An 89,201-nucleotide genomic window follows, 5' to 3' on the forward strand; every position below is an offset into this window, starting at 1 on the left:
GCCGGAAGTAGCCGCCCGAGCGCACCTTCGTCTCGCCGATGAGGCGGTGCATCTCCGCCTCGTTCTCGGGCGTCATCTCAGTCTTGTGCACGGTGACGCCGAACTTGTTCTCGGCGGCCCGGTAGGAGTTGCGCGCGCGCTTCTTGAAGCGCGCAGCGACCTCGTCGATCGTGCCCGTCAGGTCGACGGCGACCGCGTGCTGGTACTGGCTCGAGGCCGCTGGCACCCAGCCGTTGCGCTCGAACGCCGCGATGAGCGCCGGGTCCTCGGTCTCGAAGGTCTCCATCTTCAGGCCGAACCAGCGCTTCGGGTAGGCCTTGGCGCGCGCGGTGATGGCGTCGATCGCCGCGGCGTCGATGCCGGAGACGCGCGGCAGGAACAGGATGCGCCCAGCGAGCGGCGCCGTGCGCTCGAACAGCTGGATCGGCAGCTCGCGCTCCCCCGAGCCGGTGGTCGGCACGGTCACGACGTCACGCAGCGCCCTCCAGGGGCTTGCCTCACGGGTGCGCGCCCACGCATCCGACTGCATGTAGTGCGCTCGCGACTGCCCCTCGAGCACCCGCGCATCCCAGGCGGCCCCGTCGGTCGCCTTCGCTGGCTTCGGCTCGGGTGCGGCGGTGGCGCTCATGTGCTCGCTCTCGGGATCGTGGCGGGGGGGTCGGATGCGGTGCGACTGCACCGCCCACGATGGTACCGGCGGGCGGCGGCTCGGTCGGGCGCCTCAGCGCGGAGCGGCCGCTCGGGTGGTGCGCAGCAGCCGGAACTCGTGGCGGCGCAGCAGCCGCAGCACGAGCTGCGCCGGCTTCGGGAAGGCACGCCTGCCCGCATCGGTCGGGTACGGCTCGACTGCGATCACCGTGTGCTCGACGCCGTCGACCACGAGCTCGCAGCCGCCCGCGGCGACGATGTTGCGATACCAGTTGACGTCCTCGCCGTATGTGAGCTCGCAGATGAACCCCTCGGCCACCGGAGCGACGATGATCGGCGTCTCGAACGTCGTGCCTGACTTCCGGCCGACGTGGCGCACGAGCGTGAACGGGCCGCCGGGCGTGCGGGCCGCCTTGCTGGTCGCCTTGTTGAGCGTGTGCTTGATGAACCAGAGCCAGGCGCGTCGCATGGTGCCATCATGCCCCCATCGGCCGGAGGCGGGAGCGACGCCGGGTCGCCCCCGCCGCCGCCGTCAGCGCTCGTTGTATTCGGCTGCCGCGGCCACGACGTCGGTCGCGAACGTGCCCTGCGTCACCGCGGTCGCGCCGCCGTCGACGGGGATCGTGACGCCCGTGACGTATCCGGCGAGGTCGCTGGCCAGGAACGTGGCGACCTTGGCGATGTCGTCGGCGGTGCCGGTGCGGCCGATCGGCTGCGTCTTGCCGAGACGCTCCGCGAGGAAGTCGGCGAAGGGCACGGCGTCCTCGACGGGCACCCCGAAGGTGCGCGCCATGATCGGCGTCATGATGATGCCCGGCGCGATGGCGTTCGAGCGGATGCCCAGGGGCGCGAGCTCTGCGACAGCCTGGCGGACGACGCCGACGACCGCGTGCTTCGCGATGGTGTAGCTCGCCGCCGACCAGCCGCCCTGGATGGCTGCCGCCGAGGCGGTCGAGACGATCGAGCCGCCCGTGCCCTGCGCCTGGAACTGGCGCGCGGCGTACTTGTGACCGAGGACCACCGAGCGGGTCAGCAGCGCGAGCGTCTTGTCGAAGCCCTCGGAGCCGAGCTCGAGGATCGAGGACGGGTCGCCCTGTGCGCCGGCGTTGTTGACCATCACGTCGAGCGCGCCGAAGCGCTCGACCGTCGCGGCCACGAGCGCTTCGATCGCGGCCTCGTCGGTGACATCGGTGTGGACGTAGAGCGTGCCCTCGCCCAGCCGCTCGACGATCGACGCGCCGAGCTGGTCCTGGATGTCCGCGATCGCGACCTTCGCACCCTCGGCGACGAAGCGCTCTACGGTCGCAAGACCGATGCCGCTTGTGCCTCCCGTGACGATGGCGACCTTGCCCTCGAGCAGTCCTGTCATCTTCGATTCCTCTCACTCACGGCCAGGTTCTCGTCGTATCCCCCGCAGGCCGAGCGCGGAGGAACGCCCGTCACATTCGACGGATGGCGCCCGACGCGAATGCGTCGATGAGTGCCATGTAGGTCTCTTCCGGCTCGGTGCGCTCGATCACCATCGTCTCGAGCGCGATCCTCGTCGCGCTCGCCACGGCGGCCGCGGCCGCACGCGCCGGAATGCTCGCCGGATCGATTCCCAGCCTGGGCGCGAGCGCCGGGCCGAGCGCGCGCTCACCGTCGTGCACCTTGCGGAGGAAGACCGACCACATCGCGTCGTCGGCGAACACGAGCGGGAACAGCGCGCGCGTGCGAGGGGCGACCTCGCCGCCGAGGCCGGCGCGGAAGGCTCCGCGGAGGACCTCAGGCACCGGCAGATCCGCGGGAGCGTCCACGACGGACTGGTCGAACCGTCGGGTCGTCCAGTCGAACAGCGGCGCCACGCACTCGGCCTTGCTCGGGAAGTAGCGATGGAAGCTGCGGGCCGGCACACCGATGTGGCCCGTGATCTCGGCGACCGTCAGATCGGTCGTGTCGCGCGCGATGAACAGCTCGCAGGCACCCTCCGATGCCCGCAAGCGCGAGGCTTCGAGGGAGCTGATGCCGCGATCCGCGTCCATCGCCCCAGACTACGCGGGAGTGGCAGAAACTGCCACTTGCTGACCGCTCGCCTCAGGCCGGCTTCGTCGCCTTGCCGTCGAGCCACAGGGTGTCGCTCTCGTCGCGGTGCGTGCCGGTCGAGCCGACGTGCTTGGCGTCGATCTGCGGGCCCTTCTTGATCACGTGCACGAGCGCCATGCCGTGCCCGCGCCCGAGGCCGTGGTCGGCCTGCAGCCACGCGAGGATCTCGCCGGCCTTGACCTGCTCATCATCGAAGCCGCGCTCCTTGGCCTGCTCGACGAGCTGGCGGGGCGTGAGACCGGTGTTGTCCTCGATCGCGTCGAGGTACGCCTGGAACGACATAGCGCGAGCATACGTCGCGCGAGCGGTCGTGCGCTCAGCGCGCGTCAGGCACCGGTCCGGCGCCCTCGGGTCGCTGCTGCGGCTGCCCGGGGAGCTGCTGGCCCTGGTGCTGCGGCGGCACCTGCTGCGCTGCCGCCGGCGCCTGCTGTGCCGCCGGCGCCTGCGCTGCCTGCGGAGCCTGCTGCCACGGCTGCTGCGCTGCCGCCGGGGCCTGCCACACCTGTGCGGGTGCGGATGCACCGTGGAGCGCGGCGAGCTCCTCCCGGATCTGCTGCTCCGCCGAGTCGCGCAGCCGGGCGCCGATCACGAGGTGCAGCACGAGGAGCACGATGGCGGCCGCGACCGCGATCACCGGACCCCACACGAGCACGCCGAACATGATCGAGTCACCCTGGGTGGCACCGCTCGTCGAGAAGAACACGTTCCAGAACGAAGCGCTCGGGTACTCCTCGAGCGTCGCCCGAACAGACAGCAGGTTGCGGACCAGGAACACGAGGCCGATCCCGCCCAGCACGGATGCCCAGCCGAGCAGCGGGAAGCGGCGCGCGCGATCGGATCGCCGCTGCTGCTTCTCGCTCATCGTGCGCCGCTGCTGCACGCGCTTCTCCAGGCTCATTCCGGCTCCCTGTGTCTCGTATCGCTGCACGTCGACGTGCATCGCATGGTGCCCCTGGAGGGATTCGAACCCCCAACCAGCTCCTTAGGACGGAGATGCTCTTCCATTGAGCTACAGAGGCCGGGCCCGACGAGTCTACCCGCCGGCCACACGAACGAAGCGCCCGCCCTCGCGATGAGGACGGGCGCTTCGTTCGTGGTTCAGATCACGTGATGTCGTAGAAGACCGGGGCAGAGCCGCCGATGTTCACGCCAGCGACGACCGTGTTGAAGCCGCTCCAGCCGCCGTGCACCGCACGGCCGCCACCGATGTAGATCGCGATGTGCGCGCGACCGACTCCGCCGTCGGCGTAGTAGATGATGTCGCCGGGCGAGGCCTGCGACTGCGAGACGACCGGGCCGAGGCTGCCGAGGTTGCCCATGCCCGTGTAGGACAGGCCGACCGCGGCGATCGCACGACGCACGAGCGCGGTGCAGTCCTGTGCGACGCCGACCTGCGCGAGCGCAGCGTTCGCGACGGTGCCGCCGGATGCGCCGGCCGGGGCCGCGCTGGACGACGATGCGGACGACGAGCTCGAGTTCGAGCTGCTGCTGGAGCTGCTGCTGCTACTGGAGCTCGACGTCGCCGCAGCGGCCTCTGCCGCTGCCTCCTGTGCAGCCTGCTCCTCAGCGGCAGCCGCCTCAAGCTCTGCGACGATCTGCTCGAGCTCGGCAGGCGTCGTTGCCTGGACCTCGAGTCGAGCCGCGCTCAGGCCGCTATCACCAGCGGTCACCACGCCGGACACCTGCTGGGCGTCGCGGGCGACCAGCGCCGACAGCGACTCCTGCGAGCCTGCGTCCGAGTTGGATGCGAAGGCCGGGAGGGCGAGGGGAGTCGCGAGGGCGGCCGCGACAGCGATCACGCCGACTCGACGGGCGCCGCGCACGACGGAAGCACGGTTGAAGCGCTTCGAGCCGGGCTCGATGCCGGTCATCTCGGTAGAAGTCGTCACAGGTAGATGCTCCAAAACTTGTGTTGCAGGAATGTGTCGCCAGGCGGCACGTCGGCCTACGTTACCAAATCGTTATCAGTTTGTCACCTGGCACGCAGGTTCAGCCGAACCGGCGAACCTCGGGCGTGCCGAACGCGGCGACCATCGCCGCGTAGTTCGAGTACTTGACGGGCTTGCCGCTGGTTGCGGCGTGGATGATCTGACCGTTGCCGGCGTAGACGGCGACGTGGCCGCTCCACACGAGCAGGTCACCGGCAGCGACCTGCGACGCCGGCACGCCCGTGCCGTAGCCGCCCTGCGCGCCGGAGGAGTGCGGAAGGTAGTGGCCGGCTTGGCCGTAGACCCAGGCGGTGAAGCCAGAGCAGTCGAAGCCGGTCGACGGGCTCGAGCCGCCCCAGACGTACGGGGCGCCGAGCTGCGACTGCGCGATGCCGACGATGCCGCTGTTGGCGGGGATGCTCACCGCGGTCGTCGCCGCAGCGCTGCCCTGGGACGAACCAGCGGAGGTCGAAGCCGAGCCGTCGGCGTTCGCCGTCGCAGCCTCGCGCGCCTCGGCGAGCTCGGCCTCACGGGCTTCCTCCGCCTCGCGTGCTGCCGCGCGGAGCTCCTCGAGCTCCTCAGCCGTGGTGCCGGAGATGCCGTCGCGCGCGATCGTCTCGATGCGTGCGTCGCTCGCGACGCTCACGGTCTGCGAGTTCTCGGCGATGACGCTCTGGAGCTCCTCCTGCGAGAACTGCGGGCCCTGCTGCGAGAACGCAGCGGCCGGCAGCGAGAGCGCGCCGATCAGCGCAGCGGCGATGCTGACGACGCCGATGCTCTTCGCGCCGCGACGCAGCGATCCGGAAGCGGGTCGAGCATGGCTGTGCGAGACGGCCACGGCCGTGGTGTGCTTCTTCAAGTCGGTGTTCCCCCAGGAATTTCCTTCAGGCCCCCACACCGCGATGTGCAGGGCTGACCCGGCGACACTACCCGACCGTTACCAATTCGTCACAATCGACGCACAGGGTATCGGCGAGCCTGCACGACGCCTGGGCGAACCCTGGACGCGCGGCCCCGCCTGCGGCGGTCAGGCCTCGAGATAGATGTGCTGCGCGAGCTCGACCGGCAGGTCGATCGCCGCGCCGCCTGAGGCGGTGAGTCGGATGCGGTCTCCGGCCGTCGCGACCTCGACCGTCGCGCCGGGCACGACGCCCGCGGCCTGCAGCTCAGCCAGACCCTCGATGTCGAACTGGATGGGCTCCCCCAGCCGCCGCACGATCCGCACGCCGCGCGCATCCGTCGCCCGCACCACGCCGTCGAGAAAGGAGGCTGCTGGCGGCAGCCCCAGCTCGGCGAGCCCCGGGATGGGCGTGCCGTATGGCGACTCGCTCGGATTGCCCAGCAGCGTCAGCAGCCTGCGCTCGACCTGCTCGCTCATGACGTGCTCCCAGCGGCAGGCCTCGTCATGCACCAGGCTCCAGTCGAGCCCGATGACGTCTGCGAGCAGCCGCTCGGCCAGCCGGTGCTTGCGCAGCACGCGGATCGCGAGCGCGCGGCCGTCCTCCGTGAGCTCGAGGTGCCGGTCCGGCGCGACGACGACGAGGCCATCGCGCTCCATGCGGGCGACGGTCTGCGAGACGGTCGGGCCGGAGTGGCCGAGGCGATCAGAGATGCGGGCGCGCAGCGGAGTGATGCCCTCCTCCTCGAGATCGAGGATCGTGCGGAGGTACATCTCGGTCGTATCGACGAGATCTGTCATCCGCACCCCCCTCACTCTCTCCGCGCGCCGATGTCTGCGTGCCGTGTCCGCACGCCCAGGCCAACAGGCCGCGTCTGCATCCCCGTGCGGGGCATCCGGCCGGTCAGCCCGGTATGCCACCACCATATTGGCCCGCGCTCGTAGAATCGTCCTGTGAGCGACATCATCATCCCCGCCGACCTCCTGCCCGCCGACGGGCGCTTCGGGTGCGGCCCCTCCAAGGTGCGCCCCGAGCAGGTCGCGCGCCTGCAGTCGAGCCTGGGCCTGCTCGGCACGAGCCACCGCCAGGCTCCCGTCAAGTCGCTCGTGCGCTCCGTGCGCGAGGGGCTCGCCGAGCTCTTCTCGCTGCCGGAGGGCTACGAGGTGCTGCTCGGCAACGGCGGCTCCACAGCGTTCTGGGATGCCGCCGCGTTCGGCCTGATCGAGCGCCGCTCGCACCACCTGACGTTCGGCGAGTTCGGCGCCAAGTTCGGCAAGGCGGCCGCGGCTCCCTGGCTCGAGGCGCCCAGCATCGCCGATGCGGCACCCGGCTCGCGCCCGATGCTCGAGCCGGTCGAGGGCGTCGACGTCGTCGCCTACCCGCACAACGAGACCTCGACAGGCGTCTTCCATCCGGTCGTGCGAGGGCAGGCGGATGCGCTGACGGTCGTCGACGCGACGAGTGCGGCAGGCGGTCTGGCCGTTGACATCGCCGAGAGCGACCTCTACTACTTCGCGCCGCAGAAGAACTTCGCCGCCGACGGCGGCCTGTGGCTCGCGCTCGCCTCCCCCGCAGCGATCGAGCGCATCGAGCGCATCGCCGGCTCCGGCCGGTACATCCCCGAGTTCCTGTCGCTGCAGCAGGCCGTGACGAACTCGCGCCTCGACCAGACACTCAACACGCCCGCGCTGACGACCCTGCTGCTGCTCGACGAGCAGATCCAGTGGATGCTCGCCGGAGGCGGCCTCGACGCCATGGCCGCGCGCACCGCCGAGAGCTCCTCGACCCTCTACAGCTGGGCAGCGGGCCGAGCGGAGGCGACGCCGTTCGTGACCGACCCCGCGCACCGCTCGAACGTGGTGGTGACGATCGACTTCGACGAGTCGGTCGACGCGGCGGCACTGGCCAAGGCGCTGCGTGCGAACGGCGTGGTCGACACGGAGCCCTACCGCAAGCTGGGCCGCAATCAGCTGCGGGTCGCGACCTTCGCGGCGATCGAGCCGAGCGACGTCGTGCAGCTGACGCGCTGCCTCGACTTCCTGCTCGACCGGCGCTGACGGCGCCGCGGGCGGCGAGCCGCCGCCCGCGATGCCGGCTCAGCGGCGGATGTCGTCCGGCTCCGAGTCGGACTCGGCGTCGGATGCGTCGCCCCAGTCGTCGTCATCGTCGTCGTCATCGTCGCGGTCGCCATCGTCGCTGCCGACCGCCTCGTCGACGTCGAAGTCGTCGTCGAAGTCGTCCTCGAGGTCAGCCTCGAGGTCGGACTCCAGCTCGTCCTCGTCGTCGAGCTCGTCCTCGGCGCCAGCGTCCTTGGCAGCGAGGTAGTCAGCGAGCCGCTCGGACCACGGCACCCACGCGGGCGACAGCAGCGAGGTGTCGCCCGGCAGCAGCGCCACCTCGAGCACGGTCGGGCCGCCTTCGAGGCCGCGCGAGAGCAGCACCGTCCACGACCAGTCGGGGTAGCCGGCGAGCTGCGAGGCATGGCGGATCGCCACGACCTGCGCCTGCCCGTGGGCACCGCCCTCCGCGAGCGCGCCCTGGACCTCGCCGACCGCGCCGGTCGGCGCGATCTCGTCGAGCGCCGCGAGCGCGAGCGCGAGCTCCTGCGGCGACGGCGTCGTCGGCTCGGGCGCGGGCTGCGGGGCGTGCGGCTGCGAGGCGTGCGACTGGTCGGCCTCGACCGGCTGCTCCTCCAGGGAGTCGGTCTCCGCCGACTCCGGCTGCGCAGCATCGCCCGACTCGGGCGATGGCACGTCGTGGTGGAACTCAGGCGTCGAGGTCATCGGCGACCTTCCGCAGCATCTGGGCGACCGTCGAGCCGTGCGAGGCGCTCGGGTAGCGACCACGGCGCAGGTCGTTGCCGATGGTGTCGAGCAGGCGCACGAGGTCCTCGACGATGATCGCCATGTCCTCCGTGTCGCGTCGCGCGGCCTTGACCGCGGTCGGACCGACGATGCGCACCGACAGCGCCTGCGGGCCGCGACGACCCTCGGCGACGCCGTAGTCGACCTTCGCACCCGGCTTGATGAGCACACCCTCCGGCACCGCGGAGGCGTGCAGGAAGACCTCGCCGCCGTCGTCTCCGGCGATGAAGCCGAAGCCCTTGGCCTCGTCGAAGAACTTCACCCTGCCCGTCGGCATGGCACCCTCCTGCTGCAGATCGTGTGCGGCGACCTGCCGCTCGCACCAGGGTAGTGGGGTCCGGCGAGCCCCCGAGCCGCGATATCCTGGCCGGATGCCGAAGGCGAGCAGCAACCCGACGCAGCGCCCCAGAAAGCGCCCGTCCACGACCACTCCCGAGCGCAGCTCGGGCCGCGACGCCGTCGAGCGCATCCTCGCGATGCTGGTCGTGGTCTTCGGCGGCATCGCCGTCGTCGGCTTCGCCGCCACGCTCGCGCACGTCGCCTTCCGTGACGGCAACGCCTTCTTCGCCGGCATCGCCTGGCAGTACGCCTACTGGCTGCCGCTGGTGGCGCTGCCCATCATGATCGTCTGCGTCGTGGTGCTCGTCATCATGGGCGCTCGCGGCAAGGCGCGCAGGAACTGATGGACGTCGTCGCGCTCGCCGCCCGCATCCAGGCCATGTCGGACGACGCGCTCGACCTGCTCGTGGTCGAGCGGCAGGCGCCCACCCAGCTCGGCTCCACGTTCGATCTGGCCGAGCACCTGGTGACGGATGCGTCCATCGCGCAGGCACTCCGGTGGCGGTCGGCCGCCGAGCTGGTCGCGCTCGGCGAGGGCACCTCCACGCCCAGGCTCGACGGCCTGCTGCTCGGCATCGACGGCGCGGCACTGCCCGCGGTGCGTGCGCTCGCTGCGGCTGCTGCCGTTCCCGCCGCCGCCGCGCTGGTGCCGATCGAGAGCGCCACCGCGCCGCAGTCAGCGATCGACGAGACCATCAAGGTCTCAGAGCTCGTGCACCGGGTCGCCGACACGCCGATCGTGCTCCGCAGCCGCTCGCAGCTGCCGGCCGCCACCGGGCGCGAGCTCGCCGCCGCGGTCGACGGCGACCCCGCCCAGCTCGAGGAGCGGCTCGAGCCCGCGGTGCTCGCCGGCCTCATCGCCCGCCGTGACGGCCGCCTGCGCGCCACGGTCGACGCCGACGCCTGGCTCGCATCCTCCGTGCCCGATCGATGGCTGACGATCGCCACCGCCTGGCTCGACGCCACCCCCGACGCGGCCGCCGTGGCGGGTGAGCCCCGCGCGCAGTTCCCGCTCGCCGACGCCGCGGTGCTCGCGGTGCGCGAGCGCCAGCACCGCCAGGCGGAGCGCCTCGGCCTCGCCGACCGCGCCACCGCCACGACGCTCGCCGTCGACCTGCGCGAGCGACCGGACGCGGCGCGCGCGGCGCTTGCCGCCCACGTGCCGCCCGCCACCGCATCCGTCTATCTCCAGCCCGACCTCTCTGCGGTCGCGCCCGGCCCGCTCGAGGCCGACGTCGAGTCGCGGCTGCGTCGCATCGCCCGCATCGAGCGCGCAGGCATCGCCTCGCACTGGCGCATCACGGCGCAGTCGGTCGCCGCCGGCCTGGCGGACGGCGTGCAGGCGGATGAGGTGCTGGCCTTCCTCAGGGAGGTCTCGCTCACCGGTCTGCCGCAGCCGGTCGCCTATCTCGTGCGCGACACCGCTGCGAAGTTCGGCTCGCTGCGCGTGCGCGCCGTCGACCCGGTGGCCGAAGGCGGCGCCCGCTCGCAGGCGCGCAGCGCCGACGAGCAGCTCATCCGCACCATCGCCGTCGACCGCGCGCTCGTCGGCACCGGCCCGCTGCAGACCGACCCGCACCGCGTCACCTTCCGCACCAGCGCCGAGGAGGCCCTCGAGGCGCTGATCGAGGAGCGCTACCCCGCGGTGCTCGAGGACGAGCATGGCGAGCTCGTGCGCCGCACCCCGGATCGCGCGCCCCGCCCCGTCCACGAGCGCCACCGGCTCGTCGACCGGCTGCGCGACGCGGGCTTCGAGGTCGGCGAGCACGAGCGCGCCTGGCTCGAGCGGCAGCTGCAGGGCGCCATCCGCGAGCGCATGCCCGTGCGCCTCACCGTCACCACGGCGACCGACCCGGTCGACATCGAGCTCGTGCCGCTCGCGGTCGCGAACGGCCGCCTGCGCGCCCGCGACGCGAACCGCGACGTGGAGCGCACGCTGCCGCTGAGTGCCATCACGAAGGTCGCGGGCCTGGGCGTCGCGACCTAGTCGACCGCCGCCCGTCTGCTCGGCAGGGCGAGTAGACTCGAACGCTATGTCACTCCCAGGCCCGCTCATCGTGCAGTCCGACAGGACTGTGCTGCTCGAGGTCGCGCACCCCGATGCGACCGCAGCCAGACAGGCCCTCCAGGTCTTCGCAGAGCTCGAGCGAGCGCCGGAGCACATCCACACCTATCGCGTCACGCGCCTCGGCCTCTGGAACGCACGCGCCGCCGGCCACACGGCCGACGAGATCGTCGGCACGCTCGAGACGCACGCCAAGTTCCCGGTCCCGCCAGGAGTGGCGCTCGACATCCGCGAGACCATCGGCCGCTACGGCCGCCTCGTGATCGAGCGCGACGACGAGGGCCTGCTGCTGCGCAGCGACGACCGTCCCGTGCTCGAGGAGGTGCGGCGCTCGAAGAAGATCCAGCCGCTGCTCGGCGGGCCCGTCGACGGCGGCATCCGCGTGGTCGACTGGGCGCGCGGCGAGCTCAAGCAGGAGCTCGTGAAGCTCGGCTGGCCGGCCGAGGATCTCGCCGGCTACACCCCGGGCACCCCGCTGGAGATCGACCTGGTCGAGGACGGCTGGCACATGCGGCCCTACCAGTCGGATGCGGTCACGCACTTCTCCGACGCCGGCTCGGGTGTCGTCGTCCTCCCCTGCGGCGCAGGCAAGACGATCGTCGGCGCCGCGGCCATGGCCGCCACCGACACCACCACGCTCATCCTGGTCACGAACACCGTCTCCGCACGGCAGTGGCGCTCAGAGCTGCTGGCCCGCACGAGCCTCACCGAGGATCAGATCGGCGAGTACTCCGGCCAGTCCAAGGAGATCAAGCCGGTCACGATCGCGACCTACCAGATCCTCACGGTCAAGCGCGGCGGCGAGTACGCGCACCTCGGCGTGCTCGACGCGCTCGACTGGGGCCTCATCGTCTACGACGAGGTGCACCTGCTGCCCGCACCGGTGTTCAAGCTCTCCGCCGACCTGCAGGCACGCAGGCGCCTCGGCCTCACCGCGACGCTCGTGCGCGAGGACGGCCGCGAGTCGGATGTCTTCAGCCTCATCGGCCCCAAGCGCTTCGATGCTCCCTGGAAGGAGATCGAGGAGCAGGGCTTCATCGCGCCCGCCGAATGCTTCGAGGTGCGCATCGATCTCGACGAGGACGAGCGGCTCGAGTACGCCGCCTCGAGCGACCGCGATCGCTACCGCATCGCCGCATCGAGCCCGCGCAAGATCGACACCGTCAAGCGCGTGCTCGCGCAGCACCCCGAGGAGCCGACGCTCGTGATCGGGCAGTACCTCGACCAGCTCGACGAGCTCTCCGCTGCGCTCGACGCCCCGCTCATCAACGGCGAGACGCCGGTCTCCGAGCGCGAGGTGCTCTTCCAGGCCTTCCGCGACGGCAAGGAGCGCGTGCTGGTCGTCTCGAAGGTGGCGAACTTCTCGGTCGACCTCCCGGATGCGTCCCTGGCGGTGCAGGTGTCGGGCTCGTTCGGATCACGGCAGGAGGAGGCCCAGCGCCTCGGTCGCCTGCTGCGACCCAAGGGCGGCCGCACCGCGAGCTTCTACACGATCGTGGCGCGCGACACCGTCGACCAGGAGTTCGCGCTCGGGCGGCAGCGCTTCCTCGCGGAGCAGGGCTACGCGTACACGATCCTCGATGAGCACGAGATCGGCGTCGTCGATCATGCAAACGCCTGAACCGGCTCAGCGGGGACTCTCAGGAACCGTTCAGCGAACGATCAGAGACTGAACACATGACCGAGCCCAGCGCCAAGATCCTCGTCGTCGACGACGAGCCGCACATCCGCGACCTGCTGTCCACCAGCCTCCGCTTCGCCGGCTTCGACGTGCGCGCTGTCGCCGCCGGAGCCGCCGCGATCTCCGCCGTCCTCGAGGACGAGCCCGACCTCATCCTCCTCGACGTCATGCTCCCCGACATCAACGGCTTCGGCGTGACCAAGCGCCTGCGCGCATCCGGATTCACCTCCCCCATCCTGTTCCTCACGGCGAAGGACGACACCGAGGACAAGATCACCGGCCTCACCGTCGGCGGCGACGACTACGTCACGAAGCCCTTCTCGCTCGACGAGATCATCGCCCGCATCAAGGCGATCCTGCGCCGCACGATGGCAGAGACCGACGACGCCACCATCCACGTCGGCGAGCTGGCGATGAACCAAGACACCCACGAGGTCTCCGTCGCCGGCGAGGAGATCGAGCTCTCCCCCACCGAGTTCAAGCTGCTGCGCTACCTGATGCTCAATGCCAACCGCGTGCTGTCGAAGGCGCAGATCCTCGACCACGTCTGGGAGTACGACTTCAACGGCGACGTCGGCATCGTGGAGTCCTACATCTCCTACCTGCGCCGCAAGATCGACGACCGGGTCAGCGAGCCCATGATCGTGACCAAGCGCGGATTCGGCTACATGCTGAAGTCGCCGAAGGCGTAGGTGCGTGCGTCGCTGACACGTCTGCTCGGCCGCATGTCGCTGGCCGGGCGGATCACCTCGCTGATCGTCATCGTGATGACGTTCGGGCTCGCGCTCGCCGGCATCGGCACGCTGTCGATCATCCGCGACGCGCAGCAGGCGGAGGCCGACCGCGAGCTCGACCAGGCGATGCGGGCGTTCACGAGCCAGGAGATCACGCGCTCGGACTCCCCTGAGCAGTGCGATCTCGCGCAGCGCATGCCCAACACCTATTACCTGGGCGTCGCCGATGCCGCGGGCCAGGTGCTGTGCGACAACAAGCTGCCCGGTCCCACGAACCCCGACGTCTCGGGCGTGACGCTCGGCACGGTCGCCGAGCAGGACGGCGCGTTCACGCTCGTCTCGATCGACGAGCAGACGCGCTGGCGCACGCTCGTCGCGCCCAGCACGGTCTCGAGCACTGGCGAGCTGCTGGTCTCGATCGTCGCCGTCGACATGAGCTCGAGCGAGTCGACCACGACCACCTTCACGCTCGTCTTCGCGGGCTTCTCGATGCTCGCCGTGGTGCTCGGCGCTGCCCTTACGCGCATCCTCGCGGTCTCGACCCTGCGGGGGCTGCGCAAGACCGCCGCAGAGGCCCAGCGCTTCGCCGACGGCGACTACGACACCCGACTGACGGGCGAGCATCCGCGCACCGAGGTCGGCTCGCTGCAGCTCTCGCTCAACACCATGCTCGACCGCATCGAGGCTGCGATCGAGCAGCGCGACGCCTCCGTGTCGCAGATGCGACAGTTCGTCGGCGACGCCAGCCATGAGCTGCGCACGCCGCTGGTCGCGGTGCGCGGCTATGCGGAGCTCTACCGGATGGGCGCGATCTCCGACCCGGCCGATGTCAAGAACGCGATGGAGCGCATCGAAGGCGAGGCGAAGCGCATGGCGCGGCTGGTCGAGGATCTGCTGCAGCTCGCGCGCCTCGACGAGCGCCGACCGCTCGACCTGCAGCCGCTCGACCTCGTGCCGATCGTCAACGACGCCGCGAGCGACACGCGCGTGGGCACGCCCGACCGCCGGGTGACGGTCGTGGCGATCGATGCGGATGCGCTGGGTCCCCCCGACGGCGCGGAGGATCCGGCGCCGTCGTCGGCCGTGTTCACGCCGCCGCCGCTCACACCGCCGGCGGTGGTGCTGGGCGACGACCACGCGCTGCGACAGCTGCTCTCGAACCTGATCGGCAATGCCACGCGCTACACGCCGGAGGGCACCCCCATCGAGCTCGGCATCGGCGTCTCGACCCGCCGGCACGAGGCCGTCGTGCTGGTGGTCGATCACGGCGACGGCATTCCCGTGGAGCTGCGCGAGCAGGTCTTCCAGCGCTTCTTCCGCGCGGATACCTCGCGCGCTCGCGACACCGGCGGCACGGGACTGGGGCTCGCGATCGTCCGCGGCGTCGTGCGCGCCCACTCCGGCAGGCTCGATGTCGTCGACACGCCCGGCGGCGGCGCGACGTTCCGCTTCGCCATCCCGCTCGCCGACGAGGCGGCCGTCATGGCGCTCAGCGAGCGGTTGCGACCCGAGTCGTTCATGACCACGACCGGCAGCGATCCACAGGCGCGCGCTCGCAGCCGCAGCTGAGCGCGCGACTCCCCTACCTTCTGGCTTCGAGCGCGGATGCGCCGCGCAGGAGTGAGGGGATCATGAGCAAGTACGTCGTCGACGCCGAGGCCATCCACGGCGCCCACATCGCGGTGCGAGGCACCGCCGGCCGGCTGCAGTCAGAGGTCACGGCCATGCACAGCCAGCTGCAGGCGCTGCAGGACTCGTGGAGCGGGCAGGCCTCCATCGCCTTCCAGGGCGTCGTGCAGGACTGGCGCGCCACCCAGCTGCGGGTCGAGGAGTCGCTCGCGGGCATCAACGAGGCGCTCGCGCACGCGGGCCGCCAGTACGACGAGGTCGAGCAGGGCAACCTGCGCATGTTCGCGGCGTAGGCCCGCCGCCCGCTGGTCGAGTAGCCGCCGCAGGCGGCGTATCGAGACCACGCACGGCGGCTCCCCGCTGGTCGAGGAGCGCGCGGCCGGAGGCCGCTCGCGTCACGAGACCAAGGCACAGCGAAGGGCCCCAGCATTGCTGCTGGGGCCCTTCGTCTTGGTGAACTCCTCGGTCTCGTGACGCGTACGGCCCGATGGGCCGTACGCTCCTCGACCCTGAGTCGTCCGGCCGCAAGTCCGCTCCGCGGACTTGCGGCCTGCCGACTCAGAAGTCCATGCCACCCGTGGGGTCTGCCGGCATCGCCGACTGCTTCTCGGGCTTCTCAGCGATGACGGCCTCGGTGGTGAGGAAGAGGCCGGCGATCGATGCGGCGTTGGCGAGCGCCGAGCGCGTCACCTTCACCGGGTCCGAGATGCCAGCGGCGAGCATGTCGACGTACTCGCCCGTTGCGGCGTTGAGGCCGTGACCGACGGGCAGGTTGCGCACCTTCTCGGCAACCACGCCCGGCTCGAGACCGGCGTTCAGCGCGATCTGCTTGAGCGGAGCGTCGACTGCCACGCGGACGATGTTCGCGCCCGTGACCTCGTCGCCCGTGAGCTCGAGCTCGTCGAACGCGTTCTTCGCTGCCTGGATGAGCGCAACGCCACCACCGGCGACGATGCCCTCCTCGACGGCAGCCTTCGCGTTGCGAACGGCGTCCTCGATGCGGTGCTTGCGCTCCTTGAGCTCGACCTCGGTCGCGGCACCCGCCTTGATGACGGCGACGCCACCGGCGAGCTTCGCGAGGCGCTCCTGGAGCTTCTCACGGTCGTAGTCGCTGTCGGTGTTGTCGATCTCCTGGCGGATCTGGCGCACGCGGCCGGCGATCGCCTCGGCCTCGCCGACACCCTCAACGATCGTGGTCTCGTCCTTGGTGATGACGACCTTGCGCGCACGGCCGAGCATGTCGAGCGTCGCGTTCTCGAGCTTGAGACCGACCTCCTCGGAGATCACCTGGCCGCCCGTGAGGATCGCCATGTCGGCGAGCATCGCCTTGCGGCGGTCTCCGAAGCCGGGAGCCTTGACGGCGACCGACTTGAAGATGCCCTTGAGGCGGTTGACAACGAGCGTCGCGAGTGCCTCCCCGTCCACGTCCTCGGCGATGATGACGAGCGGCTTGCCCGCCTGGATCACCTTGTCGACGATCGGGAGCAGATCCTTGATGTTCGAGATCTTGGAGTTGGCGATCAGGATGTACGGGTCTTCGAAGACCGTCTCCTGGCGCTCGGGGTCCGTGACGAAGTACTGCGACAGGAAGCCCTTGTCGAAGCGCATGCCCTCGGTGAGCTCGAGCTCGGTGCCGAAGGTCTGCGACTCCTCGACGGTGACGACGCCCTCCTTGCCGACCTTGTCGATGGCCTCGGCGATGAGCGCGCCGATCTCCGGGTCAGCAGCCGAGATCGAAGCCGTGGCGGCGATCTCCTCCTTGGTCTCGACCTCCTTGGCGTTCTTGAGCAGCTGGGCCGAGACCGCAGCGGCAGCCTTGTCGATGCCGCGCTTCAGGCTGATCGGGTCTGCACCGGCTGCGACGTTGCGCAGGCCTTCGCGGACCAGCGCCTGGGCGAGCACGACCGACGTCGTCGTGCCGTCGCCGGCGACGTCGTCGGTCTTCTTGGCGACCTCCTTGACCAGCTCAGCGCCGATCTTCTCGTAGGGGTCCTCGAGCTCGATCTCCTTAGCGATCGAGACACCGTCGTTCGTGATCGTGGGGGCGCCCCACTTCTTCTCGAGCACGACGTTGCGTCCGCGCGGCCCGAGGGTCACCTTCACCGCGTCGGCGAGCTGGTTGAGGCCACGCTCCAGCCCGCGGCGGGCCTCTTCGTTGAATGCGATCATCTTTGCCATAGCAGTCTCGTCCCTCCTGGACGCCAGTGACGTTCAATTGGCACTCCACCAGAGGGAGTGCCAACGCCAAGTCTGGCACTCGCACTGGTCGAGTGCAAGCCAGTGCGGGCGTGCTCGCCCACGGCAGAACGAGCGCTGCGGAGGCTAGGGAGCCTCGGTGCCCGGCGCATGCTCGAGCTCGCCGTCGTCGCGCGGCTCCTGACTCGGGGCCGTGCCCACCGCATCCGGCCCCACGACGATCGTGATGGGCGTGCCGGAGAGCCTGCCGTCGGAGAGCTGCACGTCACCGACGCCCAGCGCGGCGGCGAGGCCGCGTGCGACGGGTGCGAGCTCCTCGCTGTCGAACCAGACCACCGTGGTCTCGCTGGCCTCAGAGCTGCCACCGGTCGCCACGACATCCCAGCCCGAATCCGAGAGCGCCTGGCCGACGCCCGCGGCGAGGCCGGTCTCACCGGAGGCATCGAGCACCGTGACGGATGCGTCGAGCGCGGGGTCGATGGCCGACGGATCCGTGACGATCTCGGCCTGCTCGGTCGCGACCGGCTCCGGCGCGCGCGGGCGCAGCAGGTCGAGGGCGAACAGGCCGATCGCCGCGAGCACGATGGCGACAGCGAGGCCGGCGAGCAGGATCGCCCAGCGCGGCCAGCGGCTGGTGGCCGTCGAGCGGTGCGCGCCGACCCGCTGCGGGCGACTCATCGCCCCTCGCGCAGGCGCAGCAGCCGCCGCACGAGCATCGGGTCGTGCCGCACCGCCTCCTGCGTCTCGAGCAGCCCGTCCAGCGCCTGGTAGTAGCGCGTCGGCGTCCAGCCGAACTCGGCGCGGATGGCGCGCGCCTTCGCACCCCCGTGGCTGCTCCAGCCCGCTTCGAAGTCGAGCACGCGGCGGATGCGCTCCTCGCGGGCTGCGGAGAGATCGTGCGCCGGCGCATCCGTCGTCTGCCCATGCGTCGCAGGCGCCTCGGGTGCCGAGGCGCGCGACTCCGCTGTCGCGAACGCGAGGGCGGCGGCCTCGTCGGCGGTGCCCTTCCTGCGCGGGCGAGGGTCGGTCGGCATGCCCACGATCCTACGGCGGCGCGGTGGGGCTCCATGCGTCGACGCCTGTGTGTCGTCGCAGCAGCTCCCAGAGCGTGCGCCCGAGGTGCGACCCACCGCCGACCGCCGTAGTCTTGGCGCATGACTGATCGCATCGAACGCTCCGACGCCGAGTGGCGCGAGGCCCTCTCTCCCGAAGCCTTCTCGGTGCTGCGCGAAGCGGGCACCGAGCGACCGTGGACGGGTGCGCTGCTCGACGAGCAGCGCCTGGGCGTCTACTCGTGCGGCGCATGCGGCAACGAGCTGTTCCGCGACGAGACGAAGTTCGATGCCGGCTGCGGCTGGCCCAGCTTCTACGAGACCGTCCGCGAGGACGCGGTCGAGCTCATCGAGGACACCACGCTCGGCATGACGCGCACCGAGGTGCGCTGCGCGAAGTGCGGCAGCCACCTGGGCCACATCTTCGAGGACGCACCGCAGACGCCCACCGGCGACCGCTACTGCATGAACTCGCTGGCGCTGAACTTCACGCCGGAGTCCTAGGCGCGCTGGATCTGAGGCTGCGACCGCGATGGTCGGCGTGCACTAGACGCGGGGGCGGCGCCGTGGCCGTCTGATGGCCGAGACGCCGACTGCGACGATCGTGAGCGCGGCGCCGATGAGCGACCACACCGTCACGGGGTGGCCGGCCGGCACGATGAGGTCGAGCACCAGCGACGTGACGACCTGGCCGCAGATCACGCCCAGACCCATCGTCAGCACGCCCAGGTGGTGCACGGCGATCGACATGAGCGCGATGAAGATGATGCCCAGCACGCCGCCGATGTAGAGCCACGGCTCAGTGGGCAGCGGCTGCGCGGTGACGCCGGCAAGTGCCTGCACGCCGACCACCAGGGCGAGCGCCACGGTGCCGACGAGGAAGTTCGAGACGGTCTGCGCGATCGCCGACCCGGAGTGGCGCTGCACGAGGCCGCCGAGCGCCTGCTGCACCGACTGCAGCAGCCCCGCGATGAACGGCAGCACGACGAGCCACGCGCCCTGCAGCTGGCCTGCGCCCGCGAGCGCGATGCCGACCGCGACGAGTGCCAGCAGCGCGCCGATGACGCGCGGCGGCGTGATGGGCTTCCGTGCCAGCCCGCCGAACCCCAGACGGTCGACGGCGAGCCCGCTGACGGTCTGGCCCGCGACGACGCCGACCGTGTAGAGGGCGACGCCGGTGGTGCCGACCACGAGGCCCTGCGTCGCGACCAGGAAGGCGCCGAGCAGGCCGGTGGAGGCGTACCACCACGGCATCGAGCCATCGCGGATGACGCCGATCAGGCGCCGCACGCCAGCCCTGGCGCCCGGCCAGACGAGCAGCAGCAGGCCGAGCAGCACGAGACCGACCGTGAACGAGACGAGCGCAGCGAGCATGCCGTGCTCGAGGCGGGCGCCGAGCTCGCCGTTGACGCGGCTCTGCGCGGCAAGGCCCGTTCCCGCCACGATCGCCGCCGCCATCCACAGCAGTGGTCTGCGGTGGTCTGCGACATCGGCAGCGCTCGTTGTCTGATCCCTCACCGGGCAAGCCTAGAGCGGTGCGAGCCGAGGCGGCGCATCGGTGGCGAGGCGCGCGAATCGCACCACGTCGAAGCGCGCGACGACGCCCCGCTCGTCGACGTAGCGGAGGCGCTCCCGCTCGACGCCTTCGCGCTGGTAGCCGGCGCGCTCCGCGACCGCGATCGAGGCGGGGTTGTTCGTGCGGGCGCCGAGCTCGAGCCGGTGCAGCCCGTCGGCGAGGAGGCGCCGCGAGAGCGTGTCGAGCGCGCGGCTCGCGAGCCCCTGGCCACGGGCGGACGGCGCGAGCCAGTACGACATCCACGCCGTGCCGTGCCGTGCGTCCCGCGCGCTTGCCATGACGCATCCGACCACCTCGCCGTGCAGCTCGATCGCGAGGGCGTCCGCCGCGATGTCGGCCAGGTAGGCCTGCGCGTCGGCGAGCGAGGCGAGCGGCGGCGCCTGCCGGTGCAGGTCGGCGGATGCGTCGAAGGCGGCGAGCACGGCGGCCGCGTCGCGCTCGGGGTGCCAGGGTCGCAGTCGTGCCGGACCGGCTTGGGTGGGAGGACTCACCGCGCAAGCCTAGAATGGCTGGGCACCTCGGCAGCGCCGGGGCCGCGCCTCCTTAGCTCAGTGGTAGAGCACCGCTCTTGTAAAGCGAAGGTCGTCGGTTCAATCCCGACAGGGGGCTCAGCTGGGCGACAGCGCTCGTCCGAACGCCGCCGGCACCCATCGAGTGGCGGCAGCCCACATCGAGTGGCGGCAGCCCACATCGAGTGGCGCCAGCCCACATCGAGTGGCGCCTGCTCACATCGATTGGCGCCTGCCTACATCGAGTGGCGCCAGCCCACATCGATTGGCGGCAACCGCCATCGAGTGGCGCCTCCAGCGATCGTCTGGCGGAGCCCAGGGGGCGCTCGTCACTGCCACGCGAGGCGCCACTCGATCACGGCAGGCGCCACTCGATCACAGGAGGCGCCACTCGATCACAGGAACCGCCACTCAAACGTCAGGGGCGAGGGGCGGTGGGAGGACGCGGGCTACGGCTGCTGCGGGTCCGCGACGAAGGCCGCCAGCGCGGCCGGGTCACCCACGTCGCCCGCGAAGGTGACGCCGTCGACGATCACCGTCGGCACGCCGCGCAGCGGCTCGACGCCCTGCAGCGGCGCATCGATCGCGCGCACCGTCGCCTGCCGCACCGACCAGGCGAACTGCGCCGAGGCCACGCAGTCGCCGACCTCGGTGGCACCGTGCTCGGAGGCGAGCGCAGTCACCGCTGCCGCCTCGAAGGGATGCTCCTGCAAGTGCGCGACGAGCGCGGTCTGGAACGGCCGGTACGCATCCGGCGCGCTGTCGGCGACGCACGCGAGCGCGTTGGCGCCCAGCGTCGAGGCGTAGCCGCTCTCGATCGAGTCGCCTAGCGAGACCGGCAGATAGGAGACCCGCGCCGCGCCGCTGTCCGCGAGCTCGGTGAGCTGCTCGCCACTCGCGGCCAGCAGCCGGTCGCAGTACTCGCAGTCGGGATCGATCACGACGAGCACATCGGGCATGTCGGATGCGGGCTCGCGCTCTGCGGGCGTGCCACCGGCAGGCACGGGCTCGGCAGGCACGACGCCGTCGGCGTCGAACGCGATGACGTCAGCCAGGTTGGCGGGGCCGTCGGCGGCAGAGAGGGTGACGATCTGGCCGCCGAGGGCCTGCTGGATGGTCTCGAGCTGCGGGTCGCGCATCACCCAGCGGCCCGAGACGAGCACCGTCTGCTCCTGCAGCTGCAGCTGCGTCGCGATGGCCTGTGCCTCATCGGCATCGGCGGCGAGGATCAGCTCGGTCTCGGTGCCGCAGGTCGCGCTCACCGGCTGCTCCTCAGACTCGCGGTACCGCTCCACGAGCTCGCTGCACTCGCCGCCGGCCTCGAGGTAGGCGGCGCCCAGCTCACCGATCGAGGTGATCTGCGGCGGGGGCGTCGAGGCACACCCGACCAGCAGGGCGAGCGCTATCAGCGCAGCCCCGACCGGCCGGGCGGCCCGCAGCATCAGCCCTCGTCGCTGGGAGCGGGCGTCTCCGCGGGCTCCTCAGGAGCGTCGGTCTCGGCAGGATCCTCGGTCGGCTCACCGGTCTGCTGACCGGCGGCCGCGGTCACGAACGCCTGGAAGCCTGCGGCATCGGCGGGCGAGCCCGGGTACTGCTGGCCATTGACGATCACCGTCGGGGTGCGGTCGGCGACCACGTTCTCGGTGCCGGGCAACGGCTCCGAGCCTGCCCGCACCGTGGCGTCCTCGACCCAGCTCATGAAGCGGCCCTCGGTGATGCAGTCGGCGATGCCGGTGGAGGTGTCGATCCCGGCGCCCTCGGCGACCTCGACGATCTCGTCGTTCGACAGGCCCGAGGTGTTCTCAGCCGGCTGGCTGTCGTACATGGCGCTGTTGAAGGCCCAGAACTGGTCGGGTGCCTGCTCGGCGACGCACGCGGCAGCGGATGCGGAGCGGGTGGAGTACTTCGTGCCCAGCGATGCGCGGTCGAGGATGGAGATCGGGTGCACCTCGACGGTGGCGGCACCGGAGGCGAGCAGCTGCTCGAGCGTCGCGCGGTTGGCCTCGTCGAACGTGCCGCACACGGGGCACATGTAGTCCTGGTAGATCTCGATCTGCACGACGTCCTCGCGCCGCTCCGTCGGCGTCGGCTCACCCTCGGCGGGCGTGGCCGCGGTGCGCTCCGCGACGAAGTCCTGCCCGATCACGATGCCGTTCGACGCCATGTTCTCGGGGCCGGGACCTGCGGGGCGGATGCTGTTGACGATCACGATGGCGACGATGGCGACGATGGCGACGGCCGCGACGATGATGCCGCCGATGGTGAGGCCCTTCTTGAGGCGCTCCCTGCGGCGGCGCTCCTCCTGCATCTTGCGGGCCTGCTCGCGCGCCTGCGTGCGGCGCTCGTTCTTCGTCAGCTTCTCGCTCATGCGTCCTTGTCCTGGGGTCGGCCGGGAACCGGCATACAGTGCGCTCTAGGCAAGCACCTTCTCCCAGGGTACCGGCCCTGTGCCGTGCCAGAATGTCCCCTGCGGGCGAAGCTGCCCGTCCTGACACAACGGATCGTCCGGCACGTACCTGCCGGTGGAAGGAAACGACAATGGCGTCTGTGACGTTCGACAAGGCTTCTCGGGTCTATCCCGGGAGCACCACACCCGCGGTCGACAAGATCGACCTGGAGGTCGCCGACGGCGAGTTCCTCGTGCTGGTCGGCCCCTCCGGCAGCGGCAAGTCCACTGCCCTCCGCATGCTCGCGGGCCTCGAGGAGGTCAACGACGGCCGGATCATGATCGGAGACCGCGACGTCACCGACATGCCGCCGAAGGATCGCGACATCGCGATGGTCTTCCAGAACTACGCGCTCTACCCGCACATGACGGTCGCCGAGAACATGGGCTTCGCGCTCAAGATCGCCGGCATCGCGAAGGACGAGCGAGCGAAGCGCGTCGAGGAGGCCGCCAAGCTGCTCGATCTGGAGCCCTACCTCGCCCGCAAGCCCAAGGCACTCTCCGGCGGTCAGCGCCAGCGCGTCGCGATGGGCCGAGCCATCGTGCGCCAGCCGCAGGTGTTCCTCATGGATGAGCCGCTGTCGAACCTCGACGCCAAGCTGCGCGTGCAGACGCGCACGCAGATCGCCTCTCTGCAGCGCCGCCTGGGCGTCACCACGGTCTACGTCACGCACGATCAGACCGAGGCGCTCACGATGGGCGACCGCATCGCGGTGCTCAAGGACGGCGTGCTGCAGCAGGTCGGCACGCCGCGCGACCTCTACGCCGAGCCGCGCAACGTGTTCGTCGCCGGCTTCATCGGCAGCCCCGCCATGAACCTCATGGAGCTGACGACCACCGATCAGGGCGTGCACTTCGGCGACCACCTCGTGCAGATCCCGCGCGAGCAGGTCTCCGGCGCCAAGGACGGCATCATCGTGGGCGTGCGCCCCGAGGATGTCTCCGTCGCGGTGGAGGGCGACGGGATGCCCGTGGAGGTCGACCTCGTCGAGGAGCTCGGCGCCGACGGCTACCTCTACGGACACGCGGATGTCGAGGGTAAGCGCGTCGACATCGTCGCGCGCGTCGACGGCCGCAATCACGCGAAGCTGGGCGACACCGTGTTCATCACGCCAGACACGACCCACCTGCACGTCTTCGACAAGGAGACCGGCAACCGCCTCTGAGCGCTGCGCACGACGAAGGGCTCCGACCTCGGCCGGGGCCCTTCGTCGTCGGATGACGACGCATCCCACCCCATCCGCGCGCCTACGATGACGGCATGGCCTCCGACCTGCGCATCACCTCCTCGCTCATGGACGCGACGCTGCTCGACCTGCCGTGGGATCTGCCGCTCGACGAGTGGACGGAGGACGATGTCGTGCAGCTGCCGAAGGGGATCTCACGCCACCTGGTGCGCTTCGCCCGGCTGAGCGGCCGCGTGGTGGCGATCAAGGAGACGACCGCCGAGATGGCGAACCGCGAGTACGCCATGCTGCGCAGGCTGCAGCGCCTCGACGTGCCCTGCGTCGAGCCGCTCGCCGTGATCGCCGAGCGCTCCGACCGGGACGGCAACCCGCTCGCCGCGGTGCTCGTCACGCGGCACCTGCGCTTCTCGCTCCCCTACCGCGCCCTCTACTCGGCGTCGATGAAGGAGTCGACCGCGCAGCGACTGGTCGACGCGCTCGCCGGCCTGCTCGTGCGGCTCCACCTGGTGGGCTTCTACTGGGGCGACGTGTCGCTCTCGAACACGCTCTTCCGCCGCGACGCCGGTGCCTTCGCCGCCTACCTCGTGGATGCCGAGACCGGCACGATCGAGTCGGCCGGGCTCTCCGACGGCCGGCGCGACGACGACCTCGAGGTGGCGCGCGTGAACATCGCCGGCGAGCTGCTCGATCTGGCGGCCGGCGGCCGGCTCGACGAGTCGATCGATCCCGTCGCGGTGGCGGGCTCGATCGTCGAGCAGTACCGCTCGCTCTGGCACGAGCTGCACAGCGATCAGGTGATCGCCGCCGACGAGCGGCACCGCATCCGCGAGCGCATCGAGCGCCTCAACGCGCTCGGCTACGACATCGGCGAGCTCTCCATCCGCACCGGCGACGGCGGCACGACCGTCGCCATCCGCCCCAAGGTCGTCGACCCGGGGCACCACCACCGGCGCCTGCAGTCGCTCACCGGCATCGATGCCGAGGAGAACCAGGCGCGGCGCATGCTCAACGATCTCGACGAGTACGTCGCGGTGCAGCACGACGCGCGGCCCAACGTCGGCGACGAGGCGCTCGCCAACGAGTGGTTCGAGCGCGTCTTCGCGCCCGTCGTCGAGTCGATCCCGCTCGAGCTGCGCGGCAAGCTCGAGGGGCCGGAGGTCTTCCACCAGGTGCTCGAGCACCGCTGGTACCTCTCGGAGCAGCGCAAGAGCGGGGTGTCGATGACGGAGGCCGCCGCGAGCTACATCGAGACGCAGCTCGCCTTTCGGCGCGACGAGGCGGCGCTGCTGAACGTGCCGACGACCATGACGATGCCGGTCGTCACGCTGCAGGAAGGCGCCGACGACGAGGAGGAGCCGGACTGGCGGGAGCTGGTGTGAGCTGCGCCCTTGGTCGTCGAGCAGATCAGCGGGCGGTGGCGGACCGCCGCTTCGCCACCTCGTAGAGCGTGACGGATGCGGCGATGCCGGCGTTCAGCGACTCCGTCAGCCCGTCGATGGGGATCGAGACGATCGCGTCGCAGGTCTCCGCCACCAGGCGCGAGATGCCCTTGCCCTCGCTGCCGACCACAACGACCAAGGGGCCATCAGCCAGCTCGAGCTCGTGCAGCGGCACGTCACCGTCGCCGTCGAGACCGATGATGAACATCCCCTCGCGCTTCAGCTCCTTGAGCGTCGCGGTGAGGTTGGAGGCCATCGCCACCGGCACGCGTGCCGCGGCACCGGCAGAGGTCTTCCATGCGCTGGCCGTCACACCGACGGAGCGCCGCTGCGGCACGATCACGCCCTGCGCGCCGAAGGCGGCTGCCGAGCGGATGATCGCACCCAGGTTGCGCGGGTCGGTGATGCCGTCGAGCGCGATGAACAGCGGGTTCTGGCTGCGGCTGCGCACGGTCTCGAGCAGGTCGATCGGGTGCGCGTACTGGTACGGCGGCACCTTGAGCGCGACGCCCTGGTGCACGGAGTCGTGCCCGGAGATGCGGTCGAGCTCTGGTCTCATGACCTCGAGCACCGGCACGCCGCGCTTGTTGGCGAGCGAGAGGATCTCCTTGACGCGGTCGTCCATCTCGAGCCGCGCGGCGAGGATCAGCGAGGTCGCGGGGATCTTGGCCTTCAGCGCCTCGAGCACCGAGTTGCGGCCGGTCACCAGCTCGGAGTCGTCCTTCGCCGATGAGGGCTTGCGGTGGCGCGGCGGCTCAGGCTTGCGGCCGCTCTTGCCCGCAGCGGCCTCGTAGCGCTCACGCGCTGCCTTCCGCTGACCGGCCGGGTGCCAGGAGCGATCCTCGGCCTTCGGCGTCGGGCCCTTGCCCTCGAGCGCCCTCCGGCCGTTTCCGCCGGTGCCCTTCGTGGGGCCCTTCTTGCGCGGTGCGCGCTGCGGCTTGCTCATGCGATGCTCCAAGTGGTGTCGTCTTTGCCGTCCTCGACGAGGATCCCGGCTGCCGCGAGCGCGTCGCGGATACGGTCGGAGGCGGTGAAGTCCTTCACCGCGCGGGCCTCACGGCGCTCCGCCAGCAGCGTCTCGACGAGGCTGGCCAGGGCGCCGGACTCGGCCGACACTCCAGATTGCCACACTGCGTGCTCTGGGTCGAGCCCCAGCACGCGCAGCATCGCCCGCACCTCGCTCGCGCGAGCCAGCGCGAGGGCCGCGTCGCCCGCGTCGAGGGCGGCGTTCGCGGCGCGCGCGCTCTCATGCAGCACCGCCACTGCCTGCGGGGTCGAGAGGTCGTCGTCCATGGCTGCGCCGAAGGCATCCGGCACCGCCGCGTCGGACAGCTCGCCAGCGCGGGCGGCGCGCTCGAGCATCGACTCGATGCGGCCGAACGCGGCCTCCGCCTCAGCGAGCGACCCGCCCTCGAGGCTGCCGTCGGCCGTGCGCAGGTCGATCGTGGATCGGTAGTGCGAGGCGACCAGGAAGTAGCGGGCGACGATCGGCCGCACCGCCTGCAGCAGGTCGATGGCGAAGATCGAGTTGCCGAGCGACTTCGACATCTTCTCGCCGTCGACGTTGACGAGCCCGTTGTGGCTCCAGACCTGCGCGAAGCCGAGGCCCGCGGCACTCGACTGCGCGAGCTCGTTCTCATGGTGCGGGAACCGCAGGTCGAGGCCGCCGCCGTGGATGTCGAAGGCGTCGCCGAGATAGGTGCGCGCCATCGCCGAGCACTCGATGTGCCAGCCGGGGCGCCCGCGACCCCAGGGCGACTCCCAGGAGGCCGACTCCGGCTCGTCGTCCTTGCGCGCCTTCCAGAGCGCGAAGTCGCGCGGGTCGCGCTTGCCGCGCAGATCGGCGTCGGCGGCCGTCTCCATGTTCTCGACCCGCTGCCGGGTGAGCTCGCCGTAGCGCTCCCACGAGCGCACGTCGAAGTAGACGTCGGCCGAGCCGTCGAGCGCAGGATAGGCGTGGCCGCGCTCGATGAGCAGCGCGATGAGCGCATGCATGGCGGGCACGGATGCGGTGGCGCGCGGCTCATAGGTCGGCGCGAGCACGCCGACGGCGCGGTAGGCCGCTGTGAACTCGAGCTCGACGCGGTAGGCCAGCGCCCACCACGGCTCGTCGGTCGCGTTGACGAGCACCTTGTCATCGATGTCGGTGACGTTGCGCACGAAGGTGACGCGGTTGCCGCGGTGGGTCAGCCAGCGGCGCCAGACGTCGTAGACGACGGCGCTGCGCACGTGGCCGACGTGCGGAGACGACTGCACGGTCGGCCCGCAGACGTACATCGAGACCTCACCGGCCTGGAGCGGCCGCAGGTCGACGACGGCCTGCTGCTTCGAGTCGTAGATGCGCACGGTCACGGTAGCCAAGGCTACTTGCCGCAGCACGGTGATCGAGTAGGCGCCGGAGGCGTCGTATCAAGATCGGTGGCGGTGTCGTCTCGATACGCCCCTGCGGGGCTACTCGACGACCGGGGTGAGCCGCGGGCCACCGGGGTGAGCCGCGGGGCTACTCGGCGACCGGGGTGGGCCTGCGGCGGATCAGCGCGGTCGCGATCGCCTGCACGCCCTCGCCGCGGCCGATGGCGCCGAGGCCGTCGGTCGTCGTGCCGGAGACGCTGACGGGGGCACCGAGCATCGCCGTCAGCACGGCCTGCGCCTCCTCGCGGCGCGTGCCGATGCGGGGGCGGACGCCCAGCACCTGCACCGAGACGTTCACCGGCGCCCAGCCGTGCTCGGCCAGCAGCGCGACGGCCGCGCGCACGAAGACCTCGCCGTGCGCGCCGGCGTGCTGCGGGTCGTCGACGCCGACGAGCCCGCCGATGTCGCCCAGGCCGGCTGCGCCCAGCAGCGCATCGACGATCGCGTGGCAGACGGCATCGCCGTCGGAGTGGCCGACGAGCCCGACGCCCTCCCACTCGATGCCTGCGAGCCGCAGCGGGCCCTCACCGCCGAAGCCGTGCACGTCGACGCCGATGCCGGTGCGGATGTCGGCGACTTCTCGCATGCCGGGCTCCTTCCGAGCGAGCAGCGACTCGGCGCGCTCCGCATCTGCGGGGGTGGTGATCTTGAAGGCGAGCTCGTCGCCGGCGACCGGCACGACCTGCTCGCCGACGGCCTGCACAAGCTGGGCGTCGTCGGTCGACGCGCCCCGGGCATCCCCCGCCGTCTCGTATGCCCGACGCAGGAGCGCCGCCTCGAATCCCTGTGGCGTCTGCATCGCCCGCAGCGCGGCCCGGTCGACGATCGCACCGAGGCCGGCTGCATCCGCCTCGCGGATGGTGTCGACCACCGGCAGCACCGGCACGACAGCACCGGCGCCGTCGCGGAGGGCGGCGATCACCCGCTCGACCAGCGCCGCGGGCGCGAGCGCCCGCGCGGCGTCGTGCACGAGCACCCACCGCGCATCGCCCGCGGCCGCCAGACCTGCTGCGACCGAGTCGGCACGCGCCTCGCCGCCCGCGACCACGGTCGCGACGAGCCCGGCGCGCTCGGCGATCGCCGACGCATCCGCCTCGTGTCCCGCTGGCACCACGATGACGAACGCGGCATCCACCGCCGCCAGGCCGCGCAGCGCGTGCTCGAGGATCGTGGCCCCCGCAATCTCGGCGAACGCCTTGGGCACGCCGCGGCCGAGCCGGGTGCCGCTGCCAGCGGCTACGACGATGAGGGCGGTGTCGGTCACGGTGTCAGCCTAGGCGGGCGCCCGCACGATGACAGAAGAGAGGCACCCGCCCTTGGGGTGCGGGTGCCCCTCTCGTCTGTGGTGCGATCAGCTCGCGGGGGCGAGCGCCTCGTCGAGGCGCGCCGAGGCGGCATCCTCATCGGTCTTCTCAGCGAGCGCGAGCTCGGAGACCAGGATCTGGCGAGCCTTCGCCAGCATGCGCTTCTCGCCTGCCGAGAGGCCGCGATCCTGGTCGCGGCGCGAGAGGTCGCGCACGACCTCGCTCACCTTGATCACATCGCCGGAAGCGAGCTTCTCGACGTTCGCCTTGTAGCGGCGGGCCCAGTTCGTGGGCTCCTCGGTGAAGTCAGCGCGCAGCACCTCGAAGACCTTGTCGAGGCCCTCTTCGCCGATGACGTCGCGAACGCCCACCAGGTCGACGTTGGCAGCGGGCACCTCGATCGTGAGGCCGCCCTGCGCGACGTTGAGCTTGAGGTAGGTGGTGTCGACGCCCTTGATCTTGCGGACCTTGACCTCGGTGATCTTCGCGGCGCCGTGGTGGGGATAGACAACCGTCTCTCCGACCTCAAAGTTCATCGAATGCTCCTCGTCATAGCCAGAACCTTGATTTTATCACAGCGTGTCGATCGCCAACGCCTGGTCCGGAGTGGTTGAATCACGCCCTTCTTGCATAGGCTCGCCCGGTTTCCGACGCCCGAGACGGGCGTCGGCGCTGGGGTCGCGGCGGAGGCCCGCAAGGGCCTCCGCCCTGAGCTCCACCGCGCTAGAGTGGTCTGCGACCGCGCCGGCCGCACCAGACGGCGCGCGTCACACCGTCGAAAGGGTCCCCGTGCAGCCTCGTCTCGCAGCCGCAGTTGTCGCAGCCGTCGTCGTCGTCTTCGCCGCGACCGGCTGCAATCTCATCACGCCGCAGGCGACGACGATCGACTACGACGCATCCGACGGCGTCTCCGGCACCACCGGCACGGTCGAGATCCACAACGCCATGCTGATCGGCGAGCCGGAGGGCGAGGCGCTGAACCTCTCCACCACGTTCACGAACCCGGGCGAGGCGACGTTCCTCGAGGTGCGCGTCGGCGACGCGGTCGAGCAGATCCGCATTCCGGCGGGCGTCACGACCTACGGCTTCCCCGAGCAGCAGCTCGTCTTCCCCGCCGCACCCGATCTGGTGTTCGGCTCGCTGCAGAACGTCTCCTTCCAGGCAGACGGCGCCCAGCCGACCGGCCTCGAGGTTCCCACGATCTCCACCGAGGTCGTCGGCTACGAGACGCTCGCACCCGCCGCCGAATAGCGCGCTGGAGCTGAGAGCGGAGGTCCTTTCGGGCCTCCGCCGCGACGCCAGCGCCGAGGCCCGTCTCGGGCCTCGGGAGCAGCAACGGCCGCAGCGCCCGCTCAGCGCTCGAAGCGATACCCGAGCCCGCGAAGCGTCACCACGCGCGTGGGGTTCGAGGGGTCTTCCTCGATCTTCGCCCGCAGACGCTTGACGTGCACGTCGAGCGTCTTCGTGTCGCCGAAGTAGTCGCTCCCCCACACCCGGTCGATGAGCTGCCCGCGCGTGAGCACCCTGCCCGCGTTGCGCATCAGGTACTCGAGCAGCTCGAACTCGCGCAGCGGCATCGCGACCTCGTCGTTCGCGACGTGCACGGTGTGGCTGTCGGAGTCGAGCCGCACCCGGCCGATCTCGACCACCGAGTCGTCGTCCTCCTCCTCGTCGACCGCCCGGCGACGGAGGACGGCACGGATGCGCGCCACGAGCTCACGGGTCGAGTAGGGCTTGGTCACGTAGTCGTCCGCGCCGAGCTCGAGGCCGACGATCGTGTCGACCTCGCTGTCCTTCGCGGTCACCATGATGATCGGCACCGCCGAGCTCTGACGGATGTGACGGCAGACCTCGGTGCCGCTGCGACCGGGGAGCATGAGATCGAGCAGGATGAGGTCTGCGCCCTCCTGCTCGAACATCCGCACTGCGGCGTTGCCGTCCTCCGCGTGGGCGGTCTCGTAGCCCTCGAGCTCGAGCAGGTAGGCCAGCGGCTCGGCGAGCGCCGTCTCGTCCTCGACGATCAGGATGCGCGTCATGCAGTCTCCTTGCGAGCGGGTGCGGGTGCGACGGGAAGCCGCAGGGTGAAGGTCGAGCCCTGGCTGGGGCGGGACCAGAGGGTGACCTCGCCGCCGTGGCTGACGGCGACGTGCTTCACGATACTGAGGCCGAGGCCCGTGCCGCCCGTCACGCGGCTGCGTGCGGGGTCGACCCGGTAGAAGCGCTCGAACACGCGCTCCTGGTCGTCGTCCGCGATGCCGACTCCCTTGTCGGTCACGGCGATCTCGACCACATCATCCACCACCCGGACGCCGATGCCGACGTGGGTCGCATCCGGGGAGTACTGGACGGCGTTCGAGATCAGGTTCTGCAGCGCCATGGTCACGAGCTCCTCGGAGCCCAGCAGCTCGACCTCTTCGAGCACGCGCGGGATGATGCGCATCCGCTTGGCCTCAGCGAGCACCCCGTTGCGGTCGACGGCGACGTCGATGACGCGCGAGACCTGGAAGCGCTCCGCATGCTCGAGCGGATCGTCGGCCTGGATGCGCGAGAGGTCGATGAGCTCCTTGGTCATGCGGCCCAGGCGGTCGGCCTCGACCTGCATGCGCTTCGAGAACGAGCGCACGCGAGCGGGGTCGTCGGCGCCGGCCTCGATCGCCTCCGCCAGGAGCGTGAGCGCGCCGATCGGAGTCTTGAGCTCGTGGCTGATGTTGGCCACGAAGTCGCGCCGCACGCCGGCGAGCCGCAGCTCCTCGGTGCGGTCGGCGGCGAGCACGAGCATGAAGCGGTTGCCGAGCGGGGCGACGCGCACGCGCAGCTGCATCTCGGTGCCGGCGCCGATGCGGCCGCGCCGGTAGGTGAAGTCGACCACCTCGGCCTCGCCAGTGCGCCACACGCGTCGGACCGCGTCCGAGATCTCCCTCGAGCGCAGCTCGCGGCCCTCGACGAGGTCGAGCGAGTCGGCGCCGGGCGAGGAGACGATCACCTGGTTGGAGCCGTCGAGCACGACGCCCGCGGACTCCAGCACATCGATCATGGCGGTGATGCCGTCGGGGATGGGCTCGCTCGCGATCGCCATCACCTGACGGCCTCGCTGGGCTGCCAGCCCGAGCAAGTGCACAGAGCCGGCTCCGAACGCGAACCCCAACAGGAGCGCGAGGAGCACGTACCAGGACGCATCCACCCGACGATCGTATCCTTGTCCAGACCCGCCCCCGCGGTTCAGCCGTCGGACACCCGCCGGTAACCTGGGCGCGGAAGACTCGGGGTTCGACCCGTGCCCGGCCCCGATGCAGTCTCGGGCAGACCACAAGGAGCAGCAGCATGCGCGACGTATTCCAGCAGGAGCTCGCCGAGGTGCAGGAGCGCCTCGTCGACATCGCCAACCACGTGCTCGTCTCGATCGAGGCGGCAGTGCGCGCGTTCGGCGACTCCAACGTGCAGCTCGCAGAGCAGGTCATCGCTGCCGACCCTGTCATCGACGACAAGGCGGCTTCGCTCGACGAGCTCGCGATCGACATCATCGCCCGCCAGTCGCCGGTCGCCAGAGACCTGCGCATCGTGGTCTCTGCCCTGCGCATCTCGGCATCGCTCGAGCGCATGGGCGACCTCGCGCGCCACATCGCGATGCTCGCGCGCTACCGCTTCCCGATGCAGGTCGTGCCGGAGTCGCTGCAGCCGACCTTCGCAGAGATGGGTGCGAGCGACATCGAGGTCGCGAGGCTGCTGCGCGACCTGCTCGAGACGCAGGACCTGACGATCGCCGATCGCATCGAAATCGCCGACGAGCACGTCGACAAGCTGCACCGCGATGTGTTCGCGCATGTGCTGGGCACGTCGTGGGAGGGCGCCGCGCACACGACGGTCGACGCGACGCTCGCCAGCCGCTACCACGAGCGATTCGCCGACCACGCGGTCGGCATCGCCAAGAAGGTCAAGTACCTCGCGACCGGCGACTGGGCCGGCGACGAGGAGCACCTGCCGAAGAACCCCGAGCCGGTGCAGCCGGCCGAGTAACGCCACGAACGAGAACGGGCCCCACTGCTGTGGGGCCCGTTCTCGCGTGCGGGTGGCTCTAGTGCTTGCCCTGGTTGGCGACCGCCGCAGCCCCCGCCGCAGCAGCCTCCGGGTCGAGGTACGCGCCGGGGCCGAGCGGCATGTTGTCCTCGCCCAGTGTGTAGACGAGCGGGATGCCGGTGGGGATGTTGAGCTCGGCGATGGCGTCGTCGGAGATGCCGTCGAGGTGCTTCACGAGCGCACGCAGCGAGTTGCCGTGCGCGGCGACGAGCACCGTCTTCCCGACCTCGAGATCCTTGGTGATCGTCGACTCCCAGTAGGGCAGGAAGCGCTCGATGACATCCTTCAGGCACTCCGTCGCCGGCACCTCGCCGTCGATGTCGGCGTAGCGCGGATCGGTGTCCTGCGCGTACTCGCTGCCGGGCTCGATGGGCGGCGGCGGCGTGTCGAAGGAACGACGCCAGAGCATGAACTGCTCCTCGCCGTGCTTCTCGAGCGTCTCGGCCTTGTTGAGGCCCTGCAGCGCGCCGTAGTGGCGCTCGTTCAGGCGCCAGTTGCGCGTGACGGGGATCCAGTCGCGACCCGCGGCGTCGAGCGCGATGTTCGCTGACTGGATCGCGCGGCTCAGCAGCGAGGTGTAGAGGACGTCGGGCAGCAGGTCGTGCTCGCGCAGCAGCTCGCCGGCGCGCTTCGCCTCCCCTTCACCCTTCTCGGTCAGCTTGACGTCGACCCAGCCGGTGAACTGGTTCGACTCGTTCCAGGTGGATTGGCCGTGGCGGAGCAGGATGAGGGTGCGCTCAGTCATGCCGCCAGCCTAGTCGGCGACCCGGTGCCCGAATCGAGCGATGAGGTGCCAGACACGCTTGATCGTCTGCTGGTCGTGCGCTTCGGCGGCCTCGCCGAGAATGCGCGCGTCGATGCGCCCGTCGACGGCCAGCTCGAGGGCGAGGGCGAGGGCATCGACGCCCCGATACGCCTCGAGCTCCGCGATGCGGTCGACCCGCAGCTCGAGCCCCGGATGCCAAACGATGGGGACACCGAGGCGGGCTGCGGCGCGCTCGACCGCCGCGCCGCGGAACGCCGGGTCGAGCACCAGCCGTTCGGCGTCGCGGGCCGGCTCGAACCCACCGTGCAGCTGCGCCTCGACGTAGTCGTCCAAGGGATCGACCGCCGCCTCATCCGCGAGCGCCAGCAGCTCGCCTGCGTGCGCGGGCGTGCCAAGGTGCTCCGGCTCGTAGACGCTGTCCGGCCAGCACAGGGTGACTCGATCCCAGGCGGTGCGCGCCACCTCGAGCCAGCAGGAGCCGAAGCGGATCGCGCCGCCGGTGGCCCGCCGCCGGTGCTCGACCGCGCCATAGACGGGTCGCTCGTGGGACGCCGCCTCGTCATAGGCGCCACCGAACATCCGCGACTCCCAGCGCCAGCGGTCGCCGCCGGGATGCGCGGTGAGGCCGCCGTTGGAGATGCCGGTGGAGAACTGCGAGCGATACGTGCCCTCCGCGACGATGCGCTCGAGCACCGTCGCGCCGCCGGAGCAGCGATCAGGGTGGAAGTGCACCGTGACGCGAGCGTCGGGCGGCAGCGGTCCGCCCGCCGAGCGGGCCGCGACGTGCTCGACCGCGCGACGCCACGCATCCATGCCGTCAACCTACCCGCGACCCGCAGACAGGGACAATGGATGCCGTGGCGAAGCAGGTGGGGCGCATCACGCGCGGGACGACCGGGGTGAACCGGCTGCGCCGCGTGGACCGCTGGATCGCCGCGCAGCCCGCCGCGCGCGTGCCCGGCTGCCTCGTGGTCGACCTCGGCTACGGCGCGAGCGCGACCACGAGCCTCGAGCTGCACGAGCGGCTCTCGCGCAACAACCCGTCCGTCGAGGTCCTTGGGCTCGAGATCGACCCGGCGCGGGTGGCGCTCGCCACGGCTGAGCTCGACGGCGCCAGGGAGACAGGGCCTGAGCGCTACGGGCGGGCGATCGCGCGGGACGCGCGCGTGTCGTTCGCACTCGGTGGCTTCGAGGTGCCGACGTCGCGGCGGCCGCAGCTGATCCGCGCGATGAACGTGCTGCGGCAGTACGACGAGCACGAGGTCGCGGGGCACTGGGCGACGATGCTCGGCAGGCTCGCGCCCGGCGGGCTGCTGGTCGAGGGCACCTCGAACGAGCTGGGGCGAGTGTGCTCATGGGTGGCGCTCGACGCCGCGGGCCCCCGCTCGCTGACGATCGCGCTGAAGCTCGACGAGCTCGGCAGCGACGCGATGGAGGCGCCGTCGGTCGTGCGCGAGCGCCTGCCGAAGGCGCTCATCCACCGCAACCTGCCGGGCGAGCGCATCCACGAGCTGCTGGTCGAGCTCGATCGCGCGTGGGCAGTGGCAGCGCCGCTGGCCGACTTCGGCCCGGTGCAGCGCTGGGTGGCGACGGTGGGGCGGATGCGCGAGGCGGGCTGGCCGGTGAGCGGCGGCCCCGCGCGGTGGCGGCTGGGCGAGCTGACGGTGGACTGGGCCGCGGTCGCGCCGCGCGCGCACCCCGCAGGTTGAGGAGGCCGCGGGCCGCAGGCCCACAGCTGTCACGAAACCGAAGGGGGCGACAGCTCGCTCCTGCGGTCTCGTGACGCGAGCGTGCTGCGCACGCGCGCTCCTCGACCTCCGGAACGGACGGGGCGGGCTCTCAGGCGGGCGGAGCGGGGCGCTTGACGGCGCCGATGCGCGGGAGGCGCGGCGGACGGTTCGCGTGCCCGGCCGTCGGCGGCACGAGCAGCTGCTGGCCGGCTGCGACGGCGATGCCCTCTGCCGTGCGCACGACGAGATCCTGATCGGCGGGTGCGGAGCGCTTCACGACCGCGAGCGCGATGGGGCCGAGCTCGTCGTGGATGGCCGAGGAGGTGACGGCACCGACCGGTCGCTCCCCCGCTGCATCGTCGATGGTGAGCACCGCGTCGCCGGCCGCGACCTGCGCGTTCTCGCTGCCATCGAGGTGCAGCAGCACGATGCGACGCGGCGGGGCTCCCAGGTTGTGCACCTTCGCGACCGTCTCCTGCCCGCGGTAGCAGCCCTTGGAGAGGTGCACCGCGGTCGTGAGCCAGTCGAGCTCGTGCGGGATGGTGCGCTCGTCGACCTCCGCGAGCGACGGGCGACCGGCCGCGATGCGCAGCGCGTCGGCAGCCATCGTGCCGACGAATCGGTCGACCGGCATGGCGGCGGCCTCCGCCGGCGTCAGGATCGCCTCCGACCAGCTCCACGGCTCCCCCGTCGGCTCGCCGTAGCGCACGCCGCCGGGCGTGACCTCCGGCCAGCCGTCGAGCCAGGCGAGCTCGGCAGCCGGTGCGCCCGCAGTGCCCACGACGACCACGTCGGGGCGGGTGATCTCGACCTGCTTGTAGAAGCGCATCCGCGTCAACCATGCCTCGAGCGCGTCGCCGCTGCCGACGTCGACGAGCACCCAGAGCTCCTCGCCCGTCCAGTGCAGTCGCAGCGCGTGCTCGATGCGACCCTCGGGCGAGAGCACGAGCGTCTCGGTCGAGGCGCCCGGCTCGAGGCGGTCGACCGCCTGGCTCGTGATCGAGTCGAGCCATGGCAGCGTGTCGGGGCCGGTGAGGTGCAGCACGTCGCGGGCCAGCAGCACGAGGCCGCCTGCGCGCAGCCTGCGCTGCTCGGCGATCGGGTTGCCGACGTGCAGCGGGAGCCCGGTGCCCTCGTCGAGCACGGCATCGGGGATGCCGGCGGCGACCTCGCGAGCGCTCACGCGTCGCTCGCCTCGCTGGGCGTCACGCGGGCGAGCCTGGCGGACGCGTGGCTCTCGAGGCCCTGCCCGAGCGCGGCGAGATCCCACGCCCAGAGCAGGTGGTTCTCGACCAGGCCGTACATGCGGGTGGATGCGGTGTGCTCCTTGGCGCCCGCGCCGCGCAGCACGGCATCGGTGGCCAGCTCGATGCGCGGGCCGCTGATCGTGCCGAGGTAGAGCTCGGAGACGCCGGTCGGATGCGAGATGAGCGCCTGCAGGTCGAAGGCGCCATCCGGGCGGCGCAGGCCCTCGACCGCCTCGGCGTCGCCGAAGGCAGGCTCGCCGGCCGGCGGCAGCATGCCCGGTCCCGCGTCGGCGTCGTGGGCGGGGCGGGCGAGGCGCCAGAAGCCGCTCTCCGCGGCGAGCGGCGTCAGCTCGTCATCGAGCTGCCACGCATATGCCTCGAAGCTCAGGTAGGGGTTGCCGTGGTGCGCGAACGAGACGCGCTGGCCGAACTCCTGCTCGACGGTGCGCTCGCCGACCGGGAACGACAGCACGCCGGTGCCCTCCCAGGTGCCGATGAGCCACTGCAGCGGGCCCAGCTCAGCGGGGAGCGTGGGATCGAGCTCGAGCATCGCTTAGCGCTGACCCCGGAAGAGGTTGCGCACCACGACGAAGGAGACGCCCAGGATCGCGATCATCGCGAGTCCGAGCAGGCCGAGGAAGAAGATCTCGAGTGCGACGACGGGGATGGCATCCATGCGTCGATCCTACCCGCTTGCCCGTCAGAGCAGCGTCAGCGGCACGAGGATGGCGCTCGCGAGCGCCAGGATCAGCACCGAGCCGAAGACTGCGGCCGCCAGCCGGTCGACGAGCCCGGGCTCCGTCGGTCCGCCGAGCTGGATCGCGAAGGCCACGAGCGTGCACCCGCCCAGCACGATGGGCATCCAGACGATGCCGTCCGTCGGCTGCAGGATGCCGACGAGCACGGCGCCCAGCGCGGCGAGCACCCATACGGGCCACACGCTGGCCCATTGCCACGAGGTCGCCTTGCGCATGCGGCCCATTGTGTCGCACCCGTGCGCCGTGCGCCGCGCAGAGAGTTGTGGCGACCCGCCTGCAACGCTGCGCAGAGACAGCAGATCGCCACATCTCTGCTGCGGATGGGAGGCGCGAGGATGCGTCGAAGCAGGGAAGGAGGCGGGAGCGGATCAGCGAGCATAGGATTGTCGTCGGTAGGAGGCTGGATGGCGCACGTCGTGATCTTCACCCGCCGCGACCGGGGCGTGCTGCCCAGCCTGGAGCTCCTCGAGCACCGGGTGAGCACGCTGCCGGCGACGGCGGAGGCCGTTGCGCACGCCCCCGACGGCGAGCTGCTCGTCGTCGACGCCGTCGGGGAGCTCGCCGCCGCGAAGGCCATCTGCCGGCTGCTCGAGCACGACGCGGCCCCGGTGCTGCTGGTGCTGAGCGAGGGCGGCTTCGCCGCCGTGACGCCCGAATGGGGCGTGACCGACATCGTCTTCGACGCCGCGGGGCCCTCGGAGCTCGAGGCGCGCATCCGCCTCGCCCTCGCCGCCGCGCGCACCGTCGGCCCCGTCTCGACGAGCGGCCTGCGGATCGACGAGGCGAGCTACCAGGCGAAGGTCGACGGCAGGCCGGTCGACCTCACGTTCAAGGAGTTCGAGCTGCTGCGGTTCCTGGCATCGCACCCTGCCCGCGTCTTCACGCGCGAGCAGCTGCTGAGCGAGGTCTGGGGCTACGACTACTTCGGCGGCACGCGCACGGTCGACGTGCACGTGCGCCGCCTGCGCGCCAAGCTCGGCGACCTGGAGCGCCTCATCGGCACGGTGCGCGGCGTCGGCTACCGGTTCGAGCACGAGGACGACTGATGGATGCCACCCGCGCGATCGAGCTCGCCGAGGAGCTGGGCGCGGCGTGCATCGCCGCCGACGGCGTGCCGCCCTTCAACGACCAGGCGCTCGTCGAGCTGCGCCGAGGCGAGCGGCGGGCGATCGGTGACGCGACCGCGCTGGCCGTCGTCAGCGACGCCGAGCGCGAGGTCGAGCTGGCCGTGCACCCCGAGCACCGCGGTCGAGGGCTCGGCACGGCACTCGCGGCCGCCCTCGCCGACGAGCTCGGCGCGTTCGAGGCGTGGGCACACGGCGATCACCCGGCCGCGCGCGCCATCGCTCACCGACTGCCCGCCGAGCCCGTGCGCACGCTGCTGCAGCTGCGAGCACCGGTCCCCGCAGCACCCGCGTCAGACGGATCGGCGCAGGCCGACCCCCAGGCCGACCCCCTGCCCGACGGCGTCCGCGGCTATGAGCCGACCGACGCATCCGCCCTGCTCTCCCTGAACGCCGCCGCGTTCGCCGCGCACCCCGAGCAGGGCCGCATGACGGCCGACGATCTCGCGGCGCGCATGGCGGAGCCCTGGCACGACGACGCCAACCTGCTCGTGCTGCCTGGCGAGGCGGGCATCGACGGCTTCACCTGGATCAAGCCCGAGGGCGACGTCGCAGAGCTCTATGTGCTGGGCATCTCGCCCGCCGCGCAGGGCGCGGGACTCGGCCGACGGATGCTGGATGCCACGTTCGTGCGGATGCGCGCGCTGGGCGCGAACACCGCTCACCTCTACGTCGAGGGCGACAACGCACCCGCGCTCGCGCTCTATCGGAGGGCCGGCTTCGAGCAGTGGGCGATCGACGTGAGGTGGCGTCACGCGCCGTTCACCCAGGATTGACAGAATGGGCGCATGACCGACGGCACGGCGAATGACGCAGGACTGACGGAGACCGGCATCCAGGAGGAGCCGCGCATCGAGCGCGCCTTCAAGACGCTCGAAGAGGAGCGCACCTTCCACGACGCCAACGAGGCCGACTTCGACGGCGACGACTTCGACGAGGAGATCGCCTGGTCTGCAGAGATGCAGGGCGTGGAGACCGAGGACGGCCTGCCCGCCGACCGCTTCCTCGACCGCGAGCTGTCGTGGCTGGAGTTCAACCAGAGGGTGCTGGAGCTGGCGGAGGACCCGACGACGCCACTGCTCGAGCGCGCGAACTTCCTGGCGATCTTCGCATCCAACCTCGACGAGTTCTTCATGGTGCGTGTCGCCGGCCTCAAGCGCCGCATCGCGACCGGGCTCGCGGTGCCGACGAACGTCGGGATGGCGCCGCAGCAGCTGCTCGACGAGATCGTGCAGCGGGCTCACGACCTGCAGCTGCGGCACGCGCGGGCCGCGCAGGATTCGTTCGCGCCGGACCTGCTGGCTGCCGGCGTCGCGGTCGTGCGCTGGGGCGAGCTGAGCGAGGCGGAGTGCGAGGCCATGAGCACGCGCTTCGACGAGGACATCTTCCCCGTGCTGATGCCGCTCGCGGTCGACCCCGCGCATCCGTTCCCCTACATCTCCGGGCTCTCGCTCAACCTCGCCGTGCGGGTGCGGGTGCCGGGCGAGGACGACGAGCAGTTCGCGCGCCTCAAGGTGCCCGCCGTGCTGCCGCGCTTCGTCGAGCTCTCTCGCGTCGACGGCGTGCAGCGCTTCCTGCCGCTCGAGGAGCTCATCTCGAACAACCTCGACGAGGTGTTCTCCGGCATGCAGGTCGTCGAGCACCACCTGTTCCGCGTCACGCGCAACGAGGACGTCACGATCGATGAGGACGACACCGAGAACCTCATCAAGGCGCTCGAGCACGAGCTCTCGCGCCGCAAGTTCGGCCCGCCGATCCGCCTCGAGGTGGCGGAGGACATCGACGACGACACGCTCGAGCTGCTCGTCGACGAGCTCGGCATCACCGACAACGAGGTCTACCGGCTGCCCGGCCTGCTCGATCTGACGGGTCTCTTCCAGCTCGCCGGGCTCGACCGCCCTGACCTGCGCTACACGAAGCGCGTGCCGGTCACCGCTGCCGCGTTCCTGCCGACCGATCAGGACGACGAGCCCGACTTCTTCCAGGCGATCACCCGCAAGGACGTGCTGGTCCATCACCCCTTCGAGTCGTTCGCGACGAGCGTGCAGGCGCTGCTCGAGCAGGCGGCAGACGACCCCGACGTGCTCGCCATCAAGCAGACGCTCTACCGCACCTCCGGCGACTCCCCCGTGGTGGCCGCGCTCATCCGCGCCGCCGCCGCCGGCAAGCAGGTGCTGGCGCTCGTGGAGGTCAAGGCGCGCTTCGACGAGCAGGCGAACATCCGGTGGGCGCGCCAGCTCGAGCGGGCGGGCGTGCACGTGGTCTACGGCATCGTCGGCCTGAAGACCCACTGCAAGCTCATGCTGATCGTGCGGCGCGAGAACGGCAGGCTGCGTCACTACTGCCACATCGGCACGGGCAACTACAACCCGAAGACCAGCCGCATCTATGAGGACTTCGGCCTGTTCACCGACAACGACCAGGTCGGCCGCGACATCACCCGCCTGTTCAACGAGCTCTCCGGCTACGCCAAGGAGAAGTCGTACAACCGGCTGCTCGTCGCTCCCAGGCACCTGCGCAAGGGGCTGCTGAGCCGCATCGAGCGCGAGACCGATGCGGCCCGCGCCGGCCGCACGGCACGCATCCGCCTCAAGGTGAACTCGATCGTCGACGAGCAGATCATCGACGCGCTCTACCGCGCGAGCCGCGCAGGCGTCGAGGTGCAGGTGTGGGTGCGCGGCATCTGCTCGATCAAGCCGGGCGTGCCGGGCCTGAGCGAGCACATCACGATCCGCTCGATCGTCGGTCGCTACCTCGAGCACTCCCGCGTGTTCGCCTTCTGGAACGACGGCGACGAAGAGGTCTTCATCGGCTCGGCCGACATGATGCACCGCAATCTCGACCGCCGCGTCGAGACGCTCATCCAGCTCACCTCCTCCGAGCACATGCGCGACATCCAGCAGCACTTCGACAAGGCGATGTCGCCGCGCACGGCCTCCTGGTGGGCGGAGGCGGACGGCACCTGGACGCGCCGCTTCACCGCCGAGGACGGCACGCCGCTCGACGACCTGCACCGCGATCGCATGATCCAGATCCAGCGTCGGAAGCGGTCGCCGAGGTGACGGCGCCGCCCGTGCTCGCGGCGGGCGCCCTGGTCTGGCGCGCGGTCGGCGACGAGGTGCTCGTGCTGCTCGTCGAGCGCACCCAGCACCGCGACTTCTCGCTGCCCAAGGGCAAGCTCGACCCGGGCGAGACGCTGCCCGAGTGCGCTGTGCGCGAGATCGAGGAGGAGACCGGGCTGCGCATCGCGCTCGGCGCCCCCCTGCCGCAGAGCGAGTACCGGCTGTCGGACGGCCGCGACAAGGTCGTCTACTACTGGCAGGCGAAGGCCGACGAGGCTGTCGTCGCGGCCTCCGCCTTCTCCCCCAACGACGAGATCCACGCGCTCGAGTGGCTGCCGCTCGCCGCGGCGAAGCAGCGCTGCACCTACGAGCACGACGTGGCGATCATCGCGCGATTCGAGGAGCGCCTCGCCGCCGGCCACGCCGAGACCTTCCCGCTCATCGCGCTGCGGCACGCGAAGGCGGCGAACCCCTTCGACTGGCAGGGGTCGGATGCGTCACGGACGCTGACCGAGCGGGGCGAGCGGCAGGCGCGGCGCGTGGCACCGGGCATCGCGGCGTTCGGCCCGGAGCGGATCGTGACCTCGGATGCCGTGCGCTGCGTGCAGACCGTCGAGCCGCTCGGGCGGCTGCTCGGCATCGAGCCGAAGGCGACGCCGCTCATCAGCCAGGAGTCGCCGGAGGACCCGCGCGAAGCGCTCGAGCGCCGCATCGGCAAGGCGGTGCGCAAGCGCCGCGGAACCGTGCTGTGCAGTCACGCGCCGATCATCCCCGAGATCGTCACGGCCGTCGTGCACGCAGCGGATGCGGCGGAGACCGACAGCACGCACCGTGCGTCGATGCTGCACACGGCCGAGTTCACCGTGCTGCACGTGTCGGCGGGCGAGATGCCTGCGCTCGTCGCGCTCGAGACCCACGGCTCGCACGAGAAGTAGGGCGAAGGCCGTCGATCGAGGGCGCTGGGTGCGCCCGTCGGTCGAGGAGGCCGGGCGCGCCCGTCGGTCGAGGAGGTCGGGCGCGCAGCGCGCGGCCGTCACGAGACCCCGGCACCTCAGGCCGGCAGCGACTGCTCGATCCAGTCGGCCAGCGCCGCCTCCAGCAGCTGCGGTCGCTCGTGCGGCAGCGCGTGGCCGCTGCCTGCCACGACGTGCGCCGTCGCGGCCGGGTACTGCTCGAGCAGCGCGCGATGCTGCCGCTGGCCGACGGTGCTGTCGTCGCGCCCGACCATGACGAGCACGGGATGCGCGAAGGCGACGTCGCGCGGGTCGGGATCGAGCTGCCACGACCGCATGATGGCCTCGACCGCGTCGCCGTCGAAGCGGCCGAGCGATGGCACGACGGCGTCCTGGAAGCGGCGCACGGTCGCGTCGTCGTGCACCACGAAGTATCCCTCGAACTCGGCACGCAGCGCCTCGTCGTCGAAGGCATCGGGCGGCAGCGGCACGGCGGGAGGCGGATGCGGCTCCGGGTGCTGGTCGGAGGGCACGAGCGGGCAGAGCAGCGCGAGGCCGCGCACCTGCTCGGGACGCCGAGCGGCGAGCCCCTGCGCGAGGTGCGCGCCGAAGGAGTGCCCGAGCACGAGCAGCGGTGCATCCGCGAGCTCCGCGTCGACCAACCGCTCGAGCGCATCGACGGCCGCCCGACTGGACGCGATGCCATCGGCGGGCGAGTCGCCCATGCCGGGTAGGTCGGGATAGATGCGACGGAGCCGCCTGCGGTGCTCGCCGAGCGCGGGCTCGAGGAAGCCGATCGCCTCGGCGTGCGTCGAGTAGGCGCCATGCAGCGCGAGGAGCTCGGTGCCGGCACCGAGCGAGACTGCGTGCGGCTCGGACGTCATGGCAGCAGCCAAGCATCGACGCGGATGCACGACAAGGCGCAACGCTCGCGCATTGCGCCCTCCGGGCTCACATCAACCGAAGCGACCCGAGACGTAGTCCTCCGTGGCCTGCACCGTCGGGTTCGAGAAGATCTTGGTGGTGTCGCCGAACTCGATGAGCTTGCCGGGCTTGCCGGTGCCGGCGATGTTGAAGAACGCGGTCTTGTCGCTCACGCGGCTCGCCTGCTGCATGTTGTGGGTCACGATCACGATCGTGTACTCGGTCTTGAGCTCCTCGATGAGGTCCTCGATCGCGAGCGTCGAGATGGGGTCGAGGGCCGAGCAGGGCTCGTCCATCAGCAGCACGTCGGGGCTGACCGCGATCGCGCGCGCGATGCACAGGCGCTGCTGCTGGCCGCCGGAGAGACCGGAGCCGGGCACGCCGAGGCGGTCCTTGACCTCGTTCCAGAGGTTGGCGCCGCGCAGCGAGCGCTCCACCAGGTCGTCCTGGTCGCTCTTCGACATGCGGCGGTTGTTGAGCAGCACGCCGGCCAGCACGTTCTCGCGGATCGTCATGGTCGGGAACGGGTTCGGGCGCTGGAAGACCATGCCGATCTGACGGCGCACGTTCACCGGGTCGACACCGGTGCCGTAGAGGTTGGCGCCGTCGAGCAGCACTTCGCCGTCGACCCATGCGCCTGCGATGACCTCGTGCATCCGGTTGATGGAGCGGAGCACGGTCGACTTGCCGCAGCCGGAAGGGCCGATGAACGCGGTGACCGCGCGGGGTTCGATGTCGACGGTGACGCCCTCGACAGCCTTGAAGCTGCTGTAGTAGATGTCGAGGTCGTTGATCTCGATGCGCTTGGACATGCTGCGTTACCTTCCAGACTTCGGCGCGAAGAAGTGCGCGATGACGCGGGCGCCGATGTTGAGGATCATGACGATGAGGATGAGCACGAGAGCCGCCGACCATGCGCGGTCGAAGTAGGCCTGCTCCTGCACTCCGGGGCTGATGTACTGGTTGTAGGCGAACACCGGCAGCGTCATCATGCGGCCGTCGAACACGTTGTAGTTCATGTTCGTCGTGAAGCCGGCGATGATGAGCAGCGGGGCCGTCTCGCCGATCACGCGGGCGATGGCGAGCGTGACACCGGTGACGATGCCTGCGAGCGCCGTCGGCAGCACGACCTTCCAGATGGTGAGCCACTTCGGCACGCCGAGCGCGAGCGATGCCTCGCGCAGGTCGTTCGGGACGAGCTTGAGCATCTCCTCCGTCGAGCGGACGACGGTGGGGATCATCAGCAGGCTGAGCGCGACCGCGCCGCCGAAGCCGCTGCGGACGCCCTCGCCGGCGAAGAGCGCGAACAGGGCGTAGGCGAACAGGCCGGCGACGATCGACGGGATGCCCGTCATGACGTCGACGAAGAAGGTGATCGCCTTCGCCAGCGCACCCTTGCCGTACTCGACGAGGTAGATGGCGGTGAAGATGCCCACCGGCACCGAGATGATGGCCGCCCAGAGCGTGACGAGCACCGTGCCGACGATGGCGTGCAGCACGCCGCCGCCCTCGCCGACGACGTTGCGCATCGTGAAGGTGAAGAACTCGAGGTCGAAGCGCGCGACGCCGTTGACGACGACGGTGGCGACGAGGGAGACCAGCGGCACGAGCGCCAGCAGGAACGCGCCGACCACGACGCCGGTGACGAGCCGGTCGGCCGCCTTGCGCCCGCCCTCGATCAACTGGCTGACGACCGTGATGGCCACGAGGTAGAGCACGTAGCCGACCAGCGCGACGATGACCGGGCTGAACTGCGAGCCGGATGCGCCGGCGATGAGGCCCGCGATCGCGGCGCCGACGGCGACACAGACGCCGAGCAGGGCCCAGGGGGACCAGGCGGGCAGCTGGCCCGCGGTGAGCGGGTTCTGCGCGTTCCGGGAGGGGGCGATGGTGGTGGTCATGGCTCAGCGACCTCCGTCGACGGTCGTCTTGGCGATGATCCAGCGTGAGACGGCGTTCACGAGCAGCGTGATCGCGAAGAGCACCAGGCCGGATCCGATGAGCATGTTGACGGTGATGCCGTGCGCCTCTGGGAAGCGCAGCGCGATGTTGGCAGCGATGGTCGAGGGGTTCTGCGAGCCGATCAGCACCACGCTGATGACGCCGGAGGAGGCGAGCACCATCGCGACGGCCATCGTCTCGCCCAGCGCCCTGCCGAGGCCGAGGATCGACGAGGCGATGATGCCGGAGCGACCGTGCGGCAGCACGGCCATCGTGATCATCTCCCAGCGCGTCGCGCCGAGGGCCAGCGCGGCCTCTTCGTTCAGGCGCGGCGTCTGCAGGAAGATCTCACGACTGAGGGCGGTGATGATCGGCAGCACCATCACGGCGAGCACGATCGAGGCGGTGAGGATGGTGCGGCCGGTGCCGGATGCGGGCGGCGTGAACAGCGGGAGCCAGCCGAGGTTCTGGGCGAGCCAGGTGTAGCCGGGCTGGAAGAAGGGCGCGAGCACCGCGATGCCCCAGAGGCCGTAGATGACCGAGGGGATGGCCGCCAGCAGGTCGATGAGGTAGCCGAGGAACTGGGCGAGCTTGCGGGGCGCGAAGTGGGTGATGAACAGCGCGATCGAGACGGCGAGCGGCACGGCGATCACCATGGCCAGGAACGCCGACCAGAGAGTGCCGAACGTGAGCGGCCAGACCCAGCTCCAGAAGTTGGCGCCCTCTGACTCGGGGATCGGGCCGATGATCGCGGGGATGGCCTGCACGACCAGGAAGATCGCGACACCGCCGAGCGCGATCAGGATCAGGACGCCTGCGGTGGTGGAGATCGCCTTGAAGACGATGTCGGCTGGCCTGTTTCTGACAGCGGCCTTGGGTGCGGCCGGTGCAGAGGTAGTCATGAGGCTCCCTGCGAATGTCGGAGTGCCGGGGGAAGCGTCCGGCCGGGGCGACGTGCCCCGGCCAGACGGTGCAGCCCTACCGGGCTGCGGGGTTCTGAACCAGTATTCCTTACTGGATCGAGTCGACGACCGCGAGGATCTCGGCGCTCAGCTCGTCGGAGATGGGCGCGTTGCCCGCGTTCTCGGCACCGGCCAGCTGGCCCTCCGCCGAGGCGATGTAGCTCAGGTAGCCCTTGACGAGCTCTGCCGTTGCGTCATCCGTGTAGTCGGTGCAGGCGATCGCGTACGAGATGAGCACGAGCGGGTAGACGCCGGCCTCGGTCGTGGTGCGGTCGAGCTCGACGGCGAGGTCACCCTCGTGGCGGCCCTCGACGCGCGGCGATGCGTCGACGGCTGCAGCAGCGGCCTCAGCCGTGAAGGGCACGTACTCCTCGCCGACCTGGAGGGCGACGGTGCCGAGGCCACCGGCGCGCGAAGCGTCGGCGTAGCCGATCGTGTTCGTGCCGTTGGTGACTGCGTCGACGACGCCGGAGGTGCCCTGTGCGCCCTCGCCGCCGTAGGTGGAGGGCCACGTCTCGAAGACGCCCTCGGTCCAGTCCGACTCAGCGGTGGCAGCCAGGTACTCGGTGAAGTTCTCGGTCGTGCCCGAGTCGTCCGAGCGGTGGACGGCCGTGATGTTGGCGTCCGGCAGCGTGGCGTCCGGGTTCTGGTCGGCGATCGCCGGGTCGTTCCAGTTGGTGATCTGGCCCGAGAAGATCTGGGCGATCGTCGCGGCGTCCATGTTGAGCGACTCGACGCCCTCGACGTTGAAGATCACGGCGATCGGCGAGATGTAGATGGGCAGGTCGACCGGGAGGGTGTCGGCGACGCATGCGCCGAAGGTGCCGGCGAGCTCCTCGTCGTCCAGGGCCGAGTCGGAACCGGCGAAGCCGACGCCGCCAGCGATGAACTGCTCGCGACCTGCGCCGGAGCCGGCGGGGTCGTACGTCACGTTGACGCCCTCGTTGGCCGTCTGGAAGCCCGCGATCCAGGCCTCCTGCGCGGCGCCCATCGACGAGGCGCCCGCACCGGCGAGGTCGCCGGACAGGGTGCTCTCGGGGGCCGTGGTCTCGTCGCCCGCGGGCTCGGTGGCTGCGGGCTCGTTGGCGGCGCAGGAGCTGAGCAGGAGTGCGCCTGCTGCGGCGACGACCGCAACGCGGCCGAGCTTCGTGAACTTCACGGTGTTCCCCTTCGGAATGTGTGGTGCAGGGGGCTGGAGCGCCCTGAATTCGGCACGAACGAGCGCGCCGGAGATCACGCTAGGGAAGACGAGTGGCGTCCAGCCCCCGCGTAGGTGAACAGCGGGTGAACACGCCCTTCGAGCCTTCGGCACGCTCGGCGCCCGGGGACGCGGAGCGGCGCAGGGGTCCACTGCGTCAGGGAACGAGGAAGCCGGGCCGCGAACGCCTCTCGGCGGAAGGCCGCTCGCAGCGGCGAATATTGGAGCCCGGGGTTACGCGGCCCGGCTGCACCAGGCTAGCGAGACTCGTCTCGACACGCAGGCGGGTCCGCTCACTGCGAACGCAGGAATGCAGCGCGGCGCTGTCGGCAGCGGGAGTCGCCGACTACTCGATGTCGAAGACGGTGTCGGCGACCTCGGGGTGCCCATAGGAGGACCGCAGGATGACCTGGGTGGGCTCGACGCCCTCCGGCAGCTGCACCGCGGCGACGGCATCGGTGAACGCCTGCGTGTCAGCGTAGAACACGTCGTTCTCGGCCGTGACGGAGATCGTGTCGCTCCAGTCGTAGGTCTCACCGTCGTCACCCTGCACGAAGATCTCGAACACGCTGCGGAACCCTGCCTGGCCCTCGACGTGCTCGGCGCTGATGAACACGCCGACGAAGTAGGTGCCCGGGTCGGGTTCGCCAGACTGCATGGGCGGGTCTGCCTGCACGCCGGTGACGTTGAACGACCAGGTGTCGCCCAGACCGTCGTCGACCGTGAAGGGAAGATCGCCGCTGCTCGGCGGCGTGCTCGTGCCGGGCTCGGTCGGCTCGGTCGAGGGGTCTGGCGCGGTCGAGGGATCCGGCGCGGTCGAGGGCGATGGAGCGGGCGCGGGCGGCGCCGACGGCAGCGCCGGTGGCAGCGGGAAGCAGCCCGTCAGCGCGAGGGCGCTCGCGCCCAGCACGAGGGCGGCGGCGATGGTGCGGCGGGCATGCGACATGAGCGTCTCCGATCGATCTGCGGCCGCACGGAGCGACCGACCCGAGCCTACGGCCGCCCATCATGGCGGGCGCACAGCAACCACTCAGTCGAGTGAGTCAGCCCGCCACATCCTGGCGCTCACGCGGAGATCTGCGGCGATGTCGGTGAGCCTGGCAGCGAGCTTCGTGTGCTCGGTCGCGCGCTCCGGGTGCGCGGCATCATCCAGGTGCGCGACCTGCACGGCGCCGGCGGCGGTCACGGTCGCGAACGCGGCAGCGCGCTCGAGCGCCATCGCGAAGTCGCCCGCGAAGACGCCGCGCAGGATCGTGTCCGAGAGCGCCCGCAGCTCATCGGGGCTTGCCGGTGCCGGCACTCCCGCGACCACCGGCGCCGCCGTGGGCAGCGCATCCGCCCCCACCTGGTAGAGCCGAGCTGCCTCTTCGGCGCGCTGCGTCACGAGCGCGTGCAGCAGGTGCACGCGCCACAGCGTGCCCGGCAGCGTGTGCGGCCGCGCCTGCGACCAGAGCTCCGCGACGATGTCGATGCCGTCCTCGCGGGCGACGCGCAGGATGCGCTCGACCACCTCGGGGTCGGCGCCGGCGCGCACCCGCGCGAGCAGCGCGTTGGCCGTCTCGCTCGCGAGCTGCAGCCGCACGACGGGATCGACGTCGCCCTCGACCTGCTCGAACCAGTCGTTCGAGAAGCGGGTGGGGCGGTGGAAGTCGTCAGCCATGCGGATCGAGTCTTGCACGTCTCTCGACGACCCGCGCGCCCGACTACCCTGGACGGGCACGGGCCTGTAGCTCAGTCGGTAGAGCATCGGACTTTTAATCCGCTGGTCGTGGGTTCGAGCCCCACCGGGCCCACGAGGTGATGCGGCGATGGCGGGCAAGGTCGACCTGAAGCGGACACTGGACTCCTACCGCGCGAAGCCGGGCGAGTTCCGCGTCATCGACGTGCCCGCGATGCAGTACCTGGCCCTCGACGGGCACGGCGACCCGAACGCGGCTCCGGCATACCGGCAGGCGCTCGAGGCGCTCTACCCGCTCGCCTACGCGCTGAAGTTCGCCAGCAAGCGCGAGCTGGGCCGCGACTACGTCGTCATGCCGCTCGAGGGACTGTGGTGGGCCGACGACGCGACGGCGTTCACCACCGCACGCGACAAGACCCAGTGGAGCTGGACGCTGCTGATGCTGGTGCCCGACTGGATCGGCGCGCCGCTGGTCGAGCAGGCGGCGGATGCGGTGCGCGCGAAGGGCGCTCCGGCACGGCTCGACGAGATCCGGCTCGAGACGCTCGACGAGGGCCGGTGCGTGCAGACGCTGCACATCGGCTCGTTCGACGACGAGGGGCCGGTGCTCGCGCGGATGCACGACGATTTCATCCCGGCGCAGGGACTGCAGATGACCGGGCTGCACCACGAGATCTACCTCAGCGACGCCCGCCGGGTCGAGCCGACGAGGCTGCGCACGATCCTGCGGCAGCCGGTCGGATCGGCGTCTGAGAGCATGACCACATGACGCGCATCAGGCTCGAGGCGACACCGCCGGAGCCGCCGCGCCGCTGGAGCGACAGCGCCGGCGAGTGGGCGCTGGTGCTGGGGGTCATCGCCGTCGCCTGCGTCTTCGTGCCGGTGATCGGCGACTGGATCACGCTGCCGTTCGCACTCGGCGCGGTGCTGCTCGGGTTCGTGGGCATCCGCGGCGCTGCGCACGGCCGCGCTCGGCGGTCGATCATGGCCATGCTCGGGATCCTCCTCGGCGCCGGCTCCCTCGGCGCGGTGCTCGTGCTGCTCATGGCGACGAGCCACAGCGGCTGACGCCGGCCGTCAGCAGCGACAACGCCGAGGGCGAGGGTGCGGATCCACCGCATCCCTCGCCCTTGCCAGTCGGCCTCAGTCGCCCTTCACGTTCACCAGCTGGCGCAGCGTGTGACGCACGCGCACCAGCTCGGCGGCGTCAGCCATGACCTGGTCGATCGGCTTGTACGCCTGCGGGATCTCGTCGATGAACGCGTCGGTGTCGCGGTACTCGATGCCCACCATGGCCTCCCGCAGCTCGTCGCGCGAGAACGTGCGGCGAGCAGCGTTCCTCGACAGCGTGCGCCCGGCACCGTGCGGCGCCGAGTTGAGCGCCACCGGGTTGCCGAGCCCCTCGACCACGTACGACGCCGTGCCCATGGAGCCGGGGATGAGCCCCGGCCGCCCTTCGTCGGCCATGATCGCGCCCTTGCGCGACACCCACACCCGCTTGCCGAAGTGCTGCTCCGACTCGGTGAAGTTGTGGTGGCAGTTGATGCGCTCCTGCTCCTCGATCTCGACCCCGACGAAGCGGCCCAGCTGGTTCGCGACCCGATCCATCATCTCCTCGCGGTTGAGCAGCGCGAAGCGCTGCGCCCACCGCAGCTCGCGGATGTAGGCCGTGAACTCGCGCGTGCCCTCGACCAGGTAGGCCAGATCCGGGTCCGGCAGCTCGATCCACCACTGCTTCGCCAGCCGCTGCGCGACCTTGATGTGGTGGCCCGCGATGCGGTTGCCGACACCGCGGCTGCCCGAGTGCAGGAACATCCACACCGCTCCGGTCTCGTCGACCGAGACCTCGATGAAGTGGTTGCCGCTGCCGAGCGAGCCGAGCTGCAGTCGCCAGTGCTTCGCGTAGGTCGCCGGGTCGAACTCGGCCCGCTCGGCGAGCTGCTCGAGCTCGGCGACGCGCGGCTCGGCCGTCGGCTGCACCCGACGGTTGTCGTGGCCAGCCGAGAGCGGGATGCTGCGCTCGATCTGCGTGCGCAGCTCGGCCAGGTCGCGGCCGACGAGGTCGTCGCGGTGCAGCTGCGTGCGCACGGCGATCATGCCGCAGCCGATGTCGACGCCGACGGCAGCGGGCATGATGGCGCCGAGCGTCGGGATGACCGATCCGACTGTCGCGCCGCGCCCGAGGTGGGCGTCGGGCATGAGCGCCAGATGCGGGTGGATGAACGGCATCCGCGACGCGACACTCGCCTGCTCGAGCGTGTTCGGCTCGATCAGGCTCGCCCACGACACCAGCCGGCTGGTGAGCTTCTCCATGATTCCTGTTCCTCGTGTGGATCCACCGGAGTGGATGCGTGCCACGCGCTGGGTGCGCGCGGCAACGCGGTGAAGGTGCCTCAGGAACGGGCAGCACTGCACACGCAGGAGCGTCCCGAACCCTGACGGTGCGGGACGCGCGAAGCTGGAGGGCTACGCGGCCGGCGCCGGAGAGCATGGCTTGGGGAGGTGCGCGTCATTCCGCACCTCTGCCTGTCGTTCGCGCTGTGCGCTCACGATCGCCACCTCTCGACTGCCTGCCGTGCTGGATGCACAGCCTTGCGACGCTACGGCACGACGCCCGCCGCGTCAACGGCGAGTTCGAGGTGGTCGCTCAGAACCCGACCGGATCGATGCCCCAGTGACCGACCCAGGTCTCCCCCGGCTCCAGCCAGACGAGGCCGGTGCCGCTGTTGAGCGCGTTCGCCGGGGCGCTCATCGGCTCGATCGCCGCGACGTGCTTGGGCCCGGATGCCGTCGGGAAGTCCTTCGGCGTGAACACGACCGCGTAGGGGAACGCCGAGTCCTGCCACAGCTCCGCTCCCCTGCCGCTCGCGTCCAGCAGCGAGGACGTCGCCACGCCGCCCACGAACTCGAGCCCCGCGTAGTTCTGGTCGATGTCGAGCTCCGACAGCCGCCGGCCGCCGCGCAGGTCTGGCGCCGGCGCATCCATCGCATCCACCAGGGTCTCCTCCGTGGGGATGAGCGCCTCGGCGTGGAACACGCGAGCGGCCGGCACCGTGAAGGTGAGCTCGTCGGCGGGGGTGTCGCCGACAGCGAGGTAGGGATGCGTGCCGCACGCCCACGGGGCGCGCTCGGTGCCGACGTTGGTCGCCTCGTGCGTGACGAGCAGGCCGTCGTCGGTGAGCTCGTAGGCGACGGTGGTGTCGAGCAGGAACGGCCAGCCGGTCTGCGGGTGGATGGTCGCCTGCAGCACCACCTTCGACTCGGTGTGCTCGAGCACCCGGTAGGGGGCGAAGCGCAGCAGCCCGTGGCTGGCATTGCCCTTGTCACGCTCGCTGATGGCGAGGCGCTGCGTCGTGCCCTCGTGCTGCCAGTCGCCGCCGGCGACACGACCGCCCCATGGTGCGAGCACGATGCCCTGCGCCTTGGCGGGGCGGGCGCCCTCGCCGAACGGCTCGACGAGATCGACGCCGTCGTAGACGAGCTCGCGGAGCCCTGCAGCGACCTCGGTGATCGTGGCGTGCAGGTGCTTGCCGTCGATGGTGCTCGAGATGGTGAACTGCTGACCGGTGGGCGCGCGCATGCGGCGAGCCTACTGAGGGTCTGCGGGCCGCTGAGCGCTCCCGCAGGGTTGGCTGAAGGCGGCGATCGCTGTCAGGTGTCGGACGGATGTCCATCTACAGTCAGTACTTTGACTCGGGACGAGACCGGGCCAGACCCCGAGGAGACAACCGCATGATCGACGCCCCCGCGCTGGCCATCACCGGCGCCACCGGCGCCGTCGGACGGCTCACCGCCGAGGAGCTCGCCCGCGGTGGCGCGGCGCTGCGACTGCTCGCCAGGACGCCCAGCCGGGCCCCGCAGCTGCCGGGCTCCGTCGTGGTCGAGAGCTCCTACGGCGACAGCGACCAGGCACGAGCGTCGCTGGAGGGTGTGTCGACGCTGCTGATGGTCTCGGCCGGCGAGGAGGAGGGATGGCCGGAGAAGCAGCTGGGCTTCGTGGCCGCCGCGGCCGACGCCGGGGTCGAGCACATCGTCTACACCTCGTTCCAGGGCGCATCGGCCGACGCGACCTTCACCTACGGGCGCGACCACTTCGCGACCGAGGAGGCGATCCGCGCCAGCGGCATGGCGTGGACGATGCTGCGCGACAGCTTCTACCTCGACTTCGTCACGCTGCTGCCGGGCCCCGACGGCGCGCTCCGCGGCCCGGCCGGCGACGGCCGCGTCGCCGCGGTCGCCAAGCTCGACGTGGCCCGCTCCGCGGCGGCCGTGCTGCGCGAACCGGGCGCGCATGCCGGGCGCACCTACGAGGTCACGGGGCCCGAGGCGCTCTCCTTCGCCGACTTCGCGGCCGCGCTGACCGGATCGACCGGCCGACCCATCCGCTACATCGACGAGACGCTCGAGGAGGGCCGCCGCTGGCGCGAGGCCTTCGGGGCGCCCGAGTGGCAGCTGCAGGGCTGGCTGACGACCTTCAGCGCGATCGCGAAGGGCGAGCACACGCACGTCACCGACGACGTCGAGCTGCTCACCGGCCGCAAGCCGATCAGTCTGCGCGAGCTGCTGCTCGGCTGAACCGCTCCGCCTGCCGCGTCTGGCACCGGTGCCCCCGCTGGGATTCGAACCCAGACTGAGCGGATTTTAAGTCCGCCGCCTCTGCCGATTGGGCTACGGGGGCCGGGCGCGCGCCCGTGCCTACGGTACGCCGCAGGGCGGGGCTGCCCTGCGGCGCCCCGCCCTGCGTGCCTGCGGATCAGCCCTGCGCTGCGGCCTCAGCCAGCTGCGGCACGAGCTGGTCGAGCACGACCGGGATGCTCAGCACGCTCGAGGCGCCCCAGGCGCCGGCCAGCTCGGAGTCGGGATCGATGAAGACCGCGCGGCCCTCCTGCACGACGGCGAGCGACGACAGCAGCGGATCCTGCTGGGTCTCCTCGAGCGTAAACCCGATCGGCAGGATGACGGCCGTGTCGGCGTCGAAGGCCGCGACGTTCTCCGCCGAGGCGTTGGCGAAGAAGCCTGCGGGCTCGAGGTCGGCGATCGGCGGGTTGTTCACGAAGCCGAGCTGGCCCAGCAGGTCGAAGCGGCCGTCGCCGGGCAGGTAGGCGCCGTAGGCGTCGCCGAACTTGGTGACGGATGCGGTGGTGAGCCCCTCGAACTCGGGGTGCGCCGCGGCCGCCTCGGCGATCTGCCCCTCGATGTCGGCGATGAGCGCCTGCGCCTCGTCTGGCTTGCCGACGGCCTCGCCGACGAGCGTGAGCTGATCGGTCCACTCGGTCGCGTAGGCGCCAGTGCCCTCCGGGCCGTAGATCGTCGGCGCGATCTCGGTCAGCCGGTCGAACTCGCCCTCGTCGTTGCCCGAGCGGGTGTTGAGGATCAGGTCGGGGTCGAGGCCCAGGATCTGCTCGTAGTTGAGCGACTCGTCGCCGCGCTCGATGAGCACGGGCTCGGCGTCGCCGAACAGCTCGGCCGCCCACGGCCCGACGCCGTGGGTCTCGGCACCGAAGCCCTGCCAGTCGAAGACCGCGACGGGCGTGATGCCGAGCGCAAGCGCCATCTCGGCGTCCGACCAGCCGAGCGCGACGACGGTGAGCTCGCCGTCCTCAGGCTGCGGCACCTCGATGGCGCCGAACATCGTCTCGACCGTGCCGAGCGGGCCGTCGCCCTGCGCGGGCTGCTCGGTGGCCGCCGGGTCGGGGGTGGATGCGCTGCAGCCGGCGAGCAGGCCGACGGCGAGCGCGCCCGCGAGCGCGGTGGTCGCGACACGCGAGCGACGGATGGAGTGGAACATGGTGCTTCCTTTCGATGGGTCGTTCAGTCGCCCGCGCCCTGCGGTGCTGCCGTGACGGCGCCGCTGGCGAGGGGAACGATCATGGGGGTGTGCGTCTCGGGGTCGTCGAGCACGCGGCTGCGCACACCGAAGACGCTGTGGACGCGCTCGGCGGTGATGACCTCCGCCGGGGTGCCCTGCGCGACGATCGCGCCGTCGCGCATCGCGATCAGATGGGTGGCGTAGCGCGCCGCCTGGTTGATGTCGTGCAGCACGGCAACGAGCGTGCGCCCCTCGGCGTGCAGCCGTGTGCACAACTCGAGCAGCTCGATCTGGTGCGCGATGTCGAGGAAGGTGGTGGGCTCGTCGAGCAGCACGATCGGCGTCTCCTGCGCGAGCACCATGGCGATCCACGCGCGCTGCCGCTGGCCGCCTGAGAGCTCGTCGACGCGACGCGTGGCGTAGTCCTGCGTGTTGGTGGCGCGTAGCGCAGAGCGCACCGCGCGCTCGTCCTCCTCGGACCACTGCCGCAGCAGCCCCTGATGGGGGTAGCGGCCGCGGCTGACGAGATCGACGACGGTGATCCCCTCCGGCGCCATCGCCGTCTGCGGCAGCAGCCCGATCTCGCGGGCGACCTCGCGCGTCGGACGCGAGCGGATGTCCTCGCCGTCGAGCACGATGCGGCCGGAGCTGGGCGGCAGCAGCCGGGCGAGCGCGCGCAGCAGCGTCGACTTGCCGCAGGCGTTGGGCCCGATGATCACGGTGAAGGAGCCGTCTGGGATGACGACGTCGAGCGCCTCGATCACGTGGCGCTCCCCGTAGCCGATCGATGCGGCCTCCGCCCCGAGGCGTGCGTCCGTTCCGGTCATCGCTGCTCCTTCATGCCGCGCGAGAGCAGCCAGACGAGGTACGCGCCGCCGAGGCACGCGGTGATCACTCCCACCGGATACTGGCTCGGGGCGATCACGCGCTGCGCGAGCACGTCGCCCGCGAGCAGCAGCACGGCGCCGATCAGGGCAGACGCCATGAGCGCCGGACCCGTGCCATCGACGATGCGCTTGGCGATCTGTGGTGCCGCGAGCGCCACGAACGTGATGGGGCCGGCGATGGCGGTGATCACCGAGACCAGCCCGACACCGACGATGATGAGCAGGATGCGCGTCGGCTCGGCCCGCACCCCGAGCATCCGTGCGTGGTCGTCGCCGAGCTCGAGCACCGTGAGCCTTCGGGAAAGCAGGATGCACACGGGAGCGAGCACCAGCAGCGCGACGATCACCGGCAGCACGTCGGGCCAGCGGGAGCCGTTGAGGGTGCCTGCGCCCCAGACCGCGGCCGTGACGGCTTCCTCGAGGCGCGCCGTCACCAGCAGGTAGGCGTTGATCGCGCTCAGCACCGCGCTCACGGCGATGCCGACCACGATCAGCCGGAAGCCCTGCACACCGCGCTTGAAGGCCAGTGCATAGACCGCCAGCGCGGTCGCGAGGCCGCCGACGAAGGCGCCGACCGAGACGGATGCGGCGCTGCCGCCGAGCACGAGGGTCACGACGAGCGCGCCCGTGTAGGCGCCGGTGGAGAAGCCGATGATGTCCGGGCTGCCGAGCGGGTTGCGCGTCGTCGACTGGAAGATCGCGCCCGAGATCGCGAGGCTCGCGCCGCCGATCACCGCGAGCACGATGCGCGGCACCCGCCACTCCTGCACGACCCGCACGGTGCTGGTCTCGCCCTGCCCGAACAGCGCCGCGAACACCTCGCCGGGTGCGATCGCGGATTCTCCGAGGGTGAGCGCGACCGCTGCGACGACGACGAGCAGCGCTGCGAGCGCGCCCCACACCATGAGCGCGCGCCGGTCGATGAGCAGGCGGATGCGCGCGGGGCCTGTGAGCACCCGCACCCGTTCGGGCCACAGCGCGATGCTCACAGCGACCGCATCCTCGAGCGGCGCACGAGCGCGATGAGCACGGGCGCGCCGACGAACGCCGTGACGACCCCGACGGGCAGCTCGCTCGGCACCAGCACGCGACCCAGGACATCCGCCAGCAGCACCAGGGTGGGGCCCGCGAGGATGCTGAAGGCGATGATCCAGCGGTGGTCGACGCCGACCGTGAAGCGGGCGACGAAGGGCACGACGAGCCCGACGAAGGTGAGCGGCCCGACTGCGGCGGTGGCCGCGCCGCACAGCAGCGTGATGGCGACGAAGCCGACACCGCGCACGAGCGAGGTGTTCGTGCCGAGCGCCCGGGCGACGTCCTCCCCCATCGTGAGGGCGTTCAGCGAGCGCGACAGCAGCAGCACCGCGACCGCGGCGAGCACGATGAGCAGCCACACCGCGTGCACGGTGTCGAGCTGGCGCCCTTGCAGCGAGCCGACCGACCAGAAGCGCACCCGGTCGAAGATCGTCGGGTTCGCGAAGGTGATGGCCTGACTGAAGCCCGAGAGCACTGCGCCGATCGCGACGCCGGCGAGCACGAGCTTGACGGGCGTGCCTGCGGCGACGCCCGTGGTGCCGATGAGGTAGACAAGCCCGGCTGCGAGGCCGGCGCCGATGACGCCCCAGACGATCTGGCCGGAGGTGATGCCCGCGCCGAAGAAGCCGGTGCCGATGACGATGGCGAAGTAGGCGCCGGCGTTGACGCCCAGCAGGCCGGGGTCGGCGAGCGGGTTGCGGGTGAGCGCCTGCATGACCACGCCCGCGAGCCCGAGTGCGAGGCCGGCGAGCACGGCGAGCATCGTGCGCGGCACGCGGTAGTCGCGCACCAGCAGGTCGTTCGTCGACGTGCCGTCTCCCGTGAGCGCCGCGATCACGACCTGCGGAGAGAGAGCGCCAGAGCCGACGAAGAGGCTGAGCGCCGCAGCGCCCGCGAGCAGCACCAGGCAGCCCGCGATCACGAGCAGCCGCAGGACGGCACGACGAGGGCCGGGGAGGGGCGCTGCGGCACCCGCATCGGGTCGTGCGGTCGTGATCTCAGACACGGGTGCTCCACGGTCGTGCGTCTCCGGAGGCGCCGAAGTAAGGCAAGCCTAACCCGTCGGCGACGCGGCCGCGCGCCTGCGTCGTCTACTGCCGGGCGAGGCGAAGTCTCCTTGTGCGCATTGCGTGCAGCGAGTAGGTGATCCCGAAGCACAGCGCAGCAGCAGCGACCAGCGCGAACACTGCGGACTCCACGACATCCTCCTCTGCGCCGTCGGTGGGCGGGGCATGCACGATGAGCGGCAGCACAACGGCAGTCCCCACCGCCAGCCAGCAGATGATGAGCGACACTCGATGCGTGCACTGCGCTGTCTCGCGGGTGCGTTCCCTTCGAACGAGAGCTGCGCTCTGCACGAGCAGCACCAGGAGGATCAGCGCAGCTGCTGCACCGTAGACCCAGAAGCTCATGCGCGCGCCGGCTCGAGCACGGCGGTGCGCTGGCGAGCTTGCATGTTCTCCATCTTCGCAACCGCCGCCCGCGAGCGCTCGCGAATCGCTGCGCGCAGCGAGGCAGCTCTCCACCCAGCGATCCCTGCCCGGGCTACGCTGACGGCATGACCGTCCACGAGCGCGCCACGATCATCCCGCTGCCCGACCGGGCGCCGCACCTGCCGAAGTCGGCGCTCGTGATGCCGGGCGCCGTCATCACCGGGGCCGTGTCCCTCGGCGAGCGAGTGAGCATCTGGCCGGGCGCGAGCCTGCGTGCCGAGGAGGAGAGCATCCTCATCGGCGAGGACTCCAACGTGCAGGACTCCAGCTCGCTGCACGTCGACCACGGCTCGCCGCTGACGATCGGGGCGCGCGTCTCGATCGGCCACAACGCCGTCGTGCACGGCTGCACCGTCGAGGACGACGTGCTCATCGGCATGCACGCGACCGTCATGAACGGCGCCGTCATCGGTGCGGGCTCGATCATCGCCGCCGGCGCGCTCGTCACCGAGGGCACCGTCATCCCCGAGCGCTCGCTCGTCGCCGGCGTGCCCGGCAAGGTGCGCCGCGAGACGACCGAGGATGAGCTGCACGGCATCGCGCGCAACGCCGAGACCTACGCCAAGCGCATCCAGGTCTACATCGAGGCGATCGGGCACTGACCCCGGCGAGTCAGCCTGCCTCCACCGACCGCGGCGCGGCCGGCAGCCGCACGTCGACGCGCAGCCCACCGGCGCGACGCGCGCTGAGTGCGAGGGTTCCTTCGTGCGCCTGCACGATGCTCTCGACGATCGCAAGGCCGAGCCCGACGCCCGCATGGTCGCTCCGCACGCGACTGGCGCCCCGCCGAAATGGCTCGGTCAGGGTCGGGATGAGCTGCGGGTCGAGCACCTCGCCTGTGCTCTCGACCAGCAGCGTGACGTGCCCCTCTGCGGCGGCGGTGCGTACCAGCACGCTGCCCTCGGCAGGCAGGTTGTGCACGATGGCGTTGTGCAGCAGGTTCGTCGCCAGCTGCTGCAGCAGCGCTGCCGAGCCGAGCACGAAGGCCGCGTCGCCGTCGACATCGATGCGCACACCCTGCCGTTCGGCGATCGGCAGCAGCACCTCCGCCGCCTCCTCCGCCATGAGCGAGAGGTCGACGCGCTCTCGCTCGAACGACCGCTGATCGGCTCGGCTGAGGGCGAGCAGTGCCTCGGTGAGGTCGATCGTGCGTGCGTTGACGACCCGGAGACGCTGCAGCAGCTCGGCATGGTCATGGCCCGGATCCATGCGCGCGACATCCAGCAGCGTCTGGGTCACCGCGAGCGGCGTGCGCAGCTCGTGCGAGGCGTTGGCAGCGAAGCGCTGCTGCTGCGAGACCTGCGCCTCGAGCCGCGCCAGCATGCCGTCGAAGCTGTCGGCCAGCTCGCGGAACTCGTCCTGGCTGCCATCCATGCGGATGCGGTGCGAGAGCGACCCCGTCGCCGCCGTCCGCGTGGCAGCTGCGATCTGCGTCAGCGGCGCGAGCATCCGGCCCGCCAGGAACCAGCCGCCCGCCAGCCCCAGCACGAGCAGGAACGCGAGCGCCGACAGCGCGGCGGGCAGGAACGCTCGGATGAGGTCATCGCGGCCGGGGAAGAACGGCCCGTCGGAGGCGAAGGCGCGCTGCGGCACGTAGCGCAGAAGGAAGACCCACACGACGGCGAGCAGCAGTCCGCCGGCGATCATGAGGAAGCTCGCATAGCTGAGCGTCAGCTTGAGGCGCACGCTCCAGCCGGCCCGTCTAGGCATGCGCAGCATCCCCGTCCCCCGCCGCGCCGGTCGCCGCATCCGCCGCCCCCGTGTCGATGCGGTAGCCAGCGCCCGGCACCGTGGCGATGATCCAGGGCTCGCCCAGGCGCTTGCGGAGCGTGGAGACGGTGATCCGGACGGCGTTCGTGAAGGGGTCGGCGTGCTCGTCCCACGCGCGCTCGAGCAGCGCCTCGGCGCTGATGACGCCGCCCTCCGCGGACATCAGCACCTCGAGCACGGCGAACTGCTTGCGCGTCAGCGCGACGAATCGGCCGTCGCGGAACACCTCACGTCGGAACGGGTCGAGGCGCAGCCCCGCGAGCTCCCGCACCGGCGGGCGGCTCACCGCCCGCCTTCGGTCGAGCGCGCGCAGCCGCAGCACGAGCTCGCGCAGCTCGAACGGCTTGGTGAGGTAGTCGTCGGCGCCGAGCTCGAAGCCGGATGCCTTGTCGTCGAGCCGATCCGCCGCGGTCAGCATGAGGATGGGCATGCCCCTGCCGGAGGCGACGATGTGGGCGGCTATCTCGTCGCCGGAGGGCCCGGGGATGTCCCGATCGAGCACGGCGATGTCGTACTCGTTGATGCTCAGCAGCTCGAGCGCGGTGTCGCCGTCGCCGGCGAGGTCGGCGGCGATCGCCTCGAGCCGCAGCCCATCCCGGATCGCCTCCGCCATGTATGGCTCATCCTCGACGACCAGCACCCGCATGCGCCCATGCTAGGAGCGCGCACCTATCGTCGGCGTATCGAGAACCGCATACGGGCGTGCAACACCCGAGCGCGTTGGCTGGCATGCATGCACAGCACATCTGCTCGAACCGGGCGCGGCCGAGTGCTCGCGGGTCTCGCCGTGGTCGCCGTCGCCGCCGCAGCACTGGTGGCGACCTTCTCCGGACCGTGGCTGACCGCGACGGCGCACGGCGATCCGCTCGACGGCACCGGCGGCGCGCTGACCGCCGCCGACGGCACCCTGCCAGCGGGCACCGGCGCCTTCGACGACGAGCTGCCCGGCATCGCGAACCTCGACGCGGCGCTGCTGCGGGCGATCCAGGCGGCGACGATGGATGCCGAGGCCGTTGGCGTCGAGCTCACGGTCAACAGCGGCTGGCGCTCTGCCGACTATCAGCAGCAGCTGCTGGTCGATGCGGTGGCCGAGCACGGCTCGATCGACGAGGCCTCCCGTTGGGTCGCCACGCCGGAGTCGTCTGCCCACGTCTCCGGCGACGCCGTCGATGTCGGCCCGCCCGCGGCCGCTGGTTGGCTCGCCGAGCACGGCGGCGTGCACGGTCTCTGCCGCACGTACGACAACGAGCCCTGGCACTTCGAGCTGCTGCCGGCGGCTGTCGATGATGGCTGCCCGCTCCCCTACGCCGATCCCACCGTCGACCCGAGGCTGCGGTGAGCGCCGTCGCCGCGCCCGCCAGGGTGCAGCCGCCGACACTCGAGACCATCGCGTCGGGCATCGCGGCGAACGTGGGCGTCGCCCGAGCCCGCACGCGTGCTCGCATCATGGCGGTCGTCAAGGCCGACGGCTACGGGCACGGCGCGGTCGCGGTCGCGCACGCCGCGGTCGCCGCGGGGGCCGCCTGGCTCGGCACCACCTCGATGACGGATGCGCTGCAACTGCGCCGTGCCGGCATCACGGTGCCGATCCTGACGTGGCTGCACGCTGACGGCATGGACGGCTCCGCGGCCGCCGCCGAGCGCATCGACGTGGCGGTCGGCTCCGTCGAGGCGCTCGAGGCGCTGCTCGCGCATCGCGCCCGCGGGCTGCGCGTGCACCTGCACCTCGACACCGGCATGGCGAGGGAGGGATGCGCGGAGCCCGCGTGGGCCGAGCTGCTGCTGCGCGCTCAGCGGGCTCAGGCGGGCGGCCGACTGCGCGTGACCGGCCTGATGGGACACCTCGCGAAGGCCGACCGCGCGGAGCCGGCGGCGAACGCCGCGGCGGTGCAGCGGATGCGGCGGGCCAGGCTCGAGCTGCTCGAGGCGGGCCTCGGCGACCCGATCACGCACCTGGCGGCGACCGCTGCTGCGCTGAGCGACCCCGCCACGCACTTCGACATGGTGCGCTTCGGCGCCGGGCTGGTCGGCATCGACCCGTCGGGCACCACCGCGCTGCACGGCGCATCGCGGCTCACCGCGCCCATCGTGCACAGCGCGCTCGTCGCCGCGGACACACCGGTCGGCTACGGCGGCAGCACCGTGACCCGCACCGCCACCCATCTGAGCGTCGTGCCGCTCGGCTATGCCGACGGCATCCCCCGCACGCTGCACGCGGCCGCGTCGGTCGAGGTCCGCGGCCTGCGCTGCCCGATCGTCGGGCGCGTCTCGATGGATCAGATCGTGATCGACACGGGAGGCGAGCGGATGCCGCTCGGCACCCTCGCCACCGTGTTCGGGCCCGACGACCCGGCCCCCAGCATCCATGAATGGGCCGACTGGGCCGGCACCATCCCCCACACCGTCGTCACCGGCATCGGGCCGCGCGTCAGGAGGACCACCGCATGACCACCCCCACCCAGATCCTGGTGATCGGCGGCGGGCAGAGCGCCGAGCACGAGGTCTCGCTCGAGAGCGCCGCCTCGGTCGAGGCCGCACTACGCCGCCGCGGCTACGCGGTCGAGTCCATCACCATCGGCCGCGACGGGCGCTGGCAGCGCGGCGACGCGGAGCGCGATGACACCGCGCCCGGCGGTCGCGTGGTCGACACGCTCGCCGCGGCGCTGCCGGCGATCGCGCGCGCCGATGTCGTGTTCCCGGCGGTGCACGGCGCCCTCGGCGAGGACGGCACACTGGCTGCGCTCTGCGCGCTGGCGCACACGCCGATCGTGGGCTCCGGGGTGCGCGCGGGCGCCATCGGCATGGACAAGTGGGCGACCAAGCTGGTCGCCGAGGCGGTCGGGATCCGAACCGCGCCCGGGCGGCTGGTGCATGCGCGAGCGCTCGCGGCGGTCGCCTTCGACGGCGACGCGGTCGTCAAGCCGGTCGGCGGCGGCTCCAGCCACGGCGTCGCGCTGGTGCGCGATGCGATCGGGCTCGATGCCGCGCTGCGCGCTGCGGCGCTGCACGACGACCGGATCCTGCTCGAGCAGCCCGTCGTCGGGCGCGAGATCGACGTCGCGGTGCTGCGCGAGGCCGACGGCAGCCGATGGGCGGCACCGCCGCTCGAGATCCACGCGGATGGGCTCTTCGACACGGCGACGAAGTACGACGGCTCCGCCAGGTTCAGCGTGCCGGCGGTCGTCAGCGAGACGGAGCGCGCCGCCGTCACCGAGGCCGCACTGCGGATGTTCGACGCGCTCGACTGCGCAGGCGTCGCTCGCGTCGACTTCTTCCTCACCGACGACGGGCCGGTGCTCAACGAGATCAACACGATGCCCGGCATGACCGCGGCATCGCAGGTGCCGAGGATGTTCGCCGCGGCGGGCGTGCCCTACGACGAGCTGCTGGCCCGACTGGTCGACGCCGCCGCGGTGCCCGTGCGCGATCGCCGCTGCGCGCCGGCGACGCCCACCCCTGGCGGGGCAGGGTGACGGATGCGTAGGCTCGGCCCCACCGGGAGGAGACCGACATGGCGATCGAACGGACAGGCACCGTCACCGAGCACGGCGAGACGTGCGAGCTGACCCTGGAGCGCAGCGTGCAGGCGGACGCGATCGCCGTCTGGCCGTTCCTGTCGGAGTCTCGCGAGCTCGGCATCTGGTTCGCCACCTATGTGGGCGACCCGGACTCCGGCGAGGTCGTGCTGGCCATGACCGCCGAGGAGGGCGACGCGACGAGCGCCGTCGAGATCCTCGACTGCACCGCCCCGGAGCACCTGGTGGTGCAGACGACGGATGAGTCGGGCAGCTGGAGCCTCGAGGTCGAGCTGGTGGACGGCGGGCAGGAGCCCGGCACCGGCTCGCTCATCCGCTTCACGCAGCACGAGCTGCCGCTGGCCATGCTCCCCGATGTCGCGGCGGGCTGGGAGTGGTACCTCGACCGGCTGGTGGCCGCGATCGCCGGGCAGCCGATGCCCATGTGGGGCGAGTACTACCCGGCGCTGCGCGACGCCTACGCCGGCTGAGCAGCTGCCGCAGGTCGAGGAGGCCGCAGGTCGCAGACCTGCAGCCGTCACGAGACCGCAGGCGCCAGCGAACCGGTCTCGTGACGCGTGCGTGCTCCGCACGCGCGCTCCTCGACCTGCGAAGTCACCCCATCAGCGCGAGCGCACCGCCGCCTCCGCCATCTGCACCACGTTGTCGAGCAGCATCACGCGGGTCATCGGGCCGACGCCGCCGGGCACCGGCGACACCCACGCTGCGACCTCCTTGACGCCCGGGTCGACATCGCCCAGCAGCTTCACCTTGCCGGTCTCGGCGGAGAGCCCGCGCGTGATGCCCACGTCGAGCACCGCGGCACCGGGCTTGACCCAGTCGGGCTTGATGAGCCCCGGCACGCCGACGGCCGCGACCACGATGTCGGCCTCGCGCACCTGCGCCGCGAGATCCGGCGTGCGCGAGTGGCAGAGGGTGACGGTCGCGTCGATGCCCTTGCGGGTCAGCAGCAGGCCGAGCGGCCGACCGACCGTGAGCCCGCGGCCGACGACCGCGACCATCGCTCCGGCGATCGGGATGTCGTGCCGGCGCAGCATCTGCACGATGCCGGCCGGTGTGCAGGGCAGCGGCGAGTCGATGGGGCCGTCGACGCCCAGCACGAGCCTGCCGAGGTTGGTCGGGTGCAGGCCGTCGGCATCCTTGTCGGGATCCATCAGCTCGAGCATCGCGTGCTCGTCGTGCCCGGGCGGCAGCGGCAGCTGGATGATGTAGCCCGTCACCTCGCGCGCCGAGTTGAGATCCTCGATCGCCTTCCGCACGTCGGCGGTCGAGGCGTTCGAGGGCAGGTCGACGCGGATCGAGGTGATGCCCACCTCTGCGCAGTCGCGGTGCTTGCCCTTGACGTAGGACTGGCTCGCGGGGTCGTCGCCCACCAGCAGCGTGCCGAGGCCGGGCGTCACGCCCTCGCCCCTGAGCGCATCCACCCGCTCCTTGAGCTCCAGCTTGATGGCGGCGGCCGTGGCGTTGCCGTCGAGGAGCCGCGCCGTCATCGGTCGGCGCCGCCCGCGTCGACGCTGGAGCCGAGCTCGTGCACCGACACCGGCTGACCGGAGGGGCCCACGCCCGGGTAGAGCGGGAACGCCTCGGCGAGCTTCGCCACCCGGGCGCGCAGCGCATCCGTGTCTGCGCCCGGCAGCAGCGCGAGCGCGATCACGTCGGCGACCTCGGTGAACTCCTCGTCGCCGAAGCCGCGGGTCGCGAGCGCCGGCGTGCCGATACGGAGGCCGCTCGTGACCATCGGCGGGCGCGGGTCGTTGGGCACCGCGTTGCGGTTGACCGTGATGCGGATCTCGTGCAGGAGATCCTCGGCCTGCTTGCCGTCGACGGCGGCGTCGCGCAGGTCGACGAGCACGAGGTGCACGTCGGTGCCGTTGGAGCGCACCGTGATGCCCGCATCCGCCACGTCCTGCTGCATGAGGCGCTCGGCGAGGATGTGCGCGCCGCGCAGCGTGCGCTCCTGGCGCTCCTTGAACTCCTCGGTGCCGGCGAGCTTGAACGCGGTGGCCTTCGCGGCGATCACGTGCATGAGCGGGCCGCCCTGCTGGCCCGGGAAGACCGCCGAGTTGAGCTTCTTGGCGATGTCGGCGTCGTTCGTCAGGATGAAGCCCGAGCGAGGCCCGCCGATGGTCTTGTGCACGGTGGAGGAGACGACGTGCGCGTGCGGCACCGGGCTCGGGTGCAGGCCCGCCGCCACGAGGCCGGCGAAGTGCGCCATGTCGACCCACAGCAGCGCGCCGACCTCGTCGGCGATCGCGCGGAAGGCGGCGAAGTCGAGCTGGCGCGGGTAGGCCGACCAGCCGGCGATGATCACCTTGGGCTTGTGCTCGATGGCGAGGCGGCGCACCTCGTCCATGTCGACGCGGCTGGACTCCTCGTCGACGCCGTAGGCGACGATGTCGTAGAGCCGGCCGGAGAAGTTGATCTTCATGCCGTGCGTGAGGTGGCCGCCGTGGTCGAGCGAGAGGCCGAGGATCGTGTCGCCGGGGCGCGCGATGGCGTGCAGCACGGCGGCGTTGGCGGTGGCGCCCGAGTGGGGCTGCACGTTGGCGAACTCGGCGCCGAAGAGCGCCTTGGCGCGCTCGATCGCGAGGGTCTCGGCGATGTCGACGAACTCGCAGCCGCCGTAGTAGCGGCGGCCGGGGTAGCCCTCGGCGTACTTGTTCGTCAGCACGCTGCCGGCTGCCTCGAGCACGGCGACGGGCACGAAGTTCTCGCTCGCGATCATCTCGAGGTAGTCGCGCTGGCGGTCGAGCTCCAGCTGCAGGGCCTCGGCGATCTCGGGATCGACCTCGGCGAGGGGCGAGTTGAACGTGCTGGGCAGGCGGTCGGTCACGGGTGCTCCTTCGCTGGTGCGCTGGCGCGCGTCACTGGATGGGTGTGCCCAGGCGCGCGGCGGGTGCTGGCCGCTCCCCGGTGGTGCTCCACCTGTGCGCCAGTCACGGCCGCTGCCATCGTATCCCGGGCGCGATGGCGGATGCGGATGGGTGCTTGGATCGGTGCATGCCCGATGACGACCGCACCCGCTCCCTGCTCCTCGGCGCGCTCGACCGGCAGCGTCGACACGTGCTGCAGGCGCTCGACGGCCTCAGCGACGCGCAGCTGCGCGCGGCGCCGCTGCCCTCCGGCTGGTCGCTGCTCGGGCTCGTCCGCCACCTCACGCTCGGGCTCGAGCGCTACTGGTTCCACACCGTGATGGCGGGCGAGCCGCTCGACTACTGGCCGGCCGACGATCCGGCGGCAGACGGCGGCAGGCCCGCCGACTGGCGGGTCGGGGCGGATGCATCCACCGCGGCCGTGATGCAGGAGTACCGGGACGCGATCGCGCACTCCGACGAGATCCTCGCCGGCCTGCAGCTCGATGCCGCGCCGCGCCGCCCGGAGGAGGACTGGCCGGCGGGCGTCTTCGCGGATCTCGAGGCGGTGCTGGTGCACGTCATCCTCGACGCCGCGACGCACGCCGGGCATCTCGACGCGGCGCGCGAGCTGATCGACGGGCGCCAGCACCTGGTGCTCTGAGCCGGGCGCAGACGAGTCGCCCCCGCACCCGAGCGCACCGCACCGCACCGCACCGGACCGCACCGGAACTAACCGCATCCCCCGCCGGCCCGACCCGGCCCATCCCGGCGACCCTTTCTACCGAACTGGACCCGGTGCACCAGGTCCAGTTCGGTGGAACGGGTCCGCGAAGCGGCACGCACGGCGGAACGGGTCCGCGAAGGGGCACGACACAGCGGAGCAGGTCCGCGAAGGGGCACGGCACAGCGGAACAGACCTGCGCACCAGCACGCACGGCGGCAGCGGCCCGCGGATCGAGCCGCCACGCCCGCACGAGCCGACGCGGCGCCTGCACCGGCCGCGGGACTTGCTAGATCAGCGCGTCCGTCAGCTGGTTCGGCGTGCCGAAGCGGTGCGCCGTGATCGCGACCGCCTGCTCGCGCAGGAACGGCAGCATCTCGACACGGCCGGCCTCGGTGATCGCGTGCGACACGATCGCCAGGTCGGGGCGGCCGTCGACCGCCTCCGCCAGCGCACGCACGCCCTCGGCGACGGCCTCCTCGGCGGCGAGGTAGCGGATGCGTCCCAGCGCGAGGCGCGCGGCCGCGGCCCGGAACGCGGCGTCGCCCTGCACCTCCACCGGCACGCCCGCGGCCGCGAGCGCAGCGCGCACGGCGGGTGCGGGCTCGATCGCGGTCGACACGCGCACCGAGGCGCCTGCCCGCAGCGCGGCGGCGACCGCGCGGGCCAGCTGCACGATGCGACCACCCTCCGCGAGCCGGATCACGACGCCCGGCATCGGCAGATGCCGCAGGATGTCGCGCTCGGCCAGCAGCTGCTGCACGTCGCGCGCGACGCCCAGCTCGGTTGCCCAGACGTGCTGGTCGGAGCCGGCCGCGCGACGCAGCGCGACGGCCTCGCTCGCCGTGACCGACGCATCCGCCGACTTCGCCAGCACCGAGACGGCGTCGACGAGCACCTGCACCGACGGCAGCGCGATCGGGGCGAGCTCTCGCGCCTCGGCCGTGCGCCAGTCGACCAGCGGCATGAGGTAGCTCGGGCCGCCCGCCTTCGTGGTGGGGCCGACGACCGAGCGCTTCCAGCCACCGAAGGGCTGGCGCTGCACGATGGCGCCGGTGATGCCGCGGTTGACGTAGAGGTTGCCGGCCTCGATCGTGTCGAGCCAGGTGCCGATCTCTGCCGGGTCGAGCGAGTGGATGCCCGAGGTGAGGCCGTAGTCGACCTCGTTCACGAGCGCGATGGCCTCCTCGAGGGTGTCGACCCGCATGATGCCGAGGATCGGCCCGAAGTACTCGGTCAGGTGGAACTCGCTGCCGCGCTGCACGCCGGCGCGCAGGCCGGGGCTCCACAGCTTGCCCTCGTCGTCGAGCTGCTTGGGCTCCACGACCCACTGCTCCCCCGCGCCGAGCCTGGTGAGGCCGTCGAGCAGCTTGCCCTCCGCGGGCGCGACGACCGGGCCCATCTGGCTCGTGGCATCCCACGGGTAGCCCACCTCGAGCGAGCGCACGCCGTCGACGAGCTGGTTGTGGAGGCGCTTCGAGCTGCCGGCCTGGCCGACCAGGATCGCGAGCGACGCCGCAGAGCACTTCTGGCCAGCGTGGCCGAAGGCGCTCGCCACGATGTCCTTCGCGGCAAGGTCGAAGTCGGCGCTGGGCGTCACGATGATGGCGTTCTTGCCGCTCGTCTCGGCCAGCAGGCTGAGGTCGGGGCGGATGCGCCGGAAGGCCTGGGCGGTCTCGAAGCCGCCGGTGAGGATGACGCGATCGATGCGCTGGTCGCCGATCAGCTGGTCGCCGAGCGAGCGCTCGCCCAGCTGCACGAGCTGCAGCACGTCCTTCGGCACGCCGGCGGCCCAGAGCGCCTCGACCATCGTGGCGCCGGTGCGCGCGGTGGCGCGGGCGGGCTTGATGATGACGGATGCGCCGGAGGCGAGGGCTGCGAGGGTCGAGCCTGCCGGGATGGCGATCGGGAAGTTCCACGGAGGCGTCACCGCGATCAGTCGCGAGGGCACCGCAGTGGCGCCGTCGACCTGCTCGAGGTCGCGAGCGCGCTCTGCGTAGTAGTGGGCGAAGTCGATCGCCTCGGAGACCTCGGGGTCGGATTGGTCGAGGGTCTTGCCCGCCTCGCTCGCGGCGACCTCCATGAGCTCGGCGCGTCGCACCTCGAGCTCGTGCCCGACGCGGTGCAGGATCTCGGCGCGCGCGTCGCCCGAGAGACTGCGCCACGACTCGTTGGCGGCGATGCCGGTCTCGATGACTGCGTCGAGCGCCGCAGCGTCGCGGAGCGTGGCCGCCTCGACGGCGTCGACGCCGAGGCGCGATGCCTTCGAGCGCTCGCGGATGCCCGCGGCCCAGGCCTGGTTGGCGGGCAGCGAGGGGTCGGTGTCGGGGGCGTTGCGGAAGCCGTCGTCCGTGACGGGTGTGACCGCATCCGCCCGGTTCTGCACCCGGTGCGTGCCGGGCGCCTCCGCGGCGAGGCCGTCGAGCGAGGCGAGGAAGCGATCGTGCTCGCGATCGAAGAGCGGCTGCGAGCTGGCGAGCTCGAAGACGGCCGACATGAAGTTCTCGCGACTGGCGCCCTCCTCGAGGCGGCGGATCAGGTACGCGATCGCCACGTCGAACTCGGCGGGGTGCACGACCGGCGTGTAGAGCAGCAGGCCGCCGACGTCGCGGCGCACGACCTCTGCCTGGCCCTGCGCCATGCCCAGCAGCATCTCGAACTCGAGGCCGGTGGTGATGCCGCGCTGCTTGCCCAGCAGCCACGCGAAGGCGACGTCGAAGAGGTTGTGACCTGCGACGCCGAGCTCGACGTTGCCGATGCGCTCGGGGGTGAGCGCCCAGGTGAGCACGCGCTTGTAGTGGGTGTCGCTGTCCTGCTTCGTGTGCCAGGTGGCGAGCGGCCAGTCATGGATCGACGCCTCGACGCGCTCCATCGGCAGGTTCGCGCCCTTCACGAGGCGCACCTTCACGCTCGCACCGCCCTTGGCACGGCGCTCGGCAGCCCAGGCCTGCAGCCGCTGCATCGCCGGCAGCGCGTCCGGCAGGTAGGCCTGCAGCACGATGCCGCCGCGGTACTGCTCGAGGCCGGGCGTCTCCAGGATCCGCGTGAAGACCGCCATGGTCATCTCGAGATCCTTGTACTCCTCCATGTCGAGGTTGATGAAGGTGTTCGTCTCGGCCGCGCGCCGGTAGAGCGGCAGCAGCCGCTCGATCACGTGCCCGACCGCGGCGTCGAAGGCCCACGCCTGGTGGGGAGCCGTGGTGGCGGAGACCTTGATCGAAACGTAGTCGACGTCGTCGCGCTCGATGAGCGCCATGGTGCCGTCGAGGCGGCGCTTGGCCTCGCGATCGCCCAGCACGGCCTCGCCGAGCAGGTTGACGTTCAGCCGTGCCCCGGTGGCGCGGATGCGCTTGATCGCGGCACCCAGTCGGGCGTCGGTCGCGTCGATGATGAGGTGCCCGACCATCTCGCGCAGCACCCGGCGCGCGATCGGCACGACGATCTGCGGGGCGAGCGGGGCGACGCCGCCGCCGAGCTTGAGCGCCTGGCGCATCGGCCAGGGCAGGAACGAGGGCGCGTCGCCGGCGATGGAGCGCAGCGTGCGGGCGGCCACGTGCACGTCCTCAGGGCGCACGACGCCGTCGACGAACGACACTGCGAAGTCGAGGCCCTTGGGGTCGCGCAGCACACCGGCGAGCTGCTCGGCGCTGGAGTCGGAGGGGATCTGCTCCGCCTGCTCGAGCCAGGTGCGCACCTGCTCGACGATCTGCGGCGCGAGCGCCTGCAGCTCCTGGAGCTCGGCCTGCGAGACCTCGGCGGCGCTGTCCTGCTGCGCGTGCTTCGGCTCGACGTGCTTCTCGGTGGCGGCTGCGCCCATGCGGCTGCCCTCTCTCGCTGGTGCGCCCTCGGAGAGGTGCACGGGTGTCCGGTCGCGGTGGTGTCCGGGTCGCGCTGACATGCGCGTCGCGGCCAGTCTGCCGCTCCGCATCGTTCAGGTACAGTGACGGTTGGCGATGATTTTGCATCGCTTTGACTGATGCTTTGAGGGAGGTCGCCCGTGCTCGACGTCCGCCGCCTGCGACTGCTCCGCGAGCTGCGCCTGCGCGGCACGATCGCAGCCGTCGCAGCCGCGCTCGCCTACGCGCCGAGCGCCGTCTCGCAGCAGCTCACGGCGCTCGAGCGCGAGGTGGGCGTGCCGCTCACCCGCAAGCAGGGCCGCCGCCTCGCCCTCACCCCGCAGGGTGAGCTGCTCGCCCAGCACGCGGAGCACATCCTCGCCCAGCTCGAGACGGCTGAGCGCGCCGTCGCGGCATCCCTCGACCGGCCGATCGGCACCGTGCGCGTCGCCGTCTTCCAGTCCGCTGCCCTCTCGCTCGTGCCCGCGATGCTGCGCATCCTCGCCGACACCGCGCCCGAGGTGCGCGTCGAGATGGTGCAGCGCGAGCCCGAGACGGCGCTCTATGACACCCACGTGGGCGACTTCGATCTCGTCGTCGCCGAGCAGTACCCGGGGCACGCGGCGCCGCAGCATCTGGGGCTCGACCGCGAGGTGCTCATGACGGATGCGCTGCGGCTCGCGGTGCCGCCCGGCAGCGAGATCGGGTCGCTGACCGACGCCGCGGCGCACCCGTGGGTGATGGAGCCGCAGGGCGCGGCGTCGCGGCACTTCGGCGAGCAGCAGTGCAGGGTGGCGGGCTTCGAGCCCGATGTGCGATTCGCGACCGCCGACCTGCAGGCGCAGATGCGGCTCATCGAGACCGGCCACGCGGTCGGCATCATGAACGACCTCACCTGGGTCGACACGGAGGTGCGCTTCCGGGCGCTGCCGCTGCCCGGGGCACCCCGGCGCGAGGTGTTCACCGCGGCCCGCGCCGCCTCGAGCGGCTCCCCGGCCATCGCCGCCGTACGCGAGGCGCTGCGTGGGGCGGTACCCGCCGTGGTCTCCGGCGGGTAGCGAGACGCGCGAGCCGTCGGTGCTCGCAGCCGAGGCTCGCTAGCGTGGAGGCTCACACCCGAGGGAGACCCATGGGCCTGTTCACACCCAAGCGACCGATCGAGATCGCTGAGCGACCCCTCCGCGCCCCCTGGTCGCTGTGGGCCGACACGTTCGGCCGGCTCGCGACGCGCGCGCTGCAGATCATCCTGGTGCTCATCGTCGTCGCCGGCATGGTCTTCGCGATGACGCAGCTCACCGTCGTCATCATCCCCGTGATGCTCGCGCTCATCCTCGCGGCCGCCTTCGCGCCCGTGATGGGGTGGATGCGTCGCCGGGGCGTGCCGTCGGTGCTCGCGACCGTCCTCGCGCTGCTGGCGATCGTGGTCGTGCTCGGTGGTGTCGTGTGGCTCATCGTCAACGCGGTGCGCGATCAGTTCGGCGAGCTCGTCGATCAAGCGAGCGAGGGATTCGACCGGGTCGTCGAATGGGTCACGACTCTGCCGTTCGCCCCAACGGACGACCAGATCACCGGAGCGCGCGACGCCGTGGTCGAGTTCCTGACGAGCGCGCAGTTCGGCTCCGGTGCGCTGGCGGGCGTGAGCGCCGCCGCGAGCTTCGTCACGGGGCTCGTGCTGATGGTCGTCGTGCTGTTCTTCTTCCTCAAGGACGGACCTCGCATCTGGGAGTTCCTGCTGCGCCCCTTCGAGGGCGAGCCCTACGCGCGCGCCAAGCGCATCGGCGGCAAGACCGTCGAGACGCTCGGCGGGTACGTGCGCGGCACCGCCACCGTCGCGTTCGTGGATGCCGTCGGCATCGGCGTCGTGCTCTGGATCATGCAGGTGCCGCTCGCGCTGCCGCTCGCCGTGCTCGTGTTCCTGCTCGCGTTCATCCCGCTGGTCGGCGCCACCGTCGCCGGAGCACTCGCGACGCTCGTCGCGCTCGTCGCCAACGACTGGATCTCTGCGCTGATCGTCCTGGGCGCCGTCATCGTCGTGAATCAGCTCGAGGGCAACTTCCTGCAACCGGTGGTCATGGGCCGCTCGCTCAAGCTGCACGCCCTCGTCATCCTCATCGCCCTGACCGTGGGCACCGTGCTCGGCGGCATCGTCGGCGCGGTGCTCTCGGTGCCGATCGCCGCGGTGGCGTGGGGCATCACGCAGGTGTGGGATGGCGACGACCGGCCGGCCCGCATGTTCCGGCAGAAGCGGCCGGAGATCGCGTAGCCGATCGATCTCTGCAACTGCAGCTGCAGCTGCAGCCGCAGCCTCGATCAGGCGGCCGCGGGCCTGCGGACGCGACTGAGCGCGATGAGCACGAGGCTGATCGCGATGCCCGCGAAGAGCACCCAGGGCAGCGAGCCTGGGCCGAGCGTGTCGAAGGCGATGGCACCCAGCAGCGCGCCGCCGCCGATGCCGGTGTTGAAGCCCGTCGTGTACCAGGCCATGGCCGGCTGCAGCAGTCGCTCTGGCGTCGCCTCGAGCAGCCGCGTCTGCAGCAGCGGCGGCAGCGCGCCCATCGCGAGGCCCCACACCAGCACGGCCGCGAACGTCAACGGCAGCACCGTCGACACCGCGAGCACCAGCATCGTCAGCAGCATCACGATCATGCAGGCGACCACGCCCGCGAGCGGGCGCCCGCCGAGCCAGATGGTGAGCGCGAGCACGGCGATGGCGCCCATCACCCCGTAGGCGAGCAGTGCGGGGCTGAGCCACTCCTCCGGCAGCTGCGCATGCTGCACGAGGAACGGCGAGATGAACGTGTAGAAGGCGTACTGACCGGTCATCGCCAGGGTGGTCGAGATGACCGCGACCACCATGCCGCTCATGGACACGCGCGGGTGATCGACGGGCAGCGCGAGCGACCCCGTCTCGGTCGTGGCGACATCCTTCAGGTGGTCGACGGCCGGCAGCACCCGCCAGACGGCGATGGCCGCGAGCAGGCAGGCGACGCCGAACACGGCGAAGGCCCAGCGCCAGCCGACGGCCTGGCCGAGCAGCGTCGCCAGCGGCAGGCCAAGCACGAAGGCGAGCGAGCCGCCTGCGCTCGTGATGGCGACCGCGCGTCCCAGCTGCGCCGGCGGCACGAGGTAGGCGGCGTAGGCGCCCACCACCGTCCAGAAGACGCCGTGCGCGAGCCCGCCGATGATGCGCATCGCGATGATCCACTCATAGGTGGGCACGATCGCCGTCGCCAGGCACGAGGCGGTGAAGATCAGCAGCACGCCGATCACGAGCGCGTGCCTCGGCAGCCGACGGGTGAGGCGGATGAGCGTGGTCGACGACGCGACGACGGTGAAGGCGAAGACCGACACGAGCAGGCCGATCGCGCTCTCCGAGACGCCGAGGTCGCGGCTCATCGGCAGCACGAGGCCCATCGGCAGCATCTCGATCGAGATGTTGACGAAGATCGAGAGCGCGAGCACGAGCAGCGCCGCCATCGGGAAGGGCTTCGTGGCGGGTTCGGGGGATGCGGTGGGCTCTGACATGGTGCGCAGATGAGCCTAGTCCGGGCGGTCGCCGCCCTAGGATCGAGCCATGCTGACTCCGGATGACGTCGTGCACAGGCGGTTCACCACCACGCGCTTCGGCCAGGGCTACGACCAGGACGAGGTCGACGCCTACCTCGACGAGATCACGGTCACGCTGCGCGGGCACCTCGAGGGTGACGCGGCGGCGATCAATCTGCTCGCCGACGACATCGGTGGGGCGCAGTTCACCACCACGCGATTCCGCGACGGCTACGCGATCAGCGAGGTCGACGACTTCCTCGACGAGGCCGCCGCCGCCCTGCGCGCCCACGAAGCGCGGAGCTGAACTCCGTGGCGATCTAGACTCGACCGGGTGAGCAACCACTGGATCCTGTCGTTCGTCTGCGACGATCGACCGGGCATCGTGCACGCGATCTCGGGCGCGATCGTCGACTGCGGCGGCAACATCACCGAGTCGCAGCAGTTCTCCTCCGCGGACACCGACCGCTTCTTCATGCGGCTGCAGGTCGAGGCTGACGCCGAGCGGGGCGACTTCGAGGCCCGGCTGGCGCCGATCGTCGAGCGGTACGCCATGCAGTGGCAGCTCGATGACGTGGGCCGCCCGCTCAAGGCCCTGGTGCTGGTGTCGAAGGCCGCGCACTGCCTCAACGACATGCTCTTCCGCCAGCGCGCCGGCCAGCTCTCGGTCGACATCCCGCTCGTCATGTCGAACCATCCGGAGCTCGGCTCGCTCGCCGCCTTCTACGACGTGCCCTTCGAGCACCTGCAGGTCACGGATGCGGCCACGAAGGCCGCGTTCGAGCGTCGCGTCCTCGAGGTGGTCGAGGCCGAGGGCATCGAGCTCGTGGTGCTCGCGCGCTACATGCAGATCCTGTCGCCGGAGCTCTGCGCGGCGCTCGAGGGCCGCCTCATCAACATCCACCACTCCTTCCTCCCCGGGTTCAAGGGCGCCAACCCCTACCGCCAGGCGCATGCGCGCGGCGTGAAGCTCATCGGCGCCACCGCGCACTTCGTCACGAGCGATCTCGACGAGGGCCCGATCATCGAGCAGAACGTCGTGCGCGTCGACCACGCGCACTCCCCCGCGCAGCTCGTCGCGATCGGTCAGGACGAGGAGTCGCGCACGCTCTCGCGCGCCGTGCAGTGGATCGCCGAGGATCGCGTGCTGCTCGACGGCCAGCGCACCATCATCTTCCGCTGAGCGACGCCGGGTTCACCGGCAGTTCACCCGTGCTGCGGCGTGCCGTCGCCTGCGAGGGCTAGCGTGTGGCTCGTCCCTGCACCCCAACGGAGTGGAATCCATGCGCGCACGCACCCTGCTCGGCACCTCGACGGTCGCCGCGCTCGCCCTGACGGGCATCATCGCCTCCCCGGCCATGGCCGCCGAGCACCCCGTGATCAACGAGTTCTCGGCCGACGTCGATGGCACCGACACCGACGTCGAGTTCGTCGAGCTGCTCGGCTCGCCCGGCGATGATCTGAGCGGTCACAGCATCGTGATCGTCGAGGGCGACAGCAACACCAATCAGGGCCGGATCATCCGCGTCGACGCGGCCCCCGCGCTCGACGCGGGCGGCCGCGGCGTGCTGCGCTACCCGCTCAACGGCATCCAGAACGGCTCGGCCTCGATCCTGCTGGTCGAGGGCACGGCGACAAACGGCCAGGTCGTCGACGCCGACCGCGACGGCACGATCGACGTCGGCGTCGCCTTCACGCTCGTCGACGCGGTCGGCGTGACCGACGGCGACACCGGCGACCTCGGCTACGGCACCGTCCTCGAGCCCGACTTCGACGGCGACACCCGCACGGTGGGCGGCGCGAGCCGGCTGCCGGATGGCGCCGACACCGACGCGCCCGCCGACTGGGTGCGCAACGCCTTCAACGGCGCCGGCGTTCGCGGCGGCAGTCCCGCAGCCGGCGAGGCGTGGAACACCCCGGGCGAGGCCAACCGCGTCTTCGAGGACGACGGCGAGGAGGAGCCGCCCACCGAGACCGAGTGCATCGCCGAGGGCATCACGCTGATCGGCGCCGTCCAGGGCAACGGGGACGCGACCCCGATCAGCACGCCCGTCACCGTCGAGGGCGTCGTCACCGGCGACTTCCAGACCGGCGGATTCGACGGCTTCACGCTGCAGGACGCGGGCGACGGCGACCCTGCCACGAGCGACGGCCTGTTCGTCTACGCGCCGAACGCCGTCGACGTCGCCGAGGGCGATCTCGTGCAGGTCACCGGCACGCCCAGCGAGCACTACGGCATGACGCAGATCGCGAACGGCGCGGTCGCCGACTGCGGCGAGGGTGCACTGCCCGCGCCGGTCGAGGTGAGCCTGCCCATCGCCGACCACGAGCCGTTCGAGAACATGCTCGTGACGCTGCCGCAGTCGCTCTCGATCCTCGAGTACTTCAACTACGGCCGCTACGGCCAGGTGGTCGTCGGCACCGAGCGACAGATGCAGCCGACTGCCGTCGCAGCGCCCGGCTCGGCCGAGGCTGCAGCAGTGCGCGAGGCGAACGCCGCCGGCCGCATCACGATCGACGACGCGCGCTCCTCGCAGAACCCCGACCCCGCCATCCACCCTGGCAACCTCGCCGAGTTCACGCTGCAGAACACCTTCCGCGGCGGCGACACCATCACCGGCATCACGGGCGTGCTCGACTGGCGCTTCGACACCTGGGCGATCCAGCCCACCGAGGCCGGCGCGTACGCGGCCGTGAACGAGCGCCAGGCTGCGCCGGAGATCGAGGGCGCCACGCTCGAGGTCGCCTCGTTCAACGTGCTGAACTACTTCACCACGCTCGGCAGCCGCGGCGCGCAGACGCCCGCGGAGCTCGAACGCCAGGAGGCGAAGATCGTCACCGCCATCAACGAGCTCGACTCGGCCGTCGTCGGACTGCTCGAGATCGAGAACAACGACGGCGCCGCGCTCGACACGCTCGTGGCAGCGCTCAACGAGGCGGCCGGCGACCAGCGCTGGGCCGGCATCGACACCGGCACGATCGGCACCGACGAGATCACGACGGCGCTCATCTACCAGCCGGCGCTCGTGTCGCCGGAGGGCGCGCACGCCGTGCTCGACTCCTCGGTCGACCCGCGCTTCGACACCAGCGCGAACCGGCCTGCGCTCGCGCAGTCGTTCCGCGACCTCGCGACCGGCGGCTCCCTCACGGTCGCCGTCAACCACCTGAAGTCGAAGGGCTCGGCATGCGAGGGCGACTCCGGTGAGCCCGAGCAGGGCAACTGCAACGAAGTGCGCACGCAGGCCGCAGCGGCACTCGCCGACTGGCTCGCGACCGACCCGACGGGCGTCGAGACCGATGGCTCGCTCATCATCGGCGACCTGAACGCCTACGACCACGAGGATCCCATCACGACCCTCGAGGCCGCGGGCTGGAGCGACCTGCTCAAACTGCACCAGGGCGAGGAGGCGTACACCTACGTCTTCGACGGACAGCTCGGCTACCTCGACTACGGCCTCGCCGACGCCGAGATGCTGCCGCACGTCGTGGGCGCTGCCGCCTGGCACGCGAACTCCGACGAGGCGAGCCTCATCGACTACACGATGGAGTTCAAGCAGGATGCGCAGGATGCGCTGTGGGCGCCCGACGCCTACCGTGCGAGCGACCACGACGCGGTCGTGATCGGCATCGCGTTCGAGACTGCGCAGCCCGGCTGCGGCCACCCGGTGTTCGGCGACGACCACCCGGTGCACGGCGACGACCACCCGGGCCAGGGCTTCTGCAACGGCAACGGCGGCGGGAACGGGAACGGGAACGGGAACGGGAACGGCAACGGCAACGGCGGAGACAAGCCCGGCAAGCGGCGCTGACACCACCGGAGCAGCATCGGGCGGGGCTCGGCCAACTGGCCGGGCCCCGCCCGCCGTCTAGGCTGGCGGCATGGTCGAGACGAGCCTGCTGCTGACCGCCGATCGCGCGTTCGTCGAGGGCGTGCTGGTGCCGGATGCCTGGCTGCAGACCGAGGGCGGCATCATCACCGCGGTCGGCCAAGGCACGCCGCCGGGCACCCCCGACCTGTCGCTGACGGGCGCCACGCTCGTGCCCGGCTTCGTCGACCTGCACTGCCACGGCGCGCTGGGCTCCGCCTTCGACGACGAGTCGCCCGAGTGGGATCGCGTCGGCGCCTTCCGCACCGCGCACGGGTCGACGCGGCAGGTGGTCTCGCTCGTGACCGCGCCGCTCGAGCAGCTGCTGCCGCGCGTCGCCGCGGCCGCAGCCAGGTGCGCCGTCGACGACGCGCTGCTGGGCGTGCACCTCGAGGGCCCCTTCCTGGCCGACAGCCACCGCGGCGCGCATGACGCGAGCGCACTGCAGGCACCGACGCCGGATGCCGTCGAGCGACTGCTCGAGGCGGGCGACGGCCGCATCCTCCAGATCACCATCGCGCCCGAGCAGCCCGGCGCCCTCGACGCGATCGGCAGCTTCACGGATGCCGGCGTGCTCGTCGCGGTCGGGCACACCGGCGCCGATGCCGCGACGGTGCGCGCCGCCTTCGACGCCGGTGCCACGGTGCTGACCCACGCGTGCAACGGCATGCCCCCGATGCACCACCGCGCGCCCGGCCCGCTCGCGGCCGCGCTGCTCGACGAGCGGGTGACGCTCGAGGCGATCGCCGACGGCGAGCACGTGGCGCCCGAGATGCTCGCGCTGCTGCTGCAGGCGGCGCCCGGCCGCATCGCCCTCGTCACCGACGCCATGGCTGCCGCCGGCATGGCCGATGGCGACTACCGCATCGGCTCGCTCGACGTGCGCGTCGAGCAGGGCCTCCCGCGCCTGGCCGATGGCGGCGCGATCGCCGGCTCCACCCTCACCCTCGACCGCGCCATCCGCGTGCTGGTCGCGGCGGGCGTGCCGCTGGAGGCCGCGCTCGACGCCGCCACCAGGGCACCGGCGGATGCGGTGGCGCGCCCCGATCTCGGGCGCATCCAGCTGGGTGCACGGGCCGATCTCGTGGCGCTCGACCAGCGGCTCGAGCCGGTCGCCGTGTGGCGCGACGGCCTGCAGCACTGACGCCCTGAGGCGTCAGTCGGCCACCTCGGCGTCCTCCTCCGCGACGACATCCCAGCTGCCGAGCCGCGTGAGCCCTGCCGACTGCGCGAGCGCCACGGAGGCGAGGTTGTCGAGCTGGCAGCGATACTGCGGCTCGTAGCCGAGGCCCAGCGCATGCGCGCTCATCGCGCGCACCGTCTGCCGCGCGATCCCCTGCCCGCGGAACCGCGGCAGTGTGAGCACGCCCAGGTCTGCGAGCGCGCTGCCCGCCCACGGGTACATGCTCGCCGCGCACGCGAGCTCGTCGCCGACGAAGGCGCCGAACACGAGCCAGTGGTCGAGCTCGACGTAGGCGTCGTCGAGGTCACCCTCGCTCGCCTCGCCCTCGAAGGCAGCGAATGCCTCGGCGTCGCCCTCGGTGAGCTGGCGGATGTGCGGGGGCACGGATTCCCGCAGCAGCGGTTCGTGCTCCTCCGCCGGGAGGAAGAAGAGGTGGTCCGCGCCGTGCAGCCGCACCGTTGCGCCGGCGAGCGCCGCCGCGAGCGCAGGGCGGTCGAGCTCGCTTCCGTCGGCGAGATCCAGCGCGGCAGCCATCTCGGTGGTCAGCGCGACGACCCCTGCGCCGTCAACGGGCTCGAGCACCGACAGTCGGCGCTCGTGCGACAGCGCATCGTCGACCACGACTCGGAGCGTGCCGCTCGCGCGCGGTGCCGCCGCTGCGGGCAGGTGCGGGAGCCAGTGCTCAGTGACAGTGCTGGAGTGCATGGAGGCTTCCGATCCGGGTTGCTGCGGCGTACCGCGCCGCGCATGGCCGCGCCGGAAGCGCAGCCTTGCAGACTAGCTGAGCGGGGCTCTGACGCGCACAGGGCAGTGCGTGCCGGAGCGGCTCAGCCCAGCAGGCAGCGGCGGCGCGCGCGCTTCGGTCTCGTGACGCGTGCGGCTGCGCCGCTCGCTCCTCGACCTGCGGACTACTGGAAGTCGCGCGACCCGCGGCTCGGCACCTCGAAGCGCTCGAGCCGATCGGCCAGCAGCGCGATCACGCCCTCCTCGGTGCGCTGCAGCATGCCGCGCACGATGAGCGCCGGCGCGTGCCTGGCGACCTGCTTCTGGTTGAGCCACAGGCCCTTCGAGACGATCACGTTCAGCATCCCCGTCTCGTCCTCGAGGTTCATGAAGGTGACGCCCTGCGCCGTGCGCGGCCGCTGCCGATGCGTGACGACGCCCGCCGAGTGCACGCGCCTGCCGGGCTCCGCCTCGGCGAGCGCCGCGATCGGCAGCACCCCGCGCGCGTCGAGCATCGCCCGCGCGTGCCGCACCGGATGGTCGTCGGTCGCGACGCCGGTCGACCAGATGTCGAGCGCCACCTGCTCCTCTGCGCTCAGCATCGGCAGCAGCGGCGGCTGCAGGCTCACCTGCGTGCCCTCCAGCTGATCCTCGCGCTCGGTGGCGGCCGGCCCCGCAAGCCACAGCCCCTCGCGGCGGCTGACGCCCAGCCCGTCGAGTGCCCCGGCGGTCGCGAGCGCCTCGAGCTCGCCGCGGTCGAGGTCGGCGCGGCGGGCGAGGTCGTGGATGTCGCGCAGCGGCTGCGCGCCGCGGGCGGCGACGATGCGCTCGGCCGCAGCGCTGCCGATGCCGCTCACGCCCGCGAGCCCCATCCGCACGGCGAGTCCCGCGTCGCGGCGGTGCCGCTCGCGCATCGCGAGCGTCTCCGTCGCCCGTGCCGGCACCGCCGGCTGCTCGTGCGCCATGCACGCGTCATCGCCCGCCGGCCACTCCGCGCGGTCCGTCAACCGGCCTGCTGGTCCCCCAGCCGTCTCAGCGCCCCGACCGACCGCCTGACCGGTTGACGGACGGGCCTCGAGCCCCGCGTCGACGCCCGAGCGCACCACGTCGGGCCGCAGCGTCTCCACGCCGTGCCTGGTCGCATCCGCCACCAGTGTCTGCGCCGACCAGAACCCCATCGGCTGGCTGCGCAGCAGGCCCGCGAGGAACGCCGCCGGGTAGTGCAGCTTCAGCCAGGATGAGGCGTAGACGAGCTTGGCGAAGGCGAGCGAGTGCGACTCGGCGAAGCCGAAGCCCGCGAAGGCCTCGATCTTGCGGTAGATCGCCTCGGCCATCTCGGGCTCGATGCCGTTCGCCGCCATGCCGACGAAGAGCTTCGCCTTGAGCGCCGCGATCTTCTCCTTCGAGCGCTTCGAGCCGATCGCGCGCCGCAGCTGGTCGGCCTCGCCCGCGTCGAAGCCGCCGACCGCGACCGACATCTGCATGAGCTGCTCCTGGAAGAGCGGGATCCCGAGGGTGCGCTCGAGCACCGGCTCGAGCAGCGGGTGCGCGTAGGTGATCGGCTCCTGTCCGCTGCGACGGCGGAGGTACGGATGCACGGCGTCACCCTGGATGGGGCCGGGCCGGATGAGCGCGATCTCGATCACCAGGTCATAGAACGAGCGGGGCTTCAGCCTCGGCAGGGTGGCGAGCTGCGCGCGCGACTCGACCTGGAAGACGCCCACCGCATCCCCCTCGCAGAGCATGTCGTAGACGCCCGGCTCCTCGAGCGGGATGGTCGCGAGCGTCCACTCCTCGCCCGTGTGCTCGGTCGCGAGCGCCATGGTGTGCGACATGGCGCTGAGCATGCCGAGGCCCAGCAGGTCGAACTTCACCAGCCCCATCCACTCGCAGTCGTCCTTGTCCCACTGCAGCACCGTGCGGTCCTTCATGCGCGCGGGCTCGATCGGGCAGACCGTGCCGACCGGCTGCTCGGTGAGCACCATGCCGCCGGAGTGGATGCCGAGATGGCGCGGCGCGTGCAGGAACTCGCCGGCGAGCAGCGCGACCGGCTCGGGGATCCCGTCGGTCTCGGGCTTCGAGTAGGACTCCACCGACTTCGACCAGGCGTTCTGCTGGCCGACGGCATAGCCGAGCGCCTTCGCGGCATCGCGCACCGCCGACTTCGGGCGGTAGGTGATGACGTTGGCGACCTGCGCGGCATTGCGGCGGCCGTAGCGCTCGTAGACGTGCTGGATGACCTCCTCGCGACGGTCGGCGTCGAAGTCGATGTCGATGTCGGGCTCCTCCTCGCGCATCATCGAGATGAAGCGCTCGAAGGGCAGCCGGTAGCGGATGGGGTCGACGGCGGTGATGCCGAGGATGAAGCAGACGGCGCTCGCCACCGCACTGCCGCGGCCCTGGCAGAGGATGCCGCGGCCGTGCGCGAACTCGGCGATCTCGAAGACGATGAGGAAGTAGCCGGCGAAGCCCTTCTCGTCGATGAGGTGCAGCTCGTGGTCGATCCTCGCCTGCACCTCCGCGCTCGGGCGGGCGGCCCCGGCGGGATCGAGCACCGTGTCGTAGACGCGCGGCAATCGCTCGGCGACGAGCACCCGCAGCCAGCTCATGGGCGTGTGGCCCTGTGGCACCTCGGTCTTCGGCAGCTGCGGCGAGGCGGCGCGCAGGTCGAAGGCGAGCTCGCGGCCGAGCGCTGCCGCGGTGTCGATCGCGCCGGGGAAGGCGCGGAAGCGGCGGGCCATGACAGCGCCGCTGCGCAGCGAGGGCACGCCCCCGGCCGGCAGCCAGGCGTCGAGCTCGTCGATGGAGCGGCGGGCGCGCACGGCCGCGACGGCGTCACCGAGCTGCTGCCGCGCCGGGTTGGCGATGTGCGCGTTCGTGGTGGCGATCACCGGCAGCCGGCGCTGCTCGGCGAGCTCGGCCAGCACCCGGTTGCGCTCGAAGTCGCGCGGGTCGCCGATGTCGCTGAGCTCCACAGCGACGCGGTCGCGGCCGAACAGCGACGTGAGCCGGTCGAGCTCGTGACCGGCGGCATCCGCCCCGTCTGCGTTGGCGCCGAAGCGGTCGAGCGCCTGGCGGACGGTGCCCTTGCGGCAACCAGAGAGGATGAGCCACTCGCCGTGCGCGGCCTCTGCGAGCCGGTCGAGCTCGAAGATCGGCCTGCCCTTCTCGCCCGGGCCGTGGATGTCGCTCGTGAGGTAGCCGTCGGTGAGCGCGGAGGCGAGCGCCGAGTAGCCGGCCGGCCCGGTCGCGAGCGCGATCAGGTGGCTGCCGTCAGGGTCGGGGATGCCGTTCTGCGGCGTCTCGAGGCCGAGCGTGAACTCGGTGCCGAAGACGGTCGGCAGCTGCGCCTCGGCTGCGGCCTCGGCGAAGCGCACCGCCCCGTAGAGCCCGTCGTGGTCGACGAGCGCGAGCGCCTCGAGGCCCAGCCTGCGCGCCTCGTTGACGAGCTCTGCAGGGCTCGAGGCGCCGTCGAGGAACGAGTAGTGCGAGTGCGCGTGCAGCTCGGCGTAGGGCGTCGCCTGCTCGGGCGCGGGCACGCGGATGCGCTGCCTGCGAGCCTCGTCGAGCTCGGTCGCGTGCCCAGCGGTCTTGCCAGCGCCCACGTCGCGGTCGCTGAGGATGCCCTCGAGCTCGCGCCACGGCATCGCCGGGTTGTTCCAGCCGGCCATCGCTCACCTCCTCCCCTCTGCGCTCGTTCTTTCAACCGGTCTGACGGTGGTCCGACGGGATTATTCCGTCGGCGCACCCCAGGACCGGTTGACGGACAAGCGCTTGGCTACGCATAGCGCCCCTCCGCGAGCCATGCGCCGTCGGCGTGCAGCAGCACCCACGCCTCTCCCTCGCCGTCGAGGATCTGCACGCGGTGCACCGTGTCGCCGAGCTCGCGCCTGCGGATGGGCCACGGCCCCGCCCAGGCCACCACCCGGCGGCGGTGCGCGGCGGGCGGTGAGAAGACGGCGGGGGATGCCTCGCGCACGTCGAGCGCTTGCGGCTCGACCGGGAGCCCCTCGGCGTCGGTGAGCAGCGCCGGCAGCGGCGGGCGGAAGACGACCGTCGGCCGCGGGGCCGGCAGCGCACCCGGCCACGGCCCCGCCGGCTGGATCGGCGCCGCATCGCCCCAGGGTGTGAGCACGCCGCGCTCGGCCAGCAGCCTGCCGCCGCCGGTCGCCGCCGTCAGCACGGCCTCGCGGCCGAGCATGCTCTGCAGCCGCTCGAGCGCGTGCTTCGTGCGGTCGTCGATGCCGCCGCCGCCCCACAGGCCCGGCATGTGCTCGGTGTCGGCGTCGAGTCGCTCGGGCAGCGCCTGCACCTCGACCAGCGCGGAACCGAGCTCGCTCTCGCTGAGCTGCCAGCGCATCCGATCGACGATGTCGCTCGCGCGTAGGAAGCCCGGCTGTCGCCAGAGCCGCTCGCTCACGCGGCCCTCCTCGCCACGCAGCATGATGCGGATCTCGCTGCACACCAGCCGCTGCTCCGCCAGCTGCCGCACGAAGCGGTCGACCGGCTCTCGCACCGCGAGCGCCAGCTCTGCCACGCCCTCGATGCCTGGCTCGAAGACGAGCCGCAGCACCCGCTCCTCGCCGAGCCCCGCCTCGTCGACGCGACGGTCGTCGAGACCGCGGGCGCGGGCGAGCGAGACGAGCCCTGCGGCGCCGAAGCGGTCACGGATGCTGTCATCCGGCAGCTGCGCGAAGCCGCCGAGCGTGTGCACGCCGAGGCGGTGGAGCATGCTCGGCAGCTCGTCGCCGCCGAGCACCCCGACCGGCAGCGGGGCGAGGAACTCGCTGCTGCGACCCACGGGCACGATCGTCTCGGCAGCAGTCCTCGTCGCAACGGCGGTCGCCGGCGTCGCCGCATCAGCCCCGGCGGCCACCGCGAGCTCTGCCGTGAAGCGGTCGTCGGCGACACCGAACGCCGCGGTGAACCCGAGCGACTCGAGCGCATCCCGCACCGCCCCGATCGCGCGCGACTCGGAGCCATAGAACCTGCTCGCCCCGCGCATCCGGAACGCCAGCGCGCCATCACCGATGGCCTGCGCCGCCGGCACGACCGCGAGCACCGCGCGCACGACCCGCTCGAATGCGAGCGCCTCCCCCACCGGGTCGGCCTGCGCGAGCGCGAGCAGGGGCGACGCGGACTGCGCATCGCGCACACGCATGCCCACCCGCACGCCGTCGGCACGCGCCCCCTCGTCGCAGGCGACGATGCGCAGCGCGTGCACGATCGCACCGGGCGAGCCGACCTCGCCACCCGCGGGCAGCGCCCCGGTCTGGCGCGCGACGACGACCGACCAGTCGGGCACGCGCAGCACGCCGATGCGGCTGTCGCGCCGCCGTGCGCTGCGCTCGATCGTCTCGCCGGTCATCCTGCAATGATCGAACACACGTTCGAACAGAGTCAAGTGGATGCGGTGTGTCGCGTCGCGGAGGGCCATCCAAGCCTCGGTGGGCCACAGGTTGGCTCTGGCGCCTCGATCTAGGTGGCGGCTTGTCTCGCACCTGAGCCGGTCAGCCGGTGGACTGCGGCGCGCGCCGCGGCAGCGCGCTCTGCAGTCGAGCTGGCGCCGTGCGCGACGAGTCCCGCTGGCGAGAGCTGCCACGCCTGCGCGATCGCGTAGATCAGCATCAGCACGTCCGCTGGGCGAAGCTCGCCCTGCTCTGGAAGGTGCATGGCCGACACCTTCTGGGCGTACACGTCGAGTGGCTCCGTCGTGGCCTGAGGCCGTTCAAGCTGTGCCCACATGCTGATGCGCAGCGCCCGCGGGTCGCGATCGTGGAACTCGACGAGCTCGGCGGCCCAGGCCGGCAGATCATCGGGTCGCGGGGGCACGGCCTCAGCCATGGCGCTGACCACATGCTCGAAGCTCGCATCGAACAGCGGGCTCTTGCCGCCGAAGTAGGCGTAGATCATCCGAACATTCGAGCCCGCCGCCGCGGCGATCCGGTCCACGCGAGCCCCTGCGAAACCCACCCGCGCGAACTCATCGCACGCGGCTGACAGCAGCCGTGCGCGCGTCGCTTCGGCGTCTCGTGCCATCGGGCAGCTCCTTGCGTCGTGTCGTTCCCCATCCTAGAGTAGAAGTAAATGATTACTTACTTAGGAGGATCGATGCTGCAAGAGGCAGCCCAAGCATTGGCGATCACACCGGCGTCGTCGGCTCGCGAACGCACGGTGGACATCACGACGATCGGAGCGCGGTCGGGTCGGGCTCGGCGGATCGAGATCTGGTTCTACCGAGCGTTCGGCGAGATCTACCTCACGACCACACCGGCGCGACGCGACTGGTTCGCGAACATCGTCGCCAACCCGCGCTTCACCATCCACCTCAAACACGGACTGCGCGCAGACCTCGCCGCCTCTGGCGAGGCGATCACCGACGAGTCGACGAGGCGGCGAGTGTTCGCCAGCATCATCGACGACCTCAATCAGCCCAGCAACCCCGCAGGCCTGCCGCAGCCGGTCGCGCCGCTCGCGGCATGGCTCGCCGGCAGCCCACTGGTCCACGTCACGTTCGAGGAGACCACCCATGACCGCTGACCGCATCGCCATCGTCACCGGATCCGCCCGCGGCCTCGGTCTCGCCGCCGCCGTCGCGCTGGCGAAGCGCGGCACACGCATCGTCATCACCTACCGCGGGGAGCCGAGCAGAGCGGACGGAGCGCTCGACGCCGTCGCCGTCGCGGGTTCCGAGGCAATCGCCCTGCAGCTCGACGTCGCGGACGTCGACTCCATCCAGCAGTTCGCGCACGCTCTGCCGGCCGCGCTCGAGGCGAGGTGGGGGAAGCGTGAGGTCGACGTGCTCGTGAACAATGCCGGTGTTGGTCGCTGGGGAGCTGTCGGCGAGATCGCACCCGACGACCTCGACGCGCTCCTCGACATCAACGTCAAGGGCACGATCCTGCTCACGCAGGCCGTCGTGCCGCACCTCGTGGACGGCGGCAGCATCATCAGCATCTCGTCCATGCTCACCCGCCGCGTCACCGTCGGCTCCGCGGCCTACGCCGCTTCGAAGGCAGCGATCGAAACATTCGCTCTCGGCCTCGCGCTGGAGCTCGGCCCACGCCGCATCCGCGTCAACACCATCGCCCCGGGACCCACCGCCACGGATTTCAACGGCGGCGCCATGCGCGATGACGACGGCATGCGCGACTTCCTCGCAGCCAACACCGCGATGGGACGCGTTGGCGAGCCCGAGGACATTGGAGAGGCCATCGCCACACTTGCGACCGACGGCGCTGCGTGGATCACCGCGCAGCGGATCGAGGCATCCGGCGGCGCGCTCATCTAAGAACGGTCGCTCCAGAGGCCCCGAAAGCGTGCTCTCGTGCCTCCACGTCCCGCTTCATGATGGGCCCCATGGCCATTGCCCCTCATGCTCAACCAGATCCAGTAGGTGAGTGTGCCGTGGCTGCTCTCGCGAACGAGGGAAGCCATGCGGAAGTGCGGGACGCGCATCACGCGCCCCGCACTCCCAGCGGATCACCGCATCGTGCGCACGCGACGTGCGCCGAGCAGCAGCCCTCCAAGTGCCATCAGCACGAGTGCCACCGGCAGGATCCAGGACTGCTCCGAGCCCGTCTGCGGCAGCATGGCGCCGGCGTCACCGGATGCGTTCGCACCCGCGTCGGTCGGACCGTCGGCCGGGCGATCGATCACCGGGCCGTCGGCCTTGCCGTCGTCGCCCGGGTCACCGGGCTCTCCGGGGGTGCCGGGGTCACCAGGCTCACCAGGCGTGCCCGGGTCACCAGGCGTGCCCGGGTCACCAGGCGTGCCCGGGTCACCAGGGTCACCGGGGTCACTGGGGTCGCCCGGGTCACCAGGGTCGCCCGGGTCACCAGGGTCACCAGGGTCACCAGGGTCACCAGGGTCACCAGGGTCACCAGGGTCGCCCGGGTCACCAGGGTCGCCCGGGTCACCGGGGTCGCCCGGGTCACCAGGGTCACCAGGGTCACCAGGGTCACCCGGGTCACCGGGGCCGCCAGGGTCGCCAGGCCCAGCTGCCGTCGTGCAGGCGCCAGTCGATGCGTCGCCGAGCAGGCCGACCGCGTTGCAGCCGACCGCCACGGGCACCTGCACCCCGATGTTGCCGAGAAGCCCCCCGAGCAGACCGTCGTCACCGGAGGTCGAACCACCGGATCCGCCGGTCGCCGAGGACTCGACCGTCGAGCCCTCGCTGGTCGCATCCCCGACCACGCCGATGGCGTTGCCGCCGACAGCGACGGGCACTGCGGCGTCGATGACCGCCTGGACGCCGCCGAGCAGGCCGTCGTCACCAGAGGTCGCCGGGCCATCTGAACCGCCCGATCCCGCCGTCGCCGACGTGGTCGCACCATCACTGGTCGCGTCACCGAGGACACCGACAGCATTGCCGCCAGCAGCGACCGGCACCGCAGCGTCGATCACAGGGGGCTGCTGCACGAGTAGGTGACAGTTTCGGTTAGGCCGCAAGGGCCAGGTTCTTGGTCATGATGGTCTCGTACTCGACGGGCGTCAAACGGCCAAGGCGTGGCTGCCGGCGGCGTCGGTGGTAG

At 71.4% G+C, this 89,201-nt stretch carries 89 protein-coding genes, 4 tRNA genes and 1 riboswitch (1 of these 94 cut by a window edge); of the genes, 36 read left to right on the forward strand and 57 right to left on the reverse strand.

Going from position 1 to position 89,201, the window contains the following annotated elements:
- From MKD51_RS15510 to MKD51_RS15555, 10 genes are all read right to left on the reverse strand, one after another.
- On the reverse strand, positions 1-628 hold the 5' portion of the coding sequence (locus MKD51_RS15510; RefSeq protein ID WP_240241393.1) for a peptidoglycan bridge formation glycyltransferase FemA/FemB family protein. Its footprint begins 440 nt before the window's first position; the window shows 628 of its 1,068 coding nt (coding positions 1-628); the start codon lies at positions 626-628; its stop codon lies beyond the left edge, outside the window.
- A 93-nt stretch (positions 629-721) separates the two neighbouring features.
- A complete protein-coding gene (locus tag MKD51_RS15515) occupies positions 722-1,117 on the reverse strand; it encodes a nitroreductase/quinone reductase family protein (RefSeq protein ID WP_240241394.1) in 396 nt (131 codons plus the stop codon).
- Between the two features lie 63 nt (positions 1,118-1,180).
- Positions 1,181-2,017 carry an SDR family oxidoreductase gene (locus MKD51_RS15520; protein WP_240241395.1) on the reverse strand — a complete coding sequence of 279 codons (837 nt, stop codon included), beginning with the start codon at positions 2,015-2,017 and terminating at the stop codon, positions 1,181-1,183.
- Positions 2,018-2,087: 70 nt separating this feature from the next.
- Positions 2,088-2,669, reverse strand: coding sequence for a helix-turn-helix domain-containing protein (locus MKD51_RS15525; protein ID WP_240241396.1), 582 nt, complete (start codon positions 2,667-2,669; stop codon positions 2,088-2,090).
- A 52-nt stretch (positions 2,670-2,721) separates the two neighbouring features.
- Positions 2,722-3,012, reverse strand: a complete 291-nt coding sequence (locus MKD51_RS15530; RefSeq protein WP_240241397.1) for a DUF4287 domain-containing protein — start codon at positions 3,010-3,012, stop codon at positions 2,722-2,724.
- A gap of 34 nt (positions 3,013-3,046) precedes the next feature.
- Positions 3,047-3,628 carry a hypothetical protein gene (locus MKD51_RS15535; protein ID WP_240241398.1) on the reverse strand — a complete coding sequence of 194 codons (582 nt, stop codon included), beginning with the start codon at positions 3,626-3,628 and terminating at the stop codon, positions 3,047-3,049.
- Between the two features lie 46 nt (positions 3,629-3,674).
- Positions 3,675-3,749 (reverse strand) — tRNA-Arg (locus MKD51_RS15540).
- Between the two features lie 84 nt (positions 3,750-3,833).
- On the reverse strand, positions 3,834-4,619 hold the full coding sequence (locus tag MKD51_RS15545; protein ID WP_240241399.1) for an NlpC/P60 family protein: 786 nt from the start codon (positions 4,617-4,619) through the stop codon (positions 3,834-3,836).
- A 100-nt stretch (positions 4,620-4,719) separates the two neighbouring features.
- The gene (locus tag MKD51_RS15550; protein ID WP_240241400.1) at positions 4,720-5,517 is read right to left on the reverse strand and encodes a C40 family peptidase; all 798 of its coding nucleotides are present in this window, start codon (positions 5,515-5,517) and stop codon (positions 4,720-4,722) included.
- 168 nt (positions 5,518-5,685) lie between these two features.
- Positions 5,686-6,357, reverse strand: coding sequence for a metal-dependent transcriptional regulator (locus MKD51_RS15555; RefSeq protein ID WP_240241401.1), 672 nt, complete (start codon positions 6,355-6,357; stop codon positions 5,686-5,688).
- Positions 6,358-6,510: 153 nt separating this feature from the next.
- On the opposite strand from MKD51_RS15555, the gene serC reads away from it, so the two are divergent.
- A complete protein-coding gene (gene serC / locus MKD51_RS15560; RefSeq protein ID WP_240241402.1) occupies positions 6,511-7,614 on the forward strand; it encodes a phosphoserine transaminase in 1,104 nt (367 codons plus the stop codon).
- A gap of 39 nt (positions 7,615-7,653) precedes the next feature.
- Here serC and MKD51_RS15565 read toward each other — a convergent pair whose 3' ends face one another.
- A complete protein-coding gene (locus MKD51_RS15565) occupies positions 7,654-8,340 on the reverse strand; it encodes a DUF3027 domain-containing protein (protein WP_240241403.1) in 687 nt (228 codons plus the stop codon).
- The gene (locus MKD51_RS15570) at positions 8,324-8,698 is read right to left on the reverse strand and encodes a cold shock domain-containing protein (protein WP_240241404.1); all 375 of its coding nucleotides are present in this window, start codon (positions 8,696-8,698) and stop codon (positions 8,324-8,326) included. The genes MKD51_RS15565 and MKD51_RS15570 overlap by 17 nt, the downstream gene beginning before the upstream one ends.
- Positions 8,699-8,792: 94 nt before the next feature.
- Between MKD51_RS15570 and MKD51_RS15575 the strand changes: the two genes are divergently transcribed.
- From MKD51_RS15575 to MKD51_RS15600, 6 genes are all read left to right on the forward strand, one after another.
- On the forward strand, positions 8,793-9,104 hold the full coding sequence (locus MKD51_RS15575) for a hypothetical protein (protein WP_240241405.1): 312 nt from the start codon (positions 8,793-8,795) through the stop codon (positions 9,102-9,104).
- Positions 9,104-10,747: a helicase-associated domain-containing protein gene (locus MKD51_RS15580; protein WP_240241406.1), complete on the forward strand. Its 1,644-nt coding sequence runs from the start codon at positions 9,104-9,106 to the stop codon at positions 10,745-10,747. Before MKD51_RS15575 ends, MKD51_RS15580 begins: the two co-directional genes overlap by 1 nt.
- 46 nt (positions 10,748-10,793) lie before the next feature.
- The gene (locus tag MKD51_RS15585) at positions 10,794-12,446 is read left to right on the forward strand and encodes a DNA repair helicase XPB (protein WP_240241407.1); all 1,653 of its coding nucleotides are present in this window, start codon (positions 10,794-10,796) and stop codon (positions 12,444-12,446) included.
- A 56-nt stretch (positions 12,447-12,502) separates the two neighbouring features.
- On the forward strand, positions 12,503-13,198 hold the full coding sequence (locus MKD51_RS15590) for a response regulator transcription factor (protein ID WP_240241408.1): 696 nt from the start codon (positions 12,503-12,505) through the stop codon (positions 13,196-13,198).
- Between the two features lie 33 nt (positions 13,199-13,231).
- A complete protein-coding gene (locus tag MKD51_RS15595; protein WP_240241409.1) occupies positions 13,232-14,809 on the forward strand; it encodes a HAMP domain-containing sensor histidine kinase in 1,578 nt (525 codons plus the stop codon).
- 62 nt (positions 14,810-14,871) lie between these two features.
- Entirely contained in the window at positions 14,872-15,162 is a 291-nt protein-coding gene (locus MKD51_RS15600) for a WXG100 family type VII secretion target (RefSeq protein WP_240241410.1), read from the forward strand.
- Positions 15,163-15,427: 265 nt separating this feature from the next.
- Here MKD51_RS15600 and groL read toward each other — a convergent pair whose 3' ends face one another.
- The 3 genes from groL to MKD51_RS15615 form a co-directional block, all read right to left on the reverse strand.
- On the reverse strand, positions 15,428-17,047 hold the full coding sequence (gene groL, locus MKD51_RS15605; protein WP_240241411.1) for a chaperonin GroEL: 1,620 nt from the start codon (positions 17,045-17,047) through the stop codon (positions 15,428-15,430).
- A 144-nt stretch (positions 17,048-17,191) separates the two neighbouring features.
- Entirely contained in the window at positions 17,192-17,743 is a 552-nt protein-coding gene (locus MKD51_RS15610) for a LytR C-terminal domain-containing protein (RefSeq protein WP_240241412.1), read from the reverse strand.
- Positions 17,740-18,099, reverse strand: a complete 360-nt coding sequence (locus MKD51_RS15615; protein ID WP_240241413.1) for a DUF3263 domain-containing protein — start codon at positions 18,097-18,099, stop codon at positions 17,740-17,742. Before MKD51_RS15615 ends, MKD51_RS15610 begins: the two co-directional genes overlap by 4 nt.
- A 120-nt stretch (positions 18,100-18,219) precedes the next feature.
- On the opposite strand from MKD51_RS15615, the gene msrB reads away from it, so the two are divergent.
- Entirely contained in the window at positions 18,220-18,621 is a 402-nt protein-coding gene (gene msrB, locus MKD51_RS15620; protein ID WP_240241414.1) for a peptide-methionine (R)-S-oxide reductase MsrB, read from the forward strand.
- Positions 18,622-18,663: 42 nt separating this feature from the next.
- Here msrB and MKD51_RS15625 read toward each other — a convergent pair whose 3' ends face one another.
- Together MKD51_RS15625 and MKD51_RS15630 are read right to left on the reverse strand one after the other, a co-directional pair.
- Positions 18,664-19,635, reverse strand: a complete 972-nt coding sequence (locus MKD51_RS15625; protein ID WP_240241415.1) for a DMT family transporter — start codon at positions 19,633-19,635, stop codon at positions 18,664-18,666.
- Between the two features lie 9 nt (positions 19,636-19,644).
- Entirely contained in the window at positions 19,645-20,184 is a 540-nt protein-coding gene (locus MKD51_RS15630; RefSeq protein ID WP_240241416.1) for a GNAT family protein, read from the reverse strand.
- A 46-nt stretch (positions 20,185-20,230) separates the two neighbouring features.
- On the opposite strand from MKD51_RS15630, the gene MKD51_RS15635 reads away from it, so the two are divergent.
- A tRNA-Thr gene (locus tag MKD51_RS15635) sits at positions 20,231-20,302 on the forward strand.
- 349 nt (positions 20,303-20,651) lie between these two features.
- Here MKD51_RS15635 and MKD51_RS15640 read toward each other — a convergent pair.
- Both MKD51_RS15640 and MKD51_RS15645 read right to left on the reverse strand, forming a co-directional pair.
- Complete coding sequence (locus tag MKD51_RS15640; protein WP_240241417.1) at positions 20,652-21,644, reverse strand: thioredoxin domain-containing protein; 993 nt, start codon at positions 21,642-21,644, stop codon at positions 20,652-20,654.
- Entirely contained in the window at positions 21,644-22,570 is a 927-nt protein-coding gene (locus MKD51_RS15645) for a thioredoxin domain-containing protein (RefSeq protein ID WP_240241418.1), read from the reverse strand. Before MKD51_RS15645 ends, MKD51_RS15640 begins: the two co-directional genes overlap by 1 nt.
- 170 nt (positions 22,571-22,740) lie before the next feature.
- Here MKD51_RS15645 and ugpC point away from each other — a divergent pair, with 170 nt between their 5' ends.
- On the forward strand, positions 22,741-23,814 hold the full coding sequence (gene ugpC, locus MKD51_RS15650) for a sn-glycerol-3-phosphate ABC transporter ATP-binding protein UgpC (RefSeq protein ID WP_240241419.1): 1,074 nt from the start codon (positions 22,741-22,743) through the stop codon (positions 23,812-23,814).
- Positions 23,815-23,909: 95 nt separating this feature from the next.
- Complete coding sequence (locus MKD51_RS15655; protein ID WP_240241420.1) at positions 23,910-25,214, forward strand: DUF4032 domain-containing protein; 1,305 nt, start codon at positions 23,910-23,912, stop codon at positions 25,212-25,214.
- 25 nt (positions 25,215-25,239) lie between these two features.
- On the opposite strand, the gene rlmB is transcribed toward MKD51_RS15655, so the two are convergent.
- The 4 genes from rlmB to MKD51_RS15675 form a co-directional block, all read right to left on the reverse strand.
- The gene (gene rlmB, locus MKD51_RS15660; RefSeq protein ID WP_240241421.1) at positions 25,240-26,220 is read right to left on the reverse strand and encodes a 23S rRNA (guanosine(2251)-2'-O)-methyltransferase RlmB; all 981 of its coding nucleotides are present in this window, start codon (positions 26,218-26,220) and stop codon (positions 25,240-25,242) included.
- A complete protein-coding gene (cysS, locus tag MKD51_RS15665; protein ID WP_240241422.1) occupies positions 26,217-27,626 on the reverse strand; it encodes a cysteine--tRNA ligase in 1,410 nt (469 codons plus the stop codon). Before cysS ends, rlmB begins: the two co-directional genes overlap by 4 nt.
- Before the next feature lie 148 nt (positions 27,627-27,774).
- Positions 27,775-28,950, reverse strand: coding sequence for a 2-C-methyl-D-erythritol 4-phosphate cytidylyltransferase (gene ispD / locus MKD51_RS15670; RefSeq protein WP_240241423.1), 1,176 nt, complete (start codon positions 28,948-28,950; stop codon positions 27,775-27,777).
- 87 nt (positions 28,951-29,037) lie between these two features.
- Positions 29,038-29,526, reverse strand: a complete 489-nt coding sequence (locus tag MKD51_RS15675; RefSeq protein ID WP_240241424.1) for a CarD family transcriptional regulator — start codon at positions 29,524-29,526, stop codon at positions 29,038-29,040.
- A gap of 253 nt (positions 29,527-29,779) precedes the next feature.
- Between MKD51_RS15675 and MKD51_RS15680 the strand changes: the two genes are divergently transcribed.
- The gene (locus tag MKD51_RS15680; RefSeq protein WP_240241425.1) at positions 29,780-30,241 is read left to right on the forward strand and encodes a hypothetical protein; all 462 of its coding nucleotides are present in this window, start codon (positions 29,780-29,782) and stop codon (positions 30,239-30,241) included.
- Between the two features lie 101 nt (positions 30,242-30,342).
- Here MKD51_RS15680 and MKD51_RS15685 read toward each other — a convergent pair whose 3' ends face one another.
- Complete coding sequence (locus tag MKD51_RS15685) at positions 30,343-31,026, reverse strand: response regulator transcription factor (protein ID WP_240241426.1); 684 nt, start codon at positions 31,024-31,026, stop codon at positions 30,343-30,345.
- Positions 31,023-32,171, reverse strand: a complete 1,149-nt coding sequence (locus MKD51_RS15690) for an ATP-binding protein (RefSeq protein WP_240241427.1) — start codon at positions 32,169-32,171, stop codon at positions 31,023-31,025. The genes MKD51_RS15685 and MKD51_RS15690 overlap by 4 nt, the downstream gene beginning before the upstream one ends.
- Positions 32,172-32,311: 140 nt before the next feature.
- Between MKD51_RS15690 and phoU the strand changes: the two genes are divergently transcribed.
- Complete coding sequence (gene phoU / locus MKD51_RS15695; RefSeq protein ID WP_240241428.1) at positions 32,312-33,004, forward strand: phosphate signaling complex protein PhoU; 693 nt, start codon at positions 32,312-32,314, stop codon at positions 33,002-33,004.
- Positions 33,005-33,062: 58 nt separating this feature from the next.
- Here the strand turns inward: phoU and MKD51_RS15700 are convergent, their stop codons facing one another.
- Positions 33,063-33,809, reverse strand: coding sequence for a phosphoglyceromutase (locus MKD51_RS15700; protein ID WP_240241429.1), 747 nt, complete (start codon positions 33,807-33,809; stop codon positions 33,063-33,065).
- A gap of 9 nt (positions 33,810-33,818) precedes the next feature.
- Positions 33,819-34,643 (reverse strand): DUF3626 domain-containing protein, encoded by an 825-nt coding sequence (locus MKD51_RS15705; RefSeq protein WP_240241430.1) that lies wholly within the window; start codon positions 34,641-34,643, stop codon positions 33,819-33,821.
- Between the two features lie 44 nt (positions 34,644-34,687).
- Here MKD51_RS15705 and MKD51_RS15710 point away from each other — a divergent pair, with 44 nt between their 5' ends.
- The gene (locus MKD51_RS15710) at positions 34,688-35,539 is read left to right on the forward strand and encodes a class I SAM-dependent methyltransferase (protein WP_240241431.1); all 852 of its coding nucleotides are present in this window, start codon (positions 34,688-34,690) and stop codon (positions 35,537-35,539) included.
- A 130-nt stretch (positions 35,540-35,669) separates the two neighbouring features.
- Here MKD51_RS15710 and MKD51_RS15715 read toward each other — a convergent pair whose 3' ends face one another.
- From MKD51_RS15715 to MKD51_RS15725, 4 genes are read right to left on the reverse strand one after another with little or no spacing between them, the layout of a single operon-like run.
- Complete coding sequence (locus MKD51_RS15715) at positions 35,670-36,743, reverse strand: folate-binding protein (protein WP_240241432.1); 1,074 nt, start codon at positions 36,741-36,743, stop codon at positions 35,670-35,672.
- Positions 36,740-37,357 carry an FABP family protein gene (locus MKD51_RS15720; protein WP_240241433.1) on the reverse strand — a complete coding sequence of 206 codons (618 nt, stop codon included), beginning with the start codon at positions 37,355-37,357 and terminating at the stop codon, positions 36,740-36,742. The genes MKD51_RS15715 and MKD51_RS15720 overlap by 4 nt, the downstream gene beginning before the upstream one ends.
- 3 nt (positions 37,358-37,360) lie before the next feature.
- Positions 37,361-37,483 (reverse strand): hypothetical protein, encoded by a 123-nt coding sequence (locus MKD51_RS16245; protein ID WP_277604041.1) that lies wholly within the window; start codon positions 37,481-37,483, stop codon positions 37,361-37,363.
- Positions 37,484-37,507: 24 nt separating this feature from the next.
- Positions 37,508-37,780: a hypothetical protein gene (locus MKD51_RS15725; RefSeq protein WP_240241434.1), complete on the reverse strand. Its 273-nt coding sequence runs from the start codon at positions 37,778-37,780 to the stop codon at positions 37,508-37,510.
- A 189-nt stretch (positions 37,781-37,969) separates the two neighbouring features.
- Between MKD51_RS15725 and MKD51_RS15730 the strand changes: the two genes are divergently transcribed.
- Genes MKD51_RS15730 through MKD51_RS15745 form a run of 4 tightly spaced genes read left to right on the forward strand, consistent with a single transcriptional unit; the run spans position 37,970 to position 42,686 of the window.
- Positions 37,970-38,611, forward strand: a complete 642-nt coding sequence (locus MKD51_RS15730) for a winged helix-turn-helix domain-containing protein (protein ID WP_240241435.1) — start codon at positions 37,970-37,972, stop codon at positions 38,609-38,611.
- Positions 38,611-39,465 carry a mycothiol synthase gene (gene mshD / locus MKD51_RS15735; RefSeq protein ID WP_240241436.1) on the forward strand — a complete coding sequence of 285 codons (855 nt, stop codon included), beginning with the start codon at positions 38,611-38,613 and terminating at the stop codon, positions 39,463-39,465. The genes MKD51_RS15730 and mshD overlap by 1 nt, the downstream gene beginning before the upstream one ends.
- Before the next feature lie 12 nt (positions 39,466-39,477).
- The gene (locus MKD51_RS15740) at positions 39,478-41,751 is read left to right on the forward strand and encodes an RNA degradosome polyphosphate kinase (protein WP_277604042.1); all 2,274 of its coding nucleotides are present in this window, start codon (positions 39,478-39,480) and stop codon (positions 41,749-41,751) included.
- Positions 41,748-42,686, forward strand: a complete 939-nt coding sequence (locus tag MKD51_RS15745; RefSeq protein ID WP_240241437.1) for an NUDIX hydrolase — start codon at positions 41,748-41,750, stop codon at positions 42,684-42,686. Before MKD51_RS15740 ends, MKD51_RS15745 begins: the two co-directional genes overlap by 4 nt.
- Positions 42,687-42,802: 116 nt before the next feature.
- Here MKD51_RS15745 and MKD51_RS15750 read toward each other — a convergent pair whose 3' ends face one another.
- The 7 genes from MKD51_RS15750 to MKD51_RS15780 form a co-directional block, all read right to left on the reverse strand.
- Positions 42,803-43,588, reverse strand: coding sequence for an alpha/beta hydrolase (locus MKD51_RS15750; RefSeq protein WP_240241438.1), 786 nt, complete (start codon positions 43,586-43,588; stop codon positions 42,803-42,805).
- 72 nt (positions 43,589-43,660) lie between these two features.
- Positions 43,661-44,440: a phosphate ABC transporter ATP-binding protein PstB gene (gene pstB, locus MKD51_RS15755; RefSeq protein ID WP_240241439.1), complete on the reverse strand. Its 780-nt coding sequence runs from the start codon at positions 44,438-44,440 to the stop codon at positions 43,661-43,663.
- A gap of 6 nt (positions 44,441-44,446) precedes the next feature.
- Positions 44,447-45,529, reverse strand: a complete 1,083-nt coding sequence (gene pstA / locus MKD51_RS15760) for a phosphate ABC transporter permease PstA (RefSeq protein ID WP_240241440.1) — start codon at positions 45,527-45,529, stop codon at positions 44,447-44,449.
- Between the two features lie 3 nt (positions 45,530-45,532).
- On the reverse strand, positions 45,533-46,471 hold the full coding sequence (pstC, locus tag MKD51_RS15765; protein WP_240241441.1) for a phosphate ABC transporter permease subunit PstC: 939 nt from the start codon (positions 46,469-46,471) through the stop codon (positions 45,533-45,535).
- 109 nt (positions 46,472-46,580) lie between these two features.
- The gene (locus MKD51_RS15770) at positions 46,581-47,690 is read right to left on the reverse strand and encodes a phosphate ABC transporter substrate-binding protein PstS (RefSeq protein ID WP_240241442.1); all 1,110 of its coding nucleotides are present in this window, start codon (positions 47,688-47,690) and stop codon (positions 46,581-46,583) included.
- Between the two features lie 385 nt (positions 47,691-48,075).
- A complete protein-coding gene (locus MKD51_RS15775) occupies positions 48,076-48,675 on the reverse strand; it encodes a hypothetical protein (RefSeq protein ID WP_240241443.1) in 600 nt (199 codons plus the stop codon).
- An 84-nt stretch (positions 48,676-48,759) separates the two neighbouring features.
- Positions 48,760-49,389 carry a DNA-directed RNA polymerase subunit beta gene (locus MKD51_RS15780; protein ID WP_240241444.1) on the reverse strand — a complete coding sequence of 210 codons (630 nt, stop codon included), beginning with the start codon at positions 49,387-49,389 and terminating at the stop codon, positions 48,760-48,762.
- Between the two features lie 60 nt (positions 49,390-49,449).
- Between MKD51_RS15780 and MKD51_RS15785 the strand changes: the two genes are divergently transcribed.
- From MKD51_RS15785 to MKD51_RS15795, 3 genes are all read left to right on the forward strand, one after another.
- A tRNA-Lys gene (locus tag MKD51_RS15785) sits at positions 49,450-49,522 on the forward strand.
- 15 nt (positions 49,523-49,537) lie between these two features.
- Positions 49,538-50,176, forward strand: a complete 639-nt coding sequence (locus MKD51_RS15790; RefSeq protein ID WP_240241445.1) for a GyrI-like domain-containing protein — start codon at positions 49,538-49,540, stop codon at positions 50,174-50,176.
- On the forward strand, positions 50,173-50,475 hold the full coding sequence (locus MKD51_RS15795; protein WP_240241446.1) for a hypothetical protein: 303 nt from the start codon (positions 50,173-50,175) through the stop codon (positions 50,473-50,475). Before MKD51_RS15790 ends, MKD51_RS15795 begins: the two co-directional genes overlap by 4 nt.
- A gap of 75 nt (positions 50,476-50,550) precedes the next feature.
- On the opposite strand, the gene MKD51_RS15800 is transcribed toward MKD51_RS15795, so the two are convergent.
- Both MKD51_RS15800 and MKD51_RS15805 read right to left on the reverse strand, forming a co-directional pair.
- Positions 50,551-51,720, reverse strand: coding sequence for an RtcB family protein (locus MKD51_RS15800; protein ID WP_240241447.1), 1,170 nt, complete (start codon positions 51,718-51,720; stop codon positions 50,551-50,553).
- A gap of 334 nt (positions 51,721-52,054) precedes the next feature.
- Positions 52,055-52,987: an aldose 1-epimerase family protein gene (locus MKD51_RS15805; RefSeq protein ID WP_240241448.1), complete on the reverse strand. Its 933-nt coding sequence runs from the start codon at positions 52,985-52,987 to the stop codon at positions 52,055-52,057.
- 152 nt (positions 52,988-53,139) lie between these two features.
- On the opposite strand from MKD51_RS15805, the gene MKD51_RS15810 reads away from it, so the two are divergent.
- Positions 53,140-53,982, forward strand: coding sequence for an SDR family oxidoreductase (locus tag MKD51_RS15810; RefSeq protein WP_240241449.1), 843 nt, complete (start codon positions 53,140-53,142; stop codon positions 53,980-53,982).
- Positions 53,983-54,011: 29 nt separating this feature from the next.
- On the opposite strand, the gene MKD51_RS15815 is transcribed toward MKD51_RS15810, so the two are convergent.
- The 6 genes from MKD51_RS15815 to MKD51_RS15840 all read right to left on the reverse strand — a co-directional run bounded on the left by MKD51_RS15815 (position 54,012) and on the right by MKD51_RS15840 (position 58,550).
- Positions 54,012-54,085 (reverse strand) — tRNA-Leu (locus MKD51_RS15815).
- 75 nt (positions 54,086-54,160) lie between these two features.
- Positions 54,161-55,195 (reverse strand): iron-siderophore ABC transporter substrate-binding protein, encoded by a 1,035-nt coding sequence (locus MKD51_RS15820; protein ID WP_240241450.1) that lies wholly within the window; start codon positions 55,193-55,195, stop codon positions 54,161-54,163.
- 23 nt (positions 55,196-55,218) lie between these two features.
- Positions 55,219-56,043 carry an ABC transporter ATP-binding protein gene (locus tag MKD51_RS15825; RefSeq protein ID WP_240241451.1) on the reverse strand — a complete coding sequence of 275 codons (825 nt, stop codon included), beginning with the start codon at positions 56,041-56,043 and terminating at the stop codon, positions 55,219-55,221.
- The gene (locus tag MKD51_RS15830) at positions 56,040-57,092 is read right to left on the reverse strand and encodes an iron chelate uptake ABC transporter family permease subunit (protein WP_240241452.1); all 1,053 of its coding nucleotides are present in this window, start codon (positions 57,090-57,092) and stop codon (positions 56,040-56,042) included. Before MKD51_RS15830 ends, MKD51_RS15825 begins: the two co-directional genes overlap by 4 nt.
- Entirely contained in the window at positions 57,089-58,144 is a 1,056-nt protein-coding gene (locus MKD51_RS15835; RefSeq protein ID WP_240241453.1) for an iron chelate uptake ABC transporter family permease subunit, read from the reverse strand. Before MKD51_RS15835 ends, MKD51_RS15830 begins: the two co-directional genes overlap by 4 nt.
- 85 nt (positions 58,145-58,229) lie before the next feature.
- Complete coding sequence (locus MKD51_RS15840; protein WP_240241454.1) at positions 58,230-58,550, reverse strand: hypothetical protein; 321 nt, start codon at positions 58,548-58,550, stop codon at positions 58,230-58,232.
- Between the two features lie 146 nt (positions 58,551-58,696).
- Here MKD51_RS15840 and MKD51_RS15845 point away from each other — a divergent pair, with 146 nt between their 5' ends.
- On the forward strand, positions 58,697-59,233 hold the full coding sequence (locus MKD51_RS15845; RefSeq protein WP_240241455.1) for a gamma carbonic anhydrase family protein: 537 nt from the start codon (positions 58,697-58,699) through the stop codon (positions 59,231-59,233).
- Between the two features lie 10 nt (positions 59,234-59,243).
- Here MKD51_RS15845 and MKD51_RS15850 read toward each other — a convergent pair whose 3' ends face one another.
- Together MKD51_RS15850 and MKD51_RS15855 are read right to left on the reverse strand one after the other, a co-directional pair.
- Entirely contained in the window at positions 59,244-60,341 is a 1,098-nt protein-coding gene (locus MKD51_RS15850) for a HAMP domain-containing sensor histidine kinase (RefSeq protein ID WP_240241456.1), read from the reverse strand.
- Positions 60,334-61,047: a response regulator transcription factor gene (locus MKD51_RS15855; protein WP_240241457.1), complete on the reverse strand. Its 714-nt coding sequence runs from the start codon at positions 61,045-61,047 to the stop codon at positions 60,334-60,336. The genes MKD51_RS15850 and MKD51_RS15855 overlap by 8 nt, the downstream gene beginning before the upstream one ends.
- 87 nt (positions 61,048-61,134) lie before the next feature.
- Between MKD51_RS15855 and MKD51_RS15860 the strand changes: the two genes are divergently transcribed.
- The 4 genes from MKD51_RS15860 to MKD51_RS15875 are packed head-to-tail and all read left to right on the forward strand — an operon-like array spanning position 61,135 to position 64,407.
- Positions 61,135-61,740 carry a M15 family metallopeptidase gene (locus MKD51_RS15860; RefSeq protein WP_240241458.1) on the forward strand — a complete coding sequence of 202 codons (606 nt, stop codon included), beginning with the start codon at positions 61,135-61,137 and terminating at the stop codon, positions 61,738-61,740.
- Entirely contained in the window at positions 61,737-62,849 is a 1,113-nt protein-coding gene (gene alr, locus MKD51_RS15865; protein ID WP_240241459.1) for an alanine racemase, read from the forward strand. The genes MKD51_RS15860 and alr overlap by 4 nt, the downstream gene beginning before the upstream one ends.
- A complete protein-coding gene (locus MKD51_RS15870) occupies positions 62,846-63,874 on the forward strand; it encodes a D-alanine--D-alanine ligase (protein ID WP_240241460.1) in 1,029 nt (342 codons plus the stop codon). The genes alr and MKD51_RS15870 overlap by 4 nt, the downstream gene beginning before the upstream one ends.
- Before the next feature lie 38 nt (positions 63,875-63,912).
- Complete coding sequence (locus tag MKD51_RS15875) at positions 63,913-64,407, forward strand: SRPBCC domain-containing protein (RefSeq protein ID WP_240241461.1); 495 nt, start codon at positions 63,913-63,915, stop codon at positions 64,405-64,407.
- Between the two features lie 132 nt (positions 64,408-64,539).
- Here the strand turns inward: MKD51_RS15875 and MKD51_RS15880 are convergent, their stop codons facing one another.
- The gene (locus MKD51_RS15880) at positions 64,540-65,427 is read right to left on the reverse strand and encodes a bifunctional methylenetetrahydrofolate dehydrogenase/methenyltetrahydrofolate cyclohydrolase (RefSeq protein ID WP_240241462.1); all 888 of its coding nucleotides are present in this window, start codon (positions 65,425-65,427) and stop codon (positions 64,540-64,542) included.
- Complete coding sequence (gene glyA / locus MKD51_RS15885) at positions 65,424-66,770, reverse strand: serine hydroxymethyltransferase (RefSeq protein ID WP_240241463.1); 1,347 nt, start codon at positions 66,768-66,770, stop codon at positions 65,424-65,426. Before glyA ends, MKD51_RS15880 begins: the two co-directional genes overlap by 4 nt.
- Positions 66,771-66,809: 39 nt before the next feature.
- Positions 66,810-66,887: riboswitch (ZMP/ZTP riboswitch) on the reverse strand.
- 50 nt (positions 66,888-66,937) lie between these two features.
- Here glyA and MKD51_RS15890 point away from each other — a divergent pair.
- Complete coding sequence (locus MKD51_RS15890; RefSeq protein ID WP_240241464.1) at positions 66,938-67,453, forward strand: DinB family protein; 516 nt, start codon at positions 66,938-66,940, stop codon at positions 67,451-67,453.
- Between the two features lie 349 nt (positions 67,454-67,802).
- Here MKD51_RS15890 and MKD51_RS15895 read toward each other — a convergent pair whose 3' ends face one another.
- On the reverse strand, positions 67,803-71,330 hold the full coding sequence (locus tag MKD51_RS15895) for a bifunctional proline dehydrogenase/L-glutamate gamma-semialdehyde dehydrogenase (protein WP_240241465.1): 3,528 nt from the start codon (positions 71,328-71,330) through the stop codon (positions 67,803-67,805).
- Positions 71,331-71,510: 180 nt separating this feature from the next.
- On the opposite strand from MKD51_RS15895, the gene MKD51_RS15900 reads away from it, so the two are divergent.
- Entirely contained in the window at positions 71,511-72,407 is an 897-nt protein-coding gene (locus tag MKD51_RS15900; RefSeq protein ID WP_240241466.1) for a LysR substrate-binding domain-containing protein, read from the forward strand.
- 71 nt (positions 72,408-72,478) lie between these two features.
- Positions 72,479-73,612 carry an AI-2E family transporter gene (locus tag MKD51_RS15905; protein ID WP_240241467.1) on the forward strand — a complete coding sequence of 378 codons (1,134 nt, stop codon included), beginning with the start codon at positions 72,479-72,481 and terminating at the stop codon, positions 73,610-73,612.
- A 47-nt stretch (positions 73,613-73,659) separates the two neighbouring features.
- On the opposite strand, the gene MKD51_RS15910 is transcribed toward MKD51_RS15905, so the two are convergent.
- Positions 73,660-74,874 (reverse strand): MFS transporter, encoded by a 1,215-nt coding sequence (locus MKD51_RS15910; RefSeq protein WP_240241468.1) that lies wholly within the window; start codon positions 74,872-74,874, stop codon positions 73,660-73,662.
- Between the two features lie 49 nt (positions 74,875-74,923).
- On the opposite strand from MKD51_RS15910, the gene MKD51_RS16410 reads away from it, so the two are divergent.
- The 4 genes from MKD51_RS16410 (at position 74,924) to MKD51_RS15935 (ending at position 79,905) form a co-directional block, all read left to right on the forward strand.
- Positions 74,924-75,202 (forward strand): DivIVA domain-containing protein, encoded by a 279-nt coding sequence (locus MKD51_RS16410; protein WP_346986737.1) that lies wholly within the window; start codon positions 74,924-74,926, stop codon positions 75,200-75,202.
- Between the two features lie 27 nt (positions 75,203-75,229).
- The gene (gene purU, locus MKD51_RS15925) at positions 75,230-76,078 is read left to right on the forward strand and encodes a formyltetrahydrofolate deformylase (RefSeq protein WP_240241469.1); all 849 of its coding nucleotides are present in this window, start codon (positions 75,230-75,232) and stop codon (positions 76,076-76,078) included.
- Positions 76,079-76,178: 100 nt separating this feature from the next.
- Entirely contained in the window at positions 76,179-78,704 is a 2,526-nt protein-coding gene (locus MKD51_RS15930) for an ExeM/NucH family extracellular endonuclease (protein WP_240241470.1), read from the forward strand.
- Between the two features lie 70 nt (positions 78,705-78,774).
- Positions 78,775-79,905 (forward strand): amidohydrolase family protein, encoded by a 1,131-nt coding sequence (locus MKD51_RS15935; RefSeq protein ID WP_240241471.1) that lies wholly within the window; start codon positions 78,775-78,777, stop codon positions 79,903-79,905.
- Between the two features lie 12 nt (positions 79,906-79,917).
- On the opposite strand, the gene MKD51_RS15940 is transcribed toward MKD51_RS15935, so the two are convergent.
- From MKD51_RS15940 to MKD51_RS15955, 4 genes are all read right to left on the reverse strand, one after another.
- A complete protein-coding gene (locus MKD51_RS15940) occupies positions 79,918-80,649 on the reverse strand; it encodes a GNAT family N-acetyltransferase (RefSeq protein WP_240241472.1) in 732 nt (243 codons plus the stop codon).
- 203 nt (positions 80,650-80,852) lie between these two features.
- Positions 80,853-84,338: an error-prone DNA polymerase gene (locus MKD51_RS15945; protein ID WP_240241473.1), complete on the reverse strand. Its 3,486-nt coding sequence runs from the start codon at positions 84,336-84,338 to the stop codon at positions 80,853-80,855.
- 107 nt (positions 84,339-84,445) lie between these two features.
- Positions 84,446-86,035, reverse strand: a complete 1,590-nt coding sequence (locus MKD51_RS15950) for a DNA polymerase Y family protein (protein ID WP_240241474.1) — start codon at positions 86,033-86,035, stop codon at positions 84,446-84,448.
- A 110-nt stretch (positions 86,036-86,145) separates the two neighbouring features.
- Positions 86,146-86,706, reverse strand: a complete 561-nt coding sequence (locus MKD51_RS15955; RefSeq protein ID WP_277604043.1) for a TetR family transcriptional regulator — start codon at positions 86,704-86,706, stop codon at positions 86,146-86,148.
- 72 nt (positions 86,707-86,778) lie between these two features.
- Between MKD51_RS15955 and MKD51_RS15965 the strand changes: the two genes are divergently transcribed.
- Entirely contained in the window at positions 86,779-87,207 is a 429-nt protein-coding gene (locus MKD51_RS15965) for a nitroreductase/quinone reductase family protein (protein WP_240241475.1), read from the forward strand.
- The gene (locus tag MKD51_RS15970; protein ID WP_240241476.1) at positions 87,197-87,958 is read left to right on the forward strand and encodes an SDR family oxidoreductase; all 762 of its coding nucleotides are present in this window, start codon (positions 87,197-87,199) and stop codon (positions 87,956-87,958) included. The genes MKD51_RS15965 and MKD51_RS15970 overlap by 11 nt, the downstream gene beginning before the upstream one ends.
- Positions 87,959-88,149: 191 nt before the next feature.
- Here the strand turns inward: MKD51_RS15970 and MKD51_RS16415 are convergent, their stop codons facing one another.
- Positions 88,150-89,073, reverse strand: a complete 924-nt coding sequence (locus MKD51_RS16415) for an LPXTG cell wall anchor domain-containing protein (protein WP_240241477.1) — start codon at positions 89,071-89,073, stop codon at positions 88,150-88,152.
- Positions 89,074-89,201 lie beyond the last annotated feature (128 nt).

The sequence above is a fragment of the Agrococcus sp. ARC_14 genome (assembly GCF_022436485.1).
GTDB lineage: Bacteria > Actinomycetota > Actinomycetes > Actinomycetales > Microbacteriaceae > Agrococcus.

Excerpts from the sequence above, each read along its gene's own strand:
- MKD51_RS15515 (WP_240241394.1), bottom strand. The coding sequence starts at position 1,117 with ATGCGACGCGCCTGGCTCTGGTTCATCAAGCACACGCTCAACAAGGCG.
- MKD51_RS15520 (WP_240241395.1), bottom strand. The coding sequence starts at position 2,017 with ATGACAGGACTGCTCGAGGGCAAGGTCGCCATCGTCACGGGAGGCACA.
- MKD51_RS15525 (WP_240241396.1), bottom strand. The coding sequence starts at position 2,669 with ATGGACGCGGATCGCGGCATCAGCTCCCTCGAAGCCTCGCGCTTGCGG.
- MKD51_RS15530 (WP_240241397.1), bottom strand. The coding sequence starts at position 3,012 with ATGTCGTTCCAGGCGTACCTCGACGCGATCGAGGACAACACCGGTCTC.
- MKD51_RS15535 (WP_240241398.1), bottom strand. The coding sequence starts at position 3,628 with ATGAGCCTGGAGAAGCGCGTGCAGCAGCGGCGCACGATGAGCGAGAAG.
- MKD51_RS15555 (WP_240241401.1), bottom strand. The coding sequence starts at position 6,357 with ATGACAGATCTCGTCGATACGACCGAGATGTACCTCCGCACGATCCTC.
- MKD51_RS15565 (WP_240241403.1), bottom strand. The coding sequence starts at position 8,340 with ATGACCTCGACGCCTGAGTTCCACCACGACGTGCCATCGCCCGAGTCG.
- MKD51_RS15570 (WP_240241404.1), bottom strand. The coding sequence starts at position 8,698 with ATGCCGACGGGCAGGGTGAAGTTCTTCGACGAGGCCAAGGGCTTCGGC.
- MKD51_RS15575 (WP_240241405.1), top strand. The coding sequence starts at position 8,793 with ATGCCGAAGGCGAGCAGCAACCCGACGCAGCGCCCCAGAAAGCGCCCG.
- MKD51_RS15580 (WP_240241406.1), top strand. The coding sequence starts at position 9,104 with ATGGACGTCGTCGCGCTCGCCGCCCGCATCCAGGCCATGTCGGACGAC.
- MKD51_RS15585 (WP_240241407.1), top strand. The coding sequence starts at position 10,794 with ATGTCACTCCCAGGCCCGCTCATCGTGCAGTCCGACAGGACTGTGCTG.
- MKD51_RS15590 (WP_240241408.1), top strand. The coding sequence starts at position 12,503 with ATGACCGAGCCCAGCGCCAAGATCCTCGTCGTCGACGACGAGCCGCAC.
- MKD51_RS15595 (WP_240241409.1), top strand. The coding sequence starts at position 13,232 with ATGTCGCTGGCCGGGCGGATCACCTCGCTGATCGTCATCGTGATGACG.
- MKD51_RS15600 (WP_240241410.1), top strand. The coding sequence starts at position 14,872 with ATGAGCAAGTACGTCGTCGACGCCGAGGCCATCCACGGCGCCCACATC.
- groL (WP_240241411.1), bottom strand. The coding sequence starts at position 17,047 with ATGGCAAAGATGATCGCATTCAACGAAGAGGCCCGCCGCGGGCTGGAG.
- MKD51_RS15610 (WP_240241412.1), bottom strand. The coding sequence starts at position 17,743 with ATGAGTCGCCCGCAGCGGGTCGGCGCGCACCGCTCGACGGCCACCAGC.
- MKD51_RS15615 (WP_240241413.1), bottom strand. The coding sequence starts at position 18,099 with ATGCCGACCGACCCTCGCCCGCGCAGGAAGGGCACCGCCGACGAGGCC.
- msrB (WP_240241414.1), top strand. The coding sequence starts at position 18,220 with ATGACTGATCGCATCGAACGCTCCGACGCCGAGTGGCGCGAGGCCCTC.
- MKD51_RS15640 (WP_240241417.1), bottom strand. The coding sequence starts at position 21,644 with ATGCTGCGGGCCGCCCGGCCGGTCGGGGCTGCGCTGATAGCGCTCGCC.
- MKD51_RS15645 (WP_240241418.1), bottom strand. The coding sequence starts at position 22,570 with ATGAGCGAGAAGCTGACGAAGAACGAGCGCCGCACGCAGGCGCGCGAG.
- ugpC (WP_240241419.1), top strand. The coding sequence starts at position 22,741 with ATGGCGTCTGTGACGTTCGACAAGGCTTCTCGGGTCTATCCCGGGAGC.
- MKD51_RS15655 (WP_240241420.1), top strand. The coding sequence starts at position 23,910 with ATGGCCTCCGACCTGCGCATCACCTCCTCGCTCATGGACGCGACGCTG.
- rlmB (WP_240241421.1), bottom strand. The coding sequence starts at position 26,220 with ATGAGCAAGCCGCAGCGCGCACCGCGCAAGAAGGGCCCCACGAAGGGC.
- MKD51_RS15675 (WP_240241424.1), bottom strand. The coding sequence starts at position 29,526 with ATGAACTTTGAGGTCGGAGAGACGGTTGTCTATCCCCACCACGGCGCC.
- MKD51_RS15685 (WP_240241426.1), bottom strand. The coding sequence starts at position 31,026 with ATGACGCGCATCCTGATCGTCGAGGACGAGACGGCGCTCGCCGAGCCG.
- phoU (WP_240241428.1), top strand. The coding sequence starts at position 32,312 with ATGCGCGACGTATTCCAGCAGGAGCTCGCCGAGGTGCAGGAGCGCCTC.
- MKD51_RS15700 (WP_240241429.1), bottom strand. The coding sequence starts at position 33,809 with ATGACTGAGCGCACCCTCATCCTGCTCCGCCACGGCCAATCCACCTGG.
- MKD51_RS15705 (WP_240241430.1), bottom strand. The coding sequence starts at position 34,643 with ATGGATGCGTGGCGTCGCGCGGTCGAGCACGTCGCGGCCCGCTCGGCG.
- MKD51_RS15720 (WP_240241433.1), bottom strand. The coding sequence starts at position 37,357 with ATGCTCGAGCTCGATCCCACGCTCCCCGCTGAGCTGGGCCCGCTGCAG.
- MKD51_RS16245 (WP_277604041.1), bottom strand. The coding sequence starts at position 37,483 with ATGGATGCCATCCCCGTCGTCGCACTCGAGATCTTCTTCCTCGGCCTG.
- MKD51_RS15725 (WP_240241434.1), bottom strand. The coding sequence starts at position 37,780 with ATGCGCAAGGCGACCTCGTGGCAATGGGCCAGCGTGTGGCCCGTATGG.
- MKD51_RS15730 (WP_240241435.1), top strand. The coding sequence starts at position 37,970 with ATGGCGCACGTCGTGATCTTCACCCGCCGCGACCGGGGCGTGCTGCCC.
- mshD (WP_240241436.1), top strand. The coding sequence starts at position 38,611 with ATGGATGCCACCCGCGCGATCGAGCTCGCCGAGGAGCTGGGCGCGGCG.
- MKD51_RS15740 (WP_277604042.1), top strand. The coding sequence starts at position 39,478 with ATGACCGACGGCACGGCGAATGACGCAGGACTGACGGAGACCGGCATC.
- MKD51_RS15750 (WP_240241438.1), bottom strand. The coding sequence starts at position 43,588 with ATGACGTCCGAGCCGCACGCAGTCTCGCTCGGTGCCGGCACCGAGCTC.
- pstB (WP_240241439.1), bottom strand. The coding sequence starts at position 44,440 with ATGTCCAAGCGCATCGAGATCAACGACCTCGACATCTACTACAGCAGC.
- pstA (WP_240241440.1), bottom strand. The coding sequence starts at position 45,529 with ATGACCACCACCATCGCCCCCTCCCGGAACGCGCAGAACCCGCTCACC.
- pstC (WP_240241441.1), bottom strand. The coding sequence starts at position 46,471 with ATGACTACCTCTGCACCGGCCGCACCCAAGGCCGCTGTCAGAAACAGG.
- MKD51_RS15775 (WP_240241443.1), bottom strand. The coding sequence starts at position 48,675 with ATGTCGCATGCCCGCCGCACCATCGCCGCCGCCCTCGTGCTGGGCGCG.
- MKD51_RS15780 (WP_240241444.1), bottom strand. The coding sequence starts at position 49,389 with ATGGCTGACGACTTCCACCGCCCCACCCGCTTCTCGAACGACTGGTTC.
- MKD51_RS15790 (WP_240241445.1), top strand. The coding sequence starts at position 49,538 with ATGGCGGGCAAGGTCGACCTGAAGCGGACACTGGACTCCTACCGCGCG.
- MKD51_RS15795 (WP_240241446.1), top strand. The coding sequence starts at position 50,173 with ATGACGCGCATCAGGCTCGAGGCGACACCGCCGGAGCCGCCGCGCCGC.
- MKD51_RS15800 (WP_240241447.1), bottom strand. The coding sequence starts at position 51,720 with ATGGAGAAGCTCACCAGCCGGCTGGTGTCGTGGGCGAGCCTGATCGAG.
- MKD51_RS15805 (WP_240241448.1), bottom strand. The coding sequence starts at position 52,987 with ATGCGCGCGCCCACCGGTCAGCAGTTCACCATCTCGAGCACCATCGAC.
- MKD51_RS15810 (WP_240241449.1), top strand. The coding sequence starts at position 53,140 with ATGATCGACGCCCCCGCGCTGGCCATCACCGGCGCCACCGGCGCCGTC.
- MKD51_RS15820 (WP_240241450.1), bottom strand. The coding sequence starts at position 55,195 with ATGTTCCACTCCATCCGTCGCTCGCGTGTCGCGACCACCGCGCTCGCG.
- MKD51_RS15825 (WP_240241451.1), bottom strand. The coding sequence starts at position 56,043 with ATGACCGGAACGGACGCACGCCTCGGGGCGGAGGCCGCATCGATCGGC.
- MKD51_RS15840 (WP_240241454.1), bottom strand. The coding sequence starts at position 58,550 with ATGAGCTTCTGGGTCTACGGTGCAGCAGCTGCGCTGATCCTCCTGGTG.
- MKD51_RS15845 (WP_240241455.1), top strand. The coding sequence starts at position 58,697 with ATGACCGTCCACGAGCGCGCCACGATCATCCCGCTGCCCGACCGGGCG.
- MKD51_RS15850 (WP_240241456.1), bottom strand. The coding sequence starts at position 60,341 with ATGCCTAGACGGGCCGGCTGGAGCGTGCGCCTCAAGCTGACGCTCAGC.
- MKD51_RS15855 (WP_240241457.1), bottom strand. The coding sequence starts at position 61,047 with ATGCGGGTGCTGGTCGTCGAGGATGAGCCATACATGGCGGAGGCGATC.
- MKD51_RS15860 (WP_240241458.1), top strand. The coding sequence starts at position 61,135 with ATGCACAGCACATCTGCTCGAACCGGGCGCGGCCGAGTGCTCGCGGGT.
- MKD51_RS15870 (WP_240241460.1), top strand. The coding sequence starts at position 62,846 with ATGACCACCCCCACCCAGATCCTGGTGATCGGCGGCGGGCAGAGCGCC.
- MKD51_RS15875 (WP_240241461.1), top strand. The coding sequence starts at position 63,913 with ATGGCGATCGAACGGACAGGCACCGTCACCGAGCACGGCGAGACGTGC.
- MKD51_RS15880 (WP_240241462.1), bottom strand. The coding sequence starts at position 65,427 with ATGACGGCGCGGCTCCTCGACGGCAACGCCACGGCCGCCGCCATCAAG.
- MKD51_RS15890 (WP_240241464.1), top strand. The coding sequence starts at position 66,938 with ATGCCCGATGACGACCGCACCCGCTCCCTGCTCCTCGGCGCGCTCGAC.
- MKD51_RS15895 (WP_240241465.1), bottom strand. The coding sequence starts at position 71,330 with ATGGGCGCAGCCGCCACCGAGAAGCACGTCGAGCCGAAGCACGCGCAG.
- MKD51_RS15905 (WP_240241467.1), top strand. The coding sequence starts at position 72,479 with ATGGGCCTGTTCACACCCAAGCGACCGATCGAGATCGCTGAGCGACCC.
- MKD51_RS15910 (WP_240241468.1), bottom strand. The coding sequence starts at position 74,874 with ATGTCAGAGCCCACCGCATCCCCCGAACCCGCCACGAAGCCCTTCCCG.
- MKD51_RS16410 (WP_346986737.1), top strand. The coding sequence starts at position 74,924 with ATGCTGACTCCGGATGACGTCGTGCACAGGCGGTTCACCACCACGCGC.
- MKD51_RS15930 (WP_240241470.1), top strand. The coding sequence starts at position 76,179 with ATGCGCGCACGCACCCTGCTCGGCACCTCGACGGTCGCCGCGCTCGCC.
- MKD51_RS15935 (WP_240241471.1), top strand. The coding sequence starts at position 78,775 with ATGGTCGAGACGAGCCTGCTGCTGACCGCCGATCGCGCGTTCGTCGAG.
- MKD51_RS15940 (WP_240241472.1), bottom strand. The coding sequence starts at position 80,649 with ATGCACTCCAGCACTGTCACTGAGCACTGGCTCCCGCACCTGCCCGCA.
- MKD51_RS15945 (WP_240241473.1), bottom strand. The coding sequence starts at position 84,338 with ATGGCCGGCTGGAACAACCCGGCGATGCCGTGGCGCGAGCTCGAGGGC.
- MKD51_RS15950 (WP_240241474.1), bottom strand. The coding sequence starts at position 86,035 with ATGACCGGCGAGACGATCGAGCGCAGCGCACGGCGGCGCGACAGCCGC.
- MKD51_RS15955 (WP_277604043.1), bottom strand. The coding sequence starts at position 86,706 with ATGGCACGAGACGCCGAAGCGACGCGCGCACGGCTGCTGTCAGCCGCG.
- MKD51_RS15965 (WP_240241475.1), top strand. The coding sequence starts at position 86,779 with ATGCTGCAAGAGGCAGCCCAAGCATTGGCGATCACACCGGCGTCGTCG.
- MKD51_RS15970 (WP_240241476.1), top strand. The coding sequence starts at position 87,197 with ATGACCGCTGACCGCATCGCCATCGTCACCGGATCCGCCCGCGGCCTC.